This is a genomic window from Kitasatospora sp. Xyl93, from assembly GCF_055383135.1.
Window position 1 is genome coordinate 8565510 of sequence record NZ_AP029185.1, and the last position, 109433, is coordinate 8674942.

The following is a 109433-nucleotide window of genomic DNA, read 5'->3' on the forward strand; positions in this document are numbered from 1 at the left end:
CCCCGGCCTTGGCGTCGGGCAGGGCGCGGGCGACGTCGGCCAGGGCGACGATGCCAACCAGCCGGTGGCCGTCGATGACGGGCAGCCGGCGCACCTGGTGGGAGCCCATGGTGCGCAGGATCTCGTTGGCGTCGTCGTCGGCGCCGATGGTGACGGCCTCGCCCTGCGCGAGTTCGCCGGCCTTCACCTGGGCGGGGTCCTTGCCGGCCCCGAGGACCTTGACGACGATGTCGCGGTCGGTGAGGACGCCCTTGAGCCGGTCGTCGGTGCCGCAGATCGGCAGGGCGCCGACACCCAGCTCGGTCATCTTCTTCGCGGCCTCCAGGACGGTCTCCTGCTCGCCGATGCACTCGGCGCCCTCGGTCATGATCTCGCGGGCCGTGGTCATGGTGTTCTCCTCTCGTCACACGGGTCTCCGGACGCACCTCGCCGGACAGCGCGGAGCCCGCGGCCCCGCGGCGGCGCTGTCGGTGCCGTCCGCCCTCTCGCCAGCTCGGCTGCCCACCGGAGCCCGGGTCATGCCTCCCGGCCCGGCCTTCCCGGCAGCCGCTGCCCGCCCTGCCGCCGGACACCCGGGAAACGGCCGGAACGGGCCGCGCCCGGCCCCGGCCGGTGACCGGACTCCGACTACGCTCGTCCCTGTCCGCCCGACCCGAACCGGAGCCCGGAACCGTGCGACTGCTCGTCACCTCCGACACCCACGTGCCCACTCGGGCGCGGGCCCTGCCGGACCTGTTCCTGCGCGCCGTCGACGAGGCCGACGTGGTGTTCCACGCCGGGGACTGGGTCGACACCGCCACGCTCGACCTGTTCGAGGCCCGGGCCCGGCGGCTGGTCGCCGTCCACGGCAACAACGACGGACCGCAGCTGCGCGAACGGCTGCCGGAAGTGGCCCGGGTCGAAGTGGAGGGCCTGCGCTTCGTGGTCGTGCACGAGACCGGCCCCGCCCGGGGACGTGAACAGCGGTGCCGCTCACGGTTCCCCGACGCGGACGTCCTGGTCTTCGGCCACAGCCACATCCCGTGGGACAGCCGGGGCCCGGGCGGACTGCGGCTGCTCAACCCCGGCTCGCCGACCGACCGGCGCCGCCAGCCCTTCGCCACCTACCTCACCGCCCGGGCCCACGACGGCCACCTCACCGAGGTGCGCCTCCACCGGCTGCCGCCGCGCTCCTGACCTGCCGGGACGGCCGTGACGCCACAGCCGTCGGCCGGCCCGGAAAACCCGTTCACGGCCCTGCGCCCGGCCGATACGATCTTCACCGAACGCACACCTGTGCGAAGAAGTTCCGTAGAGAAGCAGGTCCATGTCCCATCCGCTCGCCATCGTCGCCGCCCTCGTCCTCCTCGTCAGGCTGGGCCTGTGGCTGAACAAGCACCGCAAGGTCGGCGCGGGCCGCGATGCGCCCGCACCGGGCCTGGTGCCGCGCGCCGAACTGGTCGAAATCGGCAGCGAACCCGCCGACCCGGCGGCGCGGGCCGCGCTGGACGCGGCCAAGGCGGGGGACTGGCGGCCCGCCGCCGCCTACCTCTCGGGCGGCGACGGCGACTGGAGCACCCGCTACGCCCGGATGAACCCGTTCGGCGACCTCGCGGCCACCGACGACATCTGGCTCCGGCAGTGGCGCAAGGAGCAGCCGGACAGCCCCGAGGCCGCCCAGGTGCAGACCGATGCCCTGGTCAAGCGGGCGTGGGAGATCCGCACCGGGAAGTACGCCTCCGAGGTGTCCCGCGAGCAGGCGATGGGCTTCCACCAGGTGCTGCAGGAGGCGGCGGAGGTGTCGTACGAGGCGATCCGGCTCGCCCCGGCCGGGGACCCGAACGCCTGGGTGGTGCGGCAGCCGATCGCGATGGGCCAGGGCTGGTCGCACGAGCGCTACCGCGCGCTGTGGTCGCAGATCGTGGCCCGCGAGCCCCACCACTTCGGCGCGCACACCGCCGCGCTGCAGTACTGGTGCGAGAAGTGGCTCGGCAGCAACGAGTTGATGCACGGGTTCGCGGACACGGCGATCGCCGCAGCGCCGCGGGCAGCCTGCTGACGGTGCTGAAGCTGCGGGCGTACTGGGAGCAGGTCCTGCGCGACAAGTCCGCCTCGCTCTACCGTTCCGCCGAGTACACGGCCGCCCTGGACGCGGCCCTGGCCGACCTGGCGGCCGCCGGCCCCGCCCACCCCGGCATCGTCGCGGCGCGCGGCTGGATCGCCCACGGCCTGATCGAGAACGGCCGCCCGGCGCAGGCCCTGGAGCTCTTCCGGGGGATGGGCCGGGAGATCGCCGGCCCGTGGATCTACTACGGGAACCCGGCCGCCGTCTTCGACGCCGCCCGCACCAAGGCCGCCCGCGCGGCGGCCTGACCCGGCCGCGGTCGTCCGACCGCCGCAGGCTCCCCCTCGACGGCCCTCCGCCCTCCGGCGGAGGGCCTCGCCGTGTTCCGCCTCCTGCCGCGCCACCGGTCCCGGCCCGTCCGGCAGGGCCGGGAGCACGAGTGAACGAGCGGCCAGGTCGGCCCGGACGACCGGCCTGAACCCGCCCGGCCGGGGTAGGCGCGCCCTCGACGGGCGGTCGGGCGCACGGCGCGGCCGGTCGACCGGCAGAGCAGGAGTGCACAGGGACAGGAGGTGACCGCTGTGTCGAGCACGCGGCTGTACCGCGCCGGGCCCGCCCCCGGAGTGGACGGATCGGGCCAGGAGCCGGTGGGTGAGCTGGTGAAGCGGGCCTCGCAGCAGCTGACCGAGCTGGTGCGGGACGAACTGCGCCTGGCGCAGGCGGAGATGAAGGAGAAGGGCCGGCGCTACGGCAAGGGCGGAGGCCTGTTCGGCGGCGCCGGGCTGGCCGGGTTCCTGATGGCGCAGGCGCTGGTCGCCACGGTGATCGCCGCACTGGCGGTCGCGCTGCCGGTCTGGGCGGCCGGGCTGATCGTCACCGCCGCGCTGGGTCTGGTCGCCGCAGTGCTGGCCGTGAGCGGGAAGAAGCAGGTCGACCGGGCCGGGCCGGCCCTGCCCGAGCGGACCGTCGAGAACGTGAAGGCCGACGTGGCCGAGATCAAGGAGAGGGCACACCGATGACCCAGCCGCCGTACGACGAATCCATCGCCTCCAGCCCGGAGGAGCTGCGCGAACAGGTCGAGCGGACCCGGGCCGAGCTCGGAGGGACGATCCAGGCGCTCGCGGCGAGGACCGACGTCCGGGCGCGCGCCCAGGAGAAGGCCGCCGAGGTCAAGGAGCAGGCCGCCCACAAGGCCGGGGAGCTGAAGGCGAAGGCCGCCGAACTCGCCCACCAGGCGCAGGACCGGCTGCCCGATCCGGTCAGGCACAAGGCCGCCGAGGCCGGTCACCTGTGGGAGGAGAAGGTGCCCGAGCCGGTGCGGGAGAAGGCCGCCCGGGGGGCGCGGCTGGCGCGGGCCAACCGCACGGTGCTGGTGGCGGCGGCGGGGGCGGCCGCCGTGGTGTGGCTGGTCTGCCGCCGCCGGAGGGGGTGAGCCGGGTGAAGGCCTCGAAGATCGCCTACAAGCCGGTCGGGCTCGTCCTCGGCGCCCTCAGCGGCATGGCCGCGGGAGTGCTGTTCAAGCAGGCGTGGAAGGCGCTCGGCCACGACGAGGACGCCCCGGACGCCACCGACGAAGCCCGCTCCTGGCGGGAGGTGCTGCTCGCGGCCACGCTCCAGGGCGCGATCTTCGCCGGGGTCAAGGCGGCCGTCGACCGCACCGGCGCCACCGCCGTACGCCGGCTGACCGGAACCTGGCCCGGCTGAGCAGCAGCCGCTGGACGTCGGACGGCAGGTGTGCACGGCTCCCGCTGGTGCACACCTGCCCCCGGCGGCACCGGAGGAGCCGCCGGGGGCAGGGCGGGTCACTCGCAGGCGGTGCCGTCGCCGTCGCGGTCGAGCCCGGCGCGGTAGCCGGGCTCGCCCCGGTGCAGCGGGGCTGCGCCGGCGGCCTTCGCCGCGCTGCAGTTGGCGTAGTACGCATCGCCGCCGCCCCCGCCGGAGGACGAGCTCGACCCGCCGCTGGAGGAGGTGCCCCCGCTGCTGCCGCCGGTCGATCCGCCCGTCGATCCGCCGGACGAGCTGCTGCCGCCCGTCGATCCGCCGGACGAGCTGCTGCCGCCGGAGGAACCGTGGGCGGGACGGGTCTCGCAGGCGGTGCCGTCGCCGTCGGAGTCCAGGCCCGCGCGGTAGCCGGCGTCGCCCCGGTGCAGCGGTGCCGCGCCGCCCGCCCACGCGGCCGCGCAGTCCGCGAAGTACACGTCAGCCTTCGGCGGGGCGGCCTCCGAAGGGGCGGACGGCTGCGCCGGCACGGGTGCCTGGGTCGGCGTGGGAGTCGGGGTCGCGGTGGCCGTGGCGGTCGGGGTCGGAGCCGCGGTCGCGGTGCCCGGCGAGGCCGAAGCCGAAGCCGAGGCAGAGGGGGAGGGGGCGGTTGCCGTGGCCGCGGCGACCGGACGGGCGGTGTCCGGCTTCTTCGGGTCGGCCACCACGGCCGCGAACCAGATCAGGCAGTAGAGGCCGCCGACCACGCTGACGGCCACCTTCGCCGGACGCCGCCACGGCGAGGTCCACAGCAGGACCAGGCCCACCGGCGGCAGGAAGACGAGGGCGAGGACGATCACCGCGGGTCTGCGCCACCACGGGCGGGCGCCCGCGCGCGCGGGTGAAGGTGGGGGGAAAGAGCTGGTCATCGGTGAATCAAATCATCGTCCCTGCGCGGCTCGTACCAGAATTCATCACGTTTCAACTACATCCGCGGCACCCCGTTCGGAGTAATAAGGTGCAGGGGTGATCGAACTGGTGATCTTCGACTGTGACGGCGTGCTGATCGACAGCGAGCCGATCGGCGTCGAGGTGGACAAGGTGGCGATGGCGGCGCTCGGGCTGCCGATGGGCGAGCAGGAGATCGTCGAGCGGTTCGTCGGGCTGTCGCAGGGTGCGAAGACGGCGGCGCTGGAGGAACTGCTCGGGCGGGAGCTGCCCGCCGACTGGTGGGAGGAGTACCGGCCGCTGCACACCCGGCTGACCGAGGAGCGGCTGGGCCCGGTGGACGGGATCGTCGAGGCGCTGGAGCGGATCGACCTGCCCGGGTGCGTGGCCTCCAACAGCAGTCACCGCTGGCTGCGACGGGGGCTGGGCCTGACCGGGCTGTACGAGCGGTTCGCCGGGCGGATCTTCAGCGGCGCGGAGGACGTGCCGCGCGGAAAGCCCGCGCCGGACCTGTTCCTGCACGCGGCCCGCACGCTGGGCGCCGACCCGGCCCGCTGCGTGGTGGTGGAGGACAGCCCGCACGGCCTGAGCGCGGCGAACGCGGCCGGCATCCCCGCCTTCGGCTACACCGGCGGCGTCAACTCCGCCGACCGCCTGGCCGGCCCGGGCCGGATCCTGTTCGGCGACATGCGCGAACTGCCCGGCCTGCTCGCCGCGCACGCCCACTGACCCGACCGGGGCGCTCGGCGGGCGAGACGATCGGACATCTTCTGAAGACTGAAGGATATTCAGCGGCTCGTTCGATCTTCCTAGGGTTGAGGACATCAGGAGCCGGGCCGACAGGGACCGGACCGAGCGAGAGGCAGTCCTCCCATGCGCGCAGTCATCCAGAAGTCCTTCGGCGGCCCCGAGGTCCTGGAGGTGGTCGAGACCGAGCGGCCCGCCCCGCTCGGCGGCGAGGTCCTCGTCCGGGTCCACGCCAGTGGCGTCAACCCGGTGGACGTGGCGGTCCGTTCGGGCGCCTACCCGCTGCTCGGCGAGCCGCCGTACGGGGTCGGCTGGGACATCTCCGGTGTCGTCGAGGAGGCCGGTCCCGGGGCCCGGTTCAAGCCCGGTGACGAGGTCTTCGGGATGCCGTTCTTCCCCCGCGCCGCCACCGGCTACGCCGACTACGTCGCCGTCCCCTCGCGGCAGGTGGCCCGCAAGCCCGCCGCGCTCGACCACGTGCAGGCCGCCGCGCTCCCGCTGGCCGCGCTCACCGCCTGGCAGGGCCTGGTCGACGCGGCCGGGCTGACCGAGGGTCAGCGCGTCCTGATCCACCGCGCGGCCGGCGGAGTCGGCCACTTCGCCGTCCAGATCGCCAAGGCCCGCGGCGCCCACGTCATCGCGCTGGCGAGCGGGGCCAAGCACGAGTTCGTGCGCGGCCTGGGCGCGGACGAGGTGATCGACTACCGGACCACCGACTACACCGAGGCGGTCGCCGACGTCGACGTCGTCTTCGACTCCTCCTCCGAGGGCACCCGGGCCCTGGAGGTGCTGAAGCCGGGCGGCACCCTGGTCAGCATCATGGAGCACTGGAACACGGAGCTCGCCGCGAAGATCGAGGAGGCCGGCCGACGCTTCGCGGGCGTCTCCGTCGAGCCCGACTACGCCTCGCTGGAGGCCATCGCCGCTTTGGTCGACGAGGGCCGGATCCGCCCGCACATCGCCGGGACCTTCCCGCTCGCGGAGGCCGGCAAGGCGCACGAGCTGGTCGGCTCGGGCCGGGTGCAGGGCAAGGTCGTGCTGACCGTCGTCTGAGCCGCCACGGGGACGGACGCGGCGCCGGGCCTCCGCCCGATCGGGGGACGGGCGGATGCCGGGCGCTGCGGGCGGGGGCGGGAGGGAAGCCGGCGCGCGTCGGGCCGGCGGCCGCCGGTAACCGCGCCGGGAGCCGGTGGCGGCAGCCCCTAGGGTGGGGGCGAAACCGCGGCGGACCGTGGACGGACGGAGAACGGGGGAAGGTCGTTGGACATCCTGACCGAGGCGCTGAGCTCGATGCGGACGGGGCTGCCCACATCGGTGCGCACCGAGGGCCGGGCCCCCTGGGGCCTGCGCCTGCCGCCGGTCGCCGGAGCCGGCTTCCACGTGGTGCTGCACGGCACCTGCTGGCTGATCCCGCTGGGCTGCGCGTCCAGCACCGAGCCGATCGCGCTCAACCCGGGGGACGTGGTCTTCCTGCGGGACGGCAGCGGCCACATCCTGGCCGACCACCCGTCCACCCCGGCCGAGCCCGAGCGGCCCGACCAGTACCGCCCGACCGGGCCGATCGGCACCGTGACGCTCGGCGGCGACGGCGCCCGCACCAGCCTGCTGTGCGGCAACTACCACCTGGACAAGGGCCGTCCGCACCCGCTGGTCCGCCAGCTGCCCGAGGTCGTCCACCTGACCACCGGGCACGGCCGGCACCCCGAGCTGAGCGCCGCCGTCCAGCTGCTCGGGGCGGAGCTGGAGAACCCGCGCCTCGGGTCGACCGGCATCGTCCCGGCCCTGATCGACTCGCTGCTGCTCTACATCCTGCGGGCCTGGCTCGACGACCGGCCCACGGCGGCCGCGGCCGGGTGGGCGGCCGCGCTGGGCGACTCCGCGGTCGCGCCGGCCCTGGCCGCCATCCACGAGGACCCGGCGACCCCGTGGACGGTGGAGTCGCTGGCCCGACGGGTGGGCCTGTCCCGGGCGGCCTTCGCCCGGCGGTTCACCACGATGGTGGGCGAGCCGCCGATGGCCTACCTGACCCGGTGGCGCCTGACCACCGCGGCCCGGCTGCTGCGCGAGTCGCAGGCCCCGCTGACCGCGGTGGCCGCCCAGGCCGGGTACGGCTCCGAGTACGCGTTCGCGAAGGCGTTCAAGCGCGAGTTCGGCCAGGCGCCGGGCGGCTACCGCCGCGAGCTCAGGGCCGCCGCCTGAGCCGCGGACGCCCGCACCCGACCACGGCGGCGTTGGTGAACGTGCCTGCGCCGTAAGGGACTTGGACCGGTATCTGGACCGGAACCGGCGCGGGCCCCCCGTGCGGTACGGGGCCCGACGCCTGCGGCGGGCCCGGTGGCCGTTGGGTCCGGGGGCGGGTGGGCCGGATGCCGGGTGGTGCCCCGGAGGGGCGGTCGGCTCCGTCTGGAGGCCCGGTGGAGGTTTCGGATGGGGGGCGCGGCGGTCTGCTGTACTCCCTGTCGTCGGGCCTGACCGGGCCGACACGACGATCCGAGGGCTGGTCACCCGGGGTGCGACGAGGTTCCGGGTGGCGAGGGCCACCGAGGGAAAGCAGGCGGCAGCATGCGAGGTATCACTGTGGGGGCCGGTCGCGGACGGGCGAGGCTCGCTGTCATCGCGGCGGGGGCGGCGGCCGTGGTGGTGGGCGGGCTGGTCTCGGCGCAAGGCGCTTCGGCGGGCACCGTGCACCCCACCGGCTACACCTGCCGCAGTGACCAGACGGGCAGCTACGCCGCTGTGGCGTTCGGGGTCTCGCTCGACTCCTGCGCGCTCGGGAACGGGTACAACGGGGTCGCGGCCCGGGTGGGGGTCCACAACTCCAACGGCACCCTGGTCGACGTGTGCGCCCACGCGGTGGACCTGGCGACCGGAGCGTGGGCCTACGACTACCAGTGCAAGGGCTGGAGCGGGGCATCCGGCACCCTGGACTTCCCGTACCACAGCCTGCCGACGGGCAAGTACGTCATCTCGGTCGGTTTCTGGGCCAACAACCCCAGCGGTGGCCTGACGTACTACGGGGACGTGCAGAGCCCCCAGATCAACGTGACGCCGTGACCCGTGCCTGAGCATCCCCCCGGGGCCGACGGAAGGCGCCCGGCCCCGGGGGCATCGGGATCATGATGCACGCCCGCCGACCGGGCCCGCGGGGCGCGCCGGTGGGCCTGCCCGGCCCGGTGCGGGCCCGGCTCAGCCGGTGCCGTCCGCGTGGATGGTGAAGACCCGGTCGAGACCGACGAGGGCGAGCACGCGCAGCGTCCTGGCCGGTACGGCGCTCAGGGCGAGGTCCGCGCCGACGGCGTGGGCGAGACGGAGGGCCGCCAGGAGGGCGGTGATGCCGCTGGAGTCGCAGAAGTCGAGACCGGCCAGGTCGATGACCAGGCGCTGGCCCTCGTCCAGGGTGAGTTCGTCGAGGTGTCGGCGCAGCTCGGGGGCGTGCTCGTAGTCGAGGTCGCCGGTCACCCGCAGGACGGGGCCGGCGGCGGCGTCGTGCCGGTTGACGGTCAGGCTCATGGCGTGGAATGGGTCGAGGGGGCGGGAGCGGGGCGGGCGGCGGGGACGCCCAGGGCCAGCAGGGCGGTGTCGTCGTCCAGGCCGTCGCCGAAACCCTTGAGCAGGATGGTCAGGGCGTCGATCATCTCGCCGGGGGAGGCGGGTGCGTGGTCGGCGGCGAAGGCGAGCAGGGCGTCGTCGCCGAAGAGGCTCTCGCGGGTGGGGCCGGTGCGGGCCTCGGTGAGTCCGTCGGTGTACAGCAGGAGGCAGTCCCCGGGACCGAGGACCGTCCTGGCGGTGGTGAACGGGGCCTCGGGCAGGATGCCGACCAACAGGCCCCCGGGGGTGGGGAGGAACGCGCTGCTGCCGTCGGCGCGCAGGACCAGGCTCGGCGGGTGTCCGCCGGAGGCGACCCGCACGCTCACCCGGCCGTCGTCGCCCTCGCGTTCCAGGAGGCCGAAGACGGCGGTGCAGTAGCGCGGGTCGCCGGCCGCGGCGTAGTGCTCGTGCAGGACCGCGTTCAGGGTGGACAGCGCGGCGGCGGGCTCCGGGTCGTGGAGGGCCGCGGCCCGCAGCGTGTAGCGGGTCAGCGAGGTGAGGGAGGCCGCCTCGGGCCCCTTGCCGCACACGTCGCCGAGGAAGAACGCCCACCGTCCCCCGCCGACGGGGAAGAGGTCGTAGAAGTCGCCGCCGAGCCGGTCGGGGGAGGCGGTGTGGTAGTACACGGCCGCCTCCAGCCCCGGGACGGCGGGCAGCGAGGAGGGGACGAGCGACCTCTGCAGGGTGGCGAGGGCCTCGGCCAGCCGTTGCCGGTCGTGCTGTGCCTGCCGCAGGGCGGCCTCGGCGGCGGCGCGGGCCTGCTCGGCCTCCTCGCGCCGACGCAGGAGCTCGGCCTCGTAGGCCCGCCGGTCGGAGGCGTCGGTGACGGTGGTGCGGATCAGCAGCGGCTCCCCGCCGCTGCCGTGCCTGATCACGGAGGACACCAGCACCGGCAGCCGGCCGGCGTTCCGGTGCTGCGCCCCCATCTCCAGGGCGATCCCGCGCACTTCGCCCTGCATGCGCAGCAGCGGCGCGAAGTGCGTCTCGTGGTAGAGCTTCCCGCCCACGGTGAGCAGGTCGGTGAAGCGCATCCGGCCCACCACCGCGGCGCGTTCCAGGCCCAGCCAGCCCAGCAGCGTGGCGTTGATCCGGGCGATGGTGCCGTCCATCAGAGTCGACAGGTAGCCGCAGGGCGCCTGCTCGTACAGGTCCTCGGCGCTGTCCTCGAGTAGCGCGGTGAACGCGGCGCGGGTGCTCGCGCTGTCGTCGAAGGGGCCCGGCTCCTCGCCGACCCTGCACATCACCGCAACCCTGCGAGGAACTCGAGGACGGCGTCGGCGGTGGCCTCGGGTGCGCTGAGCTGCGGGCAGTGGCCGGTGGCCTCGAGGGTGACCAGCCGGGAGGAGGGGACGGCGGCGTGCACGTACGCGCCGACCTCGCGGGGCGCGATCACGTCCTGGGAGCATTCCAGCACCAGCGTGGGGACCGTCACCCGCTTCAGGTCCTCGCGGCTGTCGGACAGGAAGGTGGTGCGGGCGAAGACCCGCGCGATGTCCGGGTCCGTGGCGCAGAAGCTGTTCGTCAGTTCCTGTCCGAGCTCCGGCCGCTCCGGGTTGCCCATGATGACGGGGGCCATGGTGGAGGACCAGCCCAGGTAGTTCGACTCCAGCGCGGCCAGGAGCTCCTCGATGTCCTCGGCGCCGAACCCGCCGCGGTACCCCTCGTCGTCGACGTAGCAGGGCGAGGGGGCGACCATCACCAGCGCACCGATCCGTTCCGGCACCGACTCCGCCGCCAGCACCCCCACCATCGCGCTCACCGAATGCCCCACGAACACCGCGTCGCGCAGGTCCAGCTCGCGGCAGACCTCCACCACGTCCTGCGCGTAGCCGTGGAGCGAGGAGTACCGCTGCGCGCTCCACGACGCCAGGTCCGATCCGCCGCACCCCACGTAGTCGAACAGCACCACCCGGTACCGCTGCGCCAGGGCGGGCACGACCAGGCGCCACATGTTCTGGTCGCACCCGAACCCGTGCGCCAGCACGACGGCGCGCCCGCCGACAGGTCCGACGGACGTCACGTTGTTCCTGCGGCGAGGGTCCATGCGGCCATCCTCGCATCAGGTCCGCGCCCGCCGGCCACCGCGCCCTCCGCCCCGGGCCCCGGCCGTCGGGGCGGCCCGCCGGCCGGCCTCCTGCGCGGTCCGGCGCTGCCCGGTCGCGGTTACGGCCGCGGATCGCGGGCCGGTCGCGGCCGGAGTTCGTCCTCCGCGGCGGGTTCCGGCCCCGCGGCGAGCTCGGGCTCCAGCCCCTCCGGGAGCCCCGCCGTCCGGAGTCCGCTCTCCCGCCGCCAGGCCTCGAACGCCCAGGCGGTCGAGGCGACCAGCGCGAGTCCGAGCAGCCAGCCGCCGAGGACGTCGCTGGCCCAGTGCACGCCGAGCGCGATCCGGGTCAGGCCCGTCCCGAGCACCGTCACGGCGGCGAGCGTCCAGGCCGCCGGGCGGGCCCGTCGGGGCACGACCGGGAGCAGTACGAGCAGCAGGATCGCGCAGGAGGCCATCGCGGTCATGGCGTGCCCCGACGGGAACGAGAAGCCGGGCGCGTGCGCGACCGGCTCCGGGAGGCGGGGCCGGACGCGGGCCACCGAGACCTTGACCAGCAGGCCGGTCAGGCCGGCGGCCGCCTCGGTGAGCCCCGCCCACAGGGCCAGCCGCCAGGCCCGGCGCACCAGCAACCAGCCGACGGCGCCCGCCACCAGCAGGCGCATCGTGACCGGGTCCCAGATCCAGTCGCTCAGCACCCGGGTCGTCTCCAGCAGGAGCGGGTGGTGCCGGACGGCCTCGTTCAGCCGTACCGCGGCGCCGGCGTCCAGCTCCCGCAGCGGCCCCCAGCCGGCCTCGACCAGGACCAGCAGGACGGCGGTCGGCACCGCCGCCACGGCGAACGCCAGGACGGCCACGACCAAGCGTTCGGCGAAGCGCCGGTCGGCCCGGCGCCGGGTGGACCGCCGTCGGGTGAAACGGCGCCGGGAGAGCCGGCGCAGCGCCGGCAGCGGGGTGCGGGCGGGGCTCGGGTGCGGCCTGCGGTCAGCTGTCATCGCCCCTCGCCTGCCCAGGACCTGCGGAATCATCCTCGGGATCCGGCAGGACGGGCTCGTCGATGCCGGCCCGGTCGGCCTCCAGCTGCGCGGCGAAGGCGATCCCGAGGAACAGCGCGATCGCCGTCAGGTACGCCCACACCAGGAGCGAGATGATCACGCTGAGCGGTCCGTAGACCGCGTCGATCGAGTTGCTCAGCCGCAGGTACAGGCCGAACAGGGCGGTCAGCCCCACCCACAGCACCAGGTACACGGCGGCGCCGAAGGCCAGCCAGGTGTGACCGGGCTGTTCGCGGCGCGGGGCCCGGTGGAAGACGACGCTCGCGGACAGCAGGGCGAGCACGATGCCGACCGGCCATCGCAGGACCGCCCAGGCGAGGGCCTGCCGGTGGGCCCCCGGTCCGCCCGCCTCGACGACCGCGGCCGCGATCTCCCGGCCCGCCACCAGCAGGACGAAGCCGAGGCCGAGCGGCAGGCCGGCCAGCACGGCCATCAGCAGTCCGCGGCCGTACTTGCGGTGGAAGGGCCGGTCGCGTTCGATGCCGTAGATCCGGTTGGCTCCGCGTTCGATCTGGCACATCGCGGTGGTGACGTTGACGAGGGAGAACAGGGCGCCGCCCCACAGGGCGACGCTCCCGCCGCCCCCCGCGCGTTCGCGGCTGCGCCGCAGGACCTGGTCGACGAGGTCCGAGCTCGGGCCCGCGGTGAGCCGGGCGATGGTCAGCTCGGTGACCCGCCCGAGCCACTGGGTGTGCAGGACGGAGGAGAGGCCGACCACGGCGATCGCGAACGGCACCAGGGCGAGCACCGTCTGGAAGGCGAGGGCCCGGGCGTGACTGAAGCCGTCCGCGAAGCGGAACCGGAGGAAGGCGTCCCTGAGCAGCTGCCACCGACCGTACTCGCGCAGGGTCGTGACGGCCTCGTCGGCGGAGAGCTCCTCGGGCTCGCGGTCGCGGCGGTCGACGCGGGTCGCGGTACCCATCAGGCGCTCCGTTCGGCCGGGACGGGCTCGGTCCCGGCCCGTCGGGGGGCGTCGCCCTGCGGTGCGGCGACCGGGGACCCGGCCGGCGGGGGCCCGCCGTGCCGGGATCCGCCACCCGACGGTGTGTGGACCAGGAGGGCGGCGGGCCGGACGGACAGCCGCAGGGTGCGGCCCGGCGGAAGCGACTCCCCGTCGAGCTCGCGGGGCTGGTCGCGGTCGGCGGTGAGGTGGATCCGCCGGGCCTGGAAGTGTTCGAACGGCGCCGTCCCGTCCCCCGGGGCGACCCTCCCGGTGAGCAGCCGCGCCGCCGCTGCGGGCCAGCCGGCGAGGCCACGCGGGTGGACGAGCACGAGGTCGAGCAGGCCGTCGTCCGGCCGGGCGCCGGGCAGCAGCCGGATCCCGCCCTGGAGCGCGCCGACGTTGCCGATCACGGCCATCGCGGCCCGCCGGTGGATGGGGCGGCCGTCGTCCAGGGTGACGGTGAGCCGCATCCGGCGGTCGCCGAGGTGGCGGACCAGCGGGGGCAGGTAGGCGGGCCAGCCGAGGCGGTCCTTCGCGCCGCGGCTGGTGTCGGCCATCGTCGCGGCGTCGAGGCCGATGCCGGCCATGGCGCTGACCACCGTCGGGGGGATGCCGTCCCCGTCGGCCACGGCCAGGTCGATCCGGCGGGGGCCGCCGCCGAGGGCGTCCGACAGGGCCCGCGCCGGATCCGAGGGCAGGCCCAGGTTGCGCGCAAGCAGGTTGCCGGTGCCGCAGGGGGCGATCGCCAGGGCGACGCCCGTCCCGGCGAGGGCGTGCGAGCAGGCCGTCACCGTGCCGTCTCCGCCGCAGGCCACCACCAGGTCGGCCCCGGCGGCCACGGCGTCCGCCGCGGCGCCCCGGCCGGGGTCGTCCACGCTGGTGGCGGTTCTGGTCGGGGCCGCCCAGCCGTGCTCGGCGAGGACGCGTTCGATCCGCCCGAGGGTGTCGTCGTCGACCAGTACGGGGTTGTGGACCACGACCGCCCGGCCGGCGACCGCCCGGCCGGCGGGCGCGCGGTCGGCCCCGGCGGGCGGCGTGCTCCGCCCGCGGTCGGCGAGAAAGGCCCGCCACATGATCCAGAGCGTGGCGCCACCGTTCGCCAGCCCGGCCAGGACGTCGGTCGGGTGGTGCATGCCGCGGTACAGCCGGCTGAACGCGACCAGCACCGGCAGCAGCGCCGCCAGGACGCAGAGCAGCGGCCGCAGCCGCCCCCGCACGCGCGACGCGGCGAGGACGGCCAGCGCACCGTACAGCGCGACCGCCGCGCCGACGTGGCCGGACGGGAAGCTGGAAGTCGGCGGCGCGGCGTCGAGGTGCGGTGCGGTCGGCCGGGGCCGGTCCACGCACAGGGTGACCAGCAGGAAGACGGCGGACTGGGCGGCGACCGCGCCACCGAGGAAGGCCGCCTCCCGCCACCGCCGCCGGGAGCCGACCAGCAGCGCCAGCACCGCGACGCCCGCCACGGCCACCACGGTCCCGGTGCCGGCGAGGATCGAGAGCCACGCGGTGACGGTGTCGAGGGCGGGCCCGCGGCCCGCCGCGAGCCGGTCGGTGAGGCCGTTCTCCTCAGGCCGCCAGAGGTGCAGTGGCGGGTGGGTGACCGCGTGGCCGACCAGGACCATGAGCACCGTCTGGGTCACCAGTGCCGGTGCGATCGTTCGGAACGGTTGCCGTACCCCTGTCGTCACGTGCCCCGTCTGCCCGGACCCCGCCGTTTCATGGCCGGGCCGCCGACTTCCGGACGTTCTGAACCCGCTTCATCCGGTGAACCGGACATCACGGGGCCCGCGAGATCAAACGCCCTCTGAGACGCGGGCGCCCGCACCCGAGCACGGTGGCGCTGGTGAACGCGCCTGCGCGGTAAGGGACTTGGCCCGGAATCTGCGCAGCAGCAGCAGCCGGTGGCCCGGGCCCCGGCCGGCCCGGCCCGCGCCGGGTCAGGCGGCGGCGCCCAGGGCCTCCCGGAGGCGGGCGGCGTAGGCCCGGGGGTGGGTGGTGTTCCCGTTGTGGCCGCCGGGCAGTTCCAGCACCTCGGTGCCGAGGAGGTCGGCGAGGGCCAGCGCGCACTGGACGTCGAAGACCTCGCGGGGCGTGGTCAGCCCGACGGCCGGGAGGATGCGCGTGCCGGTCCCGCGCGCGGGCCGGCGGACCGGGCGCGCGGGACGGACGGGCTGCCCTCCCTCTGCCCTCCCGGCCCTACCGCCCGGCCGGGCGGCGCGCTAGATGTGGACCGCCCCGAGCGCGTTCGGACAGAGGAGCCCCTCATGCGAGCACACGACCCCGACCACCAGGACGCGCGCACCCCCGCGCCGCCGGCCGGCCGCAGGGCCGACAGCGCCGCCCGCGAACAGGCTCCCGCGTCGTTCCCCAGCGGGCTGGTCGGCCTGCAGCGCAGTGTCGGCAACGCCGCGGTCGTGCGGATGCTGCGCCGCACCGGACACGTCCCACCGGCCGGGCAGCACCACGAACACGACGACGGCCGCGGCCACCCCACCCGGCAGCGGGCCGGCGCCCGCCCCGGGGCGGCGGTGCAGCGCTCGGCCGTGGCGGACGTCCTGCGCTCCGCGGGCCGCCCCCTCGACGACACCACCCGCACCGACATGGAGAACCGCTTCGGCGCCGACTTCACCGACGTCCGCATCCACGACGGCCCCGCCGCCCGACGCTCCGCCGCCGAAGTCGGCGCCCGCGCCTACACCTCCGGCAGCCACGTGGTGATCGGCGAGGGCGGAGGCGACCGGCACACCCTGGCCCACGAACTCACCCACGTCGTCCAGCAGCGCCGGGGCCCGGTCGCCGGCACCGACAACGGGTCCGGCCTGAGGGTGTCCGACCCCTCCGACCGCTTCGAACGCGAAGCCGAGGCGAACGCGCGCCGCATCACGGCCGGGCCCTCCCGCGCCCCCGGGGCCGCGGAGACGTCGTACCGGGCCTCGTCCTCTCCGGCCGGGACGACGGCCGTGCAGCGCTACGCGACGGTGGACGCGGAGATCGGTGACTTCTTGAAAGCCCGCATGTCCGAAAGCGGAAAGTATGTCCTGCTCGGCATGGACGGGGACAACTGGTCCAATGTGATATGGGTCAGGGAGGATGTCGCGGACACTCCGAAAGGCTGCCGCCGGAGCAACGTCCCGCCCATCGAATACGGCGGAAGCCGGTACTTCGAATACGTGCCGGACGGACTCTTCCTGGCGGACTGCGCCCACACGGCCGAAGAGGTCATGCACGGGAGGGCCCTGAAGTACGCGGAAACCGACGAGGAGGCGGCCGAGGCGCCGGTCGTCAGCAAGTTCCGCGGCGTCACCGACGACACCGGAGGCGACCTGCTGTTCGGCGAGGGGAACGACGAGAACATCGCCGCGGCGAAGAAGTACGCCGGCCGGCGGAAAAAAGGGACGAAGGCGGACCCGAACCACCAGGAGAGCCCGGAGGTGGGCCAGGCGTTCGTCACCGTGGAGACGTCACTGGACGAGGAGGGGAATCCGAACAACGCCTCCGGATGGCCGTTCCACGTGGCGGCCGTGGTGGCCGTGGACGGCGGTGACCGCATCACTCTCGAACAGACCGCCAGCGAACGCGACGCCAAACCCGGCGACGGCCGCCAGGGGATATTCGACATGTACGGCGTCGCCGACAAAAAGACCAGTTTCCACGCCCGCGGCAGAAAGGACAACAACTTCTCGAACAAGGCGGTCACCGCGGTCATCGCCGGGCGCGAGGGGATCGCCCTTCCTGCTGACGAAAGGATCCGCACACTCGAGGCGGCGGCGAAAACCGACCACGGCGTAGCGGACGGGCTGATCAAGGACGCCGAGAAAGGGAAATCCCCGGAGTCCCTGGCGAGCGCCTGGGAAGCCAAGAGGGACGCCTGGGAGTCCACGGAGAGGGTCTGGCAGCAAAGGGCCAAGGACTGGCAGATCCGCAGTGCGGGCCTGCGGGGCGCCCAGAAGAGGGAGGCCGAACAGGAGGCTTCCCGGTGCAAGGAAAGCGCCGTGGCGGCCCAGGAGATGGGCGAGCTCATCGAGGCGGCGGTCAAGAAGGTCAGGAACGGCAAGAAGTATGCGACCTGCATCAGCGCAGTGAAATCCAAGGACCGCGACCAGACCACCAGGGAAGCCAAGGAAGGATCCCTTGTGCCGCAGCCCTTCCACGACGAGTCGTCCGACATGGAGATCGACCAGTGAGCGTGGGGGAGCGGTGCCGGGCCCGGGTCTCAGGCGGGGCGGTCGCAGACCGCCGCGACGCCCTTCGCGGGCGGGCGGGTGGTGCCCCGGTAGCCGCCCGCGCGCAGGACCCCGTCGATCCCGGCGTTGACCGATTCCGCGCAGCGGCGGGCCGCCTGCAGGCCGAGCAGCGCGCTCCTCAGCCCCTTGATGTCATGGGCCGTCAGCGCCTGCGCGCAGCGCCGGCTGCCGTCGTCCGCCTTGGTGGTCACCGCGTGCCAGTCGGCCCGTAGGCGGGGGTCGGCGGGCACGCGGAACCAGCCCGTCTCGAACCAGGCGGCCTTGCCCCACTGGGCGCAGACCGGCCGCAGGCGGCGGTCCAGTGCGTCCCAGTCGTCGTCGGCGTCCCGGGCGTCCCGGATCGCGGCGTTCAGTCGGCTGTCGTACGAGAGCGCCATGCCGATGAGGTCCTTGCCGCCGAGGCGGTACCAGGCCCGGATCTGCCGCAGGCGGGTGGCCTGCGAGACCGGTGGGTCCGGGAGCCCCCAGAAGTTCACCAGGTTGCGCTGGGAGGCGACCTCGTCGACGGTGAAGCCCAGCCGGTACCTCCACCGGGCGCCGTCCGCCGCGGTGCCCGCGACCGCCACGGCGCACAGCAGGAACACCGCGAGGCGCCGTGCCCGCCGTCCCCGGGCCCCCGCTCCGCCGGTCTCGACGCCGGGGCGGACGGACGGGGCGTCAGGACGCCGGCCACGCCGGACGGCCGTCACGGCGACCGCGCCGAGCGCGACGACGACCGCGACCAGCCCGGACAGGACGAGGGCGTTGTTCAGCACGAACGTGAACGGGAACAGCGGCCTCGACCAGGCCGGCCGCCAGGCGCAGCCGTCCGAGAGGACGTCGAGCGGGGTGACGCAGCCGTCCACGGAGACGAGCAGCGTCACCGCGGCGAACCCCAGCAGGGTCGCCGTCTCGGCGGCGATCAGGGCGCCCACCAGCCGGTAGCGCCGGTCCGCCGCCCTGCGCCGCGGCTCAACCGCCGCACCACCGTGGCGTCGTCGAAGCGGCGGAGCCCCTCCACCAGGAACAGCTCGTCCGGTGCGAGGTCCTCCACGACCGACCGCACCACGTCACGCACCAGTACGGCCGGCCGGCCGTCGCCGGTCAGGTCGGTTTCGGATCCCACGCGTCCCCCAGAGCCCCGAGAATCCAGCCGGCCCGCACCGGGACCGGAATGCCGGACCGTCCACTGTGGCACGGAATGTGACGGTCCGGCAGGACTTTCCACGAGCCTGCGCCATTCGCCCGCCACCAGGAGAACGCCGTCCTCGGGCTGCCGTCCGGGCCAGAGTCGAAGACCCGGGCGGTAGGGGTGCGGGCGGCGGGTCGGTCAGGTCGGGGAAGCGCCGAGGAACCTCAGGACGGCGAGGACGCGCCGGTGGTCGGCGTCGGCTGCGGGCAGGTCGAGTTTGGCGAGGATGTTGTTGATGTGCTTGGCCACCGCGCTGTCGCTGACGACCAGGGCCTCGGCGATCCCGGTGTTGGAGCGTCCCTCGGCCATCAGGGCGAGCACCTCCCGTTCGCGTGGCGTCAGCCGGTCGAGCGGGTCGCTGCGGCGGCGCACGAGCAGCTGGGCGACCACCTGCGGATCCAGTGCCGTGCCCCCGGCTGCCACCCGCCGGACGGAGGCCGCGAACTCCTCCACGTCGGCGACGCGCTGCTTGAGCAGGTAGCCGACGCCGCTGGTGTTGGTCGCCAGCAGGTCGGCCGCGTACCGCTCCTCGACGTACTGCGAGAGCAGTACCACCGCGCTCTGCGGCCATCGCCGACGGATCGTCAGCGCGGCGCGCACGCCTTCGTCGGTGAAGCCGGGCGGCATGCGGACGTCGACCAGGGCCAGCTCGGGCCGGTGTTCCTCGACGGCCGCGAGCAGGGCTTCGGCGTCGCCGACTTCGGCGGCGACCTCGAAGCCGGCCATTTCCAGGACCTTGACGAGCCCGACACGCAGCAGCAGCGAGTCCTCGGCGATCACAGCCCGCACGGCAGCTCCACGGCAAGGGTGGTCGGGCCCCCGACCGGGCTGCTGAGGTGGAGGACGCCGTCGACGGAACCGACCCGTTTGGCCAGCCCGCTCAGTCCGCTGCCGGTGGAGGCGTCGGCGCCGCCGATCCCGTCGTCGGTGATGTTCACGCGCAGCATTCTCCCGATCTGCTTGACGGCGACGTCCACGCGGGTGGCGCCGGCGTGCTTGGTGACGTTGGTGAGCGCCTCGGAGACCACGAAGTAGGCGACCGACTCCACGGTGGGCGCCGCTCGCTCGTCGAGGTCGACACGCAGCCGTACCGGGACCGGCACCCGGGCGGCCAGCCCGGACAGCGCCGCGTCCAGCCCGCGGTCCTCGAGGACGGCCGGATGCAGGCCGCGCACCAGGTCGTTGAGTTCGGCGATGGCCTCCTTCGCCTCGCGGTGCGCCTCGGCGATCATGGCGCGGGCCTCGTCCGGCAGGTCGGTCAGGGTGGCCTTGGCCAGGCCCAGGGTGACCGCGAGGGAGACCAGGCGCTGCTGGGTGCCGTCGTGCAGGTCGCGTTCGATGCGGCGGCGTTCGGCATCGACGGCGTCGATCAGCTCGGTGCGGCTCTCCGACAGGTGCTCGACACGCTGCTGAAGCCGCTGGGAGCGGCTGGTCCCGAGCAGCGCGAGCGCGATCCGGGTCTCGGCGCGGGTCACCGGCCCGGTCAGCCAGGGTGCGGCGCACAGCAGCAGCACGCCGGCCGCGGTGTAGGACACCGCCTGGGTCGCGTCGACATGGTCCAGGCGAACCCGGACCGGCAGCATCCGGGCCCACCCGCTGACGGTGACGCCGGCCAGGCCCGCGACCCACGCGGCGAGCACCCCCAGCTCCACCACGGCCAGCAGCGGACCGACGAGCAGGTGGTATCCGGCCTGCCGCCAGGTCTGGCCCGCGGACAGCCACCGCAGAGCGCGCCTCGGCCACCCCTGCCCGCGCGCGGCCGGCAGCCGGAGGACCTCCACTCCCAGCAGCACCCGGTAACGGCGTCGCTGCACGGCGGTGAGCGCGAGCACACCGAGCAGGATCAGCACGACCGGGAGCGGGAGCACCGGCCACGCCCCCGACGTCGCGGCACTCGCCGTCCAGCTCCACAACGGCACCAGCGCAAGGTGCGGCGGAATCCCGACCGCCAGGAAACCGGTGTCCCGCCGGATCCGGACAACTCTGCGCCGCAGCGCCCGGGGAATCGTCATGGCCAGACCGTAAAGCGCCAGGTGAGGGCTGTGCCATGCCCCGTGCACCCGGATCGATGGTGAAACTGGCACCACCCTGGGAACGGCACCCGGCATCACTGGCTGTGATCGCTGAGCGGCTCAGGCTGAAGGGCGTGCAGGAAACCACCGGACTGTTGCCGGAGCCGGACGCCGAGCGCGGCACAGCCATCAGCCTGACCGGCGGCACCAGACCACGGGACTCGCGCAGAGCCACGGAGCGGTCTCCACCCCGGCAGGTTACGGAACGTCATGAGCGGGCACCCCTAGGTCACTTGGGGTGGGTGCGACGACTCAAGGACTTCACCCGCCCGACCGATTCCCTCGGTAACGCCTCCACCGCCGGAAAGCATGAGGAGAGGTCATGGGCCGTCGGCCACGCGGGGTCCGGACGTTCGCTGCCATCGCCATGGCGGGCGCCATCGCCCTGAGCGGCGCCGCCACCTCCGCCGCCACCTCGGCGGCCGCCCCGGCCGCGGCCCCGGCCCGGGCCCTGGTGTGCCAGGGCCCGGTCATCGGTTGTGTGCAGGACGCGCGCCGCACCCTGGAGGCGGTCCGGGACGAGCTGGGATGCGACCACCGCGCGCCCTTCCCCACCGTCTACGTCCACATCGAGCGCACGCTGGAGGCGGCGGTCGCCCAGGGCGGATCCTTCGACGAGCCGTCCTGGCTCGCCGGCAGCCTCAACACCGGCTTCGTCAACCTGTACCTCGACGCCTACGAGGCCGACCGCGCCGGACGTCCCGTCCCGGCCGCCTGGCAGGCGGCGTTCACGGCGGCGCGCACAGCCGATGTCAACGCCGGGCAGGACGTCCTCCTGGGGGCCAACGCGCACATCCAGCGGGACATGCCGTACGTCCTCGCCGCCCTCGGGCTCACCGCTCCCGCAGGGGGCACGCGCAAGCCCGACTACGACCGCTTCCAGACGGTCCTGGACCGCGCCTACGGCCCCGCCGTCCAGGACGTCGCCGACCGCTACGACGTGATCGTCGCCCTCGCCGACGACCGCTGGAACCCCATCGCCGGCCTCACCGCCCGCGCACTGTTCCGCACCTGGCGCGCCCAGGCGTGGGAGTACGCCCGTCAGCTCGCCGACGCCCCCGACCAGGCCGCCCGCGACCGCGTCGCCCACACGATCGAGACGAACGCCGAGCAGTGGGCCCAGCTCCTGGGCACCGTCACGGTCCCCGGCTACCGGACGATCCGCGACGACTACTGCCTGACACATACCGGTGGCGCACTCGCGCCGACCGCAACCGTGGGGAGCCCCCACCCCGACAAGTGAGCCCTGCCCCGCACGGCCACACGGGCGGTAGGGTGCCGGTCATGCACGTGGTCGCCGTCCTCGCAGCCGACGGGGTGTCGGTGCTCGACCTGGCGATCCCCTGCCAAGTGTTCGCGCTCGCCCGGGAGCCCCACGGCGGCCCCGCCTACGAGGTGCGGGTCTGCGGGCGGCGGACGGTCACCGCGTCCGCGGGCGAGACGGAGCCCATCGGGGTCGTCGCTCCGTACGACCTGACGGACGCGCTCGACGCCGACACGGTCATGGTCCCCGGCCTTCCGGCACAACCGGCACCCGACCCCCAACTCCTGGACGTGCTGCGCGAAGCGGCGGCCCGCGGTGCGCGGATCGCCTCCATCTGCACCGGCGCCTTCACCCTCGCCCATGCCGGGCTGCTGGCCGGACGGCGCGCCACCACGCACTGGCGGTTCGCCGACCAGCTGGCCGCCGCGTTCCCCGACGTCCGGGTCGACCCGGCCGTCCTCTTCGTCGACGAGGGCGCCGTGCTGACCTCCGCGGGAATCGCCGCCGGTCTCGACCTGTGCCTGCACATGGTGCGCCGTGACCGGGGCGCCGCCGCGGCGGCCGACGTCGCCCGGATGGTGGTGATGCCTCCGCAGCGCTCCGGCGGGCAGGCGCAGTTCATCGCCCACCCCGGTCCCGTGCGGGAGGACGGCAGCCTGGGCCCGACCCTCCAGTGGATGCGGGACAACCTGCACCGCCCGCTGAGCGTGGCCGACATCGCGGCGCACGCCGCCCTCAGCAGGCGCAGCCTCGCACGGCACTTCCGCGCCCAGGTCGGCACCACCCCGCTGCGGTGGCTGCTGGACCAACGCCTCCAACGCGCGCGCGAGATGCTGGAGACCACCGACGTGCCCGTGGCCCGGATAGCGCGCGAGGCCGGCTTCGGCTCCATCGAGACGCTGCGCCACCACTTCGCCAGGCACCTCGGCACCACGCCGACGTCCTACCGGGCCGCGTTCCTCGTCTGAACCCTCCGAACGGCCCTCCCTCCCTCCCTCCCTCCGTCTCCGCCCGGCCCCCTCCGTCCCCGTCCCCGTCCCCGGTGGCCGGATCTTGCGCCACCACGGCACTGCCGCCCCTCTCCCGGCCACCGCGGGCGCGACCAGACTGGAGGCACCGACCCACCCACTCCCCGGAGGGACTCCCATGGACAGGCGCCACCTGCTGCGCAGCGGCACGGCCGCCGCTGCCGGCCTCGGACTCATCGCCGCCACGCACCGCACGGCAGCCGCTTCCGCACCCGCTTCCGCGCCCGGTTCCCCGCGCGTGCCCGCAGCGGCCACCGCGCCCGAGCCCCCGGCCCCGGACGCCGACGGGTCGAAGCGGCCGCTGCGCGTCCACACCGTCCTCTACGACGGCGTGGAGGAGCAGGACTTCGCCGGGCCGGTCGAGGCCTTCGGCGTGCTCGGCCACGACGGCCGGATCGAGCAGACCTTCGTCACCGCCGAGGGGCCGCGCACCGTCCGCACCGCGGCCGGACTGGAGGTCACGGTCCGCGCACCCTGGTCCCCGCGCTCCGCGGACGTGATCGTGGTGCCCGGCGGCGGGCTCGGCGAGGACTCCGCACTCGCCCGGCAGATCCGGCTGGGCGTCCTGCCGCGGGCCCTGGCGGCCGCCCGCCGGCCCGGCCTCACCCTGGCGGGGGTCTGCTCCGGCACGTTGCTGCTCTGCGCCGCCGGGCTCACCACCGGCCGCCCCTGCACCACCCACCACGCCGCCAAGCAGGAACTGCTCGCGCGCGGCGGCCGGGTCGTCGACGGCCGCGTCGTCGACGACGGCGACCTCGTCACCTGCGGCGGTGTCACCTCCGGCATCGACCTGGCCGTCTGGCTCGTCGAGCGCCACTTCGGTCCGCAGGCCGCGATCCTCGTCGAGACGGTCCTGGAGCACGAACGCCGCGGAACCGTCTGGCGCGAGCGCTGAACACACCCGCCGTCCGCGCCCACGGCGCCGGACGGTTTACGGGAACGGATCGGGGTCAGAAGAGGACCGGCGGGTGAGAGCACGGGTCCGGACGGTGGACATCCCCCCTTCACCGTCCGGGCCCGCGTCGTCGACCGGCCCGGCCACAGGCGCGTGCAGCAGCACCGTCCCCGCGGACACCTCGGCCCGGACCTGCGTCAGGTCCGCCACCGTCGCCACGAGCATCCCCTCGGGCAGACCGCCCAGGCCGTCGCCCAGGCCGACGCAGCGCATCCCCGCCGCCCGGGCCGCTTCGACCCCGGCCCGGGCGTCCTCGAAGACCACGCACCTGCCGGGCGGAGCGCCCAGCGCCGCCGCGCCCTTGAGGTAGCCTTCCGGGTCCGGCTTGCCCCGCTCGAAGTCCTCGGCGGCGAGCAGGACGCCCGGCTCCGGCAGCCCGGCCGCCGCCAGCCGCCCCCGGGCGACCGCCCGCGTCCCCGAGGTGACGATGCCCCAGCGGCCGGGCGGCAGCGAGGCCAGCAGCGCCGCCGCCCCGGGGACGGGCCGGATCCCCTCGAAGTCGCGCTCCTCCAGTGCGGCGATGACGCCCGCCTCGTGGACCGCGTCCAGGTGCGGGGCGACCAGGCGGATCAGGTCGACGTCCCGCCGCCCGTAGGACCTCGCCACCGCCTCGTCGTCGTCCAGGCCGTGTCCCACGGCCCACGCGCGCAGGATCCGTTCGATCAGCGGCAGCGAGTCGACCAGCACGCCGTCGAGGTCGAACAGAACGCGGTCGCAGGCGATCCCGCTCATGCGGTGTCACTCATCCTTCCGTACCGGGGGTGTCGAGGTGCCAGACCTCTCCGGGGCCGCCGGCCCCCGCCCGCCGCAGCGGCAGCGGGAGCCGGTCGCGCCCGAAGAGGAGCGTCGAGGCGATCGTCCTGCCGAGGGCGCCCTCGTCGTGCCGCCGCAGCCGCGCCGACTCCTCGGGCGGCAGGTCGGGGTGGGACACCTCGACGACCCGGCAGGGGAGCTCCGCGAGGCTCGCGAGGTACCGGATCCGGGGCGCGTGGTAGTCGGAGGTCACCAGCAGGACTTCCTCCATGCCGTGCTGCCGCGCCAGTTCGCGCGTGAACAGGACGTCGTCGTAGCTGTGCCGGGTCTCCAGCCGGGCGAGCACCGGCGGCCGCCCGCCCGGCCGCGCGGCCAGCCAGGTCTCGCAGTGCCGCCAGTGCGGTCGGTCCGTGGTGTTGAACTGCGCGCCGAAGCCCCCGGTGAGGACCAGGTGCGTCCCCGGGGCGTCCAGCAGTTCCACGGCGCGCCGGGTGCGGGCCCGCGCGATGCCGCTCAGCACGCCGTCGGCGTCGTTGGGCGCCGCGAGGACGACCACCGCGCGCCGCCCGCTCTCCCTCCGGGGGGCCGGCGGCTCGACGGGGGCAGGCCCGGCGGCACGTGCGTCCAGCGCCGCCAGGTACGCCCGGAAGAGCGGACCGTCCGCGCAGGCCCGCAGAGCCGTCAGTTGGGACCAGTCGGCCGAGAGCCCCACCCCGCCCGACATGGTCAGGGAGGTGCCGGTGGCGGCGCCCGCGCGGAACCGCGCCAGCAGCTCGCCCGGCAGCCGGATCCGGAGCCGGGCGGCCGGGGAATCACCCCACCACCGGCCCAGCAGGTCGTCGGCACCGAAGACCAGCCCGAAGGCCGTACCGGCGGCGGGCCCGCCGCCCGTCACGGTCACCTGGACCGCGAGCCGGGCCCGCCGGTCGTCCGGTGGGCAGAACGGCAACGTACCGTCCACGGCTTCGAACAGCGGGTCCACGGTGCCTCCGGACTCAGGAGTCGGCGAACTGACGGTAGTACAGGACCGTCCGTTCCAGGTCCGCCGCCCTGAACTCGGGGTGCCAGCCCAGCACGTCCCAGCCCTCGCCCTTCGCGACCAGGTCGGCGCTGCGCGTCTCGCCCTTGCGCATCGGCAGGTACTCGATGCCCGCCCGGGAGCCCGTGACCTCCAGGACCATCCGGGCGACCTCGTTCACCGTGAAGGAGACACCGGTGCCGCCGTCGAAGACCTCGCGGCCACCGAAGCCGAGCGCCTCGACGAGCATCCGCCCGAGGTCCGCCGAGTACACCAGGTCGACGGTCTGCTCGCCGTCCCCCCAGACCGGGATCGGCCGCCCGCTCCACGCCCGCACGGCGAAGGTGGGCACGATCTTCTGCACCCCGTAGTGCTTCTGCCCCTCGCCGAAGGCGTTGAAGGCGCGCACGTGGCTGACCGGCACGTCGAAGTTCGCGTGCCACGCGTAGGAGAGGTTCTGGGCGCACTGCTTGGTGGTCTGGTAGACGTTCTGCCACACCTGCGGCATGGTGATGCCGACGAATCCCGCACCGTTCGCGCGGCACGCCTCCAGCACGCGGTAGGTGCCCTTGATGTTGACGTCGATGGCGTCCTCGACGGACGAGAAGAGCTCCTCGGTGCCGAGGATCCCCGCCAGGTGGATCACTCCGTCGACGCCCGCGAGGGCGGGCCCGAGTTTGTCCTCCAGCAGATCCACCCCCGAACTGCGGTCGACGGAAACGGCCTCGTGGCCCTGTTCCCGCAGATACCGAACGGCATATCGGCCGATGAACCCGTCGCCCCCGGTCACCGCATAGCGCATGTCATTCCTCCGCCCTCGACATGGAAAAGCACGGGTGCCTCGCATTATCTTTATGGCAGACGGCGGGCGGCCCGGAAAGGGGACACGAGGCCGCCGGCCCGCCACACAAAAGGGACGTTTCGACCGGAAGGCAGACGGATGAGGTGGGCGGATCGTCCCGGTTGGCCCCATCGACCTCCGTACGGCCCGTGACGCACATCATGGGCGGCGTCCGTTTGACGTCACGCACCCCCAGCCGCCACCAGACCCGCTGGGATTCCCCCGCACCATCCGCCCCAGACCGGCAGGAGCCACCGTGCGCGCAGGTGCCAAAAGGGCCGAAGGATATGTTCCGGCCCTTTTCCTCCTCTTCCTCGTGGGAATTTCCCAATCCAGTACGGGGCCGCTGCTCCCCCTCTTCGAAAAGCATTACACGTCCGGCGCGGCGAACGTCCCGTACCTGATCACCGCCTATTTCGCGGGCTGCCTGGCGGCCATGGTGATCGCCTCGGCCGTCCGGTCCGCAGGCCGCCGGGTGCTCCCGGCCGCCACCCTCGGCTACGCCGCGGGCTGCGCCGGGGTCTTCCTCTCCGGGAACCTCGCCGTCGGCCTCGCCGGCTGCGTGCTCGCCGGGTTCGGGGCGGGCAACGTCGTCCTCACGGTGAACGACGTCTTCGCCCGTCAGGACGACGGCGTGGGGATGGTCAACCTCCTCAACGGGGTGTTCGCCCTGGGCACCGTCGTCGGCCCCCTGCTGGCCGGAGCCTGCCTGGAGTGGGGCCGGCCCTACGGGTTCCTCGTGGTGGCCGTGGGCGCCGCCCTCTGCCTGCGGGTGTCCAGGGTCGCCGCGTGGAGGACCCGCGAGGAGGGCCCCGGCGGGCACCCGGCCCGGGCCCTCGGCAGGAACGCGCTGGCGGGCTTCCTGCTGCTCTACCTGGGATACGGAGGGCTGGAGACCGGGATCGGCGCCTGGGCCGCCAAGGACATCCAGAGCCAGGGGCACACCGCGGCCGCGGCGGCCGTCATCGTCGCGGTCTTCTGGGGCGCCACCGCCGTCTCGAAGTTCGGCGCGGCGGCCCTGGCCCGCAGGGCCACCACGGCGGGCCTGGTCATCACCGGCCTCTCCGGCACCAGCGCCGCCCTCGTCGTCGCGTCCCTGCCGCACGGCGCGGTCGCCGGGTACCTGCTCGCCGGACTGGCGCTGGGACCGGTCTTCCCCACCGGCCTCGCCTGGCTCGCCCAACGCGGCGGGGACCGCCGGTCGGTGGGGCTGGCCATCTCCTCGTCGATGACCGGCAGCATCCTCTTCCCGGCGGCGATCGGCTGGTTCGTGGCGTACGACGTGCGGGCCATCCCGTGGGGGCTCGCCCTCGTCGGGGCCTGCGCCGCGCTCGCGGCCGTCGCGGCCCACCGCACCGCCACCGTCGCCCGCCCCGCGGCGGCCGGCGCCGACGCGGCGCCGGCCGCCCGTCAGGCCGGCGATCGCCTCCGACCAGGCGATCGCCTCCGATAAGTCGGCGACGTCGTCCAGGAGCACGGCCTTCCGTCCCGGCTCGGCCGCGCCGCTGCCCGCCGTTCCGGCGCCGGCACCCGCTCTTTCCCCTGACCCGGACCACGCGGCGGAGGTCGTGGATCCGTCGTTCCCGGGGGCGCGGCGGTGACCGGCCGACCCGTCACGGTGGCCGTGCCCGAGGGGTACCGGGTGGGCCCCTGGCGCGTGGGCCCGCTGCTGGACGCGCCGGGCGTCACCGGACGGCGCCGGCCGACAGCCGTCGCCCGGTCGTCGATGTCGCCGACCGCATCCCCTGCTGTCCGACCTGCTGTCCGACGCGGACCCGGACGACGCCCTCACCCCGCTGCGCCCGGCGCTCGGCGGGGGCCTCGCCGCCGCCGCGCAGCGGCGGGAAATTACCTCACTCGCCAGCGCTCCAAAATCTATGCGCGCCGGAGTAGACATTGCTCGCGGGCGGGTCTAACGTTTCTGTCGTAGACAGCAGTCGGCGATACCGGCCAGACACGAACTGGCCGGAGTTGTTGGACAGAAGTTCGCGGTTCGGTCCGGCAGCGGAGTCCCGGAGCCAGGCAGGTGCAGGACGGCGACGGGACTGGCTGCCGGACCGGGTGGCCCGGAGGTACCAGGGGCCGCCACCAGCAGTACGCAGTCGAGTGAGTGCAGTACCAGCAGTACGAAGAATGACAGTGACCCAGAGGATGAATGGAGGGCGCAGGCGCCATCGGGATCGCCCGGCCCGCGAACGCTCGCCCGGGCGGACACCGCAGACCCCAACGCAAGGACGGTGGTTTCCGGTCACGCATACGCGATCCCCGCACACCCCTCCCCCGGGGCAGTGCGGAAGTAACAGGACCGGCCCAGGCCGGTAGATGGTGTTGTTCCCTTCGGGGCCCCGGAGCCGATACGGCCCCGGGGCCCCTCGACGCGTTCTCCTCGAGAACCAGAGAGGTGCAGTGACTACAACGGCCAGCCCCGACACGCCCGACAAGCTCGACGACGACGACTACCCCGCCTACACCATGGGGCGCGCCGCCGAGATGACCGGCACCACCCCCGGCTTCCTACGAGCCCTCGGTGAACACCGCCTCATCACCCCCCTGCGCTCCGAGGGCGGACACCGCCGGTACTCCCGCTACCAGCTACGGATCGCCATGCGCGCCCGCGACCTCGTCGGCCAGGGCACCCCCATCGAAGCCGCCTGCCGCATCGTCGTCCTCGAAGACCAGCTCGAAGAAGCCCTGCGCATCAACGAACAACTCCGCGGCTCCCAGCGCGCCCAGGAGCCCCCTGCGGACAACTGACCTGCCGTCCGGGCCCACAGCCGCAGGCGGATCCGGGGCGGCCCGTGCTCGGGCCGCCCCTTCGCCGTTCCTGGCCACCCGGTGCTGCGCGCCGACGGCGCGGCGGGCCGTCCGGTTCATGGCCCGGTACGTGACCGGCTCCACCTCGTCCTCGGGCCGCGGGGCACGCGCACCGGGCGGGAGCCGGTCGGGCACCGGCCGGGCACGGTCCGCCGGGCGACACCGGGCGTTCGGTTCGACGAACGCCCGGTCGAGGATCGTGCTCCGGCCCCCACTCCCCTCGTGGTGGGGGCCGGAGCGGGCCTCGGTCGCGCCGACGAGAGAGAGCTTGCAACGGGGACGGCTGGACGGCCATGCATTAGCCTCTGGGCCTAATAGTCACCAACGCGGCAGGTCAGGACCGCTGCGGGGAACCGGAGGAAGGCTCGTGATCGCACTGAGGTTCGGGGTCGCGGACCTCGCGAGGACCCGGTTCGTCATATCCCCGCTCGACCACCTGATGGCCGGCGCGGCCCGGTCGGGCGCGCACCAGGGCAGCGGGTCGCGCAGCGAGCGCTGGTGGCGGGACATCCGCCGCCACGTGCCCCAGCGGGCCGTGCGCTTCCTCGAGGTGGTCAACGCGAGCCCGGTCGGCGTTCCCGACTTCATGGTGGCGGACCTCGACGCCGTCCGCCGGCAACTGACCGACGAGCTCGACGCGCTCCTCTCCGTCCCGCAGCAGGCTGTGGAGGAGGGAGTCGCCATGTTCGGCAGCGGCCCCGAAGTCCCGGCCGCCCTGGCCCGGTTGCGCGAGGACGGCAGCCGGGGCCTGCGCGAGGTCAGCGACGGCGCCTGGGCGCTGTTCCGGACCTGCCTCGCCCCGGACTGGCCTGACATCCGCCGCGCCCTGGAGGCCGACATCGCCGTCCGGGCCCGCACCGCCGCCCGCTCCGGGATCGGCGAAATGCTCGACTCGCTCCACCCGAAGGCCGTCTGGCGGGACGAGGGAGTGCTGGAGTGCACCCTCGGCGACCTGGAGGGCTCCTTCGAACTCGGCGGCCGGGGCCTGGAACTGCGGCCCAACTACTTCGTCCAGCGGAGCATCAGCCTGCTGGCCGGGCCGGACCGCCAGAGCCTGCTGCTGCACCCGATCGCCGCCCCGACCGCCGAGCCCGCGGCCCGGACACCGGCCGCCGACGGCCTCGCCGCCGTGCTCGGCCCCGCCCGGGCCCGCGTCCTGCGCGCCATCGCCGGCAGCGCCTGCTCCACCACCGAGCTCGCCCAGCGGCTCGGCGTCACCCCGCCCTCCGCCTCCGCCCATGCCGCCGCCCTGCGCACGGCCGGCCTGATCGCCACCCGCCGTGAGGGCAAGCAGGTCCGCCACACCCTCACCGACGTCGGCCACGACCTCCTCCTCGACAACCCGCCGCCGCTGCCCCCGGCCTGAGCGCCGGTCGATCGCGGCTCGGACGGACCGTGGGGTGGCACCCTCGCGACAGGGGCCCATGAGGCTGCTCCGACAGGACGCGGTGTCGGCTCATCCGGCCGGCACGGTCCGCCCGGCCGGTCCGCGGTGCTCACCGGTCTTGCCGTTGCGCCCTCCCGGCCGGCCGGCGCCCGGGGCCGCCGGCTGTCTCCCTTCGCCGGGGTCCGGCCGGGGGGTGACGGCCCGCCAGCTGTCCGCAGGCCGCCGTCCGGCCCGCCGCCTGCCGCCCGCCGGCCCGTCCCGGACCGGCCCCGCCGTCCCGGGACGGCAGCGGTTCGTTGCCCCCGGTCACCCGAACGAGCGGCACCGCCACCACCATCGGCCGTCCGTGCCGCCCCGGTGACAGCATGGCGCCTCATGGACTACCAGCAGTGCACGGACCACCTCGCCCGGCTGTTCCGGATCCCGGCGGCGGAGCGCGACGCGCGGCGCGACCACCTGCCCGCGCTGCTGGAGGCGCTCGGCCGCCCGCAGGACGGGCTGCGCGGGGCGATGGTGGTCGGGACCAACGGCAAGGGCTCCACCGCGGCCTTCGCCGTCGCGGCCCTGTCCGCCTCCGGGCAGCGGGTGGGCAGCATGCCGAGCCCGCACCTGCAGGAGGCGCGCGAGCGGGCCCGGGTCGACGGCAGGCCGGTCAGCCGCGCCGAGTACGCGGCGGCCTACACCGAGGTGCTGGCGGCGACCGAGGAACACGGCCTGCCGCTGTCCGCCGCCAGCATGTGCGCCGCGGTCGCGACCGTGCACTTCCGCCGGGCCGGCGTCACCCGGGTGGTGGCCGAGGCCGCCCTCGGCGGACGCAGAGCGGCCGTCCGGGAGCTGGGCCTGGACGTCAAGGTGATCACCGGCGTCGGACTGGACCACACCGACGCGCTCGGCGACACCCTTGCCCGGATCGCCGCGGCCAAGGCCGGCGCGGTGTGCGACGGCGACCACGTCGTCCTCGGACACCTGCACCCCCAGGCGCAGACAGCCGTAGAGGAAGAACTGGCCGCGCGCACCGGCCTGACGCTCTGGCAGCTCGACCGGCAGATCCACTGCACCGCCCGCCCCAACACCACGAGCGGCACCGCCCTGCTCGACGTCGCGACCCCGCGCGGCGAGCACCGCGCCCTGCCCTGCCCCCTGCCCGGCACCCACCAGCACCACAACCTCGCCCTCGGCCTCGCCACCGCGGCCGCGCTCGCCGACCGCGGCCACGCCGCCACCCCGACGGACGAACTCCTGCGCCCGGCCCTGGCCGCCACCCGCTGGCCCGGCCGGCTCGAACTGCTCACCGACGCCCGGCTCGACGGCTGGCACGGCCGGGTCCTGCTCGACGGAGCCCACAACCCGCAGGCCATCGCCACCGTGACACCCGAGATCGAATCCATCGCCGGCACCACCCGCCCCCCGCGGGCCGCCGTCGTCTTCGCCGCGATGCACGACAAGGACGCGGCAGCGATGCTCGCCCGGCTGCCCGAACCGTGGCCGCTGGTCCTCACCCGCACCGACGCACCCGACGCCACCGACCCCGCCACCCTGCTCGACCGACTGCCCCCCGACCGGCGTACGGACGCCGTCACCGCCCCCGACACCGCCACCGCGCTGCGCCGGGCCGCCGCCCTGGTCGGCCACGGCGCACTGGTCGTGGTGCTGGGATCGCTCCGGCTGGTGGGCGAGGCCCGCACCGCGCTCGGCCTGCCCCCGGCCTGACAGCGCCGGACGGCGCCGGCCGGTCGGTCGCGGCCCCGGCATGGTCGGCTTCCTGCTCGGCTGCGTCCAGTGCCGGGTTCGCGGCTTCCCGTTCGGGGTGGGCCGCTCGACGGTTCGACCGCCACTCCCGTCCGGTCGCCGGAGGCCCGGCCGTGGGCCGTGGGCCGGTGGCGGTGGGGGAACCGTCGACCCGAGGGGTCGGCGTCAGCGTCACAGGCCGCCCAGACCCGGTGGGTCCTCGAAGGGCGATGGGGGCGGCGGGGGCGGCGGGGGCGGCGGGCTGATCGCCTTGTCCAACGCGCGGAGCCTGCCGTGGAATTCGCCCCGGGTGGCCTTGCCGAGGATTTCGGCGTCCTCGTCGCCGAGCGGGTCGTGGGTGCGGGGACGCCACGGCTGGTGGCGCTCCCGGTGGGCGGCCAGGGCCGCGCGGCCCGCCTCCGTGGTTCCGCCGGACCGGCGGTGCACGTCCGTGGCGGCCCACCAGCCCGCCACGACGAGCAGGAAGGTGCCCACTCCCGGGACCAGGGGGCTGGGGAAGCCGCGCGCGGCGACCATCCAGACGGACGCGACGCCGAGGCCGAAGGCGGCCAGGCGGATCACGGTCAGCTGGTCGGCGGCCAGTTCGGCCGCCCGGCGGCGGCCCGGGTGGTCGACCAGGCCCTGGTCGCCGAGCCGCCGGCCGACGGCGGTGACGCCCGCAGAGCGCCGCAGCCGCTCCATCCGCCGCCACGCACGGCGCCGCGGCACCCGCCCGAACACCCGCACGACCTCCGCCTCCACCGCGTCCCGCGCGACCGGGTCCACCACGGTGAGCACCCCGTCCGCCGCCGACACCCGGCCGCCGAGCACCATCGAGGCCAGCACCGTCTGCGCCAGCGACCCGGCCCCCCGGTGCAGGTAGGCGACCTCGTAGACCGTCAGTTCCTCCTCCGGCGCCCGCGGGACCACCAGCGCGTCCACGTACGCGCGGTACGCCCGCCGCAACCGCACGGCGCCGATCGCCGTCAGCGCGAAGGCCGCCGCCAGCACCACGATCCACCCCACGACAGCCCCCTCCCCGCACCCGCCAGGCGCACCCCGGCTTGATGCCCGGGCCCCGGGCCGGCCGCCCGTCAAGCAGAGCCCGACGAGCCCGCCCGGCCCCCGACCGCGCGCCCGCCGCGGGTCCGCGCGCCCGCCGCGGGTCCGCGCGCACCCGCGCCCGCCGCGGGTCCGCGCGCACCCGCGTCCGCGGGCAGGCCGTCCCCCAACCCGTCCGATGACGGCCCCTACGGCTCCAGCCGGGGGTCGTCGATGCCGACCGTGACGATCCCGGGCGGGTACAGCTCCGGATCGGCCGTCAGGATCAGGTGTTGCTGCGGACGCGCCGGGGTGGGCAGGCTCACGGCAATGGCGTGGGCCACGCCCTGGCCGCCGTAGCCGTCACCGACCATCCTCGCCACCACCACCGCGGTCGACGCGTCCAGGGGCTCGAACTCGAGCGACGGCAGCGCCAGGACCGCGTGCGCCGCGCCCTCGTCCTTGACCTCGGCCTCGATCAGGCACAGGACCGGCACCAGCAGGTGCTGGAACGGACTCTGCAGAGCGGAATCCACGATCCGGTGCAGGCGCGGGTGACCGGCGGCCAGCGCGGACAGCGCGCTGGAATCCAGAATGATCACGCGCTGCGCCGCCTCGGAGCGACCTTGGCGCGCGCGTCCGCCGCGGCGATGTCGTAGACCCGCTGCAACAGGTTCGGGCCCTCGTCCAGCTCCGGGTCCGTGAGGGTCATCCCGAAGTGCTCCCGCAGCAGCCGGCGGCCCTCGGCCACCCGCTCCGCGATCTGCTCCGGGGTGGGCTGGGCCTCCACCAGCCGGGCCACCTGGGCGCCGATCGTGGTGCCGCCGGCCGCCGCGAGCGCGGCCAGCCGGTCACGCGTCTCAGCGGAGACCTTGATCGTCGTATCAGCCATGCCCTCGATGGTATACCGGTGGTGCACCATCGGTATACCGATGGCCTGGCCTGGGCTCCCCGCCGGCAATCGACACGGCGGAGCCGACCGTGTAGCTGCCGGCGAGCGCGAGCCCAGGCCGCCGGCCACCGGCGAAGGCCCCGCCCACCGGGGGCGAGGGGCTCGGCACCGGGACGTCGGCGCCCGCCCGCAGGCGGTGCGGATCCGCGCCCTGGCCTGTTCCTGGGCGTCACCAACCGGGACACCGGCGGCAGCCCTGCCGGGCCGGCCTTCTACCGCAGAAGCTGCGGTGGGGGAGGGGTTTCGGGGAACCGCCCCGCCGGACACCCCCGGGCCGGGAGACTCGGCACGGTGACGACGAAGAACCCGGCAGGCCGCGAACTCGCCCGGATCCTGCCCGGCGACCCGGGGTGGGTCCGGCGCGCCGCGTACCTCTCGGAAGTCCTCGGCCTGGCCGCCCGCGCAGCTGACGGCCCTCGGGCTCTCCTGCACCCGGGCCCACGAGGCCCTCGCCGCCGAGGAGGTGGCCCTGCCCTTCGACCCGCGTTCCGTCGAGGAGTACCTTGCGATCACCGATACCGGGATCTTGGTGCACTCCCCGCCGGAGGACGACACCCAGGCCCGGCGCCTCGCCGAGGCGCTGACTGCTGGAGGGGATTGACGAGATGAACGGGCACGTCACGCTCGCCGAGGAGGTCCTGCTGCTCACGCTGGAGGACGAGTCCGGGGCGGTGAAGGAGAGCGCCGGGGCGGCCTGCGCGATCCCGGGCGCGCTGCTGGCCGAGCTCGCGCTGGCCGGGCGGGTCGCCCTGGAGGACGGCACGGTCACCGTCGTCCCGGGCGGGGAGCCCACCGGGGAGCCGCTGCTGGACGGGCGCCTCGAGCGGCTGGCCGAGTGGGCCCGGGGGCGTCGCACCGCGAAGGCGTCCGAGTGGCTCACCCAGGACCGCGCCACCGCCCCGGCCGACACCCTGGAGCGCCTGGTCGAGCGCGGTCTGGTGACCGAGGAGCGCCGCAGGGTGCTCGGCGTCTTCCCCGTCCGCCGCTACCCGGAGGCGGACGGCCGCGTGGAGCGCGCCCTGCGCGAGCGGCTGGCCGCCGTCGTCCTGCACGGCGCCGAGCCGGACGCGCGCACCGGCGCCCTGATCGCGCTGCTGCACGCCGCCGGGCTGTACCGGTCCGCCTTCCCGGAGGTGCCGCGCAAAGAGGTCGAGCCGCGCTTCGCCGAGATCGCCGAGATCGCCGAGATCGCCGAGGGCGAGCGGGCGGGGGAGGCCGTGCGGGAGGCGATCAGGAACACCCGGGCGGTGCTCGCGGCCGTCATCGCCGTGACGGCGGCGACGGCCGCGACCACAGCCGTGATGTGACCGGCGCCAACCGGGTGGTGCGGCCGCCGTCGGCGAAGCGCGTCCGGCGCCGTCCGGTGGGACACCGGGTCGTCGTTCTCCTGCGGTCCTCCGCTCACGGGCGGATCGGCCGCACCCGCGGCCAGTCGCCCACTCCCGCCGGACCGCCCGCGCCTACCCCGGCCCGACCAGCCCGCACTCGTACGCGAAGATCACCGCCTGCACCCGGTCCCGCAGACCCAGCTTGGCCATGACCCGGCCGAGATGCTTCTTCACCGTGGGCTCCGCGAGACCGAGGGTGGCGGCGAGTTCCGTGTTGGTCAGGCCGCGGGCGGCCCCCAGCAGGACCTCCCGCTCGCGCGCGGTCAGCACGCGCAGCCGCTGCGCGTCGCCCCCGCCGCCGTCGCCCCCGTCGCCCCCGCCGTCGTCCCCGGCGGCGGGGAGCCGGTGTGCGAAGCGGTCCAGCAGCCGCCGGGTCACCCGGGGGGAGACCACGGCGTCCCCCCGGGCCACGTCGCGGACCGCTCCCAGCAGCTCCTGCGGCCGGCTGTTCTTCGACAGGAAACCGGACGCCCCGGCCCGCAGCGCGTCGAAGGCGTACGCGTCCAGGTCGAAGGTCGTGAGCACCAGCACCCGCGTCCCGGGCACCTCGCGCAGCAGCCGCCGGGTCGCCTCGATGCCGTCGGTGCCCGGCATCCGCACGTCCATCAGCACCACGTCCGGCCGCAGCCGCCGCGCCAGCTCCACCGCCGCCGCCCCGTCGGCCGCCTCCCCGACCGGCTCCATGTCCGGCTCGGCCCGCAGGATCAGACCGAACGCCAGCCGCAGCAGCTCCTCGTCGTCCACCAGCAGCACCCGGACGTTCACGACGCGCCCCCGGGATCCAGCCGTACGAAGACCCGCCAGCCGCCGTCCGGCCGCGGGCCCGCCTCCAGCACCCCGCCGAAGGCCGCGGCGCGCTCCCGCATCCCCGCGAGCCCCCGCCCGGACGCGGCAGATCCGGGGCGCCCGGCGGATCCCGGCCGCCCGGCCCCTGCGGCCCGCCCGTCGTCGGTCACCTCGACCGTGACCGCCCCCGGCGCGCAGGACACCCGCACCTCGGCGCGCGCCCCCTGCGGCGCGTGGCGCAGCGCGTTGGTCAGCGACTCCTGGACGAGCCGGTGCACCGTCAACTGCGCCGCGGCCGGCACCCGGGCGGCCTCGCCGTCCACCCGCAGCCGGGTCACGAGGCCCGCCGCCTCCATCCGCTCGCACAGCTCCCCGAGCTGCCCGATCCCCGGCGGCGACCGCCGGTCGTCCCCGGGCCGCGCGTCGGGATCGTCCCCGGGCCCGGCGTCCGTACCGGCGTCCTGGAGCAGGTCCAGCGCCCGCCGCATGTCGGTCAGCGCCTGCCGCCCGGTCTCCGCGATCCGGGCCGTCACGGCGCAGGCGTCGGCCGGGCGCGCGTGCCCCAGCGCGTCGGCCAGCGCCACCACCACCGACAGGCCGTGCGTCACGCTGTCGTGCAACTCCCGCGCGATCCGGGCGCGTTCCTCCTCCACCGCCCGGCGCTCCCGCTCGTCGCGGTCCCGTTCCAGCCGCACCAGCCGCTGCGCCCGCGCGGCCCGCCGGATCCGGGCGTTCGCCCCGAGCAGCGCGCTCGCGGCGACCGCCGCCGTCATCGCGGCGGCCGAGGCGAGGAACCGGCCCTCCGGCGCCCAGCGCGCCGCCGCCAGCACCGCCCCGGCCACCGCCACCAGAGCCGCCGCCCACGCCGACCGGTACGGCGCCCGCGCGGTCACCGTCCCCAGGGCGACCAACAACGCCGCGTCGGCCGGCAGTTGGACACCCAGCAGCCACTGCGCGAGCGCCGCGGCGGCGATCACCCCGAACGCGGCCCGGGGCGCCCGCCGCCGCCACACCAGCGGCAGCACCAGAGCGGTCTGCAGCGCGAAGCCCGTACCGTCCGCCACCCGTCCCGGCCCGAGTGTCACCAGGAACAGGGCCGCCGCGAGCGCGGCGTCCGCGACCACGGGCGGCACCCGCTCCGGAAGCCAGGCGAGGGCGCCCGGCGGGCCCGTCCGTACCGCGCCGGTCTCGGCCATCGTGTCCGTCCTCGCGTCCGCGTCCTCCGGCGTCCTCGCCGGAGCCCCACGGTAGGGCCCCGCGCCCGCCGAGGCGTCCGCCCACCGGCGGAGACCGGCGGAGACCAGGGGAGACCCCGGAACACCGGGGGCTCCTCCGAGCGGAGGAGAGAACGCGCCCCGGGGCGACCCGCGCCCACCCGCGGGATCGTCCCCCGGCAGGGCGCCGGGCACCGCCGGCGGCGAAACCCTGGTGGCGACCCCGCATCCGTACCGCCCGAGGAGCCCGCCCATGCCCCCCACCCGCCGCGCCCTGCTCGGCACGCTCGGCGCCGCCGCGCTCGCCACCCTGACCGCCGCCCCCGCCTTCGCCGCGGGAAACCGCCCGGCCGCCCCGGCCGGGGGACACGGCCCCGCGCCCGCCCCCGGCACCCCCGTCCCGCTGCGCCTGCCCGCGCCCACCGGGCCCTGGCCCGTGGGCACCGTCGCGCTGCACCTGGTCGACGACAGCCGCCCCGACCCCCTCCTGCCCGCCAAGCCCTACCGGGAGCTCATGGCCGGCCTCTGGTACCCGGCGGAACCCGGCACCGGGCACCCGACGGCCCCCTGGCTGCCCCCGGCCGCGGCGGCCGACTGGGACGCGCACGGCGCACCGGCCCTCGGTGTCCCCGCCGGCGCCGCCGACTGGCGGGGGATCAGGACCCACGCCCGCGCCGGCGCGCCCGTCGCCCGCCGCGCCGGCCGGCTGCCCGTGGTGCTGTTCTCCTCCGGCGACGGCGGCTCGCGCGCCCTCGGCACCACCCTGGTCGAGGAGCTGGCGAGCCGCGGCCACCTCGTCGTCGCCCTCGATTCCACGTACGAGGCCGAACAGGTCGAGTTCCCCGGCGGCCGGGTCGAACGCGCCCTCCCGCTCCCCGACGACCTCACCCCGGAGGTCGTCGCCGCCCTCCTCGCCGGGCACTCCCGGGCCCGCCTCGCCGACGCCCGCTTCGTCCTCGGCGCACTCGACCGGCTCGCCCGCGGGGACCGACCCGACACCGGGACCGACCCGCTCCCGGACGGGCTCGCCGAAGCCGCCGACCCGGCCAGGACCGGCGTGCTCGGGCAGTCCCTCGGCGGCTCCGTCGCCGCCCAGCTCGCCCACGACGAGCCCGGCGTCCGCGCGGCGGCCGACCTCGACGGCGCCCTCCTGGGCCCCGTCGCCGACAGCGGCCTCGCCAAGCCCTTCCTGCTGATGGCCTCCGGTACGAAGACCCTGCGCACCGAACCGAGCTGGGCCTCCTGCTGGGCGGCGTCCACCGGCCCCCGGCACGCCCTGCGGCTGCGGAACGCCGCCCACGGCTCGTACACCGACCTCCAGGTCCTCCTGCCCCAGCTCGTCCGCCGCCGCCCGGTCCCCGACGCGGCCGCACTCATCGGCACCGTCGACCCCCGGCGCTCCCTGGCCGCCCAGCGCACCGCCGTCGCCGCCTTCTTCGCGCGGTACCTGACGGGGCGGCCCACCGGCTTCCTCGACCGGCCCGGCGACGACTGGCCGGAGCTGGAGGTGCTGCGCTGAACCGGCCCGCCCGGCACCCCTTGGGGCGCCGGGCGGCACGGCGTCCGGCCGGCGCCGGTCAGCTGGGGGACGACACCCCACGTCGACCCGCGGACCCGCTCGAACGCGGAACCCGACCGTACGCGGAACCCGACCGTACGCGGGCTCTGGCCGACGTCGCGGAGTCCGGCCGACTCCTACTCGTAGTAGCGGCGCTCCTCGACCGGTTCGTCGCTCTCGACCCGGCGGACCACGCGCCGGCGGCGGAACACGTTCACATAGGTGATCAGTCCCAGAAGCCCGGCGGCCATGAGGATCCAGCCCACCAGGTGCAGGTTGACGCCGTTCACGTGCCAGTCGGTTGCGAAGGCCATGATGGCGCCGAGGGCGAACAGGACGATGCAGCCACCGATACCCATGCCGTCTCACTCCTCGTCGGTCGGTCTGCTCCTCGGGTTCCCTGAATCCGGACTTGAATGTCGGCGGCTTCCTGCGGGCTGCCCGGGGACCGTCGTCGGGGGCTGCGGGAAGGGGTGGGGCAGGACGTCCGGCCGGCACGCCCCGGCGCCGCAGTGCGGCGGGCAGGGCCTTCGGCATACGGCTTCCGCGAGCCCTGATCCGCCGTCACACCTCCGAGCGGCCTGGTGGGGTCAGATACCGCGTTCGAGCATGTCGATGACGTGCTGACCGGCTTCGTGGGCCTGGACGGGGTGGAGACCGCGCAGGGGGCCGCCGATGAGGAGGGCGGCGAGTCCGTGGACGGCCGACCAGGCGAGGAACTCGGCTCCGGGGCGGCGGTCTTCGGGCAGCAGACCATGTTCCACGAGGCCGTCGAGGGCTTCGCCGAGCAGTTCGAAGGGGGTCTTGCCGGTGATGCCCGCGGCGGTGTCGGCGGCGGCGTGGGTCATGTCGCCGGGGACGTGGAAGGCCGTGCGGAACAGGCCGGGTTCCTCCTGGGCGAAGCGGAGGTAGCCGGTGCCGACGGCGCGGAAGCGGGCCCGGGCGGCGGCCACCGGGTCCTCGGCGGGCGGCAGGGCGTCCTGTTCGGCCTCCATGGTGCGGGCGACCCGGGCCATGGCGGCCTGGGAGACGGCGTGCAGCAGCGCGTCGCGGTCGGCGAAGTGGCGGTAGGCGGCGTTGGGGACGACCCCGGCCTGCCGGGTGGCGGCGCGCAGGACGACGGCCTCCGGGCCGCCCTGGCGGGCGAGTTCGAGGGCGGCCTCGATCAGCGCGTTGCGCAGGTCGCCGTGGCGGTAGGTGTCCCGCTTGGACTTCGTGTCCCTGGTAGCCGCCATGGCCGCCGCCTCCAATGTGGACAGCATCCACTTAGCTCGTCTAGGCTCTCGCATGATCACTCGGGGGGCGCGGATCACCGCATCCCCCAGATGTGGACATCGTACACAAGGGCGGTCGACGGCCGCCCCGGTACTTGTCGTCAAGGGGGACCCGCTGCTCATGGGCCTGGCCGAGACCAGGACCTTCGACTCCCACGTCGTCCTGCTCCGTCACGAACGGACTGGCTGGGCCGGCTCGCGCGAGCAGCCCGGCGGGCGGCGACCGATGACTTTCCCCGCGCTCAGCAGTCAGAGAACACAGCCGGCGCACCGCAGAACCGGGCATGACCCGGGCGAGCACCGACTCGACCCCTTTCTACCCAGGCACGAGATACCGAGGAACCTCAAGATGCGTACCCTGATCAGCACCGCGTTCATCTCGCTCGACGGCGTCGTGGAGGGCCCCGGCGGCGAACCCGGCTACCGCAACTCCGGCTGGACTTTCAAGGACGTCGAGTTCCTCCCCGAGGCGTTCGACATCAAGGGCCGGGAGCAGGAGGAGGCCACCGCGATGCTGCTCGGCCGCACCAGCTACCAGGCGTTCAGCCAGGTGTGGCCGGACATGGCGGACTTCGCCCGCTACAGGACGCTGCCGAAGTACGTCGTCTCCACCACCCTCGCCGACGGCGACCTGGTGTCGAACTGGGGCGAGACCACGATCCTGCGCTCCCTCGACGAGGTCGCCGCGCTGAAGGAGACCGAGGGCGGCCCGATCATCGTCCACGGCAGCGCCAGCCTCAACCACGCCCTCTCGGACGCCGGCCTGATCGACCGCTACCACCTGCTCGTCTTCCCGCTGCTGCTCGGCGCGGGCAAGCGCCTGTTCAGCACCACCGACAAGGACACCCAGAAGCTGAAGCTGGTCGAGCACGAGGCGTACGCCAACGGCCTGCAGAAGAACGTCTTCGACGTCGTCCGCTGACAGTCATGGTGCGCATCGTCGACACCACCACCTGGAGCCGCCTGCGGACCGAGGCGTAGTCAGCCGCCGCAGGTCACGTCCCTCGCGGGCAGCCGGCCCGTGGACAGGTACCGGGTGACGTCGGCGTCCGCGCAGGACGGGCCGGCCACCACCACGCCGTGGCCCTCGCCGCCGGCGACCGTGATCATCCGCGCACCGTGCAGCGCCCGGCGCATGCCCTGCGCCATGGCGAGCGTGGCCCGCAGGTCCCACTGGTTCTGCACGATCAGCGCGCCGACGCCGTTGTTCACCACGGTGGCCGCCTCGCGGGGCGGCGACTTCCAGAAGGCGCACGGCTGGATGCCCGCCCCCAGGTCGCCGGCCAGCGGGTGGGCGGTCCGGTGGCGGATCGCGTCCCGGCGGTACTGCTCGGGGTCGCGCGGCCAGTCGCGGGCGTCGCCGCAGAACAGGGCCCACGTGGCGGCGGTCCGGTTGTTCTCCTGCTCCTCCGTGCCGGAGGGCACCGGCGTGGTCGGCGCGGCCGGTCCGCCCTCGGAGGCGGCCTTCAGCGCGGCGATCCAGGGGGTGACGGTGGCGACGTGGGAGAAACCGGCGTACCGGGTGCGGATGTCTCCGCCGCTCAGCGCCCCGTTCGTGGTCGGGACGGGCGTGCGGTCGGCGCGGGCGACGAGGTCCCAGTACGTCTTCCGGACCTCGGCGGGGGTCGCGCCCAGCCCGTACGCGGCGTGGCGGGCGGCGGCCCACTCCGTCCACCGGGTGAAGGCCGCTTCGGCCCCCGCCGCGGCGCCGCGGAGCGTCCCCCGCCAGGCGAGCGCCGGGTCGAGCGCGCTGTCCAACACGAAGCGGTCGGAGCGCTGGGGGAACATCTGAGCGTAGACGGAGCCCAGGTAGGTGCCGTACGAGTACCCGAAGTAGGAGATCCTGCGCTCGCCCAGTGCCGCCCGGACGACGTCCATGTCCCGCGCGGTGTTGCGGGTGGTGATGTGCGGCAGCACGTCCCCCGCCTTGGCCCAGCACTTGTCGGCCACCGTCCGGGCCCGGTCCACGTCCCGGGCGAAGGTGTCCGCCGCGTAAGGGTGCAGGATGCTCCGCCCGTCGGCCGTCAGGCCGCACGTGACCGGCGAACTCCGGCCGACCCCGCGCGGGTCGAACCCGATGAGGTCGAACCGCTCCCGCACCTCCGGCGCCAGCAAGGGCTCCATCTCCACGGGGAGGCTCAACCCCTGGACCCCCGGCCCGCCCGGATTCATCAGCAGTACGCCGTGGCGCGCCTTCGCGCTGCCTGCCTTGATCCGCGAGACCGCGACGTCGATCCTCCGGCCCCCGGGGTCGGCGTAGCCCAACGGCACCTGGACGGTGGCGCACTCGAACGCGGCCGGCTGCCCCGCGTCGCAGCGCTCCCAGCGGAGCCGCTGCTGCGCGTACCCCTGGAGCGGGTCCTGCGCCGCGGACGCCGTCGCGGGGGCGAGCGCCGCGACCACGGCCGTCGCGGCACCGACCGTCAGCGCGGGAATCGTGCGTCCGTCTCGCAGCACCATGCCAGTCCTCCGTGCAGCATCGTGTCTCGGAACCGCCTCCAGTCTCCGTTCCGCCCCGGGCCGCACCCGTACGGCGCCGGGATGGGCCCATGATCCGACCTGAGGCGTACGGCGGGGCCTGCCGTAGGGGCGGAGGCCCATGTCCGGTCTCCCACCGTTCGAGGTGAACCGCCCACCGGCCGCCCGCCGTTGCCCCGCGGGCGGGATCGGGCCTCGACGACCGACGACCAGGCGCGCCGGCGCGTGCTGCGCGCCGGGGCGGTGTCGAACACCGCGGTCCGGCAGGCGTTGGGCGATCTCGCGCCGCATGGCCTGGTCGCCTCGGACGGCAACTCCAGGGACCGTCGCAAGTCGTGGCGGCTGGAGGGCACGGCCGGGCGGGAGGCAGCCGGACGGTGCCGGGGCTGCCCCGTGCCGACATGGGTTCCACGGCCCGGGGCGCCGGCCGTACTGGTGTCCGGCACGCGGTGGCGGTCGACGAGTCCGTGCTCGCCGGACCGAGACGACTTGCGGTAGAGCGCACTCCAATTCGTAGGTTCGGAAGCATGCGATACGTCAAACTCGGAACGACCGGGCTGGAAGTCTCCGCCATCACCCTCGGCTGCATGAGCTTCGGGGAGCCGGACCGGGGCGGCGAGCCCTGGTCGCTGGGCGCGGACGCCAGCCGGGACATCATCAAGCAGGCCCTCGAGAGCGGCGTCAACTTCCTCGACACGGCCAACGGGTACAGCGCCGGGAGCAGCGAGGAGATCGTCGGCCAGGCGGTCAAGGACTTCGCCCGGCGCGAGGAGGTCGTTCTCGCCACCAAGGTCTGGATGCGGATGCGCCCCGGCCCGAACGGCGCCGGGCTGTCCCGCAAGGCGATCTTCGCCGAGCTCGACGCCTCCCTGGAGCGGCTGGGGACCGACTACATCGACCTGTACCAGATCCACCGCTGGGACTACGACACCCCGATCGAGGAAACCCTGGAGGCGCTGCACGACGCGGTCAAGTCAGGGAAGGTCCGCTACATCGGAGCCTCCTCCATGTACGCCTGGCAGTTCACCAAGGCCCTGTACCTGGCCGACCTGAACGGCTGGACCCGGTTCGTGTCGATGCAGGACCACTACAACCTCATCCACCGGGAAGCGGAGCGGGAGATGCTCCCGCTCTGCGCCGACCAGGGCATCGGCGTGATCCCGTGGAGCCCGCTGGCGCGGGGCAGGCTGACGCGGGCCCGGGACACCGCCACGGCGCGTGCCGGGACCGACGAGGGCGGCAGGATCCTCTACCGCGACGGGGACCAGGCAGTGGCCGAGCGCGTCCACGAGATCGCGGGCAGACGGAGTCTGTCCCCGGCCCAGGTCGCCCTGGCCTGGGTCATGCGCCACCCGGCGGTGACCTCGCCCGTCGTCGGGGTCACCAAGCCGGCCCAGCTGGCCGACGCGCTCGCCGCGGTGGACGTCGAACTCGACGACGACGAGGCCGCCTACCTGGAGGAGCCCTACCAGCCGCACGAGGTCGCCTACCTGGAGGAGTCCTTCTACAAGTCGCGCCCTGCGGCGGGCTCCCGGTAGTCCGGATCCTCGCCGCGGTGTCGACCGTGACCGGGGCGCCGTTGGCGCCGGACGCACCCTCCCCTGGAACTCCGGCGTCGTCGAAGGCCACGGGAACGGGATGCGGGGAGGAGAGCGCGCGGCTCGTACCAGTCGGCCCCGACGTGGCTGTCCCCGGCTCGGGTGGCTCGCCGCGCCTCAGTCAACGCCGCGTCAGGCGTGCCTGTCCGGTGATCCGGGAGAAGCGGTCCAGCACTTTCCGCCGCGCCACGGTACCTCGCACGACCGAGGATCCCCGGCGGGCAGGGGCTTGTTAGCGTCGGATCCAGTCAGGCAGGAGCGGCACGGCTGTTCGTGCTCCGGCTCCATTCGTCCAAGGGGGAAGTATGAAACGACGTCTTGTCGGGGGTCTGCGGCGTACGGGGGCAGTGGCGGCGCTCGCCGCTGTCGCGCTGGTCGGCTCGGCCGGAGCCGCTTCGGCGGCCACCGGCGGAGCGTACGCGTCCGGGACGGGGGTCTTCGGGTCCGCGAACTGGGAGTGGACGAAGAGCGGGTGGAAGAACGGCAACGCCGCGGTGCGGGACACCGCGTGCGACGGGGAGCCGGTGTTCATCCACTTCCAGGTCCGCACCAGCTCTTCGACCTACACCACGCCGAAGCGGTGGAACCAGCAGGGCTGCGGGGAGACGTCGTCCTGGGCCGGTCTGACCTATGACGCGGGCTACTACGTCACCAGCGTGCGGGTGGTGACCTGCGTCGACACCGGCACCCCCCGCTGCTACTACAGCGACTGGCAGGACAACCCGCTCACCTAGGACGCGCCGGCGGCCCCCGACCCCGTGGCGGAGCCGGGGGCCGCCGTGACCCTTCAGCACCTGGAGACGGCCGGTCCGTCCGTCGGCCGCGGGAACTCGACGGGAGGAGCGCCGGGCACCGGGGTGTGTCCGAACAGGCAGGAGGGGCTGCCTCCGGGGCTCTGGCAGGGCCTGCCGCCCCGGCCGGAAGGGCCGGGCCTCACTCAACTTCTACCGCACGGCGACCCGAAGGCCCGCCGCCGAATAGCCGCCGCCCCGGTCGCGCGGGTGCCGGCGGCGGCCGAGGCGGTGCCCGGCAAGGCGCTCGGCGCGGCCCCGGCGGTGAGACCGAGGACGGCGAGCCGGGCGAGGCGGCGCCGAGTGGAGTCGGCGTCCGCGGCGGTCCGGCGGGTGGGCCGGACCACCGCGGTCGGGGCTCCTGGTCGCTCGGGGAGGGTCAGCCGAGGGCGCCGACGACGGCCTTCGTCGCCTCGGCGATCAGGGCGTCGTCGGAGGTGGCGTCCGCCTTGCCGCGGTCGGACAGGACGGCGATCACGATCGGGCTGCGCCCGCCCGACGGCCACGCCACGGCGACGTCGTTGCGGGTGCCGTAGCCCGCGGCGCCGGTCTTGTCGCCGATCCTCCAGTCGGCGGGCACCCCCGCGCGGACGTACGGGCCGCCGGTCGTGTTGCCGACCAGCCAGTCCGTCAGCAGCGCGCGCCGGCCCTCCGCGAGGGCGTCGCCGAGCACGTAGCGGCGCAGGTCGGCGGCGAGGACGCGCGGCGTGCTGGTGTCGCGGGTGTCGCCCGGGGTCGCCTCGTTGAGGGTGGGTTCGGTGCGGTCGACGCTGGTGGTCGAGTCGCCCAGGTCGCGCAGGGACCGCTGGACGGCCGCCGGGCCGCCGAGTTCGGCGGCGACGAGGTTGGCCGCGGTGTTGTCGCTGTACTGGATGGAGGCGGCGGCCAGGTCACGCAGCTTCATGCCGGTCGCCACGTGCTGGGAGGTGATCGGTGCCCACGCCAGCACGTCCTCCTGGCGGTAGGGGACGACCTTGTCCAGGTCCGCGTCGGAGGCCTTGCGCAGCAGGGCCCCGGCGGCGAGCGACTTGATCGTGGACGCGAACGCGAACCGCTCGTCGGCCCGGTGGGTGACCTCCCGGCCGCTGCCGGTGTCCACCGCGAACACGCCGAGCCGGGCGCCGAACCGCTGCTCCAGCGCCGCGAAGGAGTCCTCCGCCGAGCTGGTCGCGGGTGCGCCCGCCACCGCCGCGCCCGGCGCCGTCGCACCGGGGGCCGCCGTACCGGGCGCCGCGGCCGTCGAGGCGCTGCTCGCCCGGCCGCACCCCCCGATCAGCGCGGCCACGAGCAGGGCCACCGCGGGCAGCGCGGTACGGGTGCGGCGGAGGTCGGACTTCATCGGTGGTCTCCCCTGGGGTTCGTGCTGTCGCGGCCGCGCCCTCGCGGTGGTTCCCGCATCGTTCGCGGCCGCTCGATCGCCCTCAGCTAAACAGGCCGCCGGCCTCCCGGTCCAAGACCCCGATCGTGAAGGGAGCAATAGGAGAACGCCTATGATGGCTGGCCATGGACCTGCTGGGGCACCTGCGCCACTTCCGAGCCGTCGCCGAGGAACGGCACTTCGGCCGCGCCGCCGAGCGCCTGCGGATCGCCCAGCCCTCCCTCTCCCAGCGGATCCAGCGCCTCGAACGCGAACTCGGTGTGACCCTGTTCGACCGCGGCCCGCGCGGCGTCGACCTCACCCCGGCGGGCCGGCTGCTGCTCGCCGAAGCCGAGGAGACCCTGGACAGCGCCGCCCGCCTCCTCGCCACCGCCGCCGACCTGCGCAGCGGACGGGCCGGGACCCTGCGCGCGGCCGTTCCGCCCGAACTCGGGCCGGCCGTCCTGGCCGCGCTGCTCACCGCCTTCGAGACCGCCTCCCCGGGCACCCGGCTCGACCTGCGGGAGGTGCCGGTCGCGGCCGTGGTGCGCGAACTCGCCCAGCACACCGTCGACGTCGCCGTCGTCCGGCACCCCTGCCCGGCCGACGGACTGGCCTTCGGCCCCGTCCTGCACCAGCCGCTCGGCGCGTTGCTCGCCGCCGGCAGTCCGTACGCCGACCGCCCGGAGCTGGCGGTGGCCGACCTGACCGGCCTGCGCTTGGTCCTCTTCCCCCGCGCCACGGCCCCGGCCCTGTACGACGAGGTCCTCACCGCGCTGACCAGGCACGGCTGCACCCCCGGGGCCGTCGTCGACCCGCCGGGACCGGACCTGGCGGGCGCGCTCGTGCTCACCGGCAGCGCCATCGCCCTGGTGCCGCGGACCACACCCCCGCCGGGTACGGTCTGGCGCCCGCTCACCGGCACCCCGCTGACCTGGCGGACCTCCACGGCCTGGCCGGCCGGGCGGGGCGGGCCCGCCGTCCGGCTGTTCGCCGAGGCCGCCCACCAGGCGCTGACCGGCCCCGGCGGCCTCCTGCCCCAGCCGCCCAACCGTTCGCTCTACCCCCGGCCCGCAATGGAGTTCCCGCTATGACCAGCGATCGCACCGGAGCCGGCCGCACCGGAGCCGGCCGGACGAGTGCCGACCGCACGGCCGCCGACCGGGGCCCGTACGGCCGCGCCGCGCGCACCCGCATCGCCGCCGCCTTCGCCGACGCGGGCGTCACCGGCTGGCTGCACGCACGCGACCTCGACACCGGCGCCGAGATCGGCCTCGGCGCCGACACCGCCGTCAGCACTGCCAGCGTCCACAAGGTCTGCCTGCTCGTGACGCTGTACCGCGAGGCCGCCGCCGGACGGATCGACCTGACCCGGCAGGTCGACGTCCCCGCCGCCGGCCGCACCCCCGGGGGGACCGGCCTCGCCGCCATGCTCGACGCCGCCCGCCTCTCCCTGCGCGACCTCGCCTACCTCACCGCCGCCGTCAGCGACAACACCGCCGCCGACACCCTGTGGGACCGGATCGGCCTCGACACCGTCAACCGCACCATGGCCGACCTCGGCCTGAACCGCACCGTCGCCGTCCACAAGCTCCGCGACCTCGCCGCCGCCCTCGCCGAGGACACCGGCCCCGACTCCCCGGTCGACCCGGCCGTCGTCGCCCGCCTCAGGGTCCTCGACCCCGCCTTCACCAACCACAGCACCCCCCGCGACATGACCACCCTGCTCGCCGCCCTCTGGCACGGCGAGGCCTGCCCCGGCGACCACGGAGCCGCCCTGCGACGCCTCCTCGGCCTCCAGGTCTGGCCGCACCGCCTGGCCTCCGGCTTCCCCTACGACGACGTCCGCGTCCACGGCAAGACCGGCACCCTGCCCACGCTGCGCCACGAGGTCGGCGTCGTCGAATACCCCGACGGCGGCCGCTACGCCCTCGCCGTCTTCACCCGCGCCGCCGCCACCACCATCACCCTGCCCGCCGCCGACGCCGCCATCGGAACCACCGCCCGCCTCGCCGTCGACGCCCTCCGGGCGCGGGCGGCGAGCGGCGCGACGGGCTGACCCGGGCCGACAACCCGACGCCCCGTCCTCGACCTCGCCCTGGCGCGCCCGCCGCCCCGACCGCACAGCCCTGCCCCCGGTCGCCGCCCCGACCGCACGGCCCCGCCCCCGGTCGCCGCCCCGGGGCGCGCGTAGGCCGGTGCCCGTCGATCCGCGCGGGATTTCGCCCCGGACTATTGTCAGGAAACTTTACTTTTCACTAGGCTCTCGGCGGCGGCTTGGCGCGGCGCCCCCCGATCGGGGCGTGACGTGCTCAGCGAGAGCTCTGACCCGGCCGCCGTGGTGGTGAGGCAACCACCGCTCGACCGGCGGGGATCGCGTGCGGGCCCCGCCGGAGTCCAGCTCTCGCCGTCGTTCTAGGTCAGGGAGTTCAGGGATGCGTCCCCAAGTCTCGGTAAGGCCTGTTCACATCGGAGTGTTCGCCGCGGTGCTCGTGCTGGTCGGCGGACTGTTGCTCGGCTGGTCCGGGCGGGCGGGAGCGGCGGCCGATCCGCTGCTCTCGCGGGGCAAGGCCGCCACGGCCTCGTCCACGGAGGGCTCGTCCTACGCGGCGGGCAAGGCGTTCGACGGGAACACCGGTAGCCGGTGGGCGAGCGAGGAGGGGAAGGACCCGCAGTGGCTGCGGGTCGACCTCGGGGCGAACGCCACCGTCTCGCGGGTCAAGCTCTCCTGGGAGGCCGCGTACGCGAAGGCGTACCGGCTGGAGGTGTCGGCGGACGGGGCGACCTGGACCACCGTCGCCGAGGAGAAGGCCGGCAACGGCGGCACGGACGACTGGACCGGGCTGACCGGCAAGGGCCGGTACGTCCGGATGTACGGCACGGCCCGCGGCACGTCCTACGGGTACTCGCTGTACGAGATGGAGGTCTACGGGGCCACGGACACCACGCCCTCGCCGACCGCCACGCCGTCGCCGACCGGGACCACCCCGGGCGGGGCGTTCACCGTCGTCGCGGCCGGTGACATCGCGGCCCAGTGCACCGCCTCGGACAGCGCCTGCGCGCACCCGAAGACCGCCGCCCTCGCCCAGAGGATCGACCCGAAGTTCTACCTGACGATGGGTGACCACCAGTACGACGACGCCCGGCTGTCGGACTTCCGCGCCTACTACGACAAGAGCTGGGGCGCGTTCAAGGCGAAGACCCACCCCGTCCCCGGCAACCACGAGACCTACGACCCGGCCGGCTCGCTCTCCGGGTACAAGGCGTACTTCGGCAGCATCGCCTACCCGCAGGGCAAGAGCTGGTACAGCTTCGACGAGGGGAACTGGCACTTCGTCGCCCTCGACTCCAACGCCTTCGACCAGAGCGCCCAGATCGACTGGCTCAAGGCCGACCTCGCGGCCAACACCCGCAAGTGCGTCGCCGCCTACTGGCACCACCCGCTGTACTCCTCCGGCGGGCACGGCAACGACCCGGTCTCCCGGCCGGTGTGGCGGATCCTCTACGACGCCCGGGCGGACCTGGTGCTCAACGGGCACGACCACCACTACGAGCGGTTCGCCCCGCAGGACCCGGACGGGAAGGCCACCGCCGACGGGATCGTCGAGATCGTCGGCGGGATGGGCGGCGCCGAGCCGTACCCGATCGAGCAGGTGCAGCCGAACAGCCAGAAGCGGATCAGCGGCGACTACGGCGTGCTGAAGCTGGACTTCACCGACTCCGGGTACGGCTGGAGCTTCGTCGGGACGGACGGCAAGGCCAAGGACACCAGCCCGACCTACAGCTGCCACTGATGATGTACCTGGCCACCACGGGCCGTCGTCCGGACGCGCCGCCCCGCCCCGCCGGGGTGGGGCGGCGCGTCCCGGGCACGGTCGTCGCGCTCGGTGCGGTCAGCCTGGTCACGGACGTCTCCTCGGAGATGGTCACCGCCGTGCTGCCGCTCTACCTGGTCCTGGGCCTCGGCCTCTCACCCCTCCAGTTCGGCTTCCTCGACGGACTGTTCAACGGAGCCACGGCACTGGTCCGGCTCCTCGGCGGGCGGCTCGCCGATCGCGGCTCCGGCCGGCACCGGACCGTCGCGGGGGCGGGCTACCTGCTGTCGGCGCTCTCCCGGCTGGGCCTGCTGATGGCCGGCGGGGCCGCCGGCGGGATCGCCGCCGCGCTGGCCGCGGACCGGCTCGGCAAGGGCGTGCGCACCGCACCCCGGGACGCGATGATCACGCTCAGCGCACCGCCGGAGACCCTCGGCCGGGCGTTCGGCGTGCACCGGGCGATGGACACGACCGGGGCGCTGCTCGGCCCGCTGGTCGCCTTCGTGGTGCTGTGGGTGACGGCGGACGCGTACGACGCGGTGTTCGTGGTCAGCTTCGCCACCGGCCTGCTCGGTGTGGTGGTGCTGGGCCTCTTCGTCCCGGCCGACCCGTCGGCACCGCCGCCGCGCGCCGCATCGACCCGCCCGGTCCCGTCCGCGCTCCCGTCCGCGGTCCTGTCCGCAGAGCCGACCGCCGCCCCGACCGCTGACGGGTCCGCTGCCCCGGCCGCGGGGCCGAACGCCGTACCCGCCCCGGCCGGCCGGGCGGCCCGGCCGACCTCCGACCCCGCCTTCCGGCGGGTGGTCGCGGCCGCCGCGCTGCTGGGCGCCGCGACCGTCGGCGACTCCTTCCTCTACCTCCTGCTCCAGCGCGGCCTCGACCTGTCGGCCGCGCTCTTCCCCCTGCTGCCGCTCGGCGCGGCGGCCTGCTACCTGCTGCTGGCCGTCCCCGCCGGGCGGATCGCGGACCGCGCCGGCCGGCGGATCCCGTTCCTGCTCGGCCACGGCGCGCTGCTCGCCGCCTACCTGACGCTCCTGGCCCCCTCGGGCCTGCCGACCGCCGTGCTGGTCCTGGTCCTCCTCGGCGTCTTCTACGCCGCCACCGACGGCGTGCTGATGGCGCTGGCCGCGCCCGCGCTCCCGGCCGCCGGCCGGGCGAGCGGCCTCGCCGTCCTGCAGACCGGACAGGCCCTGGCCCGACTGGTCGGCGCGGCCGGGTTCGGCGCGGCCTGGACGTGGTGGGGGCCGCGCCCGGCCCTCGTCGCGGCCGCCCTCGCCCTGGCCACCGCACTCACCGCCGCCTGGCGGATCCTCCCGGGAAGGAAGGCGCGCCGATGAAGTCGCGAACGGTCCTGCTGGTCCTCGCCGCCCTCGTCCTCCTGGGCGGCTCCCTCGGCTACGTGGTGCACGCCCGCCAACGCGACGGCGGACCGCAACTCGTCGCCGCGGACGCCTCGTTCACGCTCGACCAGCCCGGTCTCTACTACCGCGACACCGCCACCGGTCGCGTCGCCCGCAGCCCGGGCGGCGAGCCCGGCGGCCCGTCCTGCGCCCGCTTCTACGCCGCGGGGGACCGCGCCCTGTGCCTGCGCGCCCTGCCGGGCACCCCCGCCCGGACCCAGGCCGTGGTCTACGACCGGCGGTTCACCGAGCTCCGGTCGGTGATCGTCCCCGGGATCCCCAACCGGGCCCGGGTCTCGCCCTCCGGCCAGGTGCTCTCCTGGACCACCTTCGCCGTCGGCGACTCCTACGCGGCGGACCGCTTCTCCACCCGCACCTCGATCCTCGACCTGCGCACCGGCTACCTGATCAAGTCCGTCGAGGAGATCCCGCTGACGATCGGCGGCACCCGCTACCACGCCGCCGACGTCAACTACTGGGGCGTCAACTTCGCCGCCGACGACAACCGCTTCTACGCCACCGTCTCCACCGCCGGCCGCACCCACCTCGTCGAGGGCGACCTCAAGGCCTGGTCGGCCCGCACCCTGCGGGAGAACGTGGAATGCCCCTCGCTCTCCCCGGACGGCACCCGGATCGCCTTCAAGAAGAAGGTCTCCGCCGATCCCGTCGCGCCCTGGCGCCTCCACGTCCTCGACCTGGCCGACCTCCACGAACACCCGCTGGCCGAGACCCGCAGCGTCGACGACCAGGCCGCCTGGCTCGACGACGCCACCCTCGCCTACGCCCTTCCGGCCCGGGCGGGCGAGGCCCCCGACGTCTGGGCCACCCCCGCCGACGGCACCGGCACGCCCCGCCTCCTCCTCCCCGGTGCCTCCTCCCCGGTCACCGTCCCGCCCCCGCCGGCCTGACGCCCGTCGGCCCGCCGCCCGCCGCCCGCCGCCCGCCGCACCGGCCCGGGACGGTGCGGCCGCGGGCGGCTTCTGGAACGGCGGGCCCTGGCGGTCCCGGCCCGGCGATCGGATCTCCAGCGCGAGGTCCGGGCCCCGCACCTCCTCGGGGGCATCAGCAGGAGCAACTCCAGGACCAATTCGTCGACTTCGTCCTCGTCGTCGTGCGAATCCGTCATTCGGCGCCTCGTACCGTCCGCTCATTTACCTTTGCAGTCAAAGATGTTTTACTGGCAAAGCCAACCGCCCCTCACGGTACGGACGTACGGACGTACCCACGCGAACGGAGCTGCCCCGTGCCGCACTTCACCGTGCACATCCGCGAGGAAGCCCTCGACGGCACCGTCGAACCGAAGCTGATCGCCGCCCTGACCGACGCCGTCGGATCCGTCTTCGGCCCCGGCTTCGCCCGCCTGGTCGGGGTCGACCTGATCGGCCTCCCGGCCCACCGCCGGGGCGTCGGCGGCCTGCCGACCGACCTCGACAATCCGATCGTCACCCTCAGCATGCGCGAGGCCGCCTACCACCTCGCGGAGGTACCCGACGCCCCCGCCCGCCTGGTGACCGCCACCACCGACGCCCTGGTCGCCGTCCTCGGCGAGCACATCCGTGCCCAGACCATCGTCACCATCGCCGGAACCCCGGCGGGCCGCACCGGAGTCGCCGGAGCCGTCGCCTGACGTGCGGCCCCGGGCGGATGGCCGGCCCGGGGCCGCACAGGGCTCGGTCGGCCTCGGCGGTGTCGAGCGGCCCGGGTAGGCGCAGCGGGGGAGGTCGTCCCGGGCCGGCCGAGCGCGACGAACCGCCCTGCCGGCTGGCGATCACCCGACCGAGATCCTCGTTCGATCGACACGCCCCACGATCGGTACGACAACGGCTTCTCGGTGGTGCGCCCGGTGTGGGCGGATCTCAGGCCGTGCGGGCCTCGGCGAGGTAGTCGGCCAGGATGCGGCTGGCCCAGTGGTCGGTGCCGAAGACGGCGGTGAGGCCGGTGAGGGCCGACTCGTAGAGCGGGACGGCTCGGTCGAGATCGCCGGCCAGCTGGTACAGCCGGGCCAGACTTCCGCCGCTGATCAGGGTGTCGGGGTGGTCGGCGCCCAGTCGGCGGGTGCGCTGCTCCAGGACGGTGGTGAACAGTTCCTCGGAGCGGTCGAACGCACCCGTGTCCCGCAGGGCCGTGGCCAGGTTGTGACGGTAGGTCATGGTCGCGATGCCCTCCGGCCCGGAGAGCTCTTCCTGGGCGGCGAGGGCCTCCTCCAGCAGCGGCACGGCGCCGGGTGCGTCCCCGGCCCGCATGAGACAGATCGCGTAGCCGGAGAGGGCGGACAGGGTGTCGGGGTGCCGGCTGCCCAGGACCTCCCGGTGCTGTTGAAGGGTGGTCGCGAACAGCTCGGCGGCGGTCGTGAGGTCGCCGGTCCAGTCGTAGGCAGAGGCCAGCAGCTTGCGGTTCGTCAGGGTGTCGGCGTGCAGCTCGCCCAGGATCTGCTCGCGCTGGACCAGGGTCCTGCGGCAGAGCTCCAGGCCCGCCTCCGGCTCTCCCGTCTTGAGGAGCAGGTAGGCGAGGTTGCCCTGGCTCCGCAGGGTGTCGGGGTGGTCCTCGCCGAGGATCCGCACGCGCTTCTCCGCGACCTCCCGGTAGATCCGGGAGGCCTCCTCCAGTTGTCCGGCGGCCTCCAGGGCGTAGCCGAGATTGCCGAGGCAGTTCAGCGTTTGCGGGTGGTCCGCCCCCACCTGCCGGACCATGTCGGCCAGCGCCTCGCGGTAGGTGGCGACGGCCTCTGCGGATCGCCCCGCGCCCTCGTAGGCCCCGGCCAGGTTGTTCCGGATGGTGGCGGCATTGAGCCGCAGGGGTGCCGAGTGCTGCTCCCAGTGGACCAGGCCGCCGTGCTCGTGGCGGAGCAGGTCCTGGTAGATCTCGATCGCCCGGTCGAACTGGTGGCGGTTCTCGTAGACGGTGGCCAACCTGTTCCGCAGCGTGAGGGTCCGGGGGTGATCGGGGCCGAGATGTGCGGTGCTGTCGGCCGCCGCCGCGGCGAACCCGTCTTCCGCCCGCTGCAGTCGGCCGCGCGTCAGATGGACCTCCGCGAGGCTCGCCCGGATGTGCAGGGTGACGAGGTCTCCGTCGCCCAGTACCCGGGTGGCCCGTTCCACGAGCTCTTCCAGGAGGTCGGTCGCGGGTTCGAGCCGGCCCGCCGCCATGAGCGAGGTGACGACCGAGCCGCAGGCGTTCAGGGTGAACGGATGGTCGGTGCCGAAGCCGTCGGCGGTCTGCCGAGCGTAGGCCTCGAAGAGCGGGAGGGCCCGGACGGTCTGGCCGCGCTCATCGAGGTGCAGCGCGGTGTCGGCGAAGAGCCGGCCCAGTCCGGGGTGGTGGATGCCGGGGTCGGTGGTGGAGAGTGCGGTCGCATGTGCTGCGAGCCGGGCGAGTTGGACGGTGTCGGGATCCTCCTCCGGCCCGTTGGGGTACACGGCCGCGAGCAGGAGGCGTTCGGCGGCCTCCCGTCCGCGCGGTGCGGGAGGCGGCCCGTCCGCGGTGGCCCGCGCGGCTGCTTCGCGGGTGGCCCGGTCGCGCAGCACCTTCTGCACCAGCCGGTGGACGGCCACCTCCTCCAGGGAGAGGGTGGCCATGCTGTAAGCGTGCAGCAGACCGAGCGCCGTCTTCACCCGGATCGGACCGGCGGTGAGGCCGGCCAGCAGTTCCCGGGGGAGACCGTCGGGGTCGAGCCAGGCCAGGGTGTGGAGCAGCTCGACGGAGAGCGGGTTGCTCTCGGCCAGCGCGGTCAGGGTCAGGGCCCAGACGCCGGCGACGGTCTGCTCGTCGTCGGCGTGGTCAAGGGCGGCCTCGTCCAGGAACTCGTGGAGGCTGCTTCGGTAGTCTCCGACGCTGGTCACCGTCTGGTTCATGTAGGCGCCGGCCTGTTCCAAGGCGAGTGGAAGGTCGCCGAGTTCTCCGGCGAGCCGGCCGGCGTGCCACTCCTCCTCCGGGGAGGTGAGCGGTACCCAGGAGCCGATCAGTGCCACGGAGTCGGTGCGGGGGAGGACACCGAGGCCGACGGACCGTACCTGGCCCTGCCAGCCGGTGGCGTACCGGCTGGTGATCAGATGGTGTCCGCGCGGGAGCCTGCCCAGGACGTTCCCCAGCAGGGCCGGTTCCTCCACGTTGTTGTGGACCAGGAGCCATCTGTCGTGCTGTTGCAGCCAGGCCGTGGCCCAGGCGGCCCGGGCGGACAGTGACGGCTCCGTGCCCGTCCAGTGCGGACTCAGCCGCTCGGCGATCGCGGCGAGGGCCGCCTCGGTAGCCCCGGGGACGGCGGCGTCGATCCACCAGATCAGGTCGTACGACTCGCGGTGCAGGTGGGCGTACTGCAGGGCCAGCTCGGTCTTGCCGACCCCGCCCAGGCCGTGCAGGACCACGGCCGCGGTGCCGGTGCTCCGGGCCAACGCGGCCCGCACCTCGGCCAGCTCGGCCGTCCGGCCGGTGAAGGTGTGCTTCGGGGCGCGAAGGGACACCACGCCACGGGCCTCGGTGTCGGCGGCGTCGCGCACCGCGCTGGCGGGCAGCACTGTGGTCCGGATGGTCACCGGACCGTGGATGCTGCCGCCGGCGGCTACCGACGCGATGCCCTCGGCGTGGACCGAAAGGGAGCCGGACGGGTGAGGGCTCGTCACGCGGTGTCGGCCGGCGCGGCGGTGGGTGAGGCGGGCGTGGTGGTGACGTCGGTGGTCACCGAGCCGTAGATGCTGCCGCCGGCCGCCACCGAGCCGGCGCCGCTGGCCTCCACCCTGGTGACGCCTTGGGGGTTCGCGGTGGGCAGCAGGGCGGCCAACTCGGCCAGCAGTTCCGGATCGGAGCGCAGGGCACGCCGGATCTGGTGGCGCAGGGCGCCCATGGCGTCCTCGTCGCCCGGCCGGGTGGCATCGTCCAGGCAGGCCTCCAGCTCGGCTCGCTGCTGCATGTCCCTGCGGCGCCAGACCGAGTTGATGATGCGCTGCCCCAGACCCACGGTCGCGTCGGCCGCGGCCTCCTCGGCCCGGGTCAGGACCGCGCCGCCGTAGGCGGCCGCTGCGGAGGTGATGGCCGGACCGGCCACTGTCATGAACGCATCGAGTTCCATGATCCCCAACTCCCCTTGACCGCACCGGATTTGGGCGATCAAGGCCAAGTCTACGGAGCGCCGGGGCAGGGTGACGGGGAAAGGGCCGGATCTGCCGTACGCCCCGGAGCCGGCCACGCTGGTCGCTCGGTGCGATCTCAGTTCGGATCGCCGCGAGCAGGTCGTTGCAGCCCCCGACGGCACACCCCTGTGGTTCTCCCGCGCCCTGCCGGGCCGCACCCACGACCTGACCGCGCCACGCCGCCGCCGTAGCAGTAGCTGCTGGGGTGGTAGCCGGAGACCACCCACCCGGATCGGCCCTGGGCTCCGCCGAGGACTCGTCCGGCCGGTGCCGGCCGCTCGCTGGTCCGGGGGTGGCGGCGGCGTTCCGTGATCAGGGCCGGGAGAGGGTCACGCTGGTAGGTCGGCTTCGAGAGCCGGCGCGCGGAACCCTGTGGCGGATGAGGTCGGCGGGGAAAACCGGTCGACAGGAGACCTGCGACGCACTGTGATGGCCCCGACTGCCTTGCCGCCCGGGCGGGCCGACTCCAGGAGCTGCTCGTGGCAACCGGGAGAACCGCGGACATCCGCCCCGCGATCGATGCCGCACTGGTCAGGCGCCTGGTCGATGCGCAGTTCCCGCAGTGGGCGGGTCTGCCGTTGGAGTTGCTCGACCCGGCCGGCTCGGACCATGTGATCTACCGGTTGGGCGAGGAGCTGTCCGTCCGGCTGCCCCGCCATGCCGGCGCCATCGGGCAGGCGCGGAAGGAGTTCGAGTGGCTGCCGCGGCTCGCCCCGCACCTGCCACTGGCCGTCCCCGTGCCAGTGGGGGTGGGGGAGCCCGGTTTCGGCTATCCGTGGCCGTGGGCGGTGTCCCGCTGGCTGGACGGCGAGGTGGCGACCGTCGAGGCACTGGCCGATTCGTCCGAGGCCGCCGTCCAACTGGCCGGGTTCCTGACCGCTCTCCAGCGGTTCGAGCCCGGGGAGATCCGGGTCCTGGGCGACCGCGAGGACCTCACCGCCCGGCCGCTGGCCGCACGGGATCGCGCGACGCGGGCCGCCATCGCGGAGGTCGACGGCTCCTTCGACGTCGCGGCCATGACCGAGCTGTGGGAAGCGGCGACCAGCGCCCCCGGACGGGACGGTCCCGCGGTCTGGTTCCACGGCGACTTCCACACCGGCAACCTGCTGACCGTCGACGGGCGCCTCAGCGCGGTCATCGACTTCGGCGGGCTCGGCATCGGCGACCCGGCCTGCGACCTGGTGATCGCCTTCACCCTGATGTCGGCGGGGCCCCGGGCCGCCTTCCGCGCCGCGCTCGGCGTGGACGACGCCACCTGGATCCGGGGCCGCGGCTGGGCGCTGGCCACGGCCCTGAACGCCTACACCCACTACGCCGCCGCCAACCCCCGGGTCGCCGCGCAGACCACCCGTCAGATCACCGAGGCCCTCATCGGCTAGCTCCGTACCCTGCCGGCCGGCGACGCTCACCCGGGTGACATCAGCGTCGACAGGTAGCCGCAGGGCGCTTGCTCGTACAGCCCCTCGGCGCTGTCCTCGGGCAGCGCGGTCCTGCTCCACGACGGCCTCCAGGCGTACCGGGCATGCCCGCGACTCGGCGGGCCCGTCAGTCCGTGGCCGGCAGGGCGTTGGCCAGGAGGATCTCCGCCGCCGCCCGCGCGTGTCGGCCGTAGTCCGCCTCGCCCAGCACCATGGCGCGGCTGGCGGCGCCGTCCGCGAGGGTCACGAGTTGCTCGGCGAGGGCGGCGGGCTGACGGCAGCCCAGTTCCGCTGCCAGGTCGGCCACCAGTCGCACCATCAGCAGTTTCCGCTCGCGGGCGTAGGAGTGGACCGCGTTCCGCGGGTCGGGGAACTCCGCGGCGGCGTCGATGAACGGGCATCCGCGGACGGGGTCCGTGCCCGCCGGGAGCGGGTCGAACAGCGCGAGGATCCTCTCCCTGGCGGGGACGTCCTCGCGTAGCAGCGTGCCCTCCAGGGTGTGCCCCGTCGAGGCGAGGTCCTTCAGGTGGGCGAGGACGAGCTCATCCTTGGTCCGGAAGTGCGCGTAGAGGGTGCGCTTGGACACCGGCGCCCGCTCCGCGATCTGCTCCATGCCGGTCGCGTTGATCCCTTGGACCGCGAACAGTCCGGCGGCGGCGGCCAGGATGCGCTCCCGTCCTCCGCGACCCTGCCGTCGAGATGCCGTCGTCACTGTGGCCATGACGCAAGTATACGTTCACGTCTACTTGGCGGGGGTCGCTGGTTATAGTGGGGCCTCCAAGTAAACGACTGTGTTTACTTAAGCGATCCTGAGGAGAGTTCCATGAGTGAGCCGGTCTTCACCCGGATGCGCACGGGCGAGACGCCCGCCGGCGGGCCGCGGACGGGCGGGACGCGAACGCGGGAGTACGCCGAGCAGCTGATCCGCGGGCGCCGCGCGATCCGCGCGTTCCGACCCGACGCGGTGCCCGAGGACGTCCAGCGCGCGGTCTTCTCCCTCGCCGGCGCCGCGCCGTCCAACTCCAACGCGCAGCCTTGGCGGGTCGAGGTCGTCGGCGGCGCGCAGCGAGACCGCCTGGCCGACGCCCTGCGGACGGCCCACGCCGAGCGACGCGTCACGGCCGACTACCCGTACTCCGAGGACATGTACGCCCCCGTCCACCAGGAACGGCGGGCCGCCTTCGGTGCGGGCCTGTACGGAGCACTGGGTATCGGCCCCGACGACCACTCGGCCCGCGCGGCCTACGACGCGCGGAGCCTGGGCTTCTACGGAGCGCCCCACGCCGCGTTCCTGTTCGTCACCGGCGACGGCGGGCCCCGACTGGCCGCCGACGCCGGCGCCTACCTGCAGACGCTGCTGCTGGCCATGACCGCGTACGGCGTGGCCAGTTGCCCGCAGGGCCTGCTCAGCTTCTACGCCGACACCGTCCGTGAAGAACTCCGCGTAGGCGAAGGGAAGTTGCTCGTGGGGATCTCCTTCGGGTACGCAGATGAGAACGCGCCGGTGAACCGGGTCGCGACCGACCGGGCGGCCCTGACGGCGACCACCACCTTCCACGGCTAGGGCATTCCGGCAGGGAATCGACGCGATCGCGTGGAAGTTCCGGACCGGCTCGCAGGGGGTGCACCTGCCCGCCGCAGCCATCCGATCAGCCCGAGCGGCCACGGAGGCGGCTGTCGTCGCGACCGCTCGTGGCACGGACCGGCCGGCGGTACCCGGGGCGCGGACCCGCGCGCACGACCGTGGACGTGGATCATCCGGTGCTGCCCGCCCCGACCGAGCGCGAGCGGTTGGCCGCCCTGGTCGTCGCCCCGGACGATCCGTGGGGGGAGGAGCGGCTGCTGCACGCCAGACTCCACCCGGCGAAGGGCCGCAGGGTGTTCGCCCGGTGCGGGTGGGCGTGCAGCTCGGTGCCGGTACCGTGTCCCGGCTGCTGCCGACACCGGACGGTGCGAGGGCCTGAGAAATAATTCTTCGGTCGTGTCGATCGGTGGCTGCGCCGTTCGACCTTGGGCTGAGAGGGTCGAGGGACGATCCCTGTTCAAGGAGGCCGACGATGGCGAAGTACATGCTGATCATGCGGGGTACGGACGAGTCGATGGCGAAGATGATGTCCACGCCCTTCGAGGAGATGCTCGAGACCGTGGGCCGCTTCAACGAGGAGCTGATCCGGGCCGGCGTGCTCGTGGCCGCGGAGGGCCTGGACGACCCGTCGCAGGGTGTGGTGGTGGACTTCGCCGGCGAGACGCCGGTGGTCACCGATGGGCCGTACGGCGAGACGAAGGAGCTGTTCGGCGGCTTCTACCTGATCGACGTCGCCTCGAAGGAGGAGGCGGTCGAGTGGGCCAAGCGTCTGCCGGCGGTCCCCGGTTCGAAGTGCGAGGTGCGCCGCGTGCCGGGCATCGACGAGTTCCCGCAGGACAACGAGTGGATCGTCAAGGAGCGGGCGTGGCGCGAGCGGACCGGCCAGCTCTGATGCCGGAAGCAGTCGACGGCCCGCCGGTCGCGGAGGCGGCGCGGCGGGCCGTCGAGGCCGTCTGGCGGATCGAGTCCGCGCGGATCGTCGCCGCCCTGGCCCGCTACACCGGGGACTTCGCGCTCGCCGAGGACGTCGCCCAGGAAGCGGTCGCGGAGGCGCTCGTCGCCTGGACGCGGGACGGCACGCCCACCGACCCGGTGGGCTGGCTGCTGGCGACCGGGCGGCGGCGGGCCATCGACGCCTTCCGCCGCAGGTCGGCGCTCGACGATCGGTACGCCCTGCTGGCGGGCCCGCTGGCCGAGGGCGAGTTCAGCCCGGGCGCGCAGGCCCCGTCCACGGGGCCGGACGACCTGCCGTGGGATCCGGACCGGGTCGACGACGACGTCCTCGCGCTCATGTTCATCGCCTGCCATCCGGTCCTCTCACCCGAGGCCAGGGTCGCGCTCACACTGCGCGTGGTGGCCGGCCTGTCCAGCGAGGAGATCGCCCGGGCCTTCCTCGTGCCCGTACCGACCGTCCAGGCCAGGATCACCCGTGCCAAGAAGACGATCACCGCCGCCCGCGTCCCCTTCGAACTGCCGCCCCCGGGGGACCGGTCGGCGCGGCTGGGTGCCGTCCTGAGCGTCCTGTACGTCATCTTCACCGAGGGCTCCACCGCGACCGCCGGAGACGACCTCCTGCGCCCGGATCTCGCCTACGAGGCCGTCCGGTTGGCCCGGACGCTGACCGCCCTGCTGCCGGGCGAGCCAGAGGTGCACGGGCTGCTCGCACTGTTCGAGCTCACCGCCGCGCGCTTCCCGGCGCGAACCGGCCCGGACGGGAAGGCGGTGCTGCTGGAGGACCAGGACCGCCGCCGGTGGGACCGCTCCGCGATCCGCCGCGGCCTGGCCGCCCTCGGCCGGGCCGCGGCGCTCGGCCGGGGACTGGGGCCGTACGGTCTGCAGGCCGCGATCGCCGCCTGCCACGCAACGGCGCCCTCGGTGGCCGAGACCGACTGGGAGTGCGTCGTGCTCCTGTACGAGGCGCTCGGCCGGGTCGCCCCGTCACCTGTGGTCGAGCTCAACCGGGCCGTGGCCGTCGCCATGGCCAGTGGACCGTGCGAGGCACTGGCCCTGGTGGACGACCTGCTCGTCTCCGGCCGTCTGTCGGGCTCGCACCTGCTCCCCAGCGTGCGCGGCGAGCTGCTGGTCCGGCTCGGCCGCACCGCCGAGGCCCGGGCCGAGCTGGAACTGGCCGTCCGCCTGTGCAACAACGCCCCTGAGAGAGCCGTGCTGCTGGACAAGCTGGCCGCCCTGGACTGACGGCCCGATACGGACGCCGCACCCCGCAGCCGACCGGCACGGGCTACCTCCGGGTCACTGGAGGAGGCGGGCAGAAGAGATCCCGTCTGCGCCCGCCGAATGCCCGGCCGGCGGTCGGACACCGACCCGGCTGCCGACGATCCGCAGGCGCTGCGGGCCTGCCGTGGCGGCCGGGACCCACGCCGCCGCGCCGCGCCGGCCGGCCCCGCCCGGTGGGCGGCCTGGCCTCGACGGCGTGAACGGTACGCATGTGGGCCCGGCCGCTGCCTCCGTGTGGCGGGGCGGCCGGGCCCACATGCGTACCGTTCGCAGGCCCCCGAGGGGCCGGCTCGGGCGGTGGTTCAGCGGTGCCGTGCCACGTAGGCGGGCGTCACCACGGCGATCAGTACGGCCGCCACGCCGATCTGCAGCAGGTGCCGGATCCAGTCGATTCCGCCGGTGTGCCGCACACCGAAGTAGGAGGCCGCGGCGTTGCCGAGTACCGCCCCCACCGCTCCGACGAGGACGGTCAGCCACAGCGGCACGGGCTGACGGCCCGGCAGCACCAGCTTCGCCAGCAGACCCACCACCAGGCCCGCGACCAGGGCCCACAGGATCGTCATGGTCTTCTTCCTCTCGTTCGATCCGACCTCTCCGCGACGCCCGCCGTCTGCCCCGATGCCGGGCATTCATGCCGGTGTCGCGGGGGCCGGACCTGCCGGGCCTCCGCGGGGCCTCGACCCGCGGGCGCTCGCCGTGCGGGACCCGTGCCACCGGGCGGCGTCCGGGTGCGGTGGCACGGGAGCAGCCGACGGCCGCCCGGTCGTGGGCAAATCCACGGCCGGGCGGCCGAGTTCGGGCGGCAACCCCGTCACGGGCTCCACGGCCGGGCGTGGCGGGGGCGGTGCGCGGCGGGTTCGCTGCGGACCACGGCCGCCCGTGGGCGGCGGTGGCGGCGGGGGAGCGAGGGAGCGGTGGCGGTCAGGATCGCCGCGAGTGCGGCGGGAACGAGCAACAGCACCATGGCCAGGGTCATCGACGCCTCCCGGGTTCTGGATCGGGACTCCCCGTCTGCCCCGCCCGGTCGGGCTCATGTCAGCGACGATGACATGGCGTGACGGAGCCCTGCGCGCACCCGGTCAGCGCCGGAGGCCGAGCAGCTCGGCCGTCTCGGCGCGCCGGTTCCAGGCGATGACGGCCAGCGGCACCATGAAGAGGAACGGCGTCCCGGCGTTCTGCCCGTGCATGGCGGTGAGTTGGGTGACGAACGCGAACACCAGGAAGACGATGAGCGCCGTCGCGGCCGGCCCGGCCAGCCGCCCGACCAGCAGGCCGATCGCCCCGGCGAGCTCCACCAGCCCGGTCAGGTACATGAACCAGTGGCCCCAGCCGATGGCGTCGAAGACGGCCGTGGCGGCGGGGAGCGCGAGCAGTTTGGGCAGCGCGCTGGCCAGGGCGAAGAAGAGTGCGAGCAGGATCCGCAGCGTCCAGACCGTCCGGAGGGCGGTCCGGCGGGACTTCACGGCGGTGGCGGTGCTGGACATTTCAGGTCTCCCCGGGGCGGCTGTCGTTGCTTTCCCGGGTTTGACCGCCGCCGGCGGCGGAACTCATCGGTCGGGTGAGAGGAAATTTTTTCGCCTGGTCCCCGGCCGCAGGCGGGCCGGCCGAGCCGGACAACGCCGGGTGCAGCGCCGGGTGCCGCTCACCCCAGGGCGAACAGGGGGGCGAAAGCGGCGAACCAGAGGGCCACGAACGTGGCGACGGTCATCACGGGCACGAGGAACCGGGTCTCCAGCCTGCTGCCGGTCCGCCGTATCAGCACGAGCTCGAAGCGCTTGCGGTACGGCCAGAGCAGAGGAACCCCACGACGGGTCAGGCAGTCACCGAGCAGATGGGTCAGAGCGCCCAGACAGACCGCGTACGGAAGCCAGAGCGTGATGCCGGGGAACCAGGCGGCCACCGTGGCCGTCCCGACACCCGCCAGACCGACGGCGGTCACCCATGCCGTCAGGCCGTGCCCGGGAGGGTGCAGGTGCAGGGCCCGCGCCGCGAGGGCGAGGAGAACGAAGGTCAGGGTGAGGGCGAAGGGATGGCCGAGCCGGGTCACACCCAGCCGCGTGCCCCAGCCCGCGAGCGCGACGAACGCGAGGGAGTGCGTGGCGTGGCGGTGGCCGCCGCACAGCCAGGACACCAGGCGGCACAGTCCCCTCGACAGCGGCCCCAGCAGGTGGGCGGGTGTCGCGTCGTGGTGGTCCAGGTCGGGAAGCAGCGAGGCCCCGGCGCACAGCAGCGTTCCGATCAGGACCTCACTCGGCCGCGGTGCCGCACCGAACAGTGCCTCCGGCAGGAACGGCGCCGTCGCCGCGAAGACGAGTGCCCCGCTGACCGCGTGTGACTGGCCCATCATGACGCCCCGTACCCCCGTTTCCCTCCGCCTCCTCGGACGGCCCCGCCCGGCGGCACCGGGTCGCACGGCGATCCGTCTGCTACCCCGACTTCCCCCTCCCACTCCGCCCGCCCGGCGCCGGGCCCCCACGACCTGCTGCGACAACCTCGTCCTCCCGGGCCGGCCGCGCCCCCCGCTGCGCTCCACTCGCCCTCCGTCGTCCCTGCCGCCGTCCGGCTGACGGAGGCCGAAGGTACCGCCGCTCGGCGCCTTGGCCGTCCCCGGCCATTCCGCCCGTCCGGTGTCGTACGGTCCGTCGGCTGTCCGGGGCCGCTGCGCGCCACGCGGGAGTCGCCGGCCGCTGCTTGCCTTCCGCCGTTCCGGCCGCTCCGCGGTTCGCCGCACGCTCGTCGCCGGCTCGCTGCCCGTCCCGCCCGGGCCTCAGCTGCGGCCGTTCGGCTGCTGCCGTACGGCGTCCGTCTCTGGGCCCGGCCCTCGCCGGCGCCCGTCAGCTCCGGTGCCGGAGGGTTTGCGGGGACGGATCGGGGTCAGAAGAGGACCGGCGGGCGAGAGCACGGGTCCGGACGGTGGACATCCCCCCTTCACCGTCCGGGCCCGCGTCGCCGACCGGCCGTCCTGCTCGTCCTGGCCGCCGCGCGTCCGGCCGGCTGCCGGCTGCCGTCCCGGCGCCGAGCTCGCCGCCGCTCGCATCCTGGCCCGTGGTGCCCACCCGCTCCCCGCTGAGCAAGCCCCCACCCCCAGGGTGCCCGGCGCGCCTGACGCGCTTGCGTCCGCCGCAGCCGGCGGGGAAGCGGGGAAGCGGGGTGAGCCTGCGGATCGCCGCCGTGCCCGACCCGGCCGCGTCCACGCGCGAGGAACGGCTGGCGGCGCTACTGGAGGAGACCAGCCCGCAGGCCCGCCGGGCCCGGGTCGAGGCTGCGACGCGGGCGGTCCTGCCCACCCTGGAGCCCCTGCCGCCCGACGGGCGCCTGCCCAAGGGAGCCGTCGTCGCGGTGGCCGCCCTGGCGTAGGAGACCGCTGGCAGGCGGCCGTCCCCGTCCCGCCTGCTGCGGGAGGTCCACGACGCCGCGCGGCCCGCACGCGGGCCGCCACCCGGCAACGGACGTCACCGTCTCAGGGTGTGTCGGGGCCGGCCGCCGCAACCACCCCCATGGTGAACAGTTCCTGGTCCGGCAGCGGGCCGCTCTTCGGCCCCTCCTCTGGTGCGCAACGAGCTGCACAGCCGCATCATGACCGATGTCGGGTGCTCCTCCGAGTGGCGGACGGTGTGCCCGTACGAAGGCAGCGCGGAACTCTGCCCTCAGCGACACACGCGACCCGCGTCGTCGTCGCCTGAGGGGAGCAGCGGCAGTTTCGAGCCGAGCGGCGTGCCAACCCGCTCCCCGTCCGGCTCCGGAGCAGGAAGAGCAGCACCCGGGAGAGCACATGATCGACAGACTGCCGTCACCGCTGGTGAGAGGGCGGGCCCTCGCGATCGTCGACGGTGAGCACTATCCGGAGGTGGTGCGGGAAACGCTGCGCGCGCTGCCCTACCGGGTGGTGGGTGCCCTGCTCGTCGGTGGGACGGAGAAGCTGAGGGAGGCCCCGGACTTCGGAGCACCGCTGCTGACCGGAAGTCTCGCGGACGCGGTGTCCGTCTGCGGGGCCGACTTCGTCCTCGACCTGTCGGACGAACCGGTGGTCGGCGGCCCGGAGCGGATGGCGTACGCGGCGCAGGCGATGGCCTGCGGAGTTCCCTACGCGGGGGCGGACTTCTGCTTCGAGCCGCCGCGGCTGGCTCCGTTCGCGCTGCCGTCCCTCAGCATCGCGGGCACGGGCAAGCGGATCGGCAAGACCGCCGTCAGCGGTCACAGTGCGCGCTTGCTGGCAGAGCGGTGGAAGGTCGTGGTCGTCGCCATGGGCCGCGGCGGGCCGGCCGAACCGGAGGTGGTGACCGACCCGCCCACCCTCACCGACCTGCTGGAGCTGTCCCGCTCCGGACAGCACGCCGCGTCCGACTACATCGAGGACGCGGTGTTCACCGGGGCCGCCACCGTGGGGGCCCGGCGCTGCGGCGGTGGCTTCGCGTCCGCTCCTTTCGCCTCGAACGTCGCCGAGGCGGCCGAGGCGGCGGCGAAGCTCTCGCCCGACCTCGTCCTGTTCGAGGGCAGCGGGACCGTCCTGCCGCCGGTGGAGGCACGCCGGCGCATCCTCGTCATCGGCGGCGGCCAGGATCCCGACCGGGTGTTCGGCTACCTGGGGGCGTACCGGCTCCTGGTCTCCGACCTGGCCGTGCTCACCCTCGCCGACCCGCAACTCGACGTCCGCGCCATGCGAGAGGCCGTCCGCCGGATCCGGGACGTGCCGCTGATCGCCGTCGCCCTGCGACCCCGCCCGGTCGCGGACGTGTCGGGGCGTCGCGTCGCGTTCTTCACCACCGCCGCGCCGCACGTCCTGCCCGGGATGGTCGACCACCTGCGGGCGAAGTACGGCGCCCGGGTCGTCCACGCCACGAACGCCCTCGCCGACCGGAACCGCCTTCGAGCCGAACTAGCCGACATCCAGGCTGAGTTGTACCTCGTCGAACTCAAGGCCGCCGCCGTCGACGTCGTTGCCGAACACGCTGAACGGCGCGGTGTCCCGGTCGTGTTCTGCGACACCGAGGTGGCTCCGCTGCCCGGCGAACCCTGCTTCGACCGGGCGGTCCTCACGCTGGCCACCGAGGCGATCGGCTGAGGTCCGGAAGGCCGGGGCGGCCGACCGCGACTGCGGTCGGCGGTCGAGGTCCCGGACCCCGGCCCGCTGCTCGCGATCGCGGCCGGCCCGACCGCCGCCGCAGACACCCTGTGGACCGCGATGATCAGCCGGCCCGACGTCGGCCTCGCGGCCGCCCGCGCCTACGGCCTGCCCTGGGAGCGCACCCTGCCGGCGGACGACCCCGGCGACCACTGGGCCGAAGTCGCCTCCGTCCTCGCCGACGCCTGCGACACCGGCGGCGGGAGGAGCCATGGGTTGGGGTGGTCGGCTGCCCAGCCCGGTGGTCGTGGCCGGTTCGCGTAGCCGGCGAGGAGCACGGCCAGGGGGGCGGGCAGGCGACGATCGCCGACGCGCTCCACGTCCTGCCCCCGTCCGAGTTCGGCGGGGCCCGGGACGAACGCGCCGCCATGCCGAAGAGGACCGACGCTCCGCTACGGGCTCGGCGCGCTACGGCGTCGTGGGCCCCACCCAGCCGGTGGGGACGTGGCCGAGGCGGACACGCTGGGGGTGGTGGCCGACGGCGATCGAGGCGGTCTTGCGGCCGGTCGCGAAGTCGATGGCGGTGACTTGGTCCGCGCCGCTCTCCGAGATCAGGCAGGACCTGCCGTCCCCGCTCACCGTCGCCCAGTACGGTTTGGACGCGGGCACCAGCGGCCCCTCCTGGAGGGTGGCGCGGTCGACCACCGTCGCGTAGTCGTCCACGGTGCCCGCGACGCAGATCCGGTCGCCCGACGGGCTCATCGACAGGCCGTGGTGGCGGGAGTCGTTGGGCCAGGTGGTGCGGTCGGTACTGGCGGCCGGGTCGAGCGGGAGGGTCTTCACCCGGGTGATCCGGTCGGCGGCCACGTCGTACTCCAGGAAGCCGTTGAAGAAGGACACCTGGAAGTAGAGCCGGGTGCCGTCCGGGGAGAAGACGGCGGGCCGGACGGCGTTGGAGAGGCCGCCGAGGCCGGCGTCGTCGAGGCGCTTGCGCAGGTCGATCTCGCGGATCGGGGTGAGGGTGACCGCGTCGACGACGGTGATGTGCCGGTCGCCCTTCGTCCAGTCCAGCCAGGGCGCGTCCAGGGCGGTTTCGACGTTGCCGATGGACATGTTCCACAGCTTCCGGCCGCCGTCGGTGAAGACGTTCTCGTGCGGCTTGTCCCCGGTGCGGAACGAGCCGAGTTCGGCGCCGGTGCGGACGTCCAGGACGTGCACGGTGTTGGCGGTGGAGGCGGAGACCGCCACCCGGGTGCCGTCGGGCGAGAGCGCCATGTGGTCGGCGCGGTAACCCGCCACGGGGAAGCGCCAGTTGACCCGCCCGGTGGCGAGGTCGAGGGAGACCACGTCGGCGAAGCTGGGCCGGGAGACGACCATGGCGGTGCCGTCCGGAGTGCTGTACATGTCGTCGACGAACTGGTCGTGGCCCTCACCGGGGCCGAGCCTGATGCCGAGGAAGTAGCCGAGCTTGACGGGGTTGAGGTAGATCTCGGCGAGCCGCTGGTCCTTGTCGGGGATGACGTTGATCCGTCCGACCTTGCTGAGGGCGCCGGAGGATTCGATCACGTCGGCGGTGCCGTCCCAGTTGTTGCCGACGAACATCACCTCCCGTAGCGTCGGGGCGGCTGCGGGGGCGGCGCTGCTGGTGGCGGCGGCCGGGGCGAGCAGGCCGAGCGCGAGCGCGAGGGTGCAGAGGGATCGGACGCCGAGTCGGCGCCGGGGGCCTGTCCTGGACATCGTCGCTCCTTCGTGGGGGTGGCACGACGGCTTGTGAGACGGTCTGTCAGCTTGCGCCATTCGACGGTAGGGAGGGCTTGGTCCGCTGGCAAGACGTCGGCGGCGGACGCGTTCGCGGCGAGGCCGTCCGCCCGTCGCCTTTCTCGCTTGCCGCTGTCCCGGTCCGCTCGCCGCGGTCCGGAGCCTGCACGCGGCCGTCCCGGCCCGGACTGCTCGTCGGCTGCTGCGCGCTGCCGGGGCCGGTCCCCGGCCGGGACCGCGTCGTGGTCCTGCTGCTGTTCGCTGCGAGCGGGCGGGCGGATGGCGCCGAAGACCTGGCCGTTCTCCTGGGCGACGTGCAGGGGGATCAGGCACCGTACGGTGCCGGCCTGTGCTCCGGCGACGAAGGAGGAGGCGGCGGGGCGCCGGGTGGCGGCGTTGATGTCCGTGGTGAGCACGGACGTGTCGAGCAGCGCGCGGCACAGGGGAGCGTGCTGGTCGAGGGTGTGCCGTCGAACCGGCGCCGGATCGGTCTTTCGCGCAGCGTAGTGCGGGTGCCGACGGGCCGGGGCGGGATTTGGCGGCCGCCCACCGGCAGGCCCCGCCCCCACCGCTCACCTGTGATGCGGCTTGCAGCCGGGCGCGGGTGCCGGGGTGCCGGGGTGCCGCGCCGAAGGTGCGCGGGTTGCTCGCCGGCATCGGCGGTGAGTTGCCCGGGCATGGACCGCGGTTCGTCGGCCGCCGCTGGGCGGGCGCTGCCCGGGCCGGCCGGGGCAGCGGTGGTTCCGGGCGGGCAACCCTTCGGTGTCCGGCCGCAGTTCGGCCTCGTGGTCGGCATCCCCTGGTAAGTCTACAGTTGTAGACTTGCGAAGGATGCTTCCGGCCCGCCGCAGCGGCGTGCGGGCGCGCGTGGCACGCCCAGGAGAGGGGAGACACGGGAATGGATCTCGAACTGGCCGGCAGGCGCGCACTCGTGACGGGTTCGAGCGCGGGGCTCGGCGAGGCCACGGTGCGGCTGCTGGCGGCCGAGGGGGCGGCGGTCGTGGTGCACGGGCGGGACCGGGAGCGCACCGAGGCTGTCGCCCGGCGGATCCGTGAGGCCGGTGGAACGGCCCACGCGGTCGTCGGCGACCTCGCCGACGACGACGGCGCGGCCGAAGTCGCCCGCGCCGCCACGGCGGACGGTCCCGTGGACATCCTCGTCAACAACGCGGGCTTCTACCGGCACCTGTCCTGGGCCGAGGCCACCCCCGAGGAGTGGCGGCGCACCTACGACGTCAACGTCGTCTCGGGCGTGCGCATGATCCGGCACCTGGTCCCCGCGATGCGCGCACGCGGATGGGGACGGGTCGTCACCATCGGCGGGGGACTCGCCTCCCAGCCCACCGACGCCCTTCCCCAGTACAGCGCCACCCTGGCCGCCCGGCACAACCTCGCCGTCTCCCTGGCGCGCGAGCTCAAGGGCACCGGCGTCACGTCCAACACGGTGTCCCCCGGGGCGATCCTCGTCGACGCCACCCGGGACCTCCTCACCGGCATCGGACCTGGCCACGGCTGGGGCGAGACCTGGGAGGAGATCGGGCCCAACGCGGTGCGGGCCATCGCCCCCAACGACCAGGAACGCTTCGGCGAACCCGGGGAGATCGCCGCAGCCGTCGCCTACCTGTGCAGCGCCCAGGCCCAGTACGTCAGCGGGGCGACCATCCGCGTCGACGGCGGACTCATCCGCTCCGCCTTCTGAGCACCCGCCTTCTGAGCACCTGCCGTCCGGGCACCCGGCGCCCGCCAACTCCGGCGGCCCGGGCGGCTCCAGCAGCTCGGGCGCCTCCACGCGGCTTCAGGCGGCTCCGGCCGGGCGGGATCACCCGCGGGCGCCACCGGGAGCGACGAGCGGTTGCAGCATGTCCGCGAGCAGGTCGGCCAGACGCCCGTCGTCGGCGGCGGCGAGCGCGGAGGTGCCGACGACGCTGCGCAGCAGCCATGTCCCGGCGACCAGGGCGAGAGCGAGCTGGGCGCGCACGTCCGCGTCCGGTCCTTCCAGCAGGCCCGCCAGGCGGGCGCCCACGTGGGCCTCCACGCCCCGGCGCATGATGCCGGCCGCCTCCGGGTCCGGGGCCGAGCGCAGCAGCAGGAGGAACGGGTCGAGCCGCTCGGCGCCCGCGGCGGTGCGCTCGGCGAGGGTGCGGGCGATGGCGTGTGCCAGGGCGGCGGGTTCGTCGCCGACGACGGTCGGCGGGGCGAAGGCGCGGTCGACGGCCTGCGTGAACAGGCCTTCCTTCGAGCCGAAGTAGCGGTTGATCATCATCGCCGTCACGCCCGCCCGCTCGGCGATCTGCCGTACCCCGGCCGCGGCGTAGCCGTGCTCGGTGAACTCCACGACCGCGGCCGCGAGGATCGCCTCGCGGGTCGCGGCACCGTCGCGTCTGCGGGCGGGGGGTGCGCTGGTCATGGCCAGGAGCATACGGGGCCGGGGGTGCGCGGCCTCGCGGCCTGCGTCCGGCCGCGGCGCCGCGGGGGGCGGGGTGGTGCCGTATCGAGGGGGCCGGCTTCGGACGGCCCCCTCGACACGTTCTCCCTCGGGGCCTACCCCATCGTGAGCAGGGCGAGAGGAACGGCGGGGCCAGGCTGCGCATCGTCTCGCGGCCGTCGTCGATGTCCGCAAGCGTGATGTGGAAGGCGTCGGCCATGAAGAGCAGTTGCACGGCGGTGGTGGTCTGCTCCGCCGGGGTCGGGTTCGGTTCGGACAGCCACCGTGTCTGCCCCCGCTGCGCGGCCGGGGCCGGACCCCGGCCCCGGCCTTCCTGGCGCAGGATTGCGCCACGCCCCTGACAGCGGTACCGGCCTTTCCCAGCGGGAGAACGCCGCGCCCGTACAGGGCGCTCGGTGACCTCGCGTCGCACGGCATGGTCGCCTCGGACGGCAACATCAAAACCGAGGACCGGGCGGTTGGTCGCCGCCGCCGGGTCGGACACGGCCGCGGCGGTGCTGGGGGTGGTCCGCGCGCAGAGGGCCGCCACCGCCCGGAGCGCCCAGCACGCGAGGCGGTCGGTAACCGCCTGCGGTGGGGCGGACCGGGGTGAGCGGGATTCAGTTGTGGGCGCCGAATGCCTTCCGAAGGAGTTCGCTGAACTCGGCGGGGTGCGTGGTCAGGCCGGTGTGCCCGCCGGGGAAGTGCTGGAGTTCCGTGCCGAGACGCTCGGCCAGGAAAGCGGCCGAGCGATAGGGCAGCTCGCCGCGTGAGTCCTGGCCGCCGACCAGCACGAGCCGGTCCGACAGCGCCTCCAGTCGGTGGATGTCCGGGGAGTAGGCCATGAAGTCGGGCACGATGCTACCGAGGAAGTACGGCAGGTTGGCCATCGTCCGTTCGGCCCGTGCCGCCGCCTGTGGCGGGAGTGTGATCTCGGCCTTCGGTTCGGTGGTGTCGCCGTCCTTCTTCAGGCCCGCGGCGAATTCGGTCATCGCCGGCATCAGCCCCTGGGTGTGGAACACCTCCTGTACTCGTGCGATGAGCGCGCGGTGTTCGGCCGCGTCCGGCAGGACCTCCACCACCGGCGGCTCGTGCGCCACCACGCGTTCGAGGCGTTCGGGATGGGCGGCGAGCAGATGCAGGGCGGCGATCGCGCCCGAACTTGCGCCGAACACCCGGGCGGGCGCACCGGGCGACAGCAGGTCCAGCATCCGGAGCGCGTCGTCGGCGTGCTCGGCCACGCGCTGGTCGGCCTCGGGGTCGTCCAGCGGGCTGCGGGACATGCCGCGCGGGTCGTAGGTCGCGACGGTGTGCTCGGCGGCCAGGTCGTCGGCGATGCCGTCGAAGGACGCCGCGTCGCCCGCCCCTCCGGGGATCAGCAGCAGGAGCGGGCCCTGGCCGCGTACTTCGTAGTGCAGGGTCGCGCCATCCACGCGCAGGCTGCCAGTGGTCGGGTCGGTCATGCCGAGTCTCCTTCTCGGGACGGGGGCCAGTGCTCCAGGAGGGTGTGCAGGGCATCGAGGGCGCGGGCCCAGGACTGCTCGGGCGAACGCTCGTGCGCGAAGCCGCCCGCGGCCTCGAGGGCGACGAATCCGTGGAACGTGCTGCGCAGCAGCCGGACCGCGTCGGTCAGGTCGGGTTCGGTCAGTCCGTAGCCGCGCAGCATGCTGTAGGTCAGTTCGACCGCGCGCCGTGGTCCGGGCGCTTTCGCGGCCAGCTCAGGGTCGATCTGGATCGGGATCTGGGTTGCCGTGTAGCGGCCCGGACGCTGGTGGGCGTACTCCCTCCAGGCGTTCGCGAACGCGACCAGTGCGTCCTTGCCCGCCAGCCCGGCGGTCGCCTCCGCGATGCGGATCGTCTTCTCGTCCGCCGCCAGCAGCGCGATCCGTCCACGCAGATCCTCCAGGTTGCGGACGTGCGCGTAGAGGCTCGCGTCCTTCACACCCAGCCGCCGCGCCACCTGCGCCATGGTCACCTGGTCGAGCCCGATCTCGTCCGCCAGCTCGGCGCCCGCGATCGTCACCCGCTCCGCCGTCAGCCCGGCCCGCGCCATGCGCCCTCCTCAAGGTTTCCTAATGCCTCTAGTTATAGACTAGGGCCCCAAGGAAAGCAAGGTCGGGGCATGTTCACCGGGGCGTCCAGGAACTGCAGCGCGCCGGCCATCTGGATCGAGGAGCGCGCCGTTGCGTGTACCGGTGCTCCCGGCCGGGCGCGTCGACTGCGGCCGCGCGTCCCCCCTGGACAAGGGACCCGCACCACCGCACCGCGCCCTCTCCTGGTTGCGCCGGGGGGACCGCACCGTGCGGCGGCGCACCGGATTCGCAGGGGGCTTGTACCTTGTCATCCTGTTCGGGCACGGAGGACCCGAGCAGCTCCAGCGCATGGTGCCGAGCATCGAGCGGCACCCGGCCATCGCGCAGGGGCGGCCCGAAGCTTCCGCAGCCGTACCTGCCTGGATACGGCTGCGTTCGGCGCCGGACACCGCACCGGGCCTCGTGCCCGGACTTCATCCGAGCCATGTGATCGCCAGGCCAGTGGCAAGAATCGGGATGAAGGTTGGCGTGATCTTGCGACGAACCGGGGCGCCTCTCCTGTCACGATATTCGCACCGGGGAACGGCGTTCGCGCAGAGGGGGATTCGCTGCCCGTACCGCTTCCCGGGGCCGGGCGCCTGCCCGGCAGGTATTCGATCTCTGGGGGATTCATGAAGCTGTCCCGCGTGGCACTCGTGGTGGCCACCGGCGCGCTGGCGCCCCCCTGCTGCTGTCCACTCCGGCCCTCGCGGCCACCGGTATGTCCTCGTCGTCCGGCACCGCCGTCGTCGCGACCACCGATGCCGACTCGCCGTACGACACGATGTCGGAGGACGACCTGCGGATCGCGATCCTGCGCATCATCGCCGACCCCGCCACCGGCAGGGGCGTCAACCGCGAGGCGCAGAAGGCGCTCGACGGTACCGTCGACGACCTGCGGTACTTCCTGAAGACCGGGCGCTGGATCGCGCAGGACGAGGACAACCTGGTCGCGATCGCGACGATCCTCGCCGATCCCACCTCCGGCAAGGCCGTGAAGCGCGAGGCGCAGAAGGCGCTCGACGGTACCGCCGCGGACCGCACGTACTTCCTGCAGACGGGCCTGCGGCTCGCCCAGGCCGAGGACGACCGCGTGGCGATCATGCGGATCGTCGCCGACCCGGCGAGCGGTGACGCGCTGCGCGCGGCGGCGCTGAAGGCCTTCGAGGGCACTCCCGAGGAGATGCGGTACTTCCTGGAGGTCGGCCGGTACAACGTCTGACCGGTCAGGCGGCACGGGGCAGGGGCGGCCCGCACCACTCGGTGCGGGCCGCCCCTGCCATGCTGCTACGGCAGGGGCGCCACCTCACGCTCGCCGACGTGAGGGGCGCGGCCATCGACGTACGTCCGCAACCCCCACCCCGTCGGCCAGGATCGCCACCGCACGGATCGGCCGGACTGCGCTGGCCGCTGGCTCCTGGACCTGGGCCCGGGCGTGGGAGGAGGTCGTCGGCCCCGACATCGCCGGGCACGTCCAGCCCGTGGAGTTCGACAAGGCCACCGGGACACTGGCCCTGGTCGCGGACTCCGCGGCATGGGTGCAGCAGGTGAGGTGGCTCGGCGGGCAGTTGGCCCGGCGCCTGGACCACGGGTGGTGCTGCTCCACGACGGCCCGCCTGGCCGTGACCGGTGCGATCGCCCGGACGGCGTGCGGCACGCCCTGTCCGGCCGGTCCGGATGAAGAAGGCGGACCGGCCGGGTGCTGCGCCGGGAGTTCCTGGATGGGCTCAGCCTCGGCGAGGACGCGCTTCCCGCCCGGTGAAGGGCCGGTCGTGGCCACCGCGCGGTTGGGCCGCCACCCTGGCCTCCCCGGGACGGCGACTGCCGGGAGCATGAGCTCGTCCCCGCCGCCGTCGTTCCGGCTCGCGGGCGGGATGCCGCCGACCGGCGCCGTGGCTCACTGCGGCGGGCCGGGGTTGCGCTGGCGGTACTCGCCCGGTGCGCCGGTTGAGGCCGGGCCCTCGTCGGTGCCGGCGACCCGCCAGGAATCGGGGTCGGGCCGGCGGCCGTCGGGTTCCTGGCCAAGGGCGGCGCGGGGCACCGGCTCGGGCGGCCTGGTTCGGGCGGCCCGCCGGCGCCCGCCCCAGACGAACGCGCCGATCAGGGCTGCGGCGATCAGCACGGCGGGCAAGATCAGCACGAGCAACGGGGGGCCGCTGGACGTCTGCGCCAGCAGGGACGGCGTGTCGAGCACCGGGTTCTCCTCAGCAACGGGGGAAGCCGCGCGCGAGCACGGCGTGGTCCCCGGGCGCTTGCCCGAAACGACCGGGTGCATGCGGCCCACCTGCCCCGATCAGGTGGCGGCGCGGCCGGAGGCGGTTCGCACCGCCAACGCCGCGCTGTGTCCGTGCCAGCCGTGCCGGGGCTCGATCGGCGGAGGAAGGCCGGCTCGGAGCTGGAGCTGCGGGAGAAGGCCTGGCCGGCTGCCGGACCAGCCGGAGGGCGCCGCCCGTCTTGACCCTGCCGCCGACGTGGAGGTCCAGCGTGGCGGCGACGGGGCACGAGGTCGGATTGCCGCCGGCGAGCCTCGGCTGCGGCACCCATGGGCCGGACCAGACCCTCCTGGTGGCGGCCGCGCGGGCGTGGGACGGCGCCCTTCTGCCTGTGCCCTGCGCTGCGGTGGCGCGCTGGTCTGCGCCCCGGATGACCCGTGGTGGGAGGACCGGGTGTTGCACGCCAAGCTCTACCCGGCGAAGGGCCGCACGTGTGACCTGTTGGTGTGACTCTTCTCAGTGAAGGCGTGAGGCCTTGTCGTAGGCCTCACGGACGTTCGAGGGAATCCGCCCATGGTCGTTCACGACCATGCCGCGGGTGCGGGCCCAGTGCCGTACCGCCTCGTCCTCCGGTTGCGCCTCGTCGCGCTTGCGGGGCCGCACGGGCGTGCCCGGGCCACTCCAGTCCCCGGTGGGGACTCCTTCGAGCAGGTCCGCCGCCTGCTGGAAGAAGGCGGCCAGCGACGCCCAGACGCCTTCGTCGGGCAGGTAGTACTCGGCCCACGTGCCGACCGTCCCGTTAGCTGTGTCCAGGAACGTCCCGTACAGGCCGTCGCGCTCCGCTGCGATCGGGACCCACTCCGGGCGCCACGACGGGCAGTCGGGATCACCGGAACTCCGCTCCGCGGCGAGCTGGTGGAGGTAGACCCGCTCGATGTCTCCGAGGCCGAGCAGAAGATGACCGCCGGGAACGGGCACGTCGCACCCTCGCTCCACCAGGGTCTCGCGGGGCTCGGCCAGAAAGCCGGTGTCCAGATCCTGCGCGAGGAGCCACTGCCGCAACTCCGCCGGCAGCTCCAGGCCCATGCGCACCTCGGCCCGGTCGATGGCCTCCAGGGTCCCCGGCCTGCCGAGGGCGGCGACGATCCCGGGATCGTAGTGTTCGAGCCATGAGGTGAACCGCGCCCAGGCCGCCCGAACGTCTCCTGCTCCGTCCACCGGAGGTCCCCTCAGTCGAGCGACAGATGATCATGCATGGGACGACCGTAGACGGGACCACGGACAAGGACAGCGGCCTGGGACAAGCCCGGGTGCGCGACGCTGCTGCCGGGCCCCAGCGGCCGCCGTCCTCCCGCCCGTGCCCGCCTGCCGCCGTCCGGCCTGGCAGCTGCGCGCTGCTGTACGGTCGGTCGACGTCGTCCGTGCGCCCCCGCTCCGCTGCAGGCATCCCGGCCGGGTTCAGCGCTCGCTGTTCCGCCCCGCGCCGGTCGCTGGCTGCCGTCCGGCCGCTGCCGTCGTGCCTCCGCCGTCCTGGTCGCCGACGAGAGCGGGGCCGCGGTGGTGGCCACCGACCTGCTGCGCCGGCCGTCGATGGGTTCGGGGCGATGACCGGCCATTATCCGGCTTACGGGCTGGCTTCCTGAGCAGCGATCACCGCTCAGTCCCAGACGGGCTCGCCTCGGTGCGTTGTCGTGGACAGCACTTCGCAGCCCATGCTGCGGATGGCCGCGAGAAGGGTTGATCGCACGCGACCTTCGTCTTCGGGTGGGAAGGCGACGCGGATCTGGTGTCCGTAGGCCGTCTCGTAGGTGAGCCTCCAGCCGAGCTCGGTGGCGTCGAAGTGGTCCTGACGGTCGCCCTCTTCGTTGTAGCCACCCCGGTCTGCGGTGGGGGACAGGGCCTGCTGGAGGATTCGAAGGCGCTCGGAGTAGGTCCGCTGGCCGTCCGTGAGCTTGATGTAGACGTGGCTGAGCGCGCGGAGCGGTTCGAACCATGGGTCCGTGACGTGCTCGTTCGCAGCGAAGACGCTGGTGTTGAGCCGTCCGCTCAGCCACCCGTGGAGGAAGCCGACCGCGCTGGTCTCGTGGGCGTCGTAGTACCACCCGCGCGGGTTCCAAACGACGACGGTCCAGGTGTCCGGGTGGCCGTCGGTTACCCAGCACAGCCGGTCGCCGTTGTCGGTGGCAGCCCATTCCAGGAGGCCGCCGGCCTCCGGAAAGTAGGGGTAGGGGCACTTGTCCGGGTTCGCCTCACGGAACGGTCGCTCGTTCTCCAGCAGCTGCCGGGCGAACTGGAGCAGGTGATTGCGGCTGCCGAACGGAGTGAGGGGGGTGATGAAGTCGACGAACTGACCCGAGCCGTAGGAACCGATGAGGGACTTGAAATCGGAGGGAAGTTCGAGGCCGAGGGTGCTCTCGACCTGCGTCCAGTCGCCGCTCGCGTTGACGGGGTTCGTCGGTGGGGGGACCAGGGCGACCAGGTCGTCGATCGTCGTCATACGGGCGAGGCTATCGAGGAGGAGCCCTTGTCCCGTCAGGTGGGGTGGATGTGGGGAGGTATCTGCCCCACCGTTGCCGGCCTGGGCACGACCTACCCACCTGAGCGTCTGCGGTCCGGGCTTTGGGCTGTCCGGACAGCCGGCTCGTGACCGGTCCTGTCCGGTGGCAGCCTGAGCCCAGCCCGGACGCACGCCTGTCCTCCTGCACTGAGCGAAGGCACACCACGGCGGCCGGGCGCGGCTCGCCCCCAGGAAGAGCACCCAGGCTTCATGCCTACCAGCGGCCGTTCGGACCCCCTCACGGTGACGGTATCCGAACGGCCCATTTCATCAACCGCTGATCGACCTCCCCTGAACACGCACACCAGGTTCAGGCACAGCCACTGAGCTTGTTCTTTAACCTCGGTACCCTGGATGCCGGCGTCGTCAAGGTAGTGCCAGTGGACGGGGCATATCGCAGTGATCGAGTCCGTCAGGTACCCGTCGCAGTGCTCTGGCTGCGGCTCAGAGATGGAGTGCGTCGGCGTTCAGGCGTTGGTCGGGCGAAGGCTTGAATGGGACATCGGCTACCACTGCTCCGTCTGCGGAGACGCGTTGTACGAGTGCGGGCCAGGAGGAAGCGACATACCGGATGACCTGCGTCAGCGTCTTCTGGCTGAGCACGGCGAGGCGAGGCTCGTACTCAGTGATCCTCTCGCCAGTCCGGTCCTCGTGATGAAGGTTCTTCGCGCCGAGCTGGGCGGGGACCTGGCACAGGCGAAGGGGGCGTTCCAGCAGATCCGGGCGGGCGCGTTCGCAGGGACGATGCCCGAGATGGTTCTTTTCGTCCATCGGCTGCGTGCCGCTGGCGTTGAGGCGAAGGCGGAACGTCCGCAACGGTCTGACGAGGCCTCAGCTCGTGGCTGATCACGGGTTCTAACGTTCTCCGGACAGCGGAGCACCCTTGGGGTGATCATGTGCGCTGTCGAGACGCTGGTGATCGAACCAAGGCTGTGATGGTGAGTCTGCTGGACAATGCCGCCCGTATCGAGGTGGTCGAGCGCACGCCCGCCGGCACGCGAGAGACTACGAACGCCTCGTCCAGCACAGCGAGTCGTTGATCACCTGGGCGGCCATCACCCTGATGACCAGGCGAATCACCCAACGGCAGTCCCGCAGGAAGAACCAACCACCACCCCGCGAAGCCCAGCGGGACTGATCGTTCTGGCGACCGGTCGACCGAACGCCCTCCGGACCTCCCGGAGAACCGGCCGACGCCACTCTCCCACGGCTACTGACCGCCCGCCGGCAAACCGCCAGCCCTGCCGCCAGAACCTGGCTCAACTGGTGCGGTGTCGGTTCGTCCGTGGCGCCCTCAGACGGGCGACCGTCTGACGGGCGGCCTCGCGGTGGTCTGGGCGGGGCGCCGGCACACGGGGGCCGGCCAGGTGCTTGCCGGTGAGTGACTTGGCGCCGACCGCGGTCCAGTCCGCGCGACGCACCACGGCAACGTGCCCTTCCACATGGGCTTTGTGGTCCTTCCAGTCGTCGGCCGGCGCCATCAGGACACGAAGATCCTGATCGTTCAGCCACTCAAGGCCGAGAATCTGGCGGCCGAGATGATGCTCGATGAGCGACGGGGTGATGCCGGTCTTCAGATGGACGAGCAGGAGCTCCCCCTCGAAGCAGTAGCCACCGTCGTACTCACCGGATCCCACCACGAGGAGGGGAATTGTCGGATGGAAGGCCATTGCGTTCACCGGGTACTGCGAGCGCAGGAGCCAGCGGCGCCGGGCGCGATCGGTGACGTGGAAGACGCCGACCGTATTGGCCTCGTCGAACTCGTGCGCGCCAGCCACGGCAACCATGCGTCGCCCCTTGTCCGCGACGGCCAGGATGGGATCGCCGATCTCGGCGAAGGGGTCGCCGGGGGCATCGCCGACGGCGGGAAACGAAGTCACACCGAGAATCTTCGCAAGGATCCAAACGACCTATGCAATCGGGCTTTCCTGAGCCTGTTCGATTCCTGATCTGGGCTGATGCTCGACGGCGGATCGAAAGCAGGTACTCAGCTTGCCGTTTAACCTCTGGCGGAGCCCCAGTGACGTGGGTACGTTCCTGGCGGTGACTTCGATGGAGATGCAGGGCCTCGTGTCGATGACCGATGGAGCGCAGTTGCGCTGGAAGGCGTTGGGGGACACGGCTCGGCGGCCAGCCGTGGTCTTGCTCCATGGTGGTCCCGGTCTGCCGGACTATCTGGGTGATATCGCCCCCATGGTCGCGGACCTTGCGCCTGTGTACTGGTACGACCAGCGTGGAACGGGTCGATCTTCCTGGCGGGGTCGTCATTCCTTCACTCGGCATGTCGAGGATCTCGCCGAGCTCCTCGACGTGTGGCAGGTGCCCGAGGCCGTGCTGATCGGGCACTCCTACGGCACCAATCTGGCGAGTCGGTTCTGTCTGCGGCACTCTGACCGGGTGGTGGCCATGCTGCTGATGTGCGGGCCGTTCGTCGGTGATTGGCGTACCGGGGACCGAGCAGAACGCGACCGCCGCATGTCCTCAGCCCAGCGGGAGCGGCTCCGCGAATTGGAGGATCTGCCGCATCGCTCGGAAGAGCAGGAAGTCGAGCTGCTCACGTTGGCCTGGTTCGCCGACCACTCCGATCCGGAACGAGGGTGGCGCTGGGCAGCCCAGGCTGCTCGGCGGCGTCGACCGGTCAACTGGTCCATGAACGCCGAACTAGGTTTGGAAGGGCGCGCCGATCCGCTCGATGATCACCTTGCCGAGTTGCGTGCACGCCTGCCTGCGCGGGTGGAACTCCTCGGCGGGGTTGACGATCCCCGTCCTGTGTCGGCGCTTGAATCACTCGCGCTCCTGCTCGCTGTCCCGCTGACCCGGATTGAGGGCGCAGGCCATGAGCCCTGGCTGGAGCAGCCCGATGTTGTGCGTGCGCACCTTCGGCGATTCGTGCAAGGCGCCGTGGGCACATAGGGCTTCGACAGGCTCGCTGGCTGGCTTGTCCCCGGCTGTCCGGCTTCGAATGCCGCATCGAACGCGATCACCCACATGGGTGTTCGTCGGACGTGGGCGCGGCCCTCACGTGATCCTGAACTCGACCAAGAGATAAAGGACTTGATGCTAAGGTCGCAGTGATGGCTGTGGTAGGGCAAGGTGTGCGGGGCGAGCCGTTCGCGGAACTGTCACGCTTCCGGGGAGTCTTCTACGACTGCCTGACCGGACGGCGCGACGCCCTGTTCGAGCTGGCCGACGCGGTGCTGTGCAGCGACGGGCCGGTGAAGAGCCTGGTGGACCTGGCGCTGGCGCCCGAGCACCGGCGCGGGCACGGTGCGCTGAACAAGGGCCGCCTCGACGTCGACCGGCTGCGGACCGAGCTGGCCGGCCTGTCGCTGCCCCGCGCCGCCGACGGCCGACTGGTGCTCGCGGTGGACGTCTCGCCTTGGCTGCGGCCGGACGCCCAGACGTGCCCGGACCGCTCCTTCTGCCACACCTACGGCCGTGGCGAAGCCAAGCACCAGATGATCTCCGGCTGGCCGTACTCCTTCGTGGTCGCACTGGAGACAGGCCGCACGTCATGGACGGCGGTCCTCGACGCGGTGCGGCTGGAGCCCGGCGCCGACCTGGCCGCCGTCACCACAGCCCAACTCCGCGTCGTGATAGTCCGGTTGATCGGCGCGGGGCAGTGGAAGGCCGGTGATCCGGAGGTCCTGGTGGTAATGGACGCCGGCTACGACGCCCCGCGCATCGCCCACCTGCTCGGCGACCTGCCGGTGCAGGTCCTGGGCCGGCTCCGCTCGGACCGGGTGATGCGCCGCCCGGCACCGACCCGGGCCGAGTGGCACGCGGCTCACCCGGCCGGGGGCCGGCCGCCCAAGCACGGCGGCGAGTTCGTCTTCGGCGACCCCGCCACCTGGGGCGCCGAGCAGGCGGTTACCACCACGGCCACCCGCCGCTACGGCACCGCCGTCGCCCGGGCCTGGGACCGGCTCCATCCCCGGCTGACCTGCCGCGAGGCCTGGCTGGACCATGACGACGAGCTGCCGCTCCTCGAAGGCACGGTGATCCGCCTGGCCGTCGAGAAGCTGCCCAGTGGCGGGGTGAATCGGCCGGTCTGGCTCTGGTGGTCGCGCACCGGCGCCGGCCCGGCCGACGTCGACCGCTGCTGGCAGTCCTTCCTCCGCCGCTTCGACCTGGAGCACACGTTCCGCCTGCTCAAGCAGACCCTCGGCTGGACCCGCCCCCGCCTACGCGGCTCGGCGGCAGCCGACCGCTGGACCTGGCTCGTGATCGCCGCCCACACCCAGCTCCGCCTCGCCCGCTCGTCGCCGACCTCCGCCACCCCTGGGAGAAGCCGGCAGAACCGAACAAGCTGGATCAGCTGCGGCGCCAAAGGGTCGCTAGCTGTACTGACCACAGAGGTTAGTGACGGGGTTCACGACCGGGTGATCTTGAAATGAGTGAGGGCCTTCTGGCTCGGTGTGGATTGCGACATCTGCACCGGCACCAGAAAGGCCCTCATGCCCCACCGTAACGCACCGCTGACCGAGACGGGACGCCTGCGTCTGGCCCGCTGCGTGGTCGAGGACGGCTGGCCGCTGCGGCGGGCCGCCGAACGCTTCCAGGTCTCGCCGACCACGGCCAAACGCTGGGCGGACCGCTACCGCGCGCTCGGTGAGGCCGGCATGAGCGATCTCTCCAGCCGCCCGCATCGCAGCCCGCGCCGCCTGCCGACGCGCACCGAGAGGCGGATCGTCAAGATCCGCGTCCTGCGCCGCTGGGGACCGGCACGCATCGCCTACCCGCTCCGCCTGAACCCAGCCACCGTGCACCGGGTCCTGGTCCGCTACCGCCTCGCCCGCCTCGCACACCTCGACCGTGCCACCGCCCGCCCGGTGCGCCGCTACGAACGCGCCACACCGGGCGAGTTGGTCCACGTCGACATCAAGAAGCTCGGCAACATCCCCGACGGAGGCGGCCACAAGGTGCGCGGCCGCGCGGGCAGCCCGTCGCACTCGGGCGTGGGCTACAGCTACCTGCACAACGCCGTCGACGACCACTCCCGCCTGGCCTACAGCGAGATCCTGCCCGACGAACGCAAGGAGACCGCAGCCGCATTCCGGGCCCGGGCGAACGAGTTCTTCACCCGGGCCGGGGTCACGGTCCAGCGCGTGCTGACCGACAACGGAGCCTGCTACCGCTCACACGCCTGGCGCGATGCCCTCGCCGCCGAAGGCATCGCACACAAGCGCACCCGGCCCTACCGCCCGCAGACCAACGGCAAGGTCGAACGCTTCAACCGCACCCTGCTCGACGAGTGGGCCTACGCCAGGCCCTACCGAACCGAGCAGGAACGCCGCGACGCCTTCACCGACTGGCTCCACACCTACAATCACCACCGCGGACACACCGCGCTCGCAGGCAAGCCGCCCGCCAGCCGCGTCCCCAACCTCACTGGTCAGTACAGCTAGCCGGCCCGGCTGGACCCGGCGTGGTGCGCTACCGGAAGGCCCGGGCGAGGGTGCAGGCGACGGTTGCCACCGGGGGCAGGAAGCGGGCTGCGGCCTCCCCCAGCAAGTGGGCCTGCAGGGCCCGTTGGTGGGCGGCGCCGACGAGCAGCAGGGCCGCGGCGGACGGGTCCAGCGCGGCAGGGAGCCGGCCGGTTGCCTGGCGGGCCCGGACGGCGTCGGCGACCGCCCCGAGGGCGAGGTGCGGGCCGACCTCTCCGCCGCGTTCGGCGAGCAACCCGCGCAGCTGGGCGTCGGACTGGACGGCGCCCAGGATCGGCATGATCCGGCGGTAGAACCGTTCGAGGCGGGCGAGCAGGGCGGCGAGGTCGGCCTCCAGCTCGGCGCCGGGGTCGGCCTCCGCGGCCCCCGGGGCGGTCGCGGTCCCCGCGGCCCCGGCGGCGGTTCCGGACGCGGGCCCGGCGGCACCCTCCGGCGCGCCGAGGACGGCCGTCGCGTCGGCGAACGCGGGCAGGTGCAGTCCGATGACGGCCTGGAGGAGGCCCAGCCGGTCGCCGAAGTGGTAGAAGATGCTCGACTCCGCGACGCCCGCCCGGCGGGCGATCTCCTTGGTGGACAGCGCCAGCCCGGCCTCCCCGAGCGCCTCCTCGGTCGCCTTGAGCAGCGCCTCCCGCACCCCGGTCGAGGGCCGACCGCTTCGCGCCTGAGCCATCTCCGGCCTCCGTCTCTCCCTGTCGCCCCGACTTCTTGAGTAATTGCTCAGGAACAGGTTAACTTACTGATGGATCGCTCAGTAAGTCGCTCGGCGATCCGTTCGGATCCGTCTCGGGAGGGGACCCATGACCACCGTCGAGTACCGCAAGAACGCCGTTCGCCGCCTCTACAAGGCCCTCGAAGCCGGCGACGTGGACGTCGCCGACGAGCTGTTCACCGCGGACTTCGCCACCAGCGAGGGCAAGCATCAGAACGTGCGGGGCCCGCAGGGCTTCAAAGACGCCATCCGAGAGGTGCACGCCACCCACACCGACCCGTCGTTCGAGATCCTCGACCTGCTCGGCGAGGGCGACGACGTCGTCGTCCGCTGGCGCATGACGGCCACCCACACCGGCCCGCTGATGGGCGTCCCGGCCACAGGCAAGCGCGTCAGCACGGAGGCCTTCGCCCTGTTCCGCTTCGTCGGCGACCGCATCAGCGAGCGGCACGCCGTCATCGACCGGCTCGGCCTGGTGCAGCAGCTCAAGGGGGAGTGACCCGGACACCGCCCACACCGCCGACGGGCGGCGCACGTCCGGCTGATCTGCCAGCAGTCCGGTTGCGCCGCCCTGGCCCCGCCTCGCTGCTCAGAGGCCGGCCGGGACGACCTGCTGCGCCGCCGTCCCGGGCCTGCTGCGCGCCCCTGCTCGGCCGCCGCCGTCCTCGCCCCGGGCCCGCTCCGCGGTCGTCCGGTCCGCCGGCCTCTCCCGGGTCCGCAGGCCCTGCCCAGGTGCTGTCGCGTCCCTTGTCCCCGCTCGGACCGCTGTCGCCGCCCGTTCCCAGCGCGGATGCCCCCCGGATCCCCCTTCCTCGGCCCGGGCCGCGAGAGCACGACAGCACCACTTGCTCCCCCCCCCCCGCCCCCACGGCCCGGCGCAGCCGGAGCCCACCCCGGCCCTGCTCGGCGCCGCTCGGCTTCGCTCGGCGCCGTCGGTTGTCGGTGGCCGTGGTTAGGGTGACGATCATGAATCTGACGGCAGTGATGATCACGGTGGATTGTGCGGAACCGCAGGAGCTGGCCCGGTGGTGGGCCACTGCGTTGGGAGGGCAGATCGCCCAGGACCACGGCGACTTCGTCATTGTCAAGGCCGAGCCGGTGGCACTGGGTTTCCAGCGGGTGGCCGAGGAGCGGCGGGGCAAGAACCGGGTGCACGTCGACTTCGCTGCCGCGCCCGGTACGAGCCTGACGGCGGAGGTGGCGCGGCTGGTCGCTCTGGGTGCAGTGTCGTCGGCGAGCACAGCGTCCCGGGCCTCACCTGGACCGTGCTGCAGGACCCGGCCGGCAACGAGTTCTGCGTCCACTGAGAGCAGTGCCACCGTGCTGGTCGCAGCCGTTCGGCGATGACTGCGACCAGCACGGCCGACCACGGTGGACGGCCGTGCTTGCGCTCCCCGTCCCCGGGCACCGAGGCGCCGGGCGCGCGGCCACGACCGGTCGCTCGGGCACGGCCGGTCGCCGGTCAGCGGACCGGGTCGCCCACCCCCTGGGGCCGACAGGCTCCCCGAGAGCCGCAGGCGACACCGTGCCCCCGCCAAGGGGCCGCCAGGCCCCACCTCCGTCTGCGGTTGAGGGCCAGTCAGGCACCGCTGCGCGGGGCGTCAGTGAGGGCCCGCCACAGAACCGGTGGTTACGGCTCGGGCCCCGACGCTGCGGTCCCGCACCGGGACCAGGGTGCCGTCCACGATCCACAGCCGCTCCACGCCCGGCACCGGGCGTGGAGCGGCCTCCAGCGCCAGGAGCGGGCCGAGACGCCGGACGATGCGAAATGCCCCGCACCAGACCTTCTGGAACAAGCTTTAGTAGGGCCCGTCTCCTTGATGAGCGGACAAGTAGCAGTGTTCCCCATCTGCGCTGATCATCGTCTTCGATGGCGAACGCACCGGCCCGCGCCTGCCGCGTCCAGTGGTCATCGATGCGGTTTCGGCCGCAGATTCGAGTGTCGGGGTGATGGCGTGGGCGAGTTGGACGCGGGAGTGGACGTCGAGTTTGCGGTAGACGCGGGTGAGGGTGGCCTCGACGGTTTTGACGCTGACGGTCAGGGCGGAGGCGATGTCGCGGTTGCTGGCGCCGGCGGCGGCGAGGCGGGCGCAGCGTTCTTCGGCACCGGTGAGTCGGGGGCGGGCGCCGGCGTCCGCGGAGCCGGGCTCCAGGCGGTGGAGGGCGTGGGCGGCGGCTTCGGCCCAGGGGTGGGCTCCGTGGGTGGTGAAGAGGTCGGCAGCCTTCTGTGCGGCGGTGCGGGCGCTGGCACGGCGGCGGGCGCGGCGTTCGGTGTGGCTGAGGGCCAGCAGGGTGCGGCCGCGTTCGATCGGGAGGTCGCGGAGGCGCTCGGCGGCGTCGGTGAGGCGGCGGGCGGCTGTGCCGTGGTCGCCGCGGGCGGCGTCCAGCAGGGCCCGGGCGCGCTCCAGGGCGGGCAGGACGGAGGTCCGGCCGAGCTCGGTGGCGGTGCGGTGGGTGTCGGCGAGCAGGTCGTCGGCCTCGTCGTGGCGGCCGACGGCGAGGAGGGCCTCGGCCAGGTCGGCGTGCCAGCGCAGGACGGACGGGTCGCGGACCTGCTGCCGCTCCTCCAGGGCGCGGACCTCCTCCAGCGCCTCCAGGGCCTCCTTCGGGCGGTCGGCGGTCAGCAGCAGGTGCCCGAGGGTGAACAGGTTGCGGGAGAGGAAGACCTTGTTGCCCTCGTGCCGGGAGGCGTCGATGCCCCGGCGGGCGTGGGCCAGGGCGGCGCCGGTGTCCCGGGCGGCGCCCTCGACGAGGGCTGAGGTGTAGCAGGCCGGCGCGGGTGACAGGGCCGTACGGTCGGTCAGGGTCTGGGCGCGGTGGGCGTAGTCGAGGGCCTTGGCGCAGCGTCCGGTGCGCAGTTCGGTCTCGGCGAGGCTGCGCAGGAGGTCGACGGTGGCTTCGGTGTCCCCGGTCCGTTGGGCTTGAACGAGCAGGGGCAGCAGGGTGGTGCGGGCTTGTTCGGGGCGGTCGTCGAAGAGGGCGTGGCGGGCGGCGAGGTGTTCGGGGGTGGTGTTGACGGTGACGGGTGCGGTGCGTGGCAGGGACAGGGCGCGCTCCAGGGTGGCTTCGGCTCCGGGGTGGCCGAGGATGCGCTGGATGCGGGCCTGCATGGTGAGGGCCAGGGCGGCGGTGGTGGTGTCGTCGGCTGTGCGGGCGAGGTCGGCGGACTGTTCGGCCAGGGTGGCGGTCCGGTGAGGGTCGCCTTCGTTGACGTTGGCCCAGACGGCTTGGCGGAGCAGGACTTGTGCGGTCAGGCCCGGTCGGCCGGCGGCTTCGTGGACGGCGGCGGCGAACAGTTCGTCCGCGCTGTGCAGGCGTTGTCCGCTGGCGTCGAGCAGGGTCAGGAGGGCGTTGACGCGTTGGGCGGGGCTGGTGTCGTGTTCGAGGACGAGGCGGGTGGCGGCTCGGGCGCGGGGGAGGTCGCCGCAGTGCGAGGCGTCCCGCACCGCGGTCAGGGCCCGTTCGGTGAGCAGGCCGGTGTCCTCGCGCGGGGTGTGCTGGGCGGCGAGGAGGGCGAGTTCGGCGGCCAGCGGGTGTTCGCCGCGCAGCCGGGCGTGGCCGGCGGCGCGGGCGGCCTCGCGCGCGGTGTGCCGGGCGGTGCGGGGGTCGGTGGTGTCGGCGGCCAAGGCGGTGTGGCGGTCGCGGCGGGAGGGGTCGTGGCTGGCCTGGGCCAGGCGGGCGTGCAGACGGCGGCGTGCGGGGTCGGTGAGCCTGGTGGTGAGTTCGGTGCCGATCGCTGAGGCGGTGAAGCGCACCGGCCCGTCGCCGTGTCGAGGGTCGATCAGTGCGGCTGTCTCGGCCTGGGCCAGGAGGTGGTCGGCGGCCGGACCGGCGAGGCGGGCCAGCAGGTCGCGGTCGGGGCGGTCGTCGAGCGCGGCGAGCGTCAGCAGTTCCCGCACGTCGTGGGACACGGTTTCGAGCCATTCGCCGAGCAGTCGGCGGGCCGCCGGGGGCAGGGGTGGATCGTCCAGGGCGCTGCGGTCGCAGGCCTCGGCGAGTGCCAGCGCCAGGGCCGGGTTGCCGCCGCTGCGGGCGTGGAGCCGGACGACCGTGTCCGGATCGGGCCGGTGGGGGGAGAGGAGGGAGGCGACCTGGCCGAGTGTCAGGGGCGGGACGCGCACCACCTGTGCGTCCTCGCCGCACCAGTGGCCGCCGGCCTCCGGCCGCCAGGTGCGCTCGGTGGCGATGACGGGCAGCTCCGGGGCCTGCCGCAGGGCCCAGCCCAGCACGGCGGTACTGGCCTCATCCAGCCACTGGGTGTTGTCCACCACCAGCGTCACCGGCGGCGCCTCCCGCAGCACCGTGGCGGTCAGCCGGCGCAGCCGCAGGGCCGGACCGGTGCCCGCGGGGGAGTCCGGCGGGCCGACAGCCTCGTCCAGGGCCGCCGCGAGCTCCCGCGCGGTCGGCAACGGCTGCAGGGCCAGGGCGAGTTCGAGCAGCCCGGCGTAGGGGACCGGGGCGTCCTGCGGGCCGGGGGCCAGTCGCAGGACGGGGCGGCCCCGCCGGCGCGCCAGCGCGCCGGCGGCGGTGGTCTTGCCGATGCCGGGCGGCCCGAACAGCACCACCCGGCGGATGGCGCGCAGGTCGTCCGGCGCCATGGGCAGCACGGCGCCACCCGTTTCCCGACCCCCAGTGAACCACGTCGCGGTGTCTTGCATCGGGCCATCGTGCGGCCACGGTGCCGCCGCGGTCCAGGACAAGGGGTTCCCCTGATTTCGGCCGCTCCCAGCCTTCCCTAGCCTCATCGCCACAGTCGAGCTGTTCTCCGGCTGCCGGACGCCCCCACCCATGACGTCCCGCGGCCCTCTCCCCCCAACCCCAGCTCGGCGGGAGGAATGTCATGTCCCGTAAGAACGCGCTGGCGGCCGCTGTCGCGGCGGCCCTCACCCTGGGCACCATGACCGTGGTGGCCGCCCAGTCCACGGCGGCCCCCAGCGGCTCCGCCGCCCGACCCGGCGCCCGAGCCCAGGCGATGAGCGCCGACGCGCGGGCCGAGGCGATACGCACCGCCGACCGGGAGGCCGACACCGTCGCGAAGTCACTCGGCTTCGGCGCGGACGAGCGCCTGACGGCGAAGGACGTGCTGGTCGACACCGACGGCACCCGGCACGTGCGCTACGACCGCACCTACCGCGGCCTGCCCGTGATCGGCGGCGACCTGGTCGTCCACTACGACAAGAACGGCAAGGCCACCGGCTCCGACCAGGCCCACCAGGGCGCGATCAAGGTCGCGGGCACCACGCCGAAGCTCAGCGCCTCCGACGCCTCGGCCGCGGCCGTCAAGCACGCCAAGCACGTCAAGAACGCCAAGTCCGAGACCGCGGACGGCAGCACCCTGGTGGTGTACGCGGCCGGCAAGGTCCCGGTCCTGGCCTACCGCTCCACCGTCACCGGCGACGGCGAAAGCGGCCCCGCCTCGCGCGAGGCCGTGATCGTCGACGCCGCCAGCGGCGCGCCGCTGGACCAGTACGAGCTGCACCAGGGCGCCACCGGCACCGGCAACGGCACCACCGTCGGCCAGGTCTCCATCGAGACCACCCAGACCGCCTCCGGCTACACCCTCACCGACGCCGCACACGGCGGCACCATCGTCTACGACGCCTACAACAGCCCGCAGTCCAACCCCAGGCAGAACGCCCGCCCCTTCTCCAAGACCACCAACACCTGGGGCAACGGCACCGCCTCCAGCCGCGAGAGCGCCGCCGTGGACGCCTCCTACGGCCTGGCGAAGACCTGGGACTACTACAAGAGCGCCTTCAACCGCTCCGGCATCCGCAACGACGGCCGCGGCGCCCCCGCCTACGTGCACGTCGACAACCAGCTGGTCAACGCGTTCTACGACGACAACTGCTTCTGCATGTACTTCGGCGACGGCTCCTCGCAGAACCAGAACACCCCCGTCACCGCCGTCGACGTGGCCGGCCACGAGATGAGCCACGGCGTCACCGCCGCCACTGCCAACCTCACCTACTCCGGCGAGTCCGGCGGCCTCAACGAGGCCACCAGCGACATCTTCGGCACCATGGTCGAGTTCTACGCCAACAACGCCAACGACCCCGGCGACTACTTCATCGGCGAGAAGCTCAACATGCCCAGCGGCGCACTGCGCCGGATGGACAACCCCGCCTCCGACGGCAACAGCCTCGGCTGCTGGAACTCCGGCGCCGGCCAGGTGGACGTGCACTACTCCTCCGGCATCGGCAACCACTTCTTCTACCTGGCGGCTGAGGGCACCGGCGCCAAGACCATCGGCGGACGCGCGCACAACGGCACCACCTGCAACAACGACACCTTCACCGGCATAGGCCGCGACAAGGCCGCCGCCGTCTGGTACCGCGCGCTGACCACCTACATGACCTCCACCACCAACTACGCCTCGGCCCGCACCGCCACCCTGAACGCCGCCGCCGACCTGTACGGCACCAACTCCCAGGAGCGGTACCTGATCTCCAAGGCGTGGGCCGCCGTCAGCGTCGGCACCGCGCTGCCCGACCCCGGCAACGGCACCCCGACCCCGACCCCCACCCCGACCCCCACCTCCTCGCCCACCGGCAACCCCAACCCCGGCAACGCCCTGACCAACGGCGGCTTCGAACAGGGCACCGCCGGCTGGAGCCAGAGCGCCGACGACATCACCAACTCCACCGTGCAGAGCGCGCACGGCGGCTCCTGGTACGCCGCGATGATGGGCTACGGCAGCCCCGCCACCGAGTCCCTCTCCCAGTCGAACATCGCCGTCCCCTCCAGCGGCAGCCCCAAGCTCACCTTCTGGCTGAAGGTCTCCACCCAGGAGTCCGGCTACGCCGTCTACGACACCCTCAAGGTCAACGTCAACGGCACCACCCTGGCCACCTACTCCAACGCCGACGCCTCGGCCGGGTACGTCCAGAAGAGCGTCGACCTGTCCGCCTACCGCGGCCAGAGCGTGAAGCTGGAGTTCGCCGGCGCCGAGGACCAGTACCTGACGACCATCTTCCTCGTCGACGACGTCGCCATCGGCTGACACCCTCCCTGTACTCCCGTGGCCGGCCCCCGCTGTGGGGCGGCGCCGGCCACGGGACTGCCGCCTCCAAGTGGGGTAGCGAACGCGGCAGCCTGCGGCCGACCCGTGGGGCGGGTCGGCCGCAGCGGCCACCACAGCCCACACCCCACGGGCCCGGGGCCGCAGACCCGCACCTCCCCGCCGGACCCCCACCCCCGGACCCACCCCCGAACCCGCCGCCGAAACCCGGCTGCGCACCAGCGCCGGGCTCCACCACGCACCAGCAGCCGACACCCGGCCGCTGCGCGCGATCCGGCAGGTCCCCACCGGACCTGCACCGGCTGGAGCCCGGTGCTCCCCTGCGGGGCGACTCACACGGAACGAACGGACGGACAGGCAGACGTCATGCGTACAACCGATGCTCCGCGGCACGACGAACCCGACAACGCCCTCGTCTCCCACCTCCTCTCCCGCCGCCGCGTGCCGGTCCTCAGCGGCGCCGCCGGCCCAGTGGTCCTGGGCGCGGAGCCGCTGGGGCGGTTCCGCGCCCCGGCCACCGGCCGCCGCCGGTCACCCCCGGACCGGCGGCGGCCCACCCGCCCGAACTGCCGTCACCACCCCCCGGGAGCCCCGATGCCGCAGCACGGGCCGCTGTACCGCCTGACCCTGACCGCGACCGCCTCCGACCCGCACCAGCGCGTCGCCTGCGTCGGCCCCGCCCGCCAGGTGGTCCGCTCCGTCGCCACCGGCTGGGGTCTGGACGGCGCCGTGCTGGACGACCTGGTGGCCGTCGCCTCCGAACTGCTCGCCAACGCCGCCGGCCACGCGGGCCCGGCCCGGCTGACCGCGCTGCTGCGCCTGGCCGCGGCTGGTGACCGGGTGCGGTTCGAGGTCGAGGACCAGGGCGCCGCCCTGCCCCGGATCGTGGCCGGCCTCGGCGACGACCAGGCCGTCACCGGCCGCGGCCTGCTGATGGTTCAGGCCCTGGCCGAAGAGTGGGGGAGCGTCCCGACCGGCACCGGCAAGGGCGTCTGGGCCGAGCTCGTCCTGCCCGTTCCGTTGGACCCGCCCGCCATCGCGACCCAGGCCCGCCAGGCCGCCGCCCGCAGCGACTACATGCGGGCCGCGGCCATGGGCACCGCCCTCCGCCGGATCCCGATCGTGCCCACGGCCCGCCGCGCTCGTTGAACCCGCCGAGCGCCTCCACCGGGGCGCGCCGCTGCGCCTGCTCCACACCGCCCGGCACGAACACCCCCCCACGGCGCCTGGCGGACGTGTCCGGCAGCTGTCCGACCCGCACCGACGTGTGGCGCTGGGAGGCCGAGTACCGGGGCTACACCCCGGGGCCCTACTACCTGCCGCACCTGGGCGCCGTGCTGGAGCTGGACGAGGGCCCGGCCCTCGCCGGCGCCCGTCAGCTCCGGTGCCGGAGGGTTTGGGGGGACGGATCGGGGTCAGAAGAGGACCGGCGGGCGAGAGCACGGGTCCGGACGGTGGACATCCCCCCCTTCACCGTCCGGGCCCGCGTGGCCGACCGGCCGTCCTGCTCGTCCTGGCCGCCGCGCGTCCGGCCGGCTGCCGTCCCGGCGCCGAGCTCGCCGCCGTTCGCATCCTGGCCGGTGGCGGCCCACCCGCTGTGCTCGACCCGGCTGCCGTCCGGTTCCGCTTGTTGCCGTCCGGCCGCTGTTCCGGGTGGAGGCCGAAGGCGCCGCTGCTCGCCGTCCCGTCCGGTTTTCTCCATGCGCCTGGGGCCCGACGCGTGGGTCACGGAGACGGCCCGGGGAGTGTTGGAGCCGTCGTTCGTGGGCGACCCTGGTTACTCTACGTCGGCAGAGTGACTGCCCGATGACACTCGGTGGTGGAGGGACTCACGATGGTGGAGAAGTTCATCGAACGGCCGGCGCCGGAATCCGTGCGCCTGATCGACTTTGACCAGGCGAAGGTCGTCCCGGGCATCGTCCCGGAGACCTTCATCCTGGTCGTCAGCGGGGAGAAGCCCTGGGAGAACATGACGGTCCGCCTGGTCCCGCTGGTCTACATCAGACAACCGGAGTACTGGGGCATCGAGGTGACCGGCTCACTGACCGGCATCGGCCTGCCCGCCACCGCCCGGTACACGGAGTCCCTGCCGCTGGACGGCATCAAGGGGACCAGGGGGATCGAGGTGATCGGGGCGTTCAAGCGGGAGACGATCGCTCTGCCGTAGTCCTCCTGAACACCGGGACGGCCCGCCGGGTTCCGGAACCCGGCGGGCCGTCCCACGTCCGGTGCCGGTCAGTCCGGCGGGGGCGGGCCAGGGGGCCTCCTGGGCAGGCGGGCCGCGAGCAGCACGCCGAGGGCGACCGCGCCCGCCGCGGCCGCCGGCCGCCCCGCGCCGCCCCGTGCTGCGCTCCGCACCGGGCCTGCCTGTCCCGCCTGTCCCGCCGGTGGCGCCGCACGGACAGTCGGGGCGGGCGTGGGATCGGCGCCCCTGCAGGGCGGCGCAGGGTGCTTGGTTGAGAACTTACGGATCACGTGAGAAGTAGTGGGGATTCCTGCAATCTGGATGAGAGCCCTGTATGCGCCGGTCGGGCCGGGGGTGGCTGGCGCCCGGTCGGGCAGTCGGCCACGCCGTCTTGGCGAGCCTTCGGCAGCGCCGACGTCGGCCAGGAGAGCGCCTTCGCCACCGCGGCCACCGTCCGCGCCGAGTGGCAGCGCGTCCACGACCACACCGCCACCCGCCGCGTACGAGCCCGCCGAACGGCGGGCGGGGACGCGATCCCGGTGCCGCACCGAGCAGGGGCGACCCCGCAGGTGCGGGCGCAAAGCGCCGGGTTCGGACACCGTGGCATGATCGCGGGGTGTCTCCCGTGATCGTCTCCGAGTACCTACCGTCCGCTGAGCTTGCCGCTCTCCTCGACCTCTTGGCCGGTGCGCGGGTCGGCCGGGGAGGGGCGGTGGTCGTGCGCGGCGAGGCAGGCATCGGCAAGACGACGTTGCTACGGCACGCCACTGACGGCCTGTCGGGCGCGAGGCTGCTGTGGGTGAACGGGGCGGAGTTCGAAGCCGACTTCGCGTACGCCGCGGTGCACCAGTTGACCCGCCCCCTGCATGACCGGACCGCGCGGCTGCCCGCCCCGCAGCGCGATGATCTGGCGGTGGCACTGGGGCTGGCGGAGGGCAACGCGCCGAGCCGTTTCGCCGTCGGCCTCGCCCTGCGGGGGCTGCTGTCGGACGCCGCCGGCGAGCAGCCGGTGGTCTGCGTCGTGGACGACGCGCAGTGGTTGGACCGGGCGTCGGCGCAGGTACTGGCGTTCGTGGCCCGGCGGGTGGCGGAGGAGTCCGTGGCGTTCGTCTTCGGTGTGCGGGACCCGCACGTCGTCGCGGAGTTGGACGAGCTGCCGGCGTTGACGGTGCCCCGGTTGCCGGACCAGGCGGCGCGCCGGCTGCTGGCGTCGAGCCTGCCGGGGCCGTTGGACGAGCAGGTGCGGGAGCGGATCCTCGCGGAGGCGCGCGGCAACCCGTTGGCACTACTCGAGTTGCCGCGCCGACTGGGGCCCGCCGCACTGGCCGGCGGCTTCGGGTTGCCGACGCCGGTCTCCCCGGCCAACCGGATCGAGCAGAGCTACCAGCAGCGCGTGTCCCTGCTCTCCGGTGACACGAGGACGTTGCTCCTGCTCGCGGCCGCCGAGCCACTGGGGGACCCGGGGCTGCTGTGGCAGGCGGCGGACATGCTGGGAGTGGGTCCCGAGGCCGGGCCAGAAGCCGAGGCGAGCGAACTCATCGAGCTGGGCGGCCAGGCGAGGTTCCGGCACCCGCTGGTGCGGTCGGCGGTGTACACGGCGGCGTCGCCGGCGGAGCGCCGCCGCGTCCACGGCGCGCTCGCCGACGTGACCGACCCGCTGTCGGCCCCCGACCGCCGGTCCTGGCACCGCGCGCAGTCCCTCTCGCGCCCCGACGAGGAGGTGGCGACCGACCTGCTGCGCGGCGCGGAACGGGCGAGGCGCCGGGGCGGGGCCGCAGCCGAGGCGGCGTTCCTGGAGCAGGCCGCGAGCCTGACGGCCGAGCCGCGGCTGCGCGCCGCCCGCAGTCTGGCCGCGGCGCGGGCTGCGCTGGAGGCGGGCTCGTTCGAGAGCGCGGTGACGCTGGTCGAAGCGGCGCAGAGCGGCCCGATCGATGACGCCGGCCGGGTGGAGGCCGAACTGCTGCGCGCCCGGGCGGCGTTCTTCGGCGACGGCGCGGCGGACGCCGTCGGCCACCTCATCAGATCCGCCGCCCTCGATCCCGGGCGGGCGCGGACCCACCTGCTGGACGCCCTGCAGGCCGGCCTGGTCGTCGGCCGGTCCTCGCCCGCCGCGCGCGACGCCCTCAAGGCGGCACGCCGGGCACCCGCCCCGGTGGGCGAACCCTCCACCGCAGACGAGCTGCTGGACGCACTGGTCGCCTACCTCGACGGCGAGTCGGCCGCGGTGCCCAGGCTGCTCGAACTGCTGTCGCAGGTCACCGATCCGCTGTGGACGGGCCGGCTGTCGCTCGCCGCGCTGCTGGCCATCGAGCTGTGGGACGTCGCGCTGGAGGAACGGCTCGCCACCCGGGCCGTGGAGGCGGCGCGGGCCGGCGGGGCGCTGATGGTCCTCCCGGTCGGGCTGTGGATGCAGGCGATGGCCGCCGCGCAGCGCGGTGACCTGCCCGCGGCGGCGGCGCTGAACAGCGAGGCCGACGGCATAGCCGAGGTGACCGGCGTTCCGCCGCACTGGTACGGCAGGCTGTTCGCGGCCGCGGTGCGCGGCGTGGCGACCGAGGCTCGGCCACTGTTCGAGCGGGTGCTGGCCGAGTCGCACGCCCGCCGCAAGGGCATGCTGACGGCGACCGTCCACGCGGCGGCGGCGTTGTACGCCAACGGGGCCGCCGACCACCGCGCGGCCCTGGCCTCGGCCCGACTGGCCCTGACGGACGGCGACCTGGGAACGTCCAGCCTCGCCCTGCCGGAGCTCGTCGAGGCGGCTGTCCGGTGCGGCGAGGAGGACAGCGCCCGGGAGGCGTTCGCTCGGCTGTCGCGACACACCACGGCCGCAGGCACCGACTGGGCGCTGGGCGTGCGCGCCGCGCTCGCCGCCCTGCTGTCACCGGAGCCGGAGGAACTCCACGTCGAGGCGGTCGCCCGGCTGGACGCCGCAGGCCTGCGGCTATGGCACGGGCGGGCGCTGCTGCACCAGGGCGCGTGGCTGCGCCGCGACGGCCGCCGCGCCGATGCCCGGGAAGTGCTGCGCACCGCTCACCACCTGTTCGCCGCGATGGGCGCGGAAGGCTTCGCCGAGCGGGCCCGGGTGGAGCTGGCCGCCGCCGGTGAACAGGCCAAGCCCGTCGCGCTCGGCACGGTGCAGTCGTTGACCGGTCAGGAGCTCAACATCGCGCGGCTGGTGGCGACCGGTGCGACCTCCCGGGAGGTCGCCGATCGGCTGTTCCTGAGCCCGCGCACCATCGACGCCCATCTGCGCAGCGTGTTCCGCAAGCTTGACATCACCTCGCGTCGCCAGCTCGCCGACGTGCTCGGCCGCGAGGCCCGGTAGCCGCGGCGCCGATTAGGTGATCGCCTAGGCGACTTCCACCGATGAGGGCGTGGGGCGGCCGGACCAGACTCGGGGGCATGAAGAACACGCCCTCGGGCGTCGACCGGGCCGCCCCGGTCGTCGCCCGCCGTGAGCTGGCGATCAGGGCCCCGGCCACCGCCGTCTGGGAGCTGCTGACGTACGTGCCCGGCTGGCCCACCTGGCAGCCGGACATCGCTGAGGCCCGCGCCTTGACCCCGCTGATCCCTGGCGCGGTGTTCCACTGGCGCACCGGCGGCCTGGACCTCACCTCCACCGCGTACGCGGTGGACGCACCCCGGCTGATCCGCTGGGGCGGCCTGTCGCAGGGGATCACCGCCGTCCACGAGTGGACGCTCACGCCTTCGGCCAGGGCGACGTTCGCCGTCACCGAGGAGTCCTGGGACGGCGAGCCCGTGCGGGCCGACGCCGCCGCCATCACCCGGGCCCTGGACCGGTCCCTCGCCCAGTGGCTGCTGCACCTGAAGTCCGCCGCCGAGCGCGCCGCGCGCTGACACCGAGCGCCCCGGGGCCACCCCCGGGCACCTCGGCACACACGCCGAACGCCGCCCGCGCCACTGCCCTTCCCCCTCTTTCCCACCGCTTTCCCGGGAGTCCCCGTGCCCCGACCGCCACGCGGCGCCATCCTCGCGGTGCTGGCCGCCGCCCAGTTCACCGTCATGCTCGCCACCTCCATCGTGAACGTCGCACTGCCGCAGATCCGCGCCGGCGTCGGCCTCTCGGACTCCGCCACCACCTGGGTGGTCAACGCCTACGGCCTGGCGTTCGGCGCGCTGCTGCTGGCCGGTGGGCGGGCCGCCGACCTGCTGGGCCGCCGCCGCGTCCTGCTCGCCGGTCTGGGCGTCTTCGGCTCCGCCTCCGCCGCGGCCGCGCTCGCGGCCTCGCCGGGCGTCCTGATCGCGGTGCGCGCCGTCCAGGGAGCCGGTGCGGCGGCCGTCGCACCGGCCGCTCTCGCCCTCGCCCTGGGCCTGCACCCGCCCGGACCGGCGCGCAGCCGGGCGCTCGCGGTCTGGGGCGCGGTGTCCGGCGCGGGCGGTGCGGCCGGGGTGGTGCTCGGCGGAGTGCTGACCCGGGCGTGGGGCTGGCCGTGGATCTTCCATGCGGTGGCGATCGGGAGCTTCGCCGTGCTGACGGCGACCGCGGCGTGCGTCCCCGCCGCGGCCCGGACCGAACGGGCCCGCTTCGACCTGATCGGAACGGCCGTCAGCGCCCTCGCCCTGACCGCCCTGGTCTGGGGCGTGGCCTCGGCTCGCCGCGCCGGCTGGACCGACCCCGCCGTGCTCGCCGCCTTCGCCGCAGCCGCCGTACTGGTGGTGGCGTTCCTGCGGATCGAACGGTCCGCCGCGGTGCCGCTGGTACCGCCCCGACTGTTCGCCGCCCGCGAGGTGGCAGTGGGGAACCTGCTGACGGCGCTGTTCGGCTCGGTGTGGATCGCGTTGTTCTTCTTCCTGCCGCTCTACCAGCAGCAGGTCCTCGGCGAGGACCCGCTCACCACCGGCCTCGGACAACTCCCGCTGGCGGCGGCGAACATGCTCGGTGCGTCTCTCGCCCCCGCTCTCGTCCGCAGGGTCGGCAGCCGGACAGCGCTCCTCGCGGCGCTGCTGACCGAGGCCACCGGGATGCTCTGGCTGTCCCGCATCGGCGCGCACGGGAGCTTCTTCACCGACGTCCTCGGCCCGAGCGCCCTGGTCGGACTCGGCCTGAGCGTCGCCTTCGTGCAACTCACCGGCCTGTCCGTGGCAGCGGTCTCACCGGCCCGGACGCGGGACTGGCGGGCGGCCTGGTCAACACCACCCGTCAGGTCGGCGGCGCCGTCGGCCTCGCCGTCCTGGCCACCGTTGCCGGCACCGTCACCTCGCACGCCGCCGGCCACCAACCTCCCCTGGAGGCGCTGACGGCCGGGTACCGCACCGCCTTCGCCCTCGGCGCCGCGATCCTGGCCGGCACCGCCGCCCTCGCCGCCCTGCTGGTGCGCCGCACGCCCGCCGACGGGCCGGCCCACGCTCCCGCCCCGCAGCCCGCCGCCTCCGGCCGGCCCTGACCACCGACACCCTTCTTCTCCGCTGTTCCTCCGCACCCTCCACCGAAAGGAATCACCGTGCTCACCATCGACGAGACCGCACCCGTCGTCGTCCGCCTGTCCACCGAGATCGACGCCCCGCTGGAGCGGGTGTGGGCCCTGCACACCGACATCGGCGACTGGCCGGTGTGGAACACCGACATCGACCAGGCACGGCTGGACGGCCCGCTCACCGAGGGCGCCACGTTCACCTGGCGCACCCACGGGATGGAGATCACCTCCACCATCCACGAGCTGGTGCCCGGCGCCCGGATCGTCTGGGGCGGCCCGGCCCACGGCATCGACGGCGTCCACGTGTGGACCTTCGAGCAGGCCGGCGACAGGGTGCTCGTCCGCACCGAGGAGTCGTGGAGCGGCGCGCCCGTGGAGGCCGCCGTCGACGAACTCGGCACCGCTCTGCGCAGCTCGCTGGAGAGCTGGCTCAGCATCCTGAAGAACCGTGCCGAGTTGCGTGCCTGACGCATCGCCAGTCGAACCCCCTTCCCTTCGAGAGCCCCGAGGAGCGCACCATGACCCCCAAGCCCTACTTGACCGGCCACTACACCCCCGTCGCCGACGAGATCACCGCCACCGAGCTGACCGTGGAGGGCGTCCTGCCGCCCGAGCTGACCGGCCGGCTGGTCCGCAACAGCCACAACCCCAAGCCCGGCGTCACCCCCACCCACTGGTTCAAGGGCAGCGGCATGGTCCACGGCATCCGCCTGCGCGAGGGCCGCGCCGAGTGGTACCGCAACCGCTGGGTGCACACCCCCGCCCTCGACGGCGCCCCCTACCTGACCGAGCACGGTCCCGACCTGACCGCCTCCACCGCCGGCACCCATGTCATCGAACACGGCGGCCGCCTGCTCGCCCTCTGCGAGGCCAACCTCCCCTTCGAACTCACCCGGGACCTCGACACCGTCGGCCCGTTCGACTTCGACGGCAAGCTGCACAGCGCGATGACCGCGCACCCCAAAAGCGACCCGGTCACCGGCGAGCTGCACTTCTTCGGCTCCTCACCCTTCCCGCCCTACCTCACCTACTACGTCGCCGACCGGGACGGGCACATCACCCACAGCGCCGAAGTCCCCGGCGCCACAGCCTCGTTGAAGCACGACTTCGCCATCACCCGCCACCACGTGGTCTTCGTCGAGGGCACCGTCACGTTCGACCCCACCGAGCACTCCGGCATCCCCTACTCCTGGCAGGACACGCAGCCCGCCCGGATCGGCGTCCTGCCGCGCGGCCCGCAGGGCGCCGCCGCGATCCGCTGGTTCCCGATCGAACCCGGCAGCATGCTCCACGTCGCCAACGCCTACGAGGACGCCCAGGGCCGCATCGTGCTCGAGGGCCCCACCGTCGACCGCAAGGGTTTCCAGCTCTCCTGGAACTGGTGGGTCGGCGCGCCCGGCCGCGGCACCGAGCCCAACACCCGCTCCTTCAACCGCCGCTGGACCATCGACCTCGTCGGTGCCCGCGTCGACGAGCGGGTCGTCGACGACCTCGCCATCGAGTTCCCCACCCTCAACGAGGACTTCGTCGGCGTGGAGAACCGCTACCAGTACGCCATCTCCTTCCCCGACCAGCACGGCCTCGGCGGCTACGGCGTCGTCAAGTACGACCGCACCACCGGCGAGCGCCGCACCCACCAGGCGGGCGACGCGCGGCTGCCCAGCGAGGCGGTGTTCGTCCCCGCGGCCGGCGGCACCCGGGAGGACGACGGCTACCTCCTCACCGTCGTCTCCGACCTGAAGCAGGACGCCTCCCAGCTGCTCATCCTCGATGCCGCCGCCCTCGACCCGATCGCCACCGTCCACCTGCCGCGCCGCGTCACCGCCGGCATCCACGGCTCCTGGATCCCCGACACCACCCTCTGACCCCACCCGGGCGATCCCCCGGAAGCGTCCGCCGCCCCCGGGGAACCACCGGTCCTCCCCACCGAAAGAGCACTGCCATGCGCACACCCGCCGCCGCCGTCACCACCGCGATCGCCGCCGCCCTCATCCTCAGCACCTCCACCACCGCCTCCTCCGCCGAGGCCGCACCGTCCACGGCTGCGGACGTCCACGACCACCGGGCGGCGGCGAAGAACCCGAAGGCCATGCTCGACGCCTGGCTGCGCGTGTGGAACGGCGACTACACCCAGGCCCCCGCGATCATCTCGCCGGACTTCACCGTGCACGCCGCCATGCTGGACGGCGGCGACGGCAGCGGCATCCGCGGCGCCGACGGCCTGGTCAACTGGATCGCCCAGACCCGCGCCGCCTTCCCCGACCTGCGCTTCTCCGTCCAGGTCGACCCGCTGGTCGCCGGCCGCCACGCCTTCCTGCGCTGGACCGCCACCGGCACCTACGCCGGCGGCTTCCCCGGCGCCAAGGCCCGCCCCGGCACGACCGTCACCTTCACCGGCACCGACACCCTGCGCATCAACAACGGCAAGTTCGTCGAGTACTGGCTCAACTCCGACACCCTCCAGCTCCTCACCCAGCTCCAGGCGCTGTAGGGCACCGTGCGGCGGCCCCGCCGCCCCGACCGGCCACCGCGGCCGGCCGGAGCGGCGGGGCCGCCGCACGCTGACACCACCCACACCGCACCCACCCCCGCGGATGTGAGGCAGCTCACGGAAAGCCGGGCCCAGGAGCAGACAGCTGATGAAAGTTACTCCTTGACGGCTACCACGCCGCCGCTGCGCTTCACCCGGTAGTCACCGGCCGCGGCTGCCGCCTGCCCGTCCTGGTGCCGGCGTCGCCGCCGTCCATCGCCCTGCACGCGTGGTGCCCACCCGCTGGGCTGTGCTCCACCCGGCTGCCGTTCGGCTGCGTCCCGGCCAGCGGAGGCCGAAGGCGCCGCTGCTCGCCGTCCCGTCCGGCTGTCCTCCCGGCTGTGCCGGTCCCCTCGGCGTCGGCGCCGTGGTGGTGACGTTCGACGAAGGCCCGCTGCCCTCCTCGCTCGCCGCTGTCCCGGTCCTCGGGGTCTGCTCGTCGCCCTCCTCATCGACCAGGCCGTCGGCCCCGGTGCCGCCGTCCAGGTCCGCCCGTACGGCTGCGCGTGCGACGCGCGCTCGGCTGTGCCCCGCTCGCGGCCGCCGTCCGGCCGCTGTTCTGGCTGCCGCTGCCGGGCCTCCGTCCGGCTCGCTCGTTCCCGTCCCGCTGTCCCGCCCGGGCTCCAGCGGCCGCCACCCGGTAGTTGCCGGCCGGGACGACGGTGCGTCCGGACCGCTGCTGCTCCGCCGTTCGCCGCCTGCCCGTCGTCGTCCTCGTCCGGACTGTTGCCGTTGTGCCTTCGCCGTCCCGTCCCGGTCTGGCCGCGGCTTTCCGCTCCCGACGCTCGGCCGTCGGCCGCTTCGTCCGGCCGCGGCTGCGGTCCGGTTGTCGTACGAACCCATCGACAGCGGCTGCTGTCCGCTGCGCTGGCCGGTGGTGCCCACCTGCTGCGCTCCACCCGGCTGCCGTCCCGGCCGGCGGGCGTCTCGGCCGGCTGGCGGAGGCCGGAGGCGCTGCCGCTCGCGGTCCTCGTCCGGCCCGTACGTCTCCGCCGGGCGCCCGCCGTCGTCCCGGTCCGGCCGTTGCCGTGGTGCCTCCGCGGGGCCGGCTGCTGCCCGTCCGTCGTCCCGGCGCCGTCGCTCACCCCAGCAGGGCAAATGTGATCGCCGTCCGGCGCCGGGGCATGAGCGCGTCGTACGCATCAATTGTGGTCACCGGGCCTCCCCCGGGATGGTGAGCGCGCCGTTGAGGAAGAGGTCCACCAGTTCTTCGGTGGTCAGCGGGTCCGGGGCGCCGGGACGGCCGGCAGACATGAGCATGAGCTGGAAGGCGTCCGCGAGCCGTTCCGGGGCCAGTCGCAGGGAGTCCTGGTCGGGTGCGAACAGGGCGGCCAGGGCCGCGCGGGGCGCTGCGAGGCCGGCTTCGCGATCCGGGGAGCGGCCGTCCTTGGCGGGATCGGCGGGTGCAGGGCGTTCCAGTCGCCCGGCCGACGCGAGGGCACCGGCAACGGCGCCCATGCGCATCATGTAGCCGCGCATCACCTCGGCCGCCTCGGTGAGCCGGGCCGCCAGCGGTTGATCCAGTGCGATCGAGTCCAGGTGGGCGAGGGTGTCGTCGGGACGTACCGCCTCGGCCATGCAGGCCGCGAGCAGGGCGTCCTTATCGGCGAAGGCCCGGAAGATCGTGCCCTCTCCAATGCCTGCGGCGCGCGCGATCTTCGCCGTGGACACGGAGGCGCCGTACTCGATGACGAGGGGAAGGGCCGCGGCGACGATCATCGCGCGGCGCTGGTCGGGTTCCATGGGCGCCGCACGGCGCCGGGAGGGAGCGGGAGAGTTCTCTGCCATACATAAAACTCTACGGAGTGAGCACTCACTCCGTCAATGCTTTCTGATCGGCGGACCGTGGGTCATTCGTCGGCGCCGTCGTCCTCGTCGAGACCACCGGCCCCCGGGTCGCGCAGCGGGTAGGCCGCCGTCGACCGGGTGGAGGAGCGGAAACCGTAGCGGCCGAGCATGTTGAGGTTGGCGTGCTTGAGCGGGGCGACGCGGGCGACGTCCTCGTCCAGGACGTCGTGCTCGCGCTCCTCGGCGGGCAGGGTCCGCAACTCCTCGACTGCGGCGTCGAGATAGCGGGTCGTTCACAGTACGGCGGCATTCAGCACGAGACCGAGGGCGCCGAGTTGGTCCTCCTGCCCGTCTTGTACGCCTGCATGATCTGCCCGCGCTTGCCGTGGCAGATGTCCCGAGCGAGCTTGTGGCGGGACTCCTGCACGGTGAGCTGCCGGTTCATCTGCCGCCGGTAGGTGTCGTCGGCACCACCTGGCAGATCCGGGCTGGCGCCTGACGGCGACAGCCCGGATCACACCAAGATCTGGGTCCAGGCGCAGCGGGCCGGCTGGCCGTTGTTCTTGATGGTTCCTCGATAGCGCAGGCGGCGGTTGCCGTGGCCGACGAGCCGGGCGACGGCGCGTTCGACCGGTGGCCGCCAGCGGCGGTAGGCCTTGTGCCAGGCCGGGTCGGCGGTTGCCGGCGGGCGGTTCGTTGCAGGTCGTAGCCGGGTTGGATCCGCAGGTTCCTGCCGGTCTTCGAGGTCGTGCAGCGGTCACGCAAGGGGCAGCCGGTGCAGTGGCGGCCGAAGTTCGCCGTGCGGGGCAGCGTGGGGCCGCGGTCCGGTGAGAGCGGGACGGCGTGGCCGGCCGGACAGGCGGCCGTGCCGGTTGCGGTGTCGACGCCGAAGTCGTCGAGGACCGGCCAGCCGACGACGGAAGTAGGACAGCGGGGACGGGTCGAACCCGGTGTCGTTCAGGCCGAGACCGCAGGCGGCCTTCCGCCGCAGGTCGCACCACAGTTCCTGAACGGTCTCGAAGTCGGACAGGCCGTGCAGGGCCTGGAGGGTGATCGCCGCGGCCGGGATCTGTGGCGGCACGCTCGGTCGGCCGTTCGCCGACGGATACATGTCCGCGAACACCTCCGCCGGGAACAGTCGGCCCCGGTGCTCGGCCAGGAACGCGAACACACTCCCCGCCGGGATCGGCTTCCGGCAGGTCTCCCACACATCCGGCCCGACCGTCTCCCCGACCCATTCCCCCATCGCCACGAAACGAGTCTGGTCCCACCGTTCACGCAGTGGGACCAGAACCCGACATCTCCATCAGCCTTCTAGCTCGCCCGGTAGTACGCCAGGAACATGTCCACGCCCCGCTCGATCAGCCGCTCCGTCAGGTCCGGTGACAGGCGGTCGCCGTATGTGCTGTGGACGACGTGCGGGTACAGCACGAGGGCGTAGAACTGGATGATCGCGACCTCCAGGTCGGGGATCTCCAGATCCGGTGTGGCGTGCAGCGCGGTGCCAAGGGGCTCCGCGAAGCGTTCCGGGCCCTGTTCGCGCCAGGCGCGTCCCAGGCTGGGGAAGCGGCGGGTCTCCGCGGCGATCAGGGTGCGCAGCCGCAGGACGTCGTCCTGGGCGATGCCCTGCACCCAGCCGCGGGCGGTGGCGATCAGGACCTCGCGGATGTCGTCGTCCGCCTCCAGTTGCCGGCTCATCTCCTCGGCGGTGGTGCCCAGCGCCTGCTCCAGCGCGTCGCCGATCACGTCGGCGAAGAGGTCCTCTTTGCTGCCGAAGTGGTTGTAGACCGTCATCTTCGACACGCCCGCCTGAGCGGCGATCTGATCGACGCCGGCACCGAAGCCGTGCTCGAGGAATTGTGCGCGCGCGGCGCCGATGATCGCCGCGCGTTTGCGGGCGGCGCGGTCGCCGGAGGGGCGGGTGCGTTCGTTCATCGGCGTCAGCCTAGCAGCCGAAGTGGACTCTTGAGTCCAACTGGACTGTGCCGTACAGTCCAGTTCTGTTCGAGTGACACCGACCCGACGGAGCAGCCTGCCGTGAATCACCTCAACGTCCTTGCCCTCTCCGGAAGTCTGCGCACCGGCTCCCACAACACGGCGCTGCTGCACGCCGCCGCCGAGCTTGCTCCCGAGGGTGTCGCCGTCGACATCTACGGCGGGCTGCGCGCCATCCCCCCGTACGACATGGACCTGGACACCCCAGACGCGCGCCCCGCCGCCGTCCGCGAGCTGCGCGAGCGGATCACCGCCGCGGATGCCCTGCTGATCGCAACCCCCGAGTTCAACTACTCGATACCCGGCGTGCTGAAGAACGCCATCGACTGGGTCAGCACCGACTGGACCGGCACCGAGGGCCTGCCGCTGCACCGCAAGCCGCTCGCAATCGTTGGCGCGTCCCCGTCGGCCTTCGGCTCTGTGCGGGCCCAGCTGGCGCTGCGGCAGGTGTTCGTGTGGACCGACTCGGATCTGGTCGTCAAGCCCGAGGTCATGGTCTTCCGCTCGCACGAACGCTTCGACGGGTCCGGCCGGCTGGCCGACCCCGTCACCCGCGAGCTGCTGTCCGACCTGCTCGGCGCCCTGGTGGCCAAGGCCGCGGACCGGCAGCCGGCGGGGGCCTGACGATGACCATCACGACAACAGGCACGACAGTGGTGCACGGCGCCGCGGCCGAGGAGTTCAGCGCGGTACGGGACGCCTTCGGCGCCGTCGCGGCCGGTGAGCCCGGGCTGAGCGCGCAACTGTCCGTGCGGCTGCACGGGCGGGACGTCGTCGATCTCTGGACGGGGCCCGGGATGACCGGGGACTCGCTGCTCGCGCTGTACTCGTCCGGCAAAGGCGCCGCCCATCTGCTGGCCGCGCTGCTGGTGCAGGACGGAGCGCTGGAGCTGGACCGGCAGGTCGCGCGCTACTGGCCCGAGTTCGCCGCCGAGGGCAAGGGCGGGTTCACCATCCGCGAGCTCCTCTCGCACCGGGCCGGCCTGATCGGCGTCCCGGAGGGCTTCAGCACCGCGGAGCTCGCCGACGACCAGCGGCTCGCCGAATGCCTCGCGGGGGCGCGCCCGTACTGGACACCGGGGGAGGGGTACGGCTACCACGCCTTCACCATCGGCGCGCTCATCGGTGAGGTGGCGCGGCGGGTCACCGGCAAGAGCCTCCAACGGCTGTACGACGAGCGGTTGCGGGAGCCGTACGGGCTGGACTTCTACCTCGGACTGCCGGAAGCCGAGGAGCCGCGCCATCTGCCCGTACAGCCGCTGCCACCCGAGCAGCAGGCGCAGGCGGACGCGCAGGCCCCGGCGCCGGACTCGCTCACCGGCATCGCCTTCAACCTGCACGCCGACCCGCCCACCGACCTGGCGGACTTCGGCGCCACCCGGTCCGTACGGGCACAGGGGCCGGCGTCATCCGGCAGCGTCGGCACCGCGCGCGGCCTCGCCAAGCTCTACGCCGCCGCGATCTCACCGGTGGACGGGCGCCCGCCGCTGCTCACCGCCGGCACGCTCGCGGAGTTCACCACCCCGCATACGCCGGGGGTGGACCTGGTCACCGGAGAGGAGGGGCACTTCCTGCTCGGATTCGAGGCCCAGCACAAGCGCTATCCGGGCCTGGGCACCCGGGCCTTCGGCCACAGCGGGGCGGTCGGTGCACAGGCCCTCGCCGACCCGGACAGTGGGATCGCGTACAGCTACACGCGGCGGCGGTTCGCGTACGGCGGGGGCGGGGGCGCCGCCGAGAACCGGCAGCTGGTCGCGGCCGTGGCGAGCAGCGTCGCGGCGCTGCGGCGCTGAGTACGGGGGCGGGCCGCCCGGATTGAGGCGGCCCGCCCCCGTACTCAACTGCGTGCGCCGGCGGCGTCCTTCGCCCGCCGCCGTACCCGCCGATCGTGCCGCCGTCTCCCCGCCCGGCATCCGCTCGAAGCGCCCGGCGACCACCAGCAGCACCGCCATCGCCGCCGCCGCGACGAACACCGCCGTGCGGATGCCGTCCGTCGTCGCCGACCGCAGCGCCTCGCCGGTCTGGCCGTGCACGCCGGAGTCAGCGATGGCGACCAGCACCGCGAGGCCGACCGCGCTGCCGACCTGCCGGATGATTCGCCACGAGAACCTCGGCACCTGAGCATTCACGAGACATGCTCGTCGGTCACCTGATGGTCGCCGGCGGCCGCGTGCCCACGGTGCGCGAGGCGGCCAACGCCACGATCCGGGTCCGTCTTCTGCAGGGCGCCCAGGCCGCGCTCGGCGTCGACGCCGAAGACTGATTCCGTCGGCGAGATCCTGGACTCGGCTCAGCGCGCCGCGGTGTAGCCGACGAGGGTGTCGAGGGCGGTGTTCGCGGTCGAGCGCCGTTCGGCTGCCGTCATCAGCTCGCACTCCCGGTACATGTCGTCCGTCGTCGAGCCCGGGCCGACGCGGGCCAGGCGCCGAAACTCCGGGCTGGCGACGCCGGGCGCTTCGAGGTCGGTCAGGGCAGCGGGGATGTCGCCCACGAGCTCGATGATCGCGCCGCACGCCAGCTCCACCAGCCGGGCGGTGGTCACCGCGTCCTCGACCAGGAGCGTCAGCGCCATGTCCTGGCAGGAGACGCAGCCCTCGAAGGCCGCGCCGGTCACCTCCGCGAACAGCCGGCTGTCCGCCTGCCAGCCGCCCGGCTGCGGGATGGCCTCCAGGCCCAGCCGCGGTGGTCGTGATCCGCCCCGGGGCGCGGCCGCCGGCGCTTGCCGGACTTCTCGCGTCCCACGCAGTCCTCCTCGTGCGTCTGCGGACCGGTCGGCCCACCGGCACCGTAGCGGCCCGGAGCACCGCTGCGGGCCGCTACGGCCGAACCCGCCCGATCGTGTTCCTCGGCTGCGGTGGCGCTCACCTTGAGGGTCGTCCCAGCACCGGGCAGCCACCTTGATGCCCGCCCCGAGCCCTGGCCGGACACCTTGATGGTCTTCCAAGGTATCGACGGGAAACCTTGGACGGCAGATCACAGAAAGGTAACGCAGCAGGTCAAACGGTTGGTGGTTGAGCTGGAGACACCTTGACGGCCGCCCCGGGCGTGCCGGGGCGGCCTGTCCCGTCTCATCGAACTTTGCTGGTTCCCAGCGAAGAGTGACTCGTCCCGGTTCCGCGCCGAGGGCACGTCAGTCCACCTGTTCCGGATTGGCCTTGGCTGCACTGCTCCTCGCGCCGCTACGGTCCCCGACATGCACCTCTACGTCGTCGACGCCTTCACCGATCGTCCCTTCTCCGGTAACCCGGCTGCCGTGTGCCTGCTGCCGGCCGGACCGTGGCCCGACGCCGCGTGGATGCAGCGGATCGCGACCGAGATGAACCACTCCGAGACTGCGTTCGCCCTTCCGCTGTCCGCTTCGGCCGAAGCCGACTGGGCCATCCGGTGGTTCACCCCGCGGGTCGAGGGCGACCTGTGCGGCCACGCCACGCTCGCCACCGCGCACGTGCTGCGCACCGCGAAGGGCCTTGTCGGAGCCGTTCGGTTCCTGAGCCGGAACCACGGCGTTCTCGTCGCCCACGCCGACGCCCAGGGCGCCATCACGCTCGACTTCCCGGCGGCCCCCGGCACCGCAGTGCCCGTGCCGGACGAGCTCGACGAAGCCCTGGGAGCCGTCCCCGAGGCCGTCTTCCGCTCCGACCGCCTCGGCGACCTGCTCGCGGTCCTCCCGGATGAGGCTACCGTCCGGGCTCTCACGCCGAACCTCGACGCCGTCGCCGACCTGACAAACCGTGAGGGTCTGCGCGGCGTCATCGTCACGGCCCCCGCCACCGGGACCGGCCTGGGCCACGACTTCGTCTCCCGATTCTTCGCACCGGCCAGGGGCATCCCCGAGGACCCGGTGACCGGCAGCGCCCACACCACGCTCGCCCCGTACTGGTCGG

At 74.0% G+C, this 109433-nt stretch carries 103 protein-coding genes and 7 pseudogenes (2 of these 110 cut by a window edge); 61 read left to right on the forward strand and 49 right to left on the reverse strand.

Translation table 11 applies throughout. From position 1 onward, the window contains the following. On the reverse strand, window positions 1–388 hold the 5' portion of the coding sequence (locus ACZ5GH_RS37210; protein WP_387754761.1) for a CBS domain-containing protein. The gene continues 29 nt to the left of window position 1, outside the view; 388 of the gene's 417 nt are visible here — the first part of the coding sequence; the start codon lies at window positions 386–388; its stop codon lies beyond the left edge, outside the window. Between the two features lie 284 nt (window positions 389–672). Between ACZ5GH_RS37210 and ACZ5GH_RS37215 the strand changes: the two genes are divergently transcribed. The 6 genes from ACZ5GH_RS37215 to ACZ5GH_RS37240 all read left to right on the forward strand — a co-directional run bounded on the left by ACZ5GH_RS37215 (window position 673) and on the right by ACZ5GH_RS37240 (window position 3748). Continuing rightward, window positions 673–1176: a metallophosphoesterase family protein gene (locus ACZ5GH_RS37215; RefSeq protein ID WP_464336606.1), complete on the forward strand. Its 504-nt coding sequence runs from the start codon at window positions 673–675 to the stop codon at window positions 1174–1176. Window positions 1177–1306: 130 nt separating this feature from the next. After that, on the forward strand, window positions 1307–2038 hold the full coding sequence (locus ACZ5GH_RS37220; RefSeq protein WP_464336607.1) for a hypothetical protein: 732 nt from the start codon (window positions 1307–1309) through the stop codon (window positions 2036–2038). 2 nt (window positions 2039–2040) lie between these two features. Further along, on the forward strand, window positions 2041–2352 hold the full coding sequence (locus tag ACZ5GH_RS37225; protein ID WP_464336608.1) for a hypothetical protein: 312 nt from the start codon (window positions 2041–2043) through the stop codon (window positions 2350–2352). 339 nt (window positions 2353–2691) lie between these two features. Then, complete coding sequence (locus ACZ5GH_RS37230) at window positions 2692–3063, forward strand: phage holin family protein (RefSeq protein WP_464336935.1); 372 nt, start codon at window positions 2692–2694, stop codon at window positions 3061–3063. Beyond that, the gene (locus tag ACZ5GH_RS37235) at window positions 3060–3476 is read left to right on the forward strand and encodes a DUF3618 domain-containing protein (protein WP_387754767.1); all 417 of its coding nucleotides are present in this window, start codon (window positions 3060–3062) and stop codon (window positions 3474–3476) included. The genes ACZ5GH_RS37230 and ACZ5GH_RS37235 overlap by 4 nt, the downstream gene beginning before the upstream one ends. Before the next feature lie 5 nt (window positions 3477–3481). Then, complete coding sequence (locus ACZ5GH_RS37240) at window positions 3482–3748, forward strand: DUF4235 domain-containing protein (protein WP_464336609.1); 267 nt, start codon at window positions 3482–3484, stop codon at window positions 3746–3748. A 98-nt stretch (window positions 3749–3846) separates the two neighbouring features. On the opposite strand, the gene ACZ5GH_RS37245 is transcribed toward ACZ5GH_RS37240, so the two are convergent. Continuing rightward, window positions 3847–4671, reverse strand: a complete 825-nt coding sequence (locus ACZ5GH_RS37245) for an excalibur calcium-binding domain-containing protein (RefSeq protein WP_464336610.1) — start codon at window positions 4669–4671, stop codon at window positions 3847–3849. Between the two features lie 97 nt (window positions 4672–4768). Here ACZ5GH_RS37245 and ACZ5GH_RS37250 point away from each other — a divergent pair, with 97 nt between their 5' ends. The 4 genes from ACZ5GH_RS37250 (at window position 4769) to ACZ5GH_RS37265 (ending at window position 8491) form a co-directional block, all read left to right on the forward strand. Beyond that, window positions 4769–5419: an HAD family hydrolase gene (locus tag ACZ5GH_RS37250; protein WP_387754776.1), complete on the forward strand. Its 651-nt coding sequence runs from the start codon at window positions 4769–4771 to the stop codon at window positions 5417–5419. A 144-nt stretch (window positions 5420–5563) separates the two neighbouring features. Further along, window positions 5564–6490: an NADP-dependent oxidoreductase gene (locus ACZ5GH_RS37255; RefSeq protein ID WP_464336611.1), complete on the forward strand. Its 927-nt coding sequence runs from the start codon at window positions 5564–5566 to the stop codon at window positions 6488–6490. A gap of 207 nt (window positions 6491–6697) precedes the next feature. Continuing rightward, complete coding sequence (locus ACZ5GH_RS37260) at window positions 6698–7636, forward strand: AraC family transcriptional regulator (protein WP_387754782.1); 939 nt, start codon at window positions 6698–6700, stop codon at window positions 7634–7636. 363 nt (window positions 7637–7999) lie between these two features. Further along, on the forward strand, window positions 8000–8491 hold the full coding sequence (locus ACZ5GH_RS37265; RefSeq protein WP_387754785.1) for a hypothetical protein: 492 nt from the start codon (window positions 8000–8002) through the stop codon (window positions 8489–8491). 132 nt (window positions 8492–8623) lie between these two features. On the opposite strand, the gene ACZ5GH_RS37270 is transcribed toward ACZ5GH_RS37265, so the two are convergent. From ACZ5GH_RS37270 to ACZ5GH_RS37295, 6 genes are all read right to left on the reverse strand, one after another. Then, window positions 8624–8947 carry an STAS domain-containing protein gene (locus ACZ5GH_RS37270; RefSeq protein WP_387754787.1) on the reverse strand — a complete coding sequence of 108 codons (324 nt, stop codon included), beginning with the start codon at window positions 8945–8947 and terminating at the stop codon, window positions 8624–8626. Then, the gene (locus tag ACZ5GH_RS37275; RefSeq protein WP_387754790.1) at window positions 8944–10266 is read right to left on the reverse strand and encodes a PP2C family protein-serine/threonine phosphatase; all 1323 of its coding nucleotides are present in this window, start codon (window positions 10264–10266) and stop codon (window positions 8944–8946) included. Before ACZ5GH_RS37275 ends, ACZ5GH_RS37270 begins: the two co-directional genes overlap by 4 nt. Beyond that, a complete protein-coding gene (locus tag ACZ5GH_RS37280) occupies window positions 10266–11069 on the reverse strand; it encodes an alpha/beta fold hydrolase (RefSeq protein WP_464336612.1) in 804 nt (267 codons plus the stop codon). The genes ACZ5GH_RS37275 and ACZ5GH_RS37280 overlap by 1 nt, the downstream gene beginning before the upstream one ends. A gap of 119 nt (window positions 11070–11188) precedes the next feature. Continuing rightward, window positions 11189–12061 (reverse strand): phosphatase PAP2 family protein, encoded by an 873-nt coding sequence (locus ACZ5GH_RS37285; RefSeq protein WP_387754795.1) that lies wholly within the window; start codon window positions 12059–12061, stop codon window positions 11189–11191. After that, entirely contained in the window at window positions 12051–13043 is a 993-nt protein-coding gene (locus ACZ5GH_RS37290; protein ID WP_387754798.1) for a YihY/virulence factor BrkB family protein, read from the reverse strand. The genes ACZ5GH_RS37285 and ACZ5GH_RS37290 overlap by 11 nt, the downstream gene beginning before the upstream one ends. Then, on the reverse strand, window positions 13043–14704 hold the full coding sequence (locus ACZ5GH_RS37295; RefSeq protein WP_464336613.1) for a bifunctional phosphatase PAP2/diacylglycerol kinase family protein: 1662 nt from the start codon (window positions 14702–14704) through the stop codon (window positions 13043–13045). The genes ACZ5GH_RS37290 and ACZ5GH_RS37295 overlap by 1 nt, the downstream gene beginning before the upstream one ends. 624 nt (window positions 14705–15328) lie before the next feature. Here ACZ5GH_RS37295 and ACZ5GH_RS37300 point away from each other — a divergent pair. Continuing rightward, window positions 15329–17248, forward strand: a complete 1920-nt coding sequence (locus ACZ5GH_RS37300) for an eCIS core domain-containing protein (RefSeq protein WP_464336614.1) — start codon at window positions 15329–15331, stop codon at window positions 17246–17248. Window positions 17249–17277: 29 nt separating this feature from the next. On the opposite strand, the gene ACZ5GH_RS37305 is transcribed toward ACZ5GH_RS37300, so the two are convergent. The 4 genes from ACZ5GH_RS37305 to ACZ5GH_RS37320 form a co-directional block, all read right to left on the reverse strand. Further along, entirely contained in the window at window positions 17278–18222 is a 945-nt protein-coding gene (locus ACZ5GH_RS37305; RefSeq protein WP_464336615.1) for a hypothetical protein, read from the reverse strand. Then, window positions 18210–18413, reverse strand: coding sequence for a hypothetical protein (locus tag ACZ5GH_RS37310; protein WP_464336616.1), 204 nt, complete (start codon window positions 18411–18413; stop codon window positions 18210–18212). Before ACZ5GH_RS37310 ends, ACZ5GH_RS37305 begins: the two co-directional genes overlap by 13 nt. 204 nt (window positions 18414–18617) lie before the next feature. Then, window positions 18618–19268, reverse strand: a complete 651-nt coding sequence (locus ACZ5GH_RS37315; protein WP_387754809.1) for a response regulator — start codon at window positions 19266–19268, stop codon at window positions 18618–18620. Beyond that, on the reverse strand, window positions 19256–20491 hold the full coding sequence (locus tag ACZ5GH_RS37320; RefSeq protein WP_464336617.1) for a sensor histidine kinase: 1236 nt from the start codon (window positions 20489–20491) through the stop codon (window positions 19256–19258). The genes ACZ5GH_RS37315 and ACZ5GH_RS37320 overlap by 13 nt, the downstream gene beginning before the upstream one ends. Before the next feature lie 382 nt (window positions 20492–20873). Here ACZ5GH_RS37320 and ACZ5GH_RS37325 point away from each other — a divergent pair, with 382 nt between their 5' ends. The 3 genes from ACZ5GH_RS37325 to ACZ5GH_RS37335 all read left to right on the forward strand — a co-directional run bounded on the left by ACZ5GH_RS37325 (window position 20874) and on the right by ACZ5GH_RS37335 (window position 23738). Then, window positions 20874–21794, forward strand: a complete 921-nt coding sequence (locus ACZ5GH_RS37325; protein WP_387754814.1) for a DUF5995 family protein — start codon at window positions 20874–20876, stop codon at window positions 21792–21794. A 41-nt stretch (window positions 21795–21835) separates the two neighbouring features. Then, window positions 21836–22783: a GlxA family transcriptional regulator gene (locus ACZ5GH_RS37330; RefSeq protein ID WP_464336618.1), complete on the forward strand. Its 948-nt coding sequence runs from the start codon at window positions 21836–21838 to the stop codon at window positions 22781–22783. Window positions 22784–22961: 178 nt separating this feature from the next. Further along, a complete protein-coding gene (locus ACZ5GH_RS37335; RefSeq protein ID WP_387754820.1) occupies window positions 22962–23738 on the forward strand; it encodes a DJ-1/PfpI family protein in 777 nt (258 codons plus the stop codon). Between the two features lie 36 nt (window positions 23739–23774). Here the strand turns inward: ACZ5GH_RS37335 and ACZ5GH_RS37340 are convergent, their stop codons facing one another. From ACZ5GH_RS37340 to ACZ5GH_RS37350, 3 genes are read right to left on the reverse strand one after another with little or no spacing between them, the layout of a single operon-like run. Then, complete coding sequence (locus ACZ5GH_RS37340) at window positions 23775–24530, reverse strand: HAD-IA family hydrolase (RefSeq protein ID WP_464336619.1); 756 nt, start codon at window positions 24528–24530, stop codon at window positions 23775–23777. 10 nt (window positions 24531–24540) lie between these two features. Continuing rightward, complete coding sequence (locus ACZ5GH_RS37345; protein WP_387754825.1) at window positions 24541–25533, reverse strand: YdcF family protein; 993 nt, start codon at window positions 25531–25533, stop codon at window positions 24541–24543. A gap of 13 nt (window positions 25534–25546) precedes the next feature. Continuing rightward, a complete protein-coding gene (locus tag ACZ5GH_RS37350; protein ID WP_464336620.1) occupies window positions 25547–26542 on the reverse strand; it encodes an NAD-dependent epimerase/dehydratase family protein in 996 nt (331 codons plus the stop codon). A 124-nt stretch (window positions 26543–26666) separates the two neighbouring features. Here ACZ5GH_RS37350 and ACZ5GH_RS37355 point away from each other — a divergent pair, with 124 nt between their 5' ends. The 4 genes from ACZ5GH_RS37355 to ACZ5GH_RS37370 all read left to right on the forward strand — a co-directional run bounded on the left by ACZ5GH_RS37355 (window position 26667) and on the right by ACZ5GH_RS37370 (window position 32321). Beyond that, on the forward strand, window positions 26667–27863 hold the full coding sequence (locus ACZ5GH_RS37355) for an MFS transporter (RefSeq protein ID WP_464336621.1): 1197 nt from the start codon (window positions 26667–26669) through the stop codon (window positions 27861–27863). A gap of 1019 nt (window positions 27864–28882) precedes the next feature. After that, on the forward strand, window positions 28883–29164 hold the full coding sequence (locus ACZ5GH_RS37360; RefSeq protein WP_387754923.1) for a helix-turn-helix domain-containing protein: 282 nt from the start codon (window positions 28883–28885) through the stop codon (window positions 29162–29164). A gap of 427 nt (window positions 29165–29591) precedes the next feature. Next, complete coding sequence (locus tag ACZ5GH_RS37365; protein ID WP_464336622.1) at window positions 29592–30590, forward strand: ArsR/SmtB family transcription factor; 999 nt, start codon at window positions 29592–29594, stop codon at window positions 30588–30590. 396 nt (window positions 30591–30986) lie between these two features. Next, the gene (locus ACZ5GH_RS37370) at window positions 30987–32321 is read left to right on the forward strand and encodes a glutamate ligase domain-containing protein (RefSeq protein WP_464336623.1); all 1335 of its coding nucleotides are present in this window, start codon (window positions 30987–30989) and stop codon (window positions 32319–32321) included. A gap of 210 nt (window positions 32322–32531) precedes the next feature. Here the strand turns inward: ACZ5GH_RS37370 and ACZ5GH_RS37375 are convergent, their stop codons facing one another. The 3 genes from ACZ5GH_RS37375 to ACZ5GH_RS37385 form a co-directional block, all read right to left on the reverse strand. Beyond that, complete coding sequence (locus ACZ5GH_RS37375; RefSeq protein WP_464336624.1) at window positions 32532–33365, reverse strand: TIGR04222 domain-containing membrane protein; 834 nt, start codon at window positions 33363–33365, stop codon at window positions 32532–32534. Between the two features lie 224 nt (window positions 33366–33589). Then, window positions 33590–33982 carry a PIN domain-containing protein gene (locus ACZ5GH_RS37380; RefSeq protein ID WP_387754840.1) on the reverse strand — a complete coding sequence of 131 codons (393 nt, stop codon included), beginning with the start codon at window positions 33980–33982 and terminating at the stop codon, window positions 33590–33592. Then, window positions 33979–34272 carry a hypothetical protein gene (locus ACZ5GH_RS37385; protein WP_464336625.1) on the reverse strand — a complete coding sequence of 98 codons (294 nt, stop codon included), beginning with the start codon at window positions 34270–34272 and terminating at the stop codon, window positions 33979–33981. Before ACZ5GH_RS37385 ends, ACZ5GH_RS37380 begins: the two co-directional genes overlap by 4 nt. A 523-nt stretch (window positions 34273–34795) precedes the next feature. Between ACZ5GH_RS37385 and ACZ5GH_RS37390 the strand changes: the two genes are divergently transcribed. Then, window positions 34796–34933, forward strand: coding sequence for a hypothetical protein (locus ACZ5GH_RS37390; protein ID WP_387754846.1), 138 nt, complete (start codon window positions 34796–34798; stop codon window positions 34931–34933). A gap of 4 nt (window positions 34934–34937) precedes the next feature. Next, window positions 34938–35639, forward strand: a complete 702-nt coding sequence (locus ACZ5GH_RS37395; RefSeq protein WP_464336626.1) for a GOLPH3/VPS74 family protein — start codon at window positions 34938–34940, stop codon at window positions 35637–35639. 153 nt (window positions 35640–35792) lie between these two features. On the opposite strand, the gene ACZ5GH_RS37400 is transcribed toward ACZ5GH_RS37395, so the two are convergent. Both ACZ5GH_RS37400 and ACZ5GH_RS37405 read right to left on the reverse strand, forming a co-directional pair. Then, window positions 35793–36485, reverse strand: a complete 693-nt coding sequence (locus tag ACZ5GH_RS37400) for a response regulator transcription factor (RefSeq protein WP_387754852.1) — start codon at window positions 36483–36485, stop codon at window positions 35793–35795. Next, window positions 36482–37702 (reverse strand): sensor histidine kinase, encoded by a 1221-nt coding sequence (locus ACZ5GH_RS37405; protein WP_464336627.1) that lies wholly within the window; start codon window positions 37700–37702, stop codon window positions 36482–36484. Before ACZ5GH_RS37405 ends, ACZ5GH_RS37400 begins: the two co-directional genes overlap by 4 nt. A 271-nt stretch (window positions 37703–37973) precedes the next feature. Between ACZ5GH_RS37405 and ACZ5GH_RS37410 the strand changes: the two genes are divergently transcribed. Then, window positions 37974–39239: an alpha/beta hydrolase family protein gene (locus tag ACZ5GH_RS37410; RefSeq protein WP_464336628.1), complete on the forward strand. Its 1266-nt coding sequence runs from the start codon at window positions 37974–37976 to the stop codon at window positions 39237–39239. A gap of 176 nt (window positions 39240–39415) precedes the next feature. On the opposite strand, the gene ACZ5GH_RS37415 is transcribed toward ACZ5GH_RS37410, so the two are convergent. After that, window positions 39416–39637, reverse strand: a complete 222-nt coding sequence (locus ACZ5GH_RS37415; protein ID WP_387754860.1) for a DUF6458 family protein — start codon at window positions 39635–39637, stop codon at window positions 39416–39418. Window positions 39638–39868: 231 nt separating this feature from the next. Continuing rightward, window positions 39869–40540: a TetR/AcrR family transcriptional regulator gene (locus tag ACZ5GH_RS37420; RefSeq protein ID WP_464336629.1), complete on the reverse strand. Its 672-nt coding sequence runs from the start codon at window positions 40538–40540 to the stop codon at window positions 39869–39871. Between the two features lie 361 nt (window positions 40541–40901). On the opposite strand from ACZ5GH_RS37420, the gene ACZ5GH_RS37425 reads away from it, so the two are divergent. Further along, on the forward strand, window positions 40902–41474 hold the full coding sequence (locus tag ACZ5GH_RS37425; protein ID WP_464336630.1) for a dihydrofolate reductase family protein: 573 nt from the start codon (window positions 40902–40904) through the stop codon (window positions 41472–41474). Window positions 41475–41533: 59 nt separating this feature from the next. On the opposite strand, the gene ACZ5GH_RS37430 is transcribed toward ACZ5GH_RS37425, so the two are convergent. Further along, window positions 41534–43012 carry an alpha/beta fold hydrolase gene (locus ACZ5GH_RS37430; protein WP_464336631.1) on the reverse strand — a complete coding sequence of 493 codons (1479 nt, stop codon included), beginning with the start codon at window positions 43010–43012 and terminating at the stop codon, window positions 41534–41536. A 545-nt stretch (window positions 43013–43557) separates the two neighbouring features. On the opposite strand from ACZ5GH_RS37430, the gene ACZ5GH_RS37435 reads away from it, so the two are divergent. Both ACZ5GH_RS37435 and ACZ5GH_RS37440 read left to right on the forward strand, forming a co-directional pair. After that, window positions 43558–44568, forward strand: a complete 1011-nt coding sequence (locus ACZ5GH_RS37435; RefSeq protein WP_464336632.1) for an aldo/keto reductase — start codon at window positions 43558–43560, stop codon at window positions 44566–44568. A gap of 365 nt (window positions 44569–44933) precedes the next feature. Continuing rightward, complete coding sequence (locus tag ACZ5GH_RS37440) at window positions 44934–45362, forward strand: hypothetical protein (RefSeq protein ID WP_387754874.1); 429 nt, start codon at window positions 44934–44936, stop codon at window positions 45360–45362. 436 nt (window positions 45363–45798) lie between these two features. Here ACZ5GH_RS37440 and bla read toward each other — a convergent pair whose 3' ends face one another. Then, entirely contained in the window at window positions 45799–46758 is a 960-nt protein-coding gene (bla, locus tag ACZ5GH_RS37445; protein WP_464336633.1) for a class A beta-lactamase, read from the reverse strand. 164 nt (window positions 46759–46922) lie between these two features. On the opposite strand from bla, the gene ACZ5GH_RS37450 reads away from it, so the two are divergent. The 6 genes from ACZ5GH_RS37450 (at window position 46923) to ACZ5GH_RS37475 (ending at window position 53618) form a co-directional block, all read left to right on the forward strand. After that, window positions 46923–47870, forward strand: a complete 948-nt coding sequence (locus tag ACZ5GH_RS37450) for a LysR family transcriptional regulator (protein WP_387754880.1) — start codon at window positions 46923–46925, stop codon at window positions 47868–47870. Beyond that, the gene (locus ACZ5GH_RS37455) at window positions 47867–48835 is read left to right on the forward strand and encodes a serine hydrolase (protein WP_387754883.1); all 969 of its coding nucleotides are present in this window, start codon (window positions 47867–47869) and stop codon (window positions 48833–48835) included. The genes ACZ5GH_RS37450 and ACZ5GH_RS37455 overlap by 4 nt, the downstream gene beginning before the upstream one ends. Before the next feature lie 376 nt (window positions 48836–49211). Beyond that, window positions 49212–50570 carry a discoidin domain-containing protein gene (locus tag ACZ5GH_RS37460; protein WP_464336634.1) on the forward strand — a complete coding sequence of 453 codons (1359 nt, stop codon included), beginning with the start codon at window positions 49212–49214 and terminating at the stop codon, window positions 50568–50570. Between the two features lie 2 nt (window positions 50571–50572). Next, complete coding sequence (locus ACZ5GH_RS37465) at window positions 50573–51928, forward strand: MFS transporter (RefSeq protein WP_464336936.1); 1356 nt, start codon at window positions 50573–50575, stop codon at window positions 51926–51928. After that, the gene (locus ACZ5GH_RS37470; RefSeq protein ID WP_387754888.1) at window positions 51925–52899 is read left to right on the forward strand and encodes a TolB-like translocation protein; all 975 of its coding nucleotides are present in this window, start codon (window positions 51925–51927) and stop codon (window positions 52897–52899) included. Before ACZ5GH_RS37465 ends, ACZ5GH_RS37470 begins: the two co-directional genes overlap by 4 nt. 335 nt (window positions 52900–53234) lie before the next feature. Beyond that, window positions 53235–53618 (forward strand): hypothetical protein, encoded by a 384-nt coding sequence (locus ACZ5GH_RS37475; protein WP_464336635.1) that lies wholly within the window; start codon window positions 53235–53237, stop codon window positions 53616–53618. A 229-nt stretch (window positions 53619–53847) separates the two neighbouring features. Here ACZ5GH_RS37475 and ACZ5GH_RS37480 read toward each other — a convergent pair whose 3' ends face one another. Together ACZ5GH_RS37480 and ACZ5GH_RS37485 are read right to left on the reverse strand one after the other, a co-directional pair. Next, window positions 53848–56520 (reverse strand): tetratricopeptide repeat protein, encoded by a 2673-nt coding sequence (locus ACZ5GH_RS37480; protein ID WP_387754893.1) that lies wholly within the window; start codon window positions 56518–56520, stop codon window positions 53848–53850. A gap of 83 nt (window positions 56521–56603) precedes the next feature. Further along, entirely contained in the window at window positions 56604–57053 is a 450-nt protein-coding gene (locus tag ACZ5GH_RS37485; RefSeq protein WP_387754895.1) for a hypothetical protein, read from the reverse strand. A 157-nt stretch (window positions 57054–57210) separates the two neighbouring features. Between ACZ5GH_RS37485 and ACZ5GH_RS37490 the strand changes: the two are divergent. Both ACZ5GH_RS37490 and ACZ5GH_RS37495 read left to right on the forward strand, forming a co-directional pair. After that, window positions 57211–57288 (forward strand): annotated as a pseudogene (locus tag ACZ5GH_RS37490) (IS5/IS1182 family transposase); the annotation flags it as partial. A 305-nt stretch (window positions 57289–57593) separates the two neighbouring features. Further along, window positions 57594–58493: an aminoglycoside phosphotransferase family protein gene (locus ACZ5GH_RS37495; protein WP_464336636.1), complete on the forward strand. Its 900-nt coding sequence runs from the start codon at window positions 57594–57596 to the stop codon at window positions 58491–58493. Window positions 58494–58659: 166 nt separating this feature from the next. Here ACZ5GH_RS37495 and ACZ5GH_RS37500 read toward each other — a convergent pair whose 3' ends face one another. Further along, window positions 58660–59253, reverse strand: a complete 594-nt coding sequence (locus ACZ5GH_RS37500) for a TetR/AcrR family transcriptional regulator (RefSeq protein ID WP_464336637.1) — start codon at window positions 59251–59253, stop codon at window positions 58660–58662. 102 nt (window positions 59254–59355) lie between these two features. On the opposite strand from ACZ5GH_RS37500, the gene ACZ5GH_RS37505 reads away from it, so the two are divergent. The 3 genes from ACZ5GH_RS37505 (at window position 59356) to ACZ5GH_RS37515 (ending at window position 62313) form a co-directional block, all read left to right on the forward strand. Further along, a complete protein-coding gene (locus tag ACZ5GH_RS37505) occupies window positions 59356–60096 on the forward strand; it encodes a nitroreductase (protein WP_387760828.1) in 741 nt (246 codons plus the stop codon). A gap of 493 nt (window positions 60097–60589) precedes the next feature. Next, window positions 60590–61009, forward strand: coding sequence for a YciI family protein (locus ACZ5GH_RS37510; protein ID WP_387760827.1), 420 nt, complete (start codon window positions 60590–60592; stop codon window positions 61007–61009). Further along, window positions 61009–62313, forward strand: coding sequence for an RNA polymerase sigma factor (locus tag ACZ5GH_RS37515; RefSeq protein ID WP_464336638.1), 1305 nt, complete (start codon window positions 61009–61011; stop codon window positions 62311–62313). Before ACZ5GH_RS37510 ends, ACZ5GH_RS37515 begins: the two co-directional genes overlap by 1 nt. Before the next feature lie 341 nt (window positions 62314–62654). Here the strand turns inward: ACZ5GH_RS37515 and ACZ5GH_RS37520 are convergent, their stop codons facing one another. The 4 genes from ACZ5GH_RS37520 to ACZ5GH_RS37535 all read right to left on the reverse strand — a co-directional run bounded on the left by ACZ5GH_RS37520 (window position 62655) and on the right by ACZ5GH_RS37535 (window position 64699). Further along, window positions 62655–62915 (reverse strand): GlsB/YeaQ/YmgE family stress response membrane protein, encoded by a 261-nt coding sequence (locus tag ACZ5GH_RS37520; RefSeq protein WP_387760825.1) that lies wholly within the window; start codon window positions 62913–62915, stop codon window positions 62655–62657. 248 nt (window positions 62916–63163) lie between these two features. Then, window positions 63164–63328: a hypothetical protein gene (locus tag ACZ5GH_RS37525; protein WP_387760824.1), complete on the reverse strand. Its 165-nt coding sequence runs from the start codon at window positions 63326–63328 to the stop codon at window positions 63164–63166. Window positions 63329–63431: 103 nt separating this feature from the next. Beyond that, window positions 63432–63836, reverse strand: coding sequence for a DoxX family protein (locus ACZ5GH_RS37530; protein WP_387760823.1), 405 nt, complete (start codon window positions 63834–63836; stop codon window positions 63432–63434). A gap of 158 nt (window positions 63837–63994) precedes the next feature. Next, window positions 63995–64699, reverse strand: coding sequence for a metal-dependent hydrolase (locus tag ACZ5GH_RS37535; protein WP_464336639.1), 705 nt, complete (start codon window positions 64697–64699; stop codon window positions 63995–63997). Window positions 64700–65502: 803 nt separating this feature from the next. Here ACZ5GH_RS37535 and ACZ5GH_RS37540 point away from each other — a divergent pair. The 3 genes from ACZ5GH_RS37540 to ACZ5GH_RS37550 all read left to right on the forward strand — a co-directional run bounded on the left by ACZ5GH_RS37540 (window position 65503) and on the right by ACZ5GH_RS37550 (window position 67738). After that, on the forward strand, window positions 65503–65709 hold the full coding sequence (locus tag ACZ5GH_RS37540; RefSeq protein ID WP_387760821.1) for a hypothetical protein: 207 nt from the start codon (window positions 65503–65505) through the stop codon (window positions 65707–65709). 415 nt (window positions 65710–66124) lie between these two features. Beyond that, window positions 66125–67414: a 2,3-diphosphoglycerate synthetase gene (locus tag ACZ5GH_RS37545; protein WP_387760820.1), complete on the forward strand. Its 1290-nt coding sequence runs from the start codon at window positions 66125–66127 to the stop codon at window positions 67412–67414. Between the two features lie 120 nt (window positions 67415–67534). Next, window positions 67535–67738, forward strand: a complete 204-nt coding sequence (locus tag ACZ5GH_RS37550) for a hypothetical protein (RefSeq protein WP_387760819.1) — start codon at window positions 67535–67537, stop codon at window positions 67736–67738. 144 nt (window positions 67739–67882) lie between these two features. Here the strand turns inward: ACZ5GH_RS37550 and ACZ5GH_RS37555 are convergent, their stop codons facing one another. Next, complete coding sequence (locus tag ACZ5GH_RS37555; RefSeq protein WP_464336640.1) at window positions 67883–69151, reverse strand: YncE family protein; 1269 nt, start codon at window positions 69149–69151, stop codon at window positions 67883–67885. Window positions 69152–70070: 919 nt separating this feature from the next. Here ACZ5GH_RS37555 and ACZ5GH_RS37560 point away from each other — a divergent pair. Next, a complete protein-coding gene (locus ACZ5GH_RS37560) occupies window positions 70071–70871 on the forward strand; it encodes an SDR family NAD(P)-dependent oxidoreductase (RefSeq protein WP_464336641.1) in 801 nt (266 codons plus the stop codon). A 120-nt stretch (window positions 70872–70991) separates the two neighbouring features. Here ACZ5GH_RS37560 and ACZ5GH_RS37565 read toward each other — a convergent pair whose 3' ends face one another. From ACZ5GH_RS37565 to ACZ5GH_RS37575, 3 genes are all read right to left on the reverse strand, one after another. Beyond that, window positions 70992–71579, reverse strand: a complete 588-nt coding sequence (locus ACZ5GH_RS37565; RefSeq protein ID WP_464336642.1) for a TetR/AcrR family transcriptional regulator — start codon at window positions 71577–71579, stop codon at window positions 70992–70994. A 638-nt stretch (window positions 71580–72217) separates the two neighbouring features. Continuing rightward, entirely contained in the window at window positions 72218–73060 is an 843-nt protein-coding gene (locus ACZ5GH_RS37570; protein ID WP_464336643.1) for an alpha/beta fold hydrolase, read from the reverse strand. After that, complete coding sequence (locus ACZ5GH_RS37575) at window positions 73057–73650, reverse strand: TetR/AcrR family transcriptional regulator (protein ID WP_464336644.1); 594 nt, start codon at window positions 73648–73650, stop codon at window positions 73057–73059. The genes ACZ5GH_RS37570 and ACZ5GH_RS37575 overlap by 4 nt, the downstream gene beginning before the upstream one ends. 740 nt (window positions 73651–74390) lie before the next feature. Between ACZ5GH_RS37575 and ACZ5GH_RS37580 the strand changes: the two genes are divergently transcribed. Next, window positions 74391–74891 carry an ALF repeat-containing protein gene (locus ACZ5GH_RS37580; protein WP_464336645.1) on the forward strand — a complete coding sequence of 167 codons (501 nt, stop codon included), beginning with the start codon at window positions 74391–74393 and terminating at the stop codon, window positions 74889–74891. Between the two features lie 181 nt (window positions 74892–75072). Beyond that, window positions 75073–75240 (forward strand): annotated as a pseudogene (locus tag ACZ5GH_RS37585) (DciA family protein); the annotation flags it as partial. 326 nt (window positions 75241–75566) lie between these two features. Here ACZ5GH_RS37585 and ACZ5GH_RS37590 read toward each other — a convergent pair. The 4 genes from ACZ5GH_RS37590 to ACZ5GH_RS37605 all read right to left on the reverse strand — a co-directional run bounded on the left by ACZ5GH_RS37590 (window position 75567) and on the right by ACZ5GH_RS37605 (window position 79210). Further along, window positions 75567–75863: a hypothetical protein gene (locus tag ACZ5GH_RS37590; protein ID WP_387760682.1), complete on the reverse strand. Its 297-nt coding sequence runs from the start codon at window positions 75861–75863 to the stop codon at window positions 75567–75569. Between the two features lie 535 nt (window positions 75864–76398). After that, window positions 76399–77100: an Lsr2 family DNA-binding protein gene (locus ACZ5GH_RS37595; protein WP_464336646.1), complete on the reverse strand. Its 702-nt coding sequence runs from the start codon at window positions 77098–77100 to the stop codon at window positions 76399–76401. Between the two features lie 439 nt (window positions 77101–77539). Next, on the reverse strand, window positions 77540–78379 hold the full coding sequence (locus tag ACZ5GH_RS37600; RefSeq protein WP_464336647.1) for an SMI1/KNR4 family protein: 840 nt from the start codon (window positions 78377–78379) through the stop codon (window positions 77540–77542). A gap of 504 nt (window positions 78380–78883) precedes the next feature. Next, window positions 78884–79210: a hypothetical protein gene (locus ACZ5GH_RS37605; protein WP_387760679.1), complete on the reverse strand. Its 327-nt coding sequence runs from the start codon at window positions 79208–79210 to the stop codon at window positions 78884–78886. Window positions 79211–79421: 211 nt separating this feature from the next. Between ACZ5GH_RS37605 and ACZ5GH_RS37610 the strand changes: the two are divergent. Then, window positions 79422–79523, forward strand: a pseudogene (locus ACZ5GH_RS37610) (IS5-like element IS4811 family transposase); the annotation flags it as partial. A 175-nt stretch (window positions 79524–79698) separates the two neighbouring features. Here ACZ5GH_RS37610 and ACZ5GH_RS37615 read toward each other — a convergent pair. Continuing rightward, the gene (locus tag ACZ5GH_RS37615) at window positions 79699–80319 is read right to left on the reverse strand and encodes a hypothetical protein (protein ID WP_464336648.1); all 621 of its coding nucleotides are present in this window, start codon (window positions 80317–80319) and stop codon (window positions 79699–79701) included. A 145-nt stretch (window positions 80320–80464) separates the two neighbouring features. On the opposite strand from ACZ5GH_RS37615, the gene ACZ5GH_RS37620 reads away from it, so the two are divergent. The 3 genes and pseudogenes from ACZ5GH_RS37620 to ACZ5GH_RS37630 all read left to right on the forward strand — a co-directional run bounded on the left by ACZ5GH_RS37620 (window position 80465) and on the right by ACZ5GH_RS37630 (window position 83847). Then, complete coding sequence (locus ACZ5GH_RS37620) at window positions 80465–81352, forward strand: alpha/beta fold hydrolase (protein WP_464336649.1); 888 nt, start codon at window positions 80465–80467, stop codon at window positions 81350–81352. Window positions 81353–81513: 161 nt separating this feature from the next. Further along, a pseudogene (locus ACZ5GH_RS37625) lies at window positions 81514–82772 on the forward strand (NF041680 family putative transposase); the annotation flags it as partial. A gap of 124 nt (window positions 82773–82896) precedes the next feature. After that, a complete protein-coding gene (locus ACZ5GH_RS37630; protein WP_464336650.1) occupies window positions 82897–83847 on the forward strand; it encodes an IS481 family transposase in 951 nt (316 codons plus the stop codon). A gap of 28 nt (window positions 83848–83875) precedes the next feature. On the opposite strand, the gene ACZ5GH_RS37635 is transcribed toward ACZ5GH_RS37630, so the two are convergent. After that, window positions 83876–84556, reverse strand: a complete 681-nt coding sequence (locus tag ACZ5GH_RS37635) for a helix-turn-helix domain-containing protein (protein WP_464336651.1) — start codon at window positions 84554–84556, stop codon at window positions 83876–83878. A gap of 127 nt (window positions 84557–84683) precedes the next feature. Here ACZ5GH_RS37635 and ACZ5GH_RS37640 point away from each other — a divergent pair, with 127 nt between their 5' ends. Beyond that, window positions 84684–85094: an ester cyclase gene (locus ACZ5GH_RS37640; protein WP_387760677.1), complete on the forward strand. Its 411-nt coding sequence runs from the start codon at window positions 84684–84686 to the stop codon at window positions 85092–85094. A 467-nt stretch (window positions 85095–85561) separates the two neighbouring features. Beyond that, window positions 85562–85942 carry a VOC family protein gene (locus tag ACZ5GH_RS37645; RefSeq protein WP_464336652.1) on the forward strand — a complete coding sequence of 127 codons (381 nt, stop codon included), beginning with the start codon at window positions 85562–85564 and terminating at the stop codon, window positions 85940–85942. A gap of 273 nt (window positions 85943–86215) precedes the next feature. Here the strand turns inward: ACZ5GH_RS37645 and ACZ5GH_RS37650 are convergent. Both ACZ5GH_RS37650 and ACZ5GH_RS37655 read right to left on the reverse strand, forming a co-directional pair. Then, a pseudogene (locus ACZ5GH_RS37650) lies at window positions 86216–86361 on the reverse strand (IS5/IS1182 family transposase); the annotation flags it as partial. Window positions 86362–86394: 33 nt separating this feature from the next. Continuing rightward, window positions 86395–89193 (reverse strand): helix-turn-helix transcriptional regulator, encoded by a 2799-nt coding sequence (locus ACZ5GH_RS37655; RefSeq protein ID WP_464336653.1) that lies wholly within the window; start codon window positions 89191–89193, stop codon window positions 86395–86397. Between the two features lie 242 nt (window positions 89194–89435). Between ACZ5GH_RS37655 and ACZ5GH_RS37660 the strand changes: the two genes are divergently transcribed. From ACZ5GH_RS37660 to ACZ5GH_RS37700, 9 genes are all read left to right on the forward strand, one after another. Continuing rightward, window positions 89436–91598, forward strand: coding sequence for a M4 family metallopeptidase (locus ACZ5GH_RS37660; protein ID WP_464336654.1), 2163 nt, complete (start codon window positions 89436–89438; stop codon window positions 91596–91598). 384 nt (window positions 91599–91982) lie between these two features. Continuing rightward, window positions 91983–92765: an ATP-binding protein gene (locus tag ACZ5GH_RS37665; protein WP_464336655.1), complete on the forward strand. Its 783-nt coding sequence runs from the start codon at window positions 91983–91985 to the stop codon at window positions 92763–92765. A 685-nt stretch (window positions 92766–93450) separates the two neighbouring features. Continuing rightward, on the forward strand, window positions 93451–93783 hold the full coding sequence (locus ACZ5GH_RS37670) for a hypothetical protein (protein ID WP_464336656.1): 333 nt from the start codon (window positions 93451–93453) through the stop codon (window positions 93781–93783). A gap of 634 nt (window positions 93784–94417) precedes the next feature. Continuing rightward, a complete protein-coding gene (locus ACZ5GH_RS37675; protein WP_464336657.1) occupies window positions 94418–97126 on the forward strand; it encodes an AAA family ATPase in 2709 nt (902 codons plus the stop codon). Between the two features lie 77 nt (window positions 97127–97203). Next, window positions 97204–97659, forward strand: a complete 456-nt coding sequence (locus ACZ5GH_RS37680; RefSeq protein WP_387760670.1) for an SRPBCC family protein — start codon at window positions 97204–97206, stop codon at window positions 97657–97659. Between the two features lie 105 nt (window positions 97660–97764). Continuing rightward, window positions 97765–99060, forward strand: coding sequence for an MFS transporter (locus ACZ5GH_RS37685; protein WP_464336658.1), 1296 nt, complete (start codon window positions 97765–97767; stop codon window positions 99058–99060). Window positions 99061–99263: 203 nt separating this feature from the next. Further along, the gene (locus tag ACZ5GH_RS37690; protein ID WP_387760668.1) at window positions 99264–99704 is read left to right on the forward strand and encodes an SRPBCC family protein; all 441 of its coding nucleotides are present in this window, start codon (window positions 99264–99266) and stop codon (window positions 99702–99704) included. 50 nt (window positions 99705–99754) lie between these two features. Then, entirely contained in the window at window positions 99755–101101 is a 1347-nt protein-coding gene (locus tag ACZ5GH_RS37695) for a carotenoid oxygenase family protein (protein WP_464336659.1), read from the forward strand. A 77-nt stretch (window positions 101102–101178) separates the two neighbouring features. Continuing rightward, window positions 101179–101727 (forward strand): ester cyclase, encoded by a 549-nt coding sequence (locus ACZ5GH_RS37700; RefSeq protein WP_387760666.1) that lies wholly within the window; start codon window positions 101179–101181, stop codon window positions 101725–101727. A 1191-nt stretch (window positions 101728–102918) separates the two neighbouring features. On the opposite strand, the gene ACZ5GH_RS37705 is transcribed toward ACZ5GH_RS37700, so the two are convergent. From ACZ5GH_RS37705 to ACZ5GH_RS37725, 5 genes and pseudogenes are all read right to left on the reverse strand, one after another. Beyond that, window positions 102919–103509, reverse strand: coding sequence for a TetR/AcrR family transcriptional regulator (locus ACZ5GH_RS37705; protein WP_464336660.1), 591 nt, complete (start codon window positions 103507–103509; stop codon window positions 102919–102921). 107 nt (window positions 103510–103616) lie between these two features. After that, a pseudogene (locus ACZ5GH_RS37710) lies at window positions 103617–104020 on the reverse strand (Tn3 family transposase); the annotation flags it as partial. 48 nt (window positions 104021–104068) lie between these two features. Continuing rightward, window positions 104069–104364, reverse strand: a pseudogene (locus tag ACZ5GH_RS37715) (transposase). Then, window positions 104312–104800, reverse strand: coding sequence for a transposase (locus tag ACZ5GH_RS37720; RefSeq protein WP_464336937.1), 489 nt, complete (start codon window positions 104798–104800; stop codon window positions 104312–104314). The pseudogene ACZ5GH_RS37715 and the gene ACZ5GH_RS37720 overlap by 53 nt, the downstream one beginning before the upstream one ends. A gap of 68 nt (window positions 104801–104868) precedes the next feature. Beyond that, the gene (locus ACZ5GH_RS37725; protein ID WP_387760664.1) at window positions 104869–105489 is read right to left on the reverse strand and encodes a TetR/AcrR family transcriptional regulator; all 621 of its coding nucleotides are present in this window, start codon (window positions 105487–105489) and stop codon (window positions 104869–104871) included. 102 nt (window positions 105490–105591) lie between these two features. Between ACZ5GH_RS37725 and ACZ5GH_RS37730 the strand changes: the two genes are divergently transcribed. Genes ACZ5GH_RS37730 through ACZ5GH_RS37745 form a run of 4 tightly spaced genes read left to right on the forward strand, consistent with a single transcriptional unit; the run spans window position 105592 to window position 107812 of the window. After that, window positions 105592–106173, forward strand: a complete 582-nt coding sequence (locus ACZ5GH_RS37730) for an NADPH-dependent FMN reductase (RefSeq protein ID WP_387760663.1) — start codon at window positions 105592–105594, stop codon at window positions 106171–106173. Between the two features lie 2 nt (window positions 106174–106175). Beyond that, the gene (locus tag ACZ5GH_RS37735) at window positions 106176–107342 is read left to right on the forward strand and encodes a serine hydrolase domain-containing protein (protein WP_464336661.1); all 1167 of its coding nucleotides are present in this window, start codon (window positions 106176–106178) and stop codon (window positions 107340–107342) included. 52 nt (window positions 107343–107394) lie between these two features. Beyond that, window positions 107395–107670: a hypothetical protein gene (locus ACZ5GH_RS37740; protein WP_464336662.1), complete on the forward strand. Its 276-nt coding sequence runs from the start codon at window positions 107395–107397 to the stop codon at window positions 107668–107670. A gap of 13 nt (window positions 107671–107683) precedes the next feature. Beyond that, a complete protein-coding gene (locus ACZ5GH_RS37745; RefSeq protein ID WP_464336663.1) occupies window positions 107684–107812 on the forward strand; it encodes a hypothetical protein in 129 nt (42 codons plus the stop codon). Between the two features lie 27 nt (window positions 107813–107839). Here the strand turns inward: ACZ5GH_RS37745 and ACZ5GH_RS37750 are convergent, their stop codons facing one another. Beyond that, window positions 107840–108163: a hypothetical protein gene (locus ACZ5GH_RS37750; RefSeq protein ID WP_464336664.1), complete on the reverse strand. Its 324-nt coding sequence runs from the start codon at window positions 108161–108163 to the stop codon at window positions 107840–107842. Between the two features lie 579 nt (window positions 108164–108742). Between ACZ5GH_RS37750 and ACZ5GH_RS37755 the strand changes: the two genes are divergently transcribed. Continuing rightward, window positions 108743–109433, forward strand: the 5' portion of a protein-coding gene (locus ACZ5GH_RS37755) for a PhzF family phenazine biosynthesis protein (protein WP_464336665.1). 137 nt of this gene lie beyond the right edge of the window; the window shows 691 of its 828 coding nt (coding positions 1–691); its start codon is at window positions 108743–108745; the stop codon falls past the right edge of the window.

Excerpts from the sequence above, each read along its gene's own strand:
- ACZ5GH_RS37265 (WP_387754785.1), top strand. The coding sequence starts at position 8,000 with ATGCGAGGTATCACTGTGGGGGCCGGTCGCGGACGGGCGAGGCTCGCT.
- ACZ5GH_RS37660 (WP_464336654.1), top strand. The coding sequence starts at position 89,436 with ATGTCCCGTAAGAACGCGCTGGCGGCCGCTGTCGCGGCGGCCCTCACC.
- ACZ5GH_RS37255 (WP_464336611.1), top strand. The coding sequence starts at position 5,564 with ATGCGCGCAGTCATCCAGAAGTCCTTCGGCGGCCCCGAGGTCCTGGAG.
- bla (WP_464336633.1), bottom strand. The coding sequence starts at position 46,758 with ATGAAGTCCGACCTCCGCCGCACCCGTACCGCGCTGCCCGCGGTGGCC.
- ACZ5GH_RS37645 (WP_464336652.1), top strand. The coding sequence starts at position 85,562 with ATGAATCTGACGGCAGTGATGATCACGGTGGATTGTGCGGAACCGCAG.
- ACZ5GH_RS37695 (WP_464336659.1), top strand. The coding sequence starts at position 99,755 with ATGACCCCCAAGCCCTACTTGACCGGCCACTACACCCCCGTCGCCGAC.
- ACZ5GH_RS37415 (WP_387754860.1), bottom strand. The coding sequence starts at position 39,637 with ATGGGTATCGGTGGCTGCATCGTCCTGTTCGCCCTCGGCGCCATCATG.
- ACZ5GH_RS37745 (WP_464336663.1), top strand. The coding sequence starts at position 107,684 with ATGCTCGTCGGTCACCTGATGGTCGCCGGCGGCCGCGTGCCCACGGTG.
- ACZ5GH_RS37420 (WP_464336629.1), bottom strand. The coding sequence starts at position 40,540 with ATGCTGTCCACATTGGAGGCGGCGGCCATGGCGGCTACCAGGGACACG.
- ACZ5GH_RS37525 (WP_387760824.1), bottom strand. The coding sequence starts at position 63,328 with ATGACCCTGGCCATGGTGCTGTTGCTCGTTCCCGCCGCACTCGCGGCG.
- ACZ5GH_RS37440 (WP_387754874.1), top strand. The coding sequence starts at position 44,934 with ATGAAACGACGTCTTGTCGGGGGTCTGCGGCGTACGGGGGCAGTGGCG.
- ACZ5GH_RS37565 (WP_464336642.1), bottom strand. The coding sequence starts at position 71,579 with ATGACCAGCGCACCCCCCGCCCGCAGACGCGACGGTGCCGCGACCCGC.
- ACZ5GH_RS37320 (WP_464336617.1), bottom strand. The coding sequence starts at position 20,491 with ATGACGATTCCCCGGGCGCTGCGGCGCAGAGTTGTCCGGATCCGGCGG.
- ACZ5GH_RS37640 (WP_387760677.1), top strand. The coding sequence starts at position 84,684 with ATGACCACCGTCGAGTACCGCAAGAACGCCGTTCGCCGCCTCTACAAG.
- ACZ5GH_RS37285 (WP_387754795.1), bottom strand. The coding sequence starts at position 12,061 with ATGACAGCTGACCGCAGGCCGCACCCGAGCCCCGCCCGCACCCCGCTG.
- ACZ5GH_RS37705 (WP_464336660.1), bottom strand. The coding sequence starts at position 103,509 with ATGGAACCCGACCAGCGCCGCGCGATGATCGTCGCCGCGGCCCTTCCC.
- ACZ5GH_RS37360 (WP_387754923.1), top strand. The coding sequence starts at position 28,883 with ATGGGGCGCGCCGCCGAGATGACCGGCACCACCCCCGGCTTCCTACGA.
- ACZ5GH_RS37275 (WP_387754790.1), bottom strand. The coding sequence starts at position 10,266 with ATGTGCAGGGTCGGCGAGGAGCCGGGCCCCTTCGACGACAGCGCGAGC.
- ACZ5GH_RS37575 (WP_464336644.1), bottom strand. The coding sequence starts at position 73,650 with ATGGCGCGGGCCGGGCTGACGGCGGAGCGGGTGACGATCGCGGGCGCC.
- ACZ5GH_RS37600 (WP_464336647.1), bottom strand. The coding sequence starts at position 78,379 with ATGACGACGATCGACGACCTGGTCGCCCTGGTCCCCCCACCGACGAAC.
- ACZ5GH_RS37520 (WP_387760825.1), bottom strand. The coding sequence starts at position 62,915 with ATGACGATCCTGTGGGCCCTGGTCGCGGGCCTGGTGGTGGGTCTGCTG.
- ACZ5GH_RS37630 (WP_464336650.1), top strand. The coding sequence starts at position 82,897 with ATGCCCCACCGTAACGCACCGCTGACCGAGACGGGACGCCTGCGTCTG.
- ACZ5GH_RS37385 (WP_464336625.1), bottom strand. The coding sequence starts at position 34,272 with ATGGCTGATACGACGATCAAGGTCTCCGCTGAGACGCGTGACCGGCTG.
- ACZ5GH_RS37460 (WP_464336634.1), top strand. The coding sequence starts at position 49,212 with ATGCGTCCCCAAGTCTCGGTAAGGCCTGTTCACATCGGAGTGTTCGCC.
- ACZ5GH_RS37635 (WP_464336651.1), bottom strand. The coding sequence starts at position 84,556 with ATGGCTCAGGCGCGAAGCGGTCGGCCCTCGACCGGGGTGCGGGAGGCG.
- ACZ5GH_RS37335 (WP_387754820.1), top strand. The coding sequence starts at position 22,962 with ATGGACAGGCGCCACCTGCTGCGCAGCGGCACGGCCGCCGCTGCCGGC.
- ACZ5GH_RS37700 (WP_387760666.1), top strand. The coding sequence starts at position 101,179 with ATGCGCACACCCGCCGCCGCCGTCACCACCGCGATCGCCGCCGCCCTC.
- ACZ5GH_RS37500 (WP_464336637.1), bottom strand. The coding sequence starts at position 59,253 with ATGGCCACAGTGACGACGGCATCTCGACGGCAGGGTCGCGGAGGACGG.
- ACZ5GH_RS37560 (WP_464336641.1), top strand. The coding sequence starts at position 70,071 with ATGGATCTCGAACTGGCCGGCAGGCGCGCACTCGTGACGGGTTCGAGC.
- ACZ5GH_RS37430 (WP_464336631.1), bottom strand. The coding sequence starts at position 43,012 with ATGGTGCTGCGAGACGGACGCACGATTCCCGCGCTGACGGTCGGTGCC.
- ACZ5GH_RS37425 (WP_464336630.1), top strand. The coding sequence starts at position 40,902 with ATGCGTACCCTGATCAGCACCGCGTTCATCTCGCTCGACGGCGTCGTG.
- ACZ5GH_RS37735 (WP_464336661.1), top strand. The coding sequence starts at position 106,176 with ATGACCATCACGACAACAGGCACGACAGTGGTGCACGGCGCCGCGGCC.
- ACZ5GH_RS37300 (WP_464336614.1), top strand. The coding sequence starts at position 15,329 with ATGCGAGCACACGACCCCGACCACCAGGACGCGCGCACCCCCGCGCCG.
- ACZ5GH_RS37270 (WP_387754787.1), bottom strand. The coding sequence starts at position 8,947 with ATGAGCCTGACCGTCAACCGGCACGACGCCGCCGCCGGCCCCGTCCTG.
- ACZ5GH_RS37220 (WP_464336607.1), top strand. The coding sequence starts at position 1,307 with ATGTCCCATCCGCTCGCCATCGTCGCCGCCCTCGTCCTCCTCGTCAGG.
- ACZ5GH_RS37435 (WP_464336632.1), top strand. The coding sequence starts at position 43,558 with ATGCGATACGTCAAACTCGGAACGACCGGGCTGGAAGTCTCCGCCATC.
- ACZ5GH_RS37330 (WP_464336618.1), top strand. The coding sequence starts at position 21,836 with ATGCACGTGGTCGCCGTCCTCGCAGCCGACGGGGTGTCGGTGCTCGAC.
- ACZ5GH_RS37725 (WP_387760664.1), bottom strand. The coding sequence starts at position 105,489 with ATGAACGAACGCACCCGCCCCTCCGGCGACCGCGCCGCCCGCAAACGC.
- ACZ5GH_RS37580 (WP_464336645.1), top strand. The coding sequence starts at position 74,391 with ATGTCCTCGTCGTCCGGCACCGCCGTCGTCGCGACCACCGATGCCGAC.
- ACZ5GH_RS37605 (WP_387760679.1), bottom strand. The coding sequence starts at position 79,210 with ATGGACGAAAAGAACCATCTCGGGCATCGTCCCTGCGAACGCGCCCGC.
- ACZ5GH_RS37545 (WP_387760820.1), top strand. The coding sequence starts at position 66,125 with ATGATCGACAGACTGCCGTCACCGCTGGTGAGAGGGCGGGCCCTCGCG.
- ACZ5GH_RS37410 (WP_464336628.1), top strand. The coding sequence starts at position 37,974 with ATGCCCCCCACCCGCCGCGCCCTGCTCGGCACGCTCGGCGCCGCCGCG.
- ACZ5GH_RS37245 (WP_464336610.1), bottom strand. The coding sequence starts at position 4,671 with ATGACCAGCTCTTTCCCCCCACCTTCACCCGCGCGCGCGGGCGCCCGC.
- ACZ5GH_RS37485 (WP_387754895.1), bottom strand. The coding sequence starts at position 57,053 with ATGGAACTCGATGCGTTCATGACAGTGGCCGGTCCGGCCATCACCTCC.
- ACZ5GH_RS37680 (WP_387760670.1), top strand. The coding sequence starts at position 97,204 with ATGAAGAACACGCCCTCGGGCGTCGACCGGGCCGCCCCGGTCGTCGCC.
- ACZ5GH_RS37235 (WP_387754767.1), top strand. The coding sequence starts at position 3,060 with ATGACCCAGCCGCCGTACGACGAATCCATCGCCTCCAGCCCGGAGGAG.
- ACZ5GH_RS37395 (WP_464336626.1), top strand. The coding sequence starts at position 34,938 with ATGAACGGGCACGTCACGCTCGCCGAGGAGGTCCTGCTGCTCACGCTG.
- ACZ5GH_RS37350 (WP_464336620.1), bottom strand. The coding sequence starts at position 26,542 with ATGGGGCCAACCGGGACGATCCGCCCACCTCATCCGTCTGCCTTCCGG.
- ACZ5GH_RS37655 (WP_464336653.1), bottom strand. The coding sequence starts at position 89,193 with ATGGCGCCGGACGACCTGCGCGCCATCCGCCGGGTGGTGCTGTTCGGG.
- ACZ5GH_RS37505 (WP_387760828.1), top strand. The coding sequence starts at position 59,356 with ATGAGTGAGCCGGTCTTCACCCGGATGCGCACGGGCGAGACGCCCGCC.
- ACZ5GH_RS37720 (WP_464336937.1), bottom strand. The coding sequence starts at position 104,800 with ATGGGGGAATGGGTCGGGGAGACGGTCGGGCCGGATGTGTGGGAGACC.
- ACZ5GH_RS37550 (WP_387760819.1), top strand. The coding sequence starts at position 67,535 with ATGATCAGCCGGCCCGACGTCGGCCTCGCGGCCGCCCGCGCCTACGGC.
- ACZ5GH_RS37455 (WP_387754883.1), top strand. The coding sequence starts at position 47,867 with ATGACCAGCGATCGCACCGGAGCCGGCCGCACCGGAGCCGGCCGGACG.
- ACZ5GH_RS37555 (WP_464336640.1), bottom strand. The coding sequence starts at position 69,151 with ATGTCCAGGACAGGCCCCCGGCGCCGACTCGGCGTCCGATCCCTCTGC.
- ACZ5GH_RS37515 (WP_464336638.1), top strand. The coding sequence starts at position 61,009 with ATGCCGGAAGCAGTCGACGGCCCGCCGGTCGCGGAGGCGGCGCGGCGG.
- ACZ5GH_RS37280 (WP_464336612.1), bottom strand. The coding sequence starts at position 11,069 with ATGGACCCTCGCCGCAGGAACAACGTGACGTCCGTCGGACCTGTCGGC.
- ACZ5GH_RS37510 (WP_387760827.1), top strand. The coding sequence starts at position 60,590 with ATGGCGAAGTACATGCTGATCATGCGGGGTACGGACGAGTCGATGGCG.
- ACZ5GH_RS37340 (WP_464336619.1), bottom strand. The coding sequence starts at position 24,530 with ATGAGCGGGATCGCCTGCGACCGCGTTCTGTTCGACCTCGACGGCGTG.
- ACZ5GH_RS37370 (WP_464336623.1), top strand. The coding sequence starts at position 30,987 with ATGGACTACCAGCAGTGCACGGACCACCTCGCCCGGCTGTTCCGGATC.
- ACZ5GH_RS37530 (WP_387760823.1), bottom strand. The coding sequence starts at position 63,836 with ATGTCCAGCACCGCCACCGCCGTGAAGTCCCGCCGGACCGCCCTCCGG.
- ACZ5GH_RS37290 (WP_387754798.1), bottom strand. The coding sequence starts at position 13,043 with ATGGGTACCGCGACCCGCGTCGACCGCCGCGACCGCGAGCCCGAGGAG.
- ACZ5GH_RS37670 (WP_464336656.1), top strand. The coding sequence starts at position 93,451 with ATGGTGGAGAAGTTCATCGAACGGCCGGCGCCGGAATCCGTGCGCCTG.
- ACZ5GH_RS37405 (WP_464336627.1), bottom strand. The coding sequence starts at position 37,702 with ATGGCCGAGACCGGCGCGGTACGGACGGGCCCGCCGGGCGCCCTCGCC.
- ACZ5GH_RS37325 (WP_387754814.1), top strand. The coding sequence starts at position 20,874 with ATGGGCCGTCGGCCACGCGGGGTCCGGACGTTCGCTGCCATCGCCATG.
- ACZ5GH_RS37665 (WP_464336655.1), top strand. The coding sequence starts at position 91,983 with ATGCGTACAACCGATGCTCCGCGGCACGACGAACCCGACAACGCCCTC.
- ACZ5GH_RS37450 (WP_387754880.1), top strand. The coding sequence starts at position 46,923 with ATGGACCTGCTGGGGCACCTGCGCCACTTCCGAGCCGTCGCCGAGGAA.
- ACZ5GH_RS37535 (WP_464336639.1), bottom strand. The coding sequence starts at position 64,699 with ATGATGGGCCAGTCACACGCGGTCAGCGGGGCACTCGTCTTCGCGGCG.
- ACZ5GH_RS37470 (WP_387754888.1), top strand. The coding sequence starts at position 51,925 with ATGAAGTCGCGAACGGTCCTGCTGGTCCTCGCCGCCCTCGTCCTCCTG.
- ACZ5GH_RS37465 (WP_464336936.1), top strand. The coding sequence starts at position 50,573 with ATGTACCTGGCCACCACGGGCCGTCGTCCGGACGCGCCGCCCCGCCCC.
- ACZ5GH_RS37570 (WP_464336643.1), bottom strand. The coding sequence starts at position 73,060 with ATGACCGACCCGACCACTGGCAGCCTGCGCGTGGATGGCGCGACCCTG.